Genomic DNA, 110564 nt, shown 5'->3' on the forward strand with positions numbered 1-110564 from the left:
ATGACGTTGAAGGAACTCGGCAATTTACCTCCGTAACTTCGGGATAAGGAGGCCTTCGGTTTGGGCAACCAGATCGGAGGGGCACAGACCAGGGGGTGGCAACTGTTTAACAAAAACACAGGGCTCTGCGAAATCGCAAGATGACGTATAGGGTCTGACGCCTGCCCGGTGCCGGAAGGTTAAGAGGAGAGGTGCAAGCCTTGAATTGAAGCCCCGGTAAACGGCGGCCGTAAATATAACGGTCCTAAGGTAGCGAAATTCCTTGTCGGGTAAGTTCCGACCTGCACGAATGGCGTAATGACTTCCCCGCTGTCTCCAACGTCAGCTCAGTGAAATTGAATTCCCCGTGAAGATGCGGGGTTCCTGCGGTCAGACGGAAAGACCCCGTGCACCTTTACTGTAACTTTGCATTGGCATTCGTGTCGGCATGTGTAGGATAGGTGGTAGGCTTTGAAGCATGGGCGCCAGCTCGTGTGGAGCCACCCTTGAAATACCACCCTTATCGTCATGGATGTCTAACCGCGCGCCGTCATCCGGCGCCGGGACAATGCATGGTAGGCAGTTTGACTGGGGCGGTCGCCTCCCAAAGAGTAACGGAGGCGCGCGATGGTGGGCTCAGAGCGGTCGGAAATCGCTCGTCGAGTGCAATGGCATAAGCCTGCCTGACTGCGAGACAGACAAGTCGAGCAGAGACGAAAGTCGGTCATAGTGATCCGGTGGTCCCTCGTGGAAGGGCCATCGCTCAACGGATAAAAGGTACGCCGGGGATAACAGGCTGATAACCCCCAAGAGTTCATATCGACGGGGTTGTTTGGCACCTCGATGTCGGCTCATCACATCCTGGGGCTGGAGAAGGTCCCAAGGGTTCGGCTGTTCGCCGATTAAAGTGGTACGTGAGCTGGGTTCAGAACGTCGTGAGACAGTTCGGTCCCTATCTGCCGTGGGTGTAGGAGAATTGAGAGGATTTGTCCCTAGTACGAGAGGACCGGGATGAACATACCTCTGGTGGACCTGTTGTGGCGCCAGCCGCAGTGCAGGGTAGCTATGTATGGACGGGATAACCGCTGAATGCATCTAAGCGGGAAACCCACCTCAAAACCAGTTCTCCCTCGAGAGCCGTGGAAGACGACCACGTTGATAGGCCGGGTGTGGAAGCAGGGCGACCTGCGTAGCTTACCGGTACTAATAGCTCGATCGGCTTGATCGCTCTCATTTATCAACGCCCATCACACTCTTTGAGCATACGTTCATCCGAAAACCGCTACGCACTTTTCGGTCGTATGCAAAAAGAATGATGCGATAGAAAGACAAGGGATAAAACCCCCATTTGCTTCCGATGTGTTTCGCCGGCCTGGTGGCCTTCGGCGAAGCGATCAGACCCGATCCCATCCCGAACTCGGCCGTCAAACGCTTCAGCGCCAATGGTACTATGTCTCAAGACCTGGGAGAGTAGGTCGTCGCCAGGCCTGCCAAACACATCACAAAAAATGCCTCCTCACGATCCCCTCTAAAAAGCGCCGCGACACCCCATTCCACGCCGCGCTTCCTACGAACCATGCCGCGGGGTGGAGCAGCCCGGTAGCTCGTCAGGCTCATAACCTGAAGGTCGCAGGTTCAAATCCTGCCCCCGCATCCAAAATCCCTAAAATATCAGTTGTTTACGCTTACAGCCTTTGGGCTGGAAGGTAACCGCTGTTATCAGGCCACGTCTTCGAGAGCGACCGGCTGCGCGTAGGCCCAGGGCATGAGCTCGTCGAGTTTGCTCGCGAGATGGCCATTGATGATCTTCACGAGAACGTCGGCCAAATAGGCCTGCGGATCGACGCCATTGAGCTTGCAGGTCTCGATGAGCGAGGCGACGATCGCCCAATTCTCTGCGCCGCCGTCTGAGCCCGCGAAAAGCGCGTTCTTGCGATTGAGGGCAATGGGGCGGATGGCGCGCTCGACGATGTTGGAGTCGATCTCGATGCGCCCGTCGTCGATGAAGCGCGCCAGGCCGTCCCAACGCGAGAGCGCGTAGCGGATCGCCTCGGCGAGCCTGGTCTTCTGGCTGATCAGCGCGAGCTTTTCACGCAGCCATGGCTCGAGGGCGTCGAGGATCGGGCGGGATTTCTCCTGTCGCGCCGCGCGCCGGTCATCCGGGTTCTGCGCGCGGACGTCGCTCTCGATGGCGTAGAGCGCGCCGATGCGTTCGAGCGCCTCGCTGGCGATCGGCGCAGGACCTGCCGCGGCGAGTTCGTAAAAGCGCCGGCGGACATGGGACCAGCAGAAGGCCAGCGCCACGCTGTTCTTGTGCGCCAGCGCGCGATAGCCAGCGTAACCGTCGACCTGCACGACGCCCGTGAAGCCAGCGAGATGCGCGAGCGGCTGCTCGGACTTTCGGTTTTGCGCATAGACATAGACGGCGATCGGCGGATCGGCGCCGCCCCATGGCCGGTCGTCGCGGGCATAGGCCCAAAGTTGGCCGGTTTTCGTGCGGCCCCGCCCGGGGTCGAGCACCGGCGCCGTCGTCTCGTCGGCGAAGATTTTCGTCGACGACCGGATGTGTTCCAGAAGCCGCTCATGAACGGGCCGCAAATGCCAGGCGGCGCGGCCAACCCAGTCGGCGAGCGTCGAACGGTCGAGGGCGATCCCCTGTCGGGCGTAGATCTGCGCCTGGCGATAAAGCGGCAAGTGATCGGCATATTTGGAGACGAGCACATGGGCGATTGCCGCCTCGGTCGGCAGTCCACCCTCGATCAGCCGCGGCGGGGCCGGCGCCTGCACGATTGCGCCCTCGCAGGCGCGGCAGGCGTATTTGGGACGCCGCGTCACCAGCACCCGGAACTGCGCCGGGACGATGTCGAGCCGCTCGGAGACGTCTTCGCCGATCTTGTGCAGCAGTCCCTTGCAGCAGGGGCAGGCGTAGTCCTCGACATCGACGACGGTCTCGATGCGCGGCAGATGCGCCGGCAGCGCGCCTCGGTTCGTGCGGCGCTTTCTGGACGCCTTCTCGCGTTCGGCGGCGGACTTGGCTTCCCCCTCCGCCGCTGCGCCGGCTTCCGTCTGCTCGACCTCTTCGAGCGCCAGCAGCATCTGGTCATCGGGAAGCGTCTCTGCGCGCCGTCCGAAGCGATGACGCTGCATCTCCTTGATGATCTGAACGAGGCGCTCGTTGCGCGCCCGCTCGGCGAGGAGCATCGCCTTCAGTTCATTCGGATCGTCGGGAAGCGTCTCGACCGCCTGCGCCATAGACACAGAAGACCATATTTTCTGCGGTCTTTCGACGCTCTTCGACGCCCTGATTCATTGTGTCGCAGATCATCCCGCCAAGGCCGGCGCCGGCGTCTCCTTCACGCTGTGGACGCGCCGCCAGTCCAGCCCCTCCAGCAGCGCCGAAAATTGCGCCGCCGACAACCGCATCACCCCGTCTTCGATCTTCGGCCAGCGGAACTCGCCATCCTCCAGCCGCTTGGCGAAGAGGCACACGCCCGTGCCGTCCCAGAAGACCAGCTTGATGCGGTCCGTCCGTTTCGCGCGAAAGACGTAGATCGCGCCGTCGAAGGGATCGCACTGCATCGTCTCGCGCACCAGCGCCGCGAGACCCTCTGCGCCCTTGCGGAAGTCGACAGGCTTCGTCGCCACCATCACGCGCACCGCGCCCGTCGGGCCGATCATTTGGCGACTTTCAACGCCCGGATCACCGCAGCGATGGTCTTCGCTTGCGCGCCGCGTCCGACCCGAACCGTAACGCCGTCAATTTCAAGTTCGATCGTCGGCGTCGAACCAATTTCCTGGTCGACGGCGCGGCGTTTGCGCTTCGCCGGCGGCGCGGGCGCAGGCCCTTGCATGATTGCCGGAACAAACAATGGCGGCGCGCCTGCGTCCGCGCGAGCCTCGGTCTCTTTGCGCGCCTGACGACGCCACGTAAAAAGCTGCTGCGCCGTCAGACCGTGCCGCCGCGCCACTTCACAAACGCTCGCGTCCTCCGCAAAGCTCTCAGCGACGATCGCCGCCTTCTGATCGGAGCCCCACGTTCTCCGGCGTCCCGCGCCCGTGAAAACCTCGATCCGCCGCATCGGAGCTGCTTCAGGCTCCGACATATGCTTACGCTCTGAAATCGACATGTGTCGGAGCCCCTTTCGCTCCGATTATCGTCGCCCCAACTCATTCAAAACAGGTGCGAGCAGAACAGCGCTTACGCTGGAAGCAACCCCTCACGCCTCCAGGAAGCTCATCGGAAGCAAGAGCCGGCCCCGCAAATTCGGACGGTGAGATAGGTGGAATTTCCGCCTGACGTCGGCGAGGATTCTCGCGGCAACTCAGGAGCATCCGATGACGAAGCGAAGCCGCCGGACGCATTCTCCGGCGTTTAAGGCGAAGGTGGCGTTGGCCGCGATCAGGGGCGAGAAGACGCTGGCCGGGCTGGCGCAGCAGTTCGACGTCCATCCGAACCAGATCAATATCCCTCCGGCGGCGGCCGCCTGGCGTTGATTGCGGTTTTTGAGATAGCTGCGGGAGCTATGACTGAAAATGGGTGATTGGGCCTGAAAAGGCGGCGTATCGTGGGGGGTGCTGAATCCTGCCAGCTCCTCCAAAGGAGCGATACGCCATGGAAGAAGATAGCACGATCATCCATCTCCGGCAGCGGGGTCTGATCTCCGATCCCCTGACGGAGATTGCCCGAGAAGGCGCACAACGCATGCTTGCGGCCGCGCTGAAGGCTGAAGCGGACAGTTTCGTCGAGATGTTTTCCCACGAGCGGCTGCCTGATGGCCGCCAACGTGTTGTGCGGCATGGCGTCGGGCCAGAACGGGTCATCCAGACCGGGATCGGGCCGATAACCGTTCAGCGGCAAAAGGTCCGGGATCGCGCCGCCGATGCGCCGGCGTCGGCGAAAGTTCGCTTCAGTTCGAACATTCTGCCCAGATGGGCGCGCCGGTCGCGCAGCCTCGACGCCTTGTTGCCGGTTCTTTATCTGCGGGGCGTCTCGATGGGCGACCTTCAGGAGGCGCTGACGGCCCTTCTCGGCCCAGAGGCCCCGAACCTATCGCCGGGCGTGATCGCTCGTCTGATCGAGGCTTGGCGGGAGGAGCATGGTCGCTGGCAACGTCGGGATCTCTCGGCTCGCCGCTATGTCTACATCTGGGCGGACGGCGTCTATCTACAGGCGCGGATGGAGCCGGAAGCGGAATGCATTCTTGTCATCATCGGCGCCACGCCCGAAGGCAAAAAGGAGCTTCTCGGCTTTCATGTGGGCGCCCGGGAAAGCGCGCAAAGCTGGCGTGAGTTGCTTGTCGATCTCAAGGCGCGGGGCCTGACAATCTCCCCCGAACTTGCGGTTGCCGATGGCGCTTTGGGGTTCTGGAAAGCAATGGACGAGATTTATCCAGCCGCGCGGCGTCAGCGATGCTGGTTCCACAAGATCTCCAATATTCTCGGCAAGTTCCCGAAGTCCATGGCGGCGGCGGTCAAGGCCAACCTGCAGGAGATCCATCACTCAGAAACCAAGGCGGCGGCGCGCGCGGCGATAAACCTCTTCAACGAAAAATACGGGACCAAATACGCGCCGGCCGTCGCCTGCCTGACCAAGGATGAAGAAGCATTGCTGGCGTTCTACGACTTCCCCGCCGAACACTGGGATCACCTGCGAACGTCCAATCCAATCGAGAGCGTCTTCGCCACCGTCCGGCATCGGACGGTGCGCACCAAGGGCGCTCTGTCCCAGAAGACGGTGAAGATCATGGTCTTCACCCTCATTCGAGCGGCGTCAAAAACCTGGCGCAGATTGAAAGGCGCAAATCAGTTGCCTCGGCTCATCGAAGGCGTCAAATTCGTCGACGGCGTCGCAAGCAGCGACGCCAGAGAAAGCCACGCCGCTTGATCAGCGCCCGTCACCCACATTCGGCCATAGCTCTGACCTCCCGATCGCGCGGCAGGCGAAGGCGCTCGGCCTCGCCCGCAGCACGGTCTACTACATGCCTCGGCCGGTCTTGGCCGAGGATCTGAAGCTGATGCGGCGCCTCGACGAACTGCATCTCGATTATCCCTTCGCGGGGGCGCGAATGCTGCGCGATCTGTTGCGGCGCGAGGGCGTCGTCGCCGGCCGCCGGCATGTGGCGACGCTGATGAGGCGGATGGGGATCGAGGCGATCTACCGGCGGCCGAATGCGAGCAAGCCGTCGCCGGGCCACAAGATCTATCCCTATCTCCTGCGCGGCGTGACGGTCGAGCGGCCGGATCACGTCTGGGCGATGGACATCAGCTACGTCCCGATGCGGCGCGGCTTCGTCTATCTCGTCGTGGTCGTCGACGTGGCGAGCCGGCGCGCGCTGGCGCATCGCGCGTCGATCACGATGGAGGCGGCGTTCTGCGTCGAGGCGCTGGAAGAGGCGTTGGCGATACACGGCAAGCCCGAGATTTTCAACACGGATCAGGGGAGCCAGTTCACCAGCCTCGACTTCACGCGCGTGCTGCTGGACGCGAAGGTCTCGATCAGCATGGACGGCAAGGGCGCCTGGCGCGACAACGTCTTCGTCGAGCGGCTGTGGCGCAGCGTCAAATACGAAGAAGTCTATCTGCGCGCCTATGAGAGCGTCTCCGAGGCGCGCGCGTCGATCGCCCGTTATCTCGCCTTCTATAACGAGCGGCGCCCGCACTCGAGCCTTGACGGGCGCACGCCCGACGAGGCCTACTTCGGCATAAAGGAAACGGCGATGGCCGCATGACCGTCGCTTTCGATTTTGCCGCCGCTCTGGTCGGGCCTACGGCCCTCCCGACGCCGCGACAAAATCGAACCGCCCCGCGTTCGGCAACACCCGGCAGAGATCCACTTAAAATCCGCGGGGAGCTGTCCAAACAACCGGAGCCAGCTCTCTCGACAGCCCAAGATATAAGCGCGTTCTTGTTGAAGACGAGATTGTATTCGAGCACCCACCTATAGCAAAAAACGTTTTTCGTGGTCATTCGGCGGTCTCGCCCAGCTGACCGGATTTTACTCGGTCCGCGCCGTCGCATCTATTCTTAACCAAACTTGAACAAGACGCCAAAGCCGCCGCGCGGATAGTTCCAGACGATGTCGCCGGAGGATTCGCACAAAATGCGACAAGTCCCGCATTCCAGACATCCATCCGGCGTGATCTCGACCTGGCCGGTGCTTGTTTGCGCATAGCAGCCGGCGGGACAGATGCGCGTCATCGCCAGCAGATTCTCAGACGGCTTTTCATGCGGACGAATGGCGATATGCGGTTTGCCGGCGTCCACAATGTAACGGTTCTGGTAGAGTTTCTCTTCGACACGGGCAGCCAAGGACATCGGATTTCTCCTGTCGCTACTGTCTTTTCCCTTTGAGCAAATTCCACGCCACTTCAATACGCGTTATCGCCACGCGCGCGCGAGCTTCCAGGCGTCGCCGAAAAGACCGGTCCATGAGCGCTCCTTGACGAAGGCGCTGATAGTGGCCTTCTCCTTGTCGAGTTTCGGGGTGCCGTCGACGCGAAGGAAATTTTCCATCGCCTTCGAAACGAGTTGCGGATAGGCTAGGAAATAATTCTGGGAATTGGCGTGCAGGAGAGCCGGCATGTCCTTGTATTTCTTCAGATCCTTCATCACGAAACTCTCGTCCAGCAGTTTCTTGTAGAGCGACAGATTCTGCTTCGTCGGCGCCTCGCGCCGAGACTTGAGCTGGAGGATCGCCTCGCCGGCCAGACGGCCCGACGTCAGCGCGAGATTGGAGCCCTCACGGTGAATGGCGTTGTTGAGTTGTGCCGCGTCGCCGCAGACCACCCAGCCGTCGCCAAACAGCTCGGGAATCGTCTTGTATCCCCCCTCCGGGATCAGATGCGCAGCGTATTCCTTCACTTCCGATCCCTCGAGCAGCGGCTTGATCGAAGGATGGTTTTTGAAAGCCTCCAACAGGCCATGAGGCGTGTCCTGGTTCGTCGCAAAGTCGGAAACCAGACAACCCATGCCGACGGAAACGCTCTCTTTGTTGGTATAGACGAAGCCCATGCCCGTCATGCCCTTGGAGATGACGCCCGCCGCCTCGATCACGACGCCTTCGTCGCCCTGGAGATTGAAGCGCGCATCGATCGTCTCACGCGGCAGGAAGTGCATTTCCTTCACCGCGAGCGCCACATGTTCAGGCTTTGGCGTGTCTCGCAGCCCGGCGCGCGCGCCGAGCAATCCGTTGACGCCCTCGGCGAGAACGACCACATCGGCGAAGATCGTGCCGCCGCGCCTGTCGGTTCGCACGCCGATCACCTTGCCGTAGGCGTCGCTGACCAGTTCGGTGACGGTCGTCTCGCAGATGACGAGCCCGCCCTGCGCCTGAACCTCCTTGGAGAACCAGCGGTCGAACTGCGAGCGGATGATCGTATAGCGGTTCGGCCGCTCCTCGTTGAAGTCGTCCGAACGATACTGCAGGCCCGTATGAGAACGTTCGCCCATCATCCAGAAGCGCTGCTCGACGAGATGACGCTCGAGCGGCGCTTCCTCGCGGAAGTTGGGGACGATCTTCTCCACCATGTCGGCGTAAAGAATCGCGCCCTGGACGTTTTTGGAGCCGGGATATTCGCCGCGCTCGAGCTGGAGAACCTTGAGCCCCCGGGACGCCATGGTGTGCGCGGCGGCGTTTCCGGCCATCCCCGCGCCGATCACGATCGCGTCGAATCTCTCTTCGATCATGGCAATCTCCATTTTCGTCCCGCAGGCCAACCCTGGCGGCGACCGCGTTTCCTGTTAGCCGGCGAGCCTGTCGCGCTGATGCGGCGACAGTCTCTGACGGAAGGCTTCTGTGAGCGCCGGCAGCAGCCGGATCGCGTCCGTGACGATCCCGACATGAGCGAAATCGAAGATCGGCGCATTCTTGTCGGTGTTGATCGCGACGATGCAGTCGGCGCCTTCGACGCCCACCCGATGCTGGATCGCGCCCGAAATTCCTGCGGCGATATAGAGCTTGGGCCTGATTGTCTTGCCGGTCTGGCCGATCTGGCGATCGGAGGTTACCCAGCCCTTCTGCACCAGCGGGCGCGAACATCCGAACTCCGCGCCGAGCACCGAGGCGAGATTGCGCACGAGTTGGTAATTCTCCGCGCTCTGCAGCCCCATGCCGCCTGCGACGACAACATCCGCAAAGGCGAGGTTGCTCTTGTTGGAGTCCCGGTCGGGCACGAAGCGTAGGATCTTGGTGATGATCTCGTCCTCCGCCAGATCGGCGGCGAAGGGGACGATCCGACCGCTCCGCTCGGGGTCGCGCGCCGGCATGGGCATCACGCGGGGCCGGATCGTGGCCATCTGCGGGCGGTAGTTCAGCGTATAGATGGTGCAGAGCAGGGAGCCGCCGAATGTCGGCCGCGTCGCGGCGAGCGACCCATCCGCATCGACCGCGAGCTCGGTGCAATCCGCCGTGAGGCCGGTCAGCAGCGTCGTCGCCACCGAGCCGGCGAGATCGCGGCCCAGCGTGGTTGCGCCGAGCAGCAGAATCTCCGGCTTATGGGCGTTGACGAGCTGCGTCATCGCCTTCGAATAGGATTCATTGCGGTAATCGGCGAGGACCGGATGCTCAACGAGATAGCAAAGGTCGGCGCCATAGCGGAAGGATTCGGCCGCCGCGGCACGCGTCGCTTCCCCTTCTCCGCCGAGAACCACGCTCGCGAGCTCAACCCCGAGTTTGTCGGCGAGCTTGCGGCCTTCTCCCAGCAGTTCCCATGACACGGGATGGACCTCGCCGCGTTCGAGCTCGACGAAGACCCAGACATGCTTGTAGTCGCGAAAATGCTCGGGCAGTTCCTTTTTGGCTGCGGCGCGGTTTCCGGACGCAGGGGTTGCGGACATTGTCGCCTCCTTTAGAGTCCCGAAGCAAGTTTGGTCATGTCGGCTTCCAGCGCCGGGTGACGCGCGAAGATCGCCTCGATGAGCGCTTCCGCCGAATCCGCCGCGTTTTTCTCGGGCTCGATGAAAGCCGCGCGTTCGGAGCGCGGAGCCGGTGCGAAGACCTTCTTCACGATCGTCGGCGAGCCCTTCAGACCGCACTTCGTGAGGTCTTCGATGCCGGCTTCCTTGGCGTTCCAGGTGATGATCTCGGCCCGCGCCGCGCGCAAGGAGTCCTCGAGCGCGCCGCGCCGGACTTCATTCGACCCCTCGAGCATGGTGATGAGACAGGGCAGGGACGTCTTGAGGACATGGACTCCGCCCTCGGAGCGCCGTTCGACCGTGAGTTCGCGCTTTTCCGGATCGCAGTCGGCGATCTTGGAGACATAGGTCAGCTGCAGAAGTCTGAGGCGCTTCGCCACGCCGGGACCGACTTGCGCCGTGTCGCCGTCGATTGTCTGCTTTCCGGCGAAGACGATCTCCTGCGGCCCGAAGGTCGCGTCGATCTTGCGGATCGCGTGCGCCAGCGCGTAGGTCGTCGCCAGCGTGTCTGAGCCGGCGAAAAATCTGTCAGTGAGCAGCACGGCGCGATCGGCGCCGATCGCCAGCGCCTTGCGCAGCGAGTCGGCGGCCATGGGCGGCCCCATGGTGAGAACGGTCACCTCCCCGCCGAATTTGTCCCGAAGCCGCAGCGCTTCCTCGAGCGAGAAAAGATCATAGGGGTTGATGATGGTCGGCACGCCCTGCCGCATGATCGTGTTGGTGACCGGATGCACGCGGATCTGCGCGCTGTCGGGAACCTGTTTGATGCAGACGAGGATCTTCATTCCGGTTCCTCCCCTCAGCGACCGGCGGTGGTCAGCGACGTCAGCGGGACGAAAGGCTTGGCGGGCGCGGCTGCGGGTTTCATCGCATCCTTGTGGACCTTGAACACGCGCTCGGCGATGGGCGAAGAGGCGACGAAATCCGCATAAGCCTTGGCGAGATATTCTCTGCAGGCGGCGCGAGCCTCTTCGTCTGTCGAGCTTTCCAGATCATTCCCCGCGAGATATTCTCCCATTCGCCGCAGGATATGCAGACGCGCGACACGCACCACCGCGGGGTCGAACTCGACGCCGAGCGCGTCGAAAAAATCCTCGGCCGAAGAGAGGTTGCGCAATTCGTCGAACACGCTCATGGCGTCGTCTCCTTTCGGGCTGAGGTCTCACTCCTGCGCCCCTGAAAATGCGCAAGGCGCGCCTCGAGAAAATCGATGCGGTCGATGAGGACCGAGATCGCGTCCCCGACAGGATCGGGGATGAGATGATGTTCGAGGTCGATGCGGCCGTCGTAACGCGTGCGCCGGCGTTCGACTTTGACGACGCGGCCGGGTATTCCGACGACCGTCATCTCGGGCGCGACGTCCTCGATGACCACGGAATTCGCGCCGATGCGGGAGCGCGCGCCGACAGTGATCGGTCCAAGGATTTTCGCGCCCGCGCCGATCAATACGCCATTCTCGATGGTCGGGTGGCGCTTTCCCGGCGACCAGGAGGTGCCGCCGAGCGTCACGCCGTGATAGAGCGTGATGTCGTTCTCGATCACCGCCGTTTCGCCGACCACAACGCCCGCGCCATGGTCGATGAAGAGACGCTGGCCGATTGTCGCGCCGGGATGAATGTCGATATTGGTGAGGAAGCGCGCGAGCCAGGAGAGGAAACGCGCCGGAAATTTGAAGCCGCGTCGCCAGAGCGCATTGGCGAAGCGATGGATGACGACGGCGTGCACGCCGGGATAGAGCAAAGCGACTTCGACCGCGTTTCGCGCGGCGGGATCGCGTTCCAATACGCAGGTGACATCGCCTCTGAGCGTCGCGACAAGTCCGCTTCGCCTCCACGACTGTCCAGCGGTCGCCATAGCAGTGTCACTCATACCGACCCCCCGGAAGCGCTCTTGAAGAAGTTTTCGAGCTCCCGCTGCGTCATCGGCGCGGCCTTCTCATTGGCGCGTTGGCGGATCTGAGCTAGCAAGGCGGTCGCCGCGTCGCGGTCGATGGCCAGGCCCATTTCCTCGCATTTGCTCCTCAGCGCGGCGACGCCTGAATGCTTGGCGAGCACGATGGTGTTGCGCCGGCCGAGCCGCGCCGGATCGACCCCCTGATAAGTGCGCGCGTCCTTCAGCAAGGCGGCGACATGGATGCCAGATTCATGAGTGAACGCGTCGGCGCCGACGATCGCCTTGGCCCGGCCGATCCGTCTCCGCGCCGCGCGCGCGACGAGCTTGGCGAGCGAATGGAGCTTGTCGATGTGAATTCCAGTGCGTCCCGCGGCGACATGGCCGAGCGCGACGGCGACCTCTTCGAGCGGCGCATTTCCCGCGCGCTCGCCCAGGCCGAGCACTGTGACGGAGGCGTGGGTCGCGCCGGCGCGAAGGGCCGCGAGCGTGTTCGCGGTCGCAAGTCCGACATCGTCGTGACCATGGAATTCGATCGGTAGATCGGTCTCCTGACGTACGCGGGAGACGGCGTCGAATGTCGAGAACGGGTCCAAGGTCCCGAGCGTATCAGCGAAGCGAAAGCGCCAGGCCCCTGCCTCTTCCGCGGCGCGCAAAATCACGCCGATGTCGCGTGGATCAGCGCGGGATGAGTCCTCGCCGCCCAGCGCCACCGTCAGGCCCCGCTCGCGCGCATGGGAGACGATTGTGCGAACGCGCTCGGCGAGCGTCGGGACGTCCACGCCGAACTTCACGCCGATCTGCAATCGCGACATCGGCGCCGAGACATTAACATTCGCGACGCCCGAGGCCAACGCGGCGTCGATGTCGGACCTGTTCAGTCGGCACCAGGCCATCACCCGGCAGGGCAGGGCCTCAGAAACGACGCTGGCGATGGCCTCGATTTCGTCGCGGCCCATTGCCGGCGTTCCCGCCTCGATTTCATCGACCCCCGCAGCCGCCAGGGCGCGCGCAATCGTCAGCTTGTCGCGCGCCGAGAAAGCGACGCGCGGCGCCTGTTCGCCGTCGCGTAGCGTCGTGTCGTTGACGTAAATGCGGGGATGGTCGGCGCTCATGACGTCCGCTCACGCATAGACCGGGTTGAAAGCCTTCGGCCCCTTGTCGGCCCCGGCCCAGAAGGGCGAGAGCGCGCGAAGTTTTTCCAGGATCTTTGGCAACGCATCGATCACCTGATTTACGTCCTCAGCGACATTGTCCCGCGACAGCGAAAAGCGAATCGAGCCATGCGCCGCCGTGAACGGCACATTCATCGCACGCATGACATGCGACGGCTCCAGCGAACCCGAAGTGCAGGCGGAGCCCGAGGAGGCCGCGATGCCCTGACGGGTGAGGTGGAGGAGGATCGCTTCGCCTTCAACATATTCGAAGGCGATGTTAGTCGTGTTCGGCAAACGCTCGCGCGGATCGCCATTGACAAAGCAGTTCGGCACGCGCTGCAGGATGGCGCTTTCGAGACGGTCGCGGAGCGCCTTCACGCGGGTTTGTTCGTCGGCCATATGGGTTATAGCGAGTTCGGCCGCCTTGCCGAGGCCAATGATGCCGGGCGTATTCTCGGTGCCAGCGCGACGTCCGCGCTCCTGATGGCCGCCGCGCAGCAAAGGCTTGAAGCGCGCGCCGCGCTTGACATAGAGCGCGCCAATGCCTTTGGGCGCATGCAGTTTGTGGCCCGAGAGCGACAGCATATCGATGGCGCTGTCCTTCAGCACGATCGGCACTTTGCCGACAGCCTGCACAGCATCTGTATGGAACAGCGCGCCATGCTCCTTTGCAAGTTCAGCGAGAGCTTCCACGGGGAAGATCGTTCCGGTCTCGTTATTCGCCCACATCAGCGTGACGAGCGCCACCTTGTCGGTAAGCGCCGCGCGAAAGGATTCGAGATCGAGACGGCCCAGCGAGTCGACTCCGATATAATGGACCTTAACGCGGCCGATTTTCTCAAGGTGTTGGCAGAGCGCGAGAACGGCGGGATGTTCGACAGCGCTCGTGATGATTTCGTTGCGGCTAGGCATCGCCTCGAGCGCTGAGAGAACGGCCGTGTTGTCGGCTTCGGTCCCGCTCGCAGTGTAGATGATCTCATGATCATGTTCCGCGCCGAGCAGCTGTTGCAGCTGCTGACGCGCCTTCTTGACGGAGGCGCCGACGCTCGCGCCAAAAGAATGGATCGACGACGGATTGCCGAACTGCTCGGTAAAAAAGGGGAGCATAGCTTCGACGACGGCGGGATCGACCCGCGTCGTCGCATTGTTGTCGAGATAGACTGCGCGCATAGTCGTTCCTCAATGAGCGTGGGCCTTGATGGGGATGACGCGGACCGGCGTGCCGAGCTTGGCGACTAACCTCTCCTGTATGCCGGAGACGGTGACGTTCGCCATCTGACAGCCGGTGCAGGCGCCCGTGAGGCTGACCATGACATTGGAGCCGTCGACGTCGATCAGTTCGCAATCTCCGCCATCCTTCCGCAGATAGGGGCGAAGCTCCTCGATGGCTTCTTCGACGAGACGAATCTTCTTCAGATTGGTCATCCCAGCCGAGGGCGGCGGCAGCGGAGAAGTTGGCGTCAGCGGCGAGGTGGGGGGCGCGGCTTCGGATTTCGTGGCTTTCGCCTTTGCTTTGATTTCCTTCGCGTCGGCAGCGCCGAGCCGATACGCCTCGTGTTCGGCCAGCACGCCTTCGGCGACGAGTTCCTCATTGACCTTCGCCAGTACTTCCTCGAGCTTGTCGAAGCAGGTGAGACAACCGCCGCCGGCCTTGGTGTAGGCGGTGACTTCCTCGATCGTCGTCAGCTTGTTCATGCGGATGGCGCGTTCGACCATGCCCTCGTCGACACCAAAGCATTTGCAAAGCAGCGCGCCTTCCTCGTGGTCGTCATGCCACTCTTGGCCCCGGAAATTGGCGATCGCCGCCTGCAACGCCTCATAGCCCATCACGGAGCAGTGCATCTTCTCGGGCGGAAGGCCGCCAAGGAAATCCGCGATATCCTGGTTGGTGATCTTAATGGCTTCCTCGAGCGTTTTGCCGATGATGAGTTCGGTCAGCGCGGAGGAGGAGGCGATGGCGGATCCGCAACCGAAGGTCTGAAATTTCGCCTCCTGAATGACTTCCGTCTCCAGGTCGACCTTCAGCATGAGCTTAAGCGCGTCGCCGCAGGAGATGGCGCCGACTTCGCCGACCGCGTTGGCTTCACCGAGGACGCCCGCGTTCTTGGGGTTGAAGAAGTAGTCCTTGACCTTATCGGAATAGTCCCACATCGCCTTGTCCTCACGCTCAGCCGAATGATTTTCCGCAGGAACAGCTCGACTTGGCTTGCGGATTGTCGAAGGTGAAGCCTGAGCCTTCGAGGCCGATGACGAAGTCGATCTTGGTTCCGTCCAGATAGGCGAGCGACCCCTCCTCAACGAAGATCTTCACGCCGTCAGTATTGAACACATGGTCGTTGGGATCGGCTTCGTTCACCAGGCCCATCATGTATTTCAGGCCCGCGCAGCCGCCAGCCTCGACCATGATGCGCAGCCCTTCGACCTGCTGGCCGGCGCTGGCCATCGCCGTGCGCACTGCGGTGACCGCGCTATCCGTTAGCTGGACCATCTCGGCAGCTCCCTCGTTAGGATCGTTTCGAAGGAGAGCAAGCAACAGATATGCCAGCGGCGTAACGCTTGGATCTTCTGGGAATTTGCGCTGGTCGTCATGTCCGCAAAGCGCCAATGTCGGAGAACCGACAAAAGGGTTTCCGGTCGCCGAGGGAACTCGTGTCGCGCGGGGCGTCTAGCGTCGGGCGGTGCGCGCGAGCAGGCTTGCGCCATCCTCTGCGCCGAAGCAGCTGTCGAAATCTCCGCATTCGCGGCACGTCGGCGCGGCGCAGAGCGAGAAGCCCTCCATTTCGCAAAGCTTGCGATAGAAAAACTTCTTCCATTTCATATTATCGACATTGGCGGCGCCGAGGGCGGGGAACCATTCGCCCATCAGCCTCGTCAACTCGCCGCGATCGATGAGTCCGAGATCCTGCCAAAGATGGCGAGGGGACATGGCGCGGCGCGCAACGATGGAGGTCATCCAGGAGCAAACAGGCGCCTGATCGCGCTTGAATCGGTTGAGCAGCTCGTAAAGCTGCGATTCCTCCTCGTCGAGCACAATTTCCAGTGGCTCGGCTTCGAGAGAAAAGAAACGGCGCGCTGCCGGCGCCCATTGTTCCGTGAGAGAGGCGAGCGCCGGACGATCGAGCCCCAGGGAAAAAGATAAAGGGTCCAGATTGTCGCGGGCTTCGCTCAGGCCGACGGCGAGCGCACAGGCGAAGACATGCGCCGAAAAGGGGTCCGCGAGGGCCGAAGCGGTGGGCCCGGCCCGAAGCACGTAGTAGATCGTTGCGGTCGATAGCGCTGATCGCGCGCCGGCCGCGAACTCTTGCGAGGGCGCGAGCGTGGTCATGACCGGTCAGACTGCGGGCTAGTCCGCGGACATATGGGTCTGGCAATTCTTCGGACAGACTCTTGCGCAGGCGTTGCAGCCGATACAGGCGCCTGGATTCTCGACCTTCATGATCTTGCGATTGAGTTCGCCGTCGAAATCGTCGTCGTCGTCATCGGTGACGGCGCCGAGGATCTGTCCATCCTCGTCGACGCCATAGAGCGCCATCACCCCTTGCGGACAGACTTTGAAGCAGCGTCCACAGCCAATACAGGTCTCGGCGCTTATGTCAGTGAGATAGAGGGGGGTATAGGGCGAACCGTCCCGCGTGTGAAACTCAGCCATCACGCCGCCTCCAGTGACTTGAGCTTCTTGCGCGCCGCCTCGAGCGCGGCGTAAGCGTCATAGGTTTCCTGCGCCACCGTTAGAATGGTGCTCCAATTGACCGGAAGCTCCTCCGAGAGATCGTGGAGATTCATCTTCATATTCGTCGCCTTCGCCGAAAGCTTTTTGATCTCGGCTTTCAATTCATCGACGCTGCTCATCTCCCGCCTCCGTCAATAGCGCGCGACCTCAGGGAATTTCTCGATCATCTCGACCCCCGCGTCGACGAGCTTGGCGCCTTCGGTCGCAAGTTTTTCAAGGGTCTCGAAGCCGAAGCGATGAACGTCGCGAAGATGCTTGTTCACGACGATCAGCCGCCCGGTCGTGAGGATCATGCGGCCGAAACCCTCGTGGCTCATCTTCATCATCGGCTGCACCATGCAACCCGTGCGCCGCTCGATCGCAAGGCCCACGGCGTTGTAGAAAAGCTCCAGGCGCCAGAGAATTTCAGGGTCCGGATCGCCAATGATGGGGATCTCCCGTCGCTGCTCCTTGGTGACGACGTAGGGGTCGAGGAGATTGACGTCCGACTTCTTCTCCCAGGTTCCATGCGTGTCCTGGGCGCGCCACACCTTGATCAGCTCCTTGATGAAGAGGCTTTCCTCGGGCTTCTGTTCCAGTTCGACGGCGGCTTCAGACATTGGCGCTTTCCTCCTCGAAATCGAAACTGCGCTCGCCGCTCTTCGACAAGACCTTGCGAAGCCAGGGCGGTGGGGATCCTCTCAAGACGACCTGCAGCTTCTCGAGAAGATCCGTAATCTTCTCCGGCTGCTGAACCTTCATCGGATGAATGTTCTGGGCGACGACCCGCGCGGCCCCTGAGCCGCCGATTGCCGCGACATAAAGGATCGAACAATCCTTGATCGCCTCGAGCTTGGGCTGAAGCTTGTCCTCATTGCCGTCTTCCTGCAGATCGCCGGCGAATTGAACAGCCTCCACGAAATGGTAGGAGTCGGGGGTCAGATCATAGATGGCGATGTTCCTGGCCCAGCCGAAATGCGCGTCGACCCGTTCGAGATCCTGTGTGGCGAATGCGACTTTCATAACGCCTCCTTTGCCGTCAGTGCGCGCTCGATTGGATGGTTGGATCAGCCGCAAGCGTCGAACCGTCATGGCCTTTCCCTTCATGTCTCCAGCTGTCGGGGGTCGGCTCCGGCGTTTGCGAGAGGAAAATATTGCCGATGGCGAAGATGAGATTGCGCGTGCCCCGATAGCCGACGCTGACTTCATGGGCGGCCCCGAGCCGATCGAAAATGGGCAGGCCCGTACGGTACAGCGGCACGCCGAGGCGCTCGGACGCCTGGCGGCCGTGAGCATGGGTGATGAGGAGATCGCAGCCCGCCGCGCGGGCTTCCAGATCTTCGAGATCGCCGAGAAGAACCTCTTCGGTCTTCACTCTTTCGAGGAGCGGAGAATTCGTCGTCGTGACGGCGGCGGCGACTTCCGCGCCCATTTCCGTCAGCCATTGGCTGATCGCGAAGAGCAGGTCGGGCTCGGCTCCGATGGCGATGCGTTTGCCGCCGAAATGAAAATGGCCGTCGAGCATCGCGTCGACGAGCTGCGCCCGTTGCCGGCGCCATTTGATCGGCACGGGTCGTCCGCTCACGCGCGCAAGCAGACTCACGAACTCATCAGCGGGTCCGAGACCGGTGAGCCGGTCGAAAAGCGTGAACGGAACGCCGGCGCGGGACTCGAGAGCGAGCGCCGCCGCCCGCATCTGTTCGCCGACGGCGATGGTCCAGGCGGCCGAGCCCATTTGCGAAATCTCGGCGCGGGAGACGCCGCCGAGCGTCGTCGGCGTGAAATCCTCGGGGATGTGCCCGTCGAGAGAGCCGGAAAGGTCCGGCAGGAATGTCGGCTCCAACCCAAACGACTCGATGACGTCCCGCAATTCGTCGATGTCGCCCGGCGTCAGGTATGAGCCAGGAAGAACATTGATCCGTTGCGGCGCGCGCCTTGCGGGTTTCTCCTCGGGGACCAAAGTCTCGACGATCTTTACGACCGCCTTGGCGAATCCGTCCTGAAAGGCGTCCTTGAAGTCCGGCGTGGAGACATAGACGATGCGGAGATCGGCAAGTTCGGGTCGGCGCTTGCGCAGGAGCTTGAGGTAGCCTTCGACGTCGTCGCCCTTGGTTTCCGTGACCCCTGTCGAACAGATGCCTATAATCTCGGGATTGGCGCGTTTGACGATGTTGAGAATCGCCTGCTCGATATTATCTAGGCCGCCGAGAATGGTGGCGACTTCGTTCATCGCCGTCGTCTGCAGCGGAATGGCCTCGCGAAAGTGCCGGACAAAGAGCACGAGCCCGAATGAGGTGCAGCCCTGCGAGCCATGCAGAACGGGCATGCAACCGGACAGGCCCATGAAGGCGAGGGCGCCGCCGATCGGCTGGCTCATCTTCAGCGGATTGACCGCGCAAGCCTTCTTGGAGACGGTGACACGGGCCATGGTTTCCTCACGCGGCTTGGGTCGCGCCGAGCGCGCTCGATGAAGACGCGGCGTCTAGGATCGCGGCGATCCGTTCCTGGCAGCCGCCGCATCCGGTTCCTGCGGCGGTCACTTTTCCAATCGCCACGACACTGTCCGCGCCGCCGCTGACGGCGTCCTCGATCGCCCCGAGCGAGACATTGTTGCAGACGCATATCTTCTTGCTCGGCTGCGCCGTCTCGGAGGCGGTGGGATCGACGGCAAGCGCCGCGGCCTCGGCCTCGATCGCTTCGTTCGCGCGCGCCTCCCAGCTTTTCTCCTCCCAAGGAGCGGGACGCCGCACTTGCTCCCAGACAGGATTGGACAGCGCCTTGTCGATTTCGTGGACGAGCTCAACCATGCCTTCATAGCCGGCATAGGCGTGGTGGCGTTCCTGATTGATGTCGAGCCAGGGCATCTTCGCCTTGAGCGCAATGAATTGGGAGCGTCCACCCGACAGCATGATGTCGGCGCGCGCATCCCTCAACATTTTGTACATATCACGCGGCGTCAATTCGTCGATCATATGGGCGTCGTCGCCCATCAGCTCCTTGATTTTCTCTTTGTCTTCCTTCGTCGATTTCTTGACGCTGGTGCCGACGATCTCAAGCCCCGCTTCCTGCAATGCGGCCACGACCGACCATGATTTCACGCCGCCGGTGATCAGGAGAACGCGCTTGCCGGTGAGTTTCTCCCGATACGGAGCGATACGCGCCCAGGCGCGTTTTTCCTCGCGGGCGATCACGACTTCCGTGCGCGCCAATAATTCGCCTGGCGCACCCCGTTGAACGAGGAGGTGGGCGATCTGGCGAAGGCTGTCGCTCATGTCGCCGATGCCGTAGAAAGATCCCTCGAAGAAGGGGATTTCGTAGCGCTCCTCCATCTTGCGCGCCACATTGATCATCGCCTTCGAGCAAACCATCATGGCGGCGCGGGCGCGATGCGAGGAGGCGATCTCACGATATTTCGCGTCGCCCGAAATGCAGGCGAGGATGCGAATTCCGAGTTCGTCAAGCAGCGGCTTGACCTGCCACAGCTCGCCCGCGAGATTATATTCGCCAATGATATTGATATCGTAGGGCGTCGTGAATTCGGGCTCCTGCGTCCCGATGACGTGGTCGAGGATCGCTTCGCCAGCGAGCTTGTTGCCCAGATTTTTCGGGCCCACAAAACCCGGCGAAATCACCGGGATGACCGGCTTGTCGAATTTCACCGCGGCTGCCTTGCAGACCGCGCCAATATCGTCGCCGGTCATCGCCGGAACGCAAGTCTGATAGACGAAGATCGCCGGCGGGTCGAATTTATCGATGATTTCCTTGATTGACCTGAACAGGCGCTTCTCGCCGCCGAACACCACGTCATTTTCGCTCATATCGGTGGTGAAGCCGGTGCGATAGAGGGTCGAGCCGGAGCTCTTCGCGCCGCGGTTGTCCCAGCTGTTGCCTTCGCAGGCGATCGGGCCGTGCACGAGATGGGCGACGTCGGTGATCGGCTGCAACACGATCTTCGCGCCGTCGAAGGCGCATCCGCCGGCGGCGGCGCCGGGGGCGAGCTGCTTGGTGCAGCCCTTCTTTCGTTCCTTGTCCGACTTGTTCTGGTTCTTGTCGCAGCCGGGCTCGTTGAAGACGTCGTGAATCTTTTCCGAGAGCGTCGTCATCTGAAAGCCTCCTGCGAGCGTTGCGCAGAACCTTATGCATTCGCCGGGCCAAGAAATGGCCCGGCGAGCGCCTTTATTAGCGAATGATGTCGAAGCTGTAGTCCGACTTCGCCACGACATTGGTGTTGCGGTCGATATCTTCGAAGATGGCGTCGAGGATCCAAACCAGCACGTTCATCGAGCCCTGATAGCCCCAAACCGGATAGCGGTGCTTGTGGTGGCGATCGAAGATCGGGAAGCCGATGCGGATGAGCGGCGTGCCCGTGTCGCGGTCGAGATACTTCCCATAGGTGTTGCCGATGAGGTAGTCGACCGGCTCAGTAAACAGCAGCGAGCGCATGTGCCACAGATCCTTGTTGGGATAGACTTGGCAATTCTTGCCGAAAGGCGAGGCGTCGAGCATCGCCTGGACCTTTCCCGCCCAGGTTTTGCCGCCGTTGGTGGAGAGGATGTGCGTCGGTTCGGCGCCGAGTTCGAGCAAGAAACCAGCAAGACCGAGGCAAAGATCTGGATCGCCGTAGATGGCGAATTTCTTGCCGTGGATGTGAGCGGCCGAGTCGGCGATGGCGTCGACGAGACGCCCGCGCTCCTTGGTGAGCTCTGGGGAGATCGGTTTGCCGGTGAGGCGCGAAATTTCCATCAGGAATTTGTCGGTCGCCTGTACGCCGATTGGATGGTTGAGCGCGACCGTCTCCTGGCCTTTAGTGGCGATATAGGGCAGCGTCTTTTCGGTGCAGAACTCCTGCATGGAGATCGTCGCCTTGGCGTTGATCGCCGCCGCCACATCCTCGAGCTTGGTGCCGCCGTCATACATGCGGAATTCGCCGTCGGTTGGCGTGTCCCACACGTCGCTGTTGTCGCCGATAATGGTGTATTCCACGCCCATCGACTCGAAGATGCGCTTCACTTCGCGAAGATTGCCGACGGTGTAGCCGTCGAAGCCGCCAAGAAAGTTGATCTTCTCGTTCGGCTTGCGTTCCAGCGCCGGCGCCGTGCCGGCCTTCCCGTCCCAGAAATGCTCCAGCACGCCCTTCATGACGTTGTCGTAGCCTGTGATATGGCTGCCGACGAAGGCGGGGGTGTGCGCGAAGGGCACGTCGAACTCCTGCGGAACGGAGCCCTTTTCCTTCGCGGTCTTGATGAAAGCGTTGAGGTCGTCGCCGATCACCTCGGCCATGCAGGTGGTCGAGACGGAGATCATCTTCGGCTTGTACATGTTGTAAGCGTTGGCCAGGCCGTCGATCATATTGTTGAGGCCGCCAAAGACCGCCGCATCTTCCGTCATGGAGGAGGAGACGCAGGAAGTCGGCTCCTTGAAATGACGCGAGAAATGGCTGCGGTAATAGGCGACGCAGCCCTGCGAGCCGTGAACGAAGGGCAGGGTGCCCTCGAAGCCGACGGCGGCGAAGACCGCGCCGAGCGGCTGGCAGGCCTTGGCGGGATTGACCGTCAGCGCCTCGCGGGCGAAGTTCTTTTCCTTATATTCCTCGGTCTTGGTCCATTCGCGCACCTGCTCGAGGCGCTCGTCGGCGACCGGGTTTTCGAAGTTCTTCTTCTTGTTCTCGAACATTTCCTTGTATTCCGGCTGGCGGAATAGAGTGAAGTGGTCGAGAACGTTGTCAGCATTCTGTGGCATAGGAGTTCCTCTCTTTTCCGCTAGCCGGTCTCGTCTCGAGGGAAGAGGCGAGACCTTTTTGTTGCGGGATCAGGCGGCCCAAGGCGCCCTGGCGAATTTCCAGACCGGCGAATTGATCGCCATGTCCATGTCGCGTGCGAAGATCGCGAAACCGTCGTAGCCGTGATAGGGACCGGAATAGTCCCAGCTGTGCATCTGACGGAATGGCACGCCCATCTTCTGGAAGACGTATTTTTCCTTGATGCCGGAGCCGACGAGATCCGGCTGAATCTTCTCGACGAACTTCTCAAATTCAAAGCCCGTGACGTCGTCGTAGATCAGCGTCCCATCCTTCACGTAATGTGTCGTGCGCTGGTAATCGTCGTTGTGGCCGAACTCATAGCCGGTGCCGATGACTTCCATGCCCAGATCTTCATAGGCGCCGATGACATGGCGCGGACGCAGTCCGCCGACGAAGAGCATGACTTTCTTGCCCTCGAGGCGCGGGCGGTATTTCGCGATCACCGCATCCATCAACGGACGATATTTGGCGATCACGCGCTCTGCGCCTTCCTTGATCGTATCGTCGAAATGCGAGGCGATCTTGCGCAGCGACTCCTCGATCTTGGACGGACCGAAGAAGTTGTATTCGCACCACGGAATCCCGTATTTCTCTTCCATATGGCGCGAGATGTAGTTCATCGAACGATAGCAATGGAGGACGTTGAGCTTCGCCTTCGGCGTGGCTTCGAGTTCGGCGATCGTGCCGTCTCCCGACCATTGCGCCACGACGCGCAGACCCATCTCCTCGAGCAGAATGCGCGAAGACCAGGCGTCGCCGCCGATGTTGTAGTCGCCGATGATCGCGACGTCGTAAGGCGTCTGCTCGAAGCGGGCCGGCTTTCCTTCCTGCTTGTCGAAGACCCAGTCGCGAACCGCATCATTGGCGATGTGATGGCCGAGCGATTGAGAGACGCCACGGAAGCCCTCGCATCGCACGGGCACGATCGTCTTGCCGCCATATTCCTTCGACTTCGCCTTCGAGACGGCCTCGATATCGTCGCCGATGAGGCCGATGGGGCATTCGGACTGAACGGTAATGCCCTTGTTGAGGGGGAAAAGATCCTCGATCTCGTCCATAATCTTGGCGAGCTTCTTGTCGCCGCCGAAGACGATGTCCTTTTCCTGGAAGTCGGAGGTGAACTGCATGGTGCCGAAGGTGTCGACCCCGGTGGTGCCGATGTAATAGTTGCGGCGCGAGGCCCAGGAATACTGTCCGCAGCCGACGGGACCGTGGCTGATGTGGATCATATCCTTGATGGGGCCCCAGACGACGCCTTTCGAGCCGGCGTAGGCGCAACCGCGGATAGTCATGACGCCGGGGATGGATTTGATGTTCGACTTGACGCCGCAGTCCGGCTTGCCGTCCTCGTAGGTGCCAAGGTGCTTGGCGCGACGCTTGGCAGTCTTCTCCGGATAGACCTCGAGGACTTCTTTGATGAGGTCCTTGTTGCGGGCCTTGATGTCTTCGATGGATTCAGCTTTCGCCACACTCATGACGGAGCCCTTTCATATGGTCTGGTGAAGGCCCGGCCCGCGAGGGGCCGGGCGGCTGTCGATTAGGCGACGTTGAGCTCGGCCGCCGTCTTGCCGACCTGGCTCTCGTCGACCGCGGCCATCACGCCGTGCTCCATGAGCAGATCCTCGAGCTCGTCCATGGTGATCGGCGTCGGGATGATGCCGTTGCCCTTGTTTGCGTGGATCTTCGTCGCGAGAGTACGATACTCGCCGGCCTGCTTGGAGTCCGGAGCGTATTCGATGACCGTCATGCGACGCAGTTCGGCGTGCTGCACGATGTTGTCGCGCGGAACGAAGTGGATCAGCTCGCAGCCGAGCTTCTTGGCGAGGGACTGGGCGAGCTCCAGCTCCTTATCCGTCTTGCGCTCGTTGCAGACCAGGCCGCCCAGGCGTACGCCGCCGGAGTTGGCGTATTTGAGAATGCCCTTGGAGATGTTGTTGGCCGCATACATGGCCATCATCTCGCCGGACATGACGATGTAGATTTCCTGCGCCTTGTTTTCACGGATGGGCATCGCGAAACCGCCGCAGACGACGTCGCCGAGAACGTCGTAGGAGACGTAGTCCACTCCGTCATAAGCGCCGTTCTCCTCGAGGAAGTTGATCGAGGTGATGACGCCGCGGCCGGCGCAGCCGACGCCCGGCTCAGGTCCGCCGGACTCGACGCAGCGGATGTCCTGGAAGCCGATCTTCATCACGTCCTCGATTTCGAGGTCCTCGACCGAGCCGACTTCAGCCGCGAGCGACAGGATGGTGTCCTGGGCCTTGGCGTGAAGGATAAGGCGAGTCGAGTCGGCCTTCGGGTCGCAGCCGACGATGAGGATCTTCTGTCCCATCTCGGCGAGCGCAGCGAGGGTATTCTGAGAGGTGGTCGACTTACCGATGCCACCTTTGCCGTAGAAGGCGATCTGTCGAAGCGACGACATTGCATTCTCCTTGATTGTACGTTGCATGGACCGATGCGCGCCACGCGCAGGCCGAGTTCACTTCACTTTGCGATGAGGCGCGGGCGCCGGACGTATCGTCCTGAAGAGCGGCTGAGCCGGCAACCAAAAGCCTTGCGAGCGCAGTTGCGCAAAGAGCGTGCCAGCGCCAAAAGCGCGATTAGCCGCCTAAAAATACGGTCTTTTCGTGCAACGATGGCTATCGGTTCAGGATGTGCCAAAGCCGACACTCGTGTTCGCAACCCGACCGGCCAACACTTGAAATAGCGGGGACGCAGGAGAGGCATGTCAATTGCTTCCACTCTGCGAGGGCAAAATTGTGAGGTGCAAGATGCAGATCGGCGTCGAATTGGCGAGAGCGATGGAGAACAAACGGGTGTTCATCGTCGACGACGAGGAAATCATCCGTGCGGCGCTGCAGTTCATGTTGCACGACGAATTCGAGGCCCATGAAGTCGCCAGCCCGACGCTGGCCTTCGACAAGGCGAAGGCGCAGCCTCCGGACCTTGTGGTGATCGCGGCAGACCTGCTGAAGGCGCAAGGGCTGGAGCTTCTGCGGAAGTTTCGATCGGAGACACCGAACGCGAAGATTCTGGTCGTGGTCGACGCAGGAGACGGCGGCTACGGCGGCGAATGTATGGCTGCCGGGGCCCACGGCTTTTTGGCGAAACCTTTGAAGGTTGAGTTCGTGCGCCAGAAAGTCGACGCCATGCTCGGGCGCGGAAAGGGCGTCACCATTCCACTGACTTTGTTGACTTAGTCGGAGAGCGTAGGATGTCGGTTCAAACAAAATAGAATGCGAACGCAAGCGAAGTTTCAGAGGCCGCGATCCGCGCGTGCGTGCGTCGCTTTTACCTGAAAGGAGACGCCGATCCCTTGCTCGGCCCGATCTTCGCGGCTTCCATCCCGGAGCTTGATCCGCATCTCGAGATCGTCGCCGACTTCTGGTCTCACGCGCTGCTGGGCACGGACCGCTACCAGGGGACGCCTTTCGGCGTTCATGTCAATTTGCCGGTCGAGCCGGAACATTTTTCGCGCTGGCTGGCGCTTTTCATCGAAACGGCGAAAGAGACCATGCCGGAGGCGCTTGCAGCGCAAGCCATTGCGCGCGCCAACCATATGACCCATTGCTTCCAGTCTGGTCTGTTCCCCTTCAAGGACGCGCAGGGGAGGTCTTCGCGCGAACCGGGATGAAGGTCAGGGCTGGAGGACGATGATGAGGCGTTCTACCGGCTTGCCTTCGATGAAATGCGACTGGATGATCTCGTCTATGTCAGCTTCCGTACGCGGCGCGTACCACGCTCCCTCCGGATAGACGACGATGAGGGGCCCGGCCCGGCAGAAACCAAGGCAGCCAGTCGCCGTCATGGCGACGTCCGGCAAGGGCAGTGCGGAGAGCTTGGCCTGCAGCCGGTCCCAAAGAGGCTTCGCGCCGGCGCCCATGCAACTCGCGCGCGGATGGTCTGGCGGGCGCTGCTGGAAACAGGCGAAGACGTGATATTTGAAGACAACCGGAAGGTCGAGGCTCATTGGGGGCTCCGGGAGTCAGGCGGCCGCGGCGGTGACCGGGGCTTTGCTCAGATTTTTCACGAAATCCGCGAGCGGCATGTCGATTCGCTCGATCTTCTGTTCCCCGAAAAAGCGCTCCTCGTTACGCGTCAACGCGCCTTCGATCACCGCCCAATGTTTGTCTGAGGAGCGCTTCATGATCTGGCGCGCGAAGCTGCGCTCGAGTTGGTTGGCGAAACGACAGCCGAGGAAGAGGAAACTGCGGCCCTTGCGCAGCGTCTGCACAGTGTCGGGAATCGGCGTCTGAATGTCGATTTCCGTCAACACCTCGACATAATCGGAGTCGGACACGATGAAATTCGCGCCGGGTGCGACGCAGCCGAGAGGCTGATAGACGAGCCGGCGCCAGCTCAAGGTCTCGGCCGGCGCTTCCGCCGGGGCCTTGGCGCCCGAGCCGTCGCGGATGAATTCTCTGGAGGGAACGAGCGTCCCATCGGGGCGGAACCAATTGACCCAGTCTCCGAAATGTTCGCTCTGCGTCACGCCCTGAACGACGCCCCAGTCGGCGTAAGAGGCGAGCGCCTTGAGAAGAAGATCGTCGTACCAGGCGTGCACGACGAGCCGCATCTGCTGCTGACCCGCCAGCCAGCGATGAAACTCGCTCGGCGTCGCCGGGGCGGCGAAGGCCTTGGCCATCAAGCTCGTCAGCGTCTTCCGATGTTTGAAATTCTCGATATATTGCGCGGCGGCCGTGAGGTTTCGACGAATCTTGTGCGGCACGCTCGTGGCGGCGACAAGCTGCGTGACGAGGGATTCGGGAAGCGATGGCGGCGCCGCTTCTCCTGCAAGGCCGGTCACGCCTGGTCCTAGATAAGGAATGACGCCGCCTTGACGAAAGGCCGCTGCGATCTCGTTCATCATCGTTCCTGTCCTTTCGTCAAGCCACGGTCCTATTGAAGCACAGCCATCTTCAGCGCGGCGATTTCATCATTCGACAGGCGGAAAACGCCGCGGCCGCCGGAAAGGGTCTGGAAGGCGTCGCCGGCCTTCTCACTCAATTTCGTGAACCATTGTTGCGCGGTGAACGCGGTTGGCCGCTCGCCGATTTCGAACACAGTGCCGTCGGGGCCGAAGCGCACATGGATGAGGACGGATTTGTCGGTCATTTTTGTCTCCTTTGCTGCATCAGAAGCCAGAGTCGAATCCCAACAACTCCACTGTTACATTTTCTGCGCCGATCATCGCCTGGCAGGCCAGCCGCGATTTCGAACTGACGCCGACGATCGAGTCCAGCTTCTCGTTCTCTGTGTGGGTCGTTTTGGACAGGCTCTTCTTGCCTTCCTGCACATAGACGTGGCACTGGCCGCATTTCGCCTCGCCGTCGCATATTGTTACGATTTTTTCGCCGACCGCCAGAATGGCGTCGAGAAGCCGGATGCCTGTTGCGGCCTCGACATTCTTGCCGGAGGGAAGAATTGTGAGAGTTGGCATGAGAGAACTCCTGGACCACATTCGATCTGGAACTAGAGGTAGATTGCCGTTCCGGCTCCCACATTGATCGAAGCGTCCTTCATGGTTCCGACGATGAAGGCGACCTGGTCTTCGGTCAGATGCGCGTGGAAGGGCAGCGCGACGGCGCGCTCGGCGACCTTCTCGGTGACGAAAAGATCGCCCTTCCGGTAGCCGAGATCGAAATAATGGCGCTGCAGATGCAGCGGCTGCGAATAGGCGCAGGCGTCGACCTTCTCCGTGCGGAGGTCGTCGACGATCGCGTCGCGGCTCGAGCGAGTGAAGCGCGTGCCGAGATGCACGACATAGAGGAACCAGTGACACTGCTCGACTTCGGGAGCGACATAGGGGTCCTTGATACCTTCGAAGGAGCGGACATATTCCTGGAATCCGCGCTCCACGCGCTTGCGTCTCGCCAGCAGCAGTTCAATGCGGCGTAACTGCGCGAGGCCGAGGGCGGCGGAAATGTCGCTCAATCCGGCTTGAAGCGGCGGCCCGGCGCCCAGCACCACCGAGCCGCGCTCCTGCGGCTTGCGGCTGCGTAACCGCCTGAGCATGGCGGCGGTTTCGTCATTGTCGGTGACGATCATCCCGCCCTCACCGCAGACGAGGGCGCCCGGCTGCGAGAAATCGAAGATCGCGCAATCGCCGAAGGAGCCGACAAGCGCGCCCTTGTAGACGGAGCCGATCGCTTCCGAGGAATCCTCGATGAGCGTCACGCCATGTTCTGTCGCCAACGCCCGCAGCGGCTCCCAGGAGGCCGGATGGCCATTCGTATTGCCGGCGACGATGGCGCGAGTCTTCTCCGTTATGCGCTTCTCCGCCTTGGCCGGGTCGAGGGTCCCTGCCCAATAATCGATATCGGCGAAGACCGGCTTGGCCCCCGCGAGCGTTACGGCATGTATAATTTCGCGGAAGGAATGGGCCGAAGCGATCACCTCGTCGCCGGGTCCGATTCCCATTGCCCTCAACGTCAGGAACAAGGCGATCCCGCCGCTCGAAACGGCGACGGCGTGTTTGCGTCCGAGGTAGCGGGCGAATTCCTCTTCGAAGGAGTCGACCATCTCTCCCATCGAGAGACGCGGCGATTGCAGAACCTCCATGACCGAATCGAGGTCGCTCTGGACAAGGTCGGGATCGTTGAGAGGCAGAAGCGAGGTTTTCATGCGCTCACTCAATTGGGGGCCAGCGCGAGACCTGTCGCGCCGTCTGGATCCTGGGTGATCTTCCAGCAATGGTCGCGGCCATCGATGAGATACAGGGCGCAGCGCGCGTAGACGCGAAAAGGCGTCTCGTCGCGCATGTCGACGCTGTCGCAGCGCGTTACCGAGAAGCCGGGCGCCAGCCGACGCAGCACGCCGAGAGTTTCGACGTCGGCGTGGGCCGCCGCGAGCGCGGCGTCGATCTGGGAGACTTGCGCGGGCGCGAGACTCATTGGCGGCCTCAGGCGATTTTCTTCGCTTCGACGGTGATGGGCAGGGTGGTGCCGGCGTCCATCTCCGGAAGCTGCAGTTTCCATCCATTGGCGAGCGTCACGGCGCCGCCCCACATATTGGGCGCTTCGACCTCGACGATCGGCTCCTCCAGGTCCTTCTTCGGCACATAGGCCGACAGAACGCCTTCTGAGTCCCTGCGGATCATGATCTTCACGTTGCGCCTCATGGGTTGGCGGTTGAAAATAATTCAGACGGGCTCGATCTCGCTTTTGAGACATCCGACGACGAGCCGCGGCGAGAACTCGACAAGATAGACCACTGTCTCGGTCTCGACGTGCATTCCGACATTGACGATCTCGCCGGTCTCTCCGCGTTTGACGAGAAGCTCATCGTCCGCGCGTTCGGGGTGGGAGCCATCATTGACGAGATCCATTGTCGCTCGGACCCGTTGACCCCAGTCGAATTTCGGTCGCTCGCTCATTCGTCCCCCTCCGACATCTCCACCATGTCGAGTTCTTTACGCTTCATGCCGACGCGATGGCCTGTCACGACAAATTCGACGCCGTATATGTAGAACTGCTGGAGGAAGGTGCCGATGCTCACGACATAGCCTTCCTCGCCCTTGGTCACGAGGATTTCGCCGATGTCCTTGCCGGGGAAGGTGCCGTCGTTTCGAATGGTGCGGCGCGCACGCACGCGGTCGCCGTAATCGAAATAAGGCGGGCCCTCGAGTTCAACGATCTCGCTGTCGCGGCTGATGTTCGTCATGACTCGCTCCGATTTCTCACGGGGATGACGTTGGAGTGAGGCGCGGACTCGGCGAGCCCGGCTGCTCTCCGGCGGTCTACGACGCATTCCCGCACGAGGGGATCCTCATCGCCGACGAGAGATGCGATGATCTCGGCTGGGGCGCGTTGCGCCACCTCATAGCGTATCCGCCAATCTGGATCCTCGAGCAGCGTTTTGAGATCGGCGGGCGCGAGCCGCTTCGCCGCCTCGAGGCGTACGACCGGATCCGGATCTCTTGCAAGACGCGCCAGCGCCGCCTGTTCGATGCGGCGGGCGACGACGCGGCGTACCTCGGCGTCGGCGTCATTGATCATCAGCGCTAGAAGATCAGGCGGCAGGCGTTTTGCGACCGTTTGACGAACCGCATAGTCTTCATCGCGTATCATCGGCAGGAGATCGGGGCCCTCCAGACGCCCGACGATGCGAATGCGCACCTCTCGGTGCGGATCCTCGCGCAGTCGAAGCACATAGCGTCTCGGCAGGCGGCGCGCCGCGCTCCAGCGCACCGCTTCCTCCGGGTCGTCGAGCATTGCCGGCAGCAGAAAGATTTCGGCCGCCTTGGCGGCGCAGGCGCGAACTTCGAAATAGGGATGATGGACATAGTCCCGCGCGAGCCCGGGATTCCAGTCGAAGAAACGATCGATGCGTCGGGCATAGCGGTCGCGCACGCAGGCGCGCAGAGGCTTGCAGCGGTCTTCCGCCAACAAGGACTGATGCGGGCAGATCCCGCAGTCGACGGGGTTGCCGCGCCAGTCGAGCGCTTCGTCGATGTCAGTCGACATCTTCGAGCCCTCGCCTTTCGAGCACGCCGAGAAGAACGCGCGCGCCGATCCTGTCGGAGGGATCGAGTTCGAGTAATTTACCGACGGCCGCCGCGCCTTCCTCGTCGTCGCCGAGGCGCATGGAAAGATAGGCGTAGCCTTTCAGCGAGAACATGAAGAAGCGCGGACCGATCGCGTCGAAGTCGCCGAAGGCGGCGTCTTGCTGCGAAGCCCGGCGCCAATCGAGCGGCAGCGAGCAATCGATCGCCGCACGCGTGAGACAGGCTTGCGCAATGGCGAGCGCTTCTTCGAGACGCCCCTTGTAGAAGTAGAAGCGATAGAGCCCGATCAGCGTCGCGGGATGGGCCGGGGCGAGCAGGCGCGCCTCCATCAGGTGACGCAGGGCGACGTCGTCCTGGTCGTAGGCGGCGGCCGCGGCGCGCAATCTTTCCTCCGCCTCGGCGGGAAGCCCCTGGCCGAGAACCGCCGCAGGAAAATCCTGCATGGCGGGGACATCGTTTTGCGTCGCCGCGTCTCGCCTCATCGCCGCGACCTCAGCCTGTTTCCTCGAAGGCGGGCGCTTCGGTCGTCGAGCAACCGCAGCTTTTCGCCTTCGGATCGTGGAAGACGAAGCCGGTCGAGGTCGGCGTCTCGACAAAGTCGATCGTCACGCCGTCCAGCGACAGGCGGCTTTGCGCCGGCAGAAACAGCTTGAAGGGGCCATGCGCATAGGTCTGCTCGCCGTCACGCGGCGCGGGCTCGACCGAGAACTCCGCCGACATGCCCGAGCATCCGCCCGGCGAGACGAGAAGCCTTAGACCCGAGCCCGGCGGTCCGTCGAACATGACGAGGCGACGGATGAATTTCTCGGCGGCGGGGGTGAAGTTTATCTTCATCAAGCCCTCGGCTGATAGCGAGGATAGGAGGTGTCGATGATGCAGGTGTTCTCCACCGGGCAGACGGCGACGCATTGGGGAATGTCGAAATAGCCGATGCATTCGGTGCACTTCTTCGGGTCGATGACGAATGTGCCGTTCTTCTCCGAGATGGCGACATTCGGGCATTCGGCTTCGCAGGCCGAGCACGCGGTGCATTGAGAGGCAACGATTTTGTAGGCCATTGTCCGAGCTCCTGTTGGATGCGAGGGGGGTTAGACAGGGACGTAGGCACCCTGACGGATATCGGCGTCGCCGCGGGCGACAGGCGTGATCTCGCCGCTTTTCACGCGGGCGAGATAATCCTTGAAATAAGCGATCGCCGATTGCTCGATGAACTCATAGGCGTATTGATCGACAGGCTCGATGCCCGCCTTGATGAGGTCGTCCTTCGGGCAGTGGCCAATCTTGGCGACGAAGACCGCCGTGCAGTCATTGATGGCGCGGATCACCGTTTCGAGAGCGTCCTCCTCGCCCCAGCCGCCCTGGCAGTAAAGATCGACGCGGCGGTGGCCGACGAATTTCGCGCCGGCGCTGGAGAGCTCGTAGATCTGAAACTCGGTGGCGTGGCCGAAATGCTCGTTGATGCGGCCGCTGCCCTTCGTGGCCACCGCGACGAGGATCTTGAGGTCCACGCTCTCGCCCGCGAGTTCCTCGAGTTCGGCGTTTCGCGCCGCGACCTTCGCCTGCCGATCTTCCTCGACCTTTTCCTGATAGGCCTGCCGTGTCGTCAGATCATAGGTGACGTCCATTTCCATGATCTTCTCGGTGGTGAATTCGGCGCTGCGGTCCTCGCCCAAAAGGCCGACCGCGTCGGCACGACACTGGCGGCAGTGGCGCATCATGTTCATCTCGCCTTCGCAGCGATCCTGCAGGGCTTTCAGCTCCTGCGCGGTGGGCCCGCGCTGGCCATTGAGTCCAAAGACCGTGCCATGTTCCGCGGCGGAGATGAGCGGCATGATGTTGTGCAGGAAGGCGCCGCGGGATTTGACGGCCTTGTTCACCTCGACGAGGTGATCGTCGTTGATCCCCGGGATCATGACGGAATTGACCTTGCAGAGAATGCCGTTGGCGGTCAGCATCTCGAGGCCCTGCAATTGCCGGTCGGTGAGGATCTTCGCCGCCTCCTTGCCGGTGACCCGCTTGTGGCCCCAGAAAATCCAAGGGTAGATTTCGGTGCCGACGTCAGGGTCGATCATGTTGATCGTGATGGTCACATGATCGACATTGAACTTCTTGATCGTCTCCACATGGTCGGGCAGGGCGAGGCCGTTGGTGGAGAGGCAAAGCTTGATGTCGGGCGCGGCCTCGGCGATCAGTTCGAAGGTCTTGAAGGTCTTTCCTGGATTGGCGAGCGGGTCGCCCGGGCCGGCGATCCCCAGAACGGTCATTTGCGGAATGGCGGAGGCGACGGCCAGCACTTTCTTGGCGGCCTGCTCGGGCGTCAGCTTTTCGCTGACGACGCCGGGGCGCGATTCATTCGCGCAATCATATTTGCGATTGCAATAGTTGCACTGAATGTTGCAGGCGGGCGCGACGGCGACATGCATCCGCGCGTAGTGATGATGCGCTTCTTCGCTGTAGCACGGATGGTTCTTCACCTTCTCCCAGATTTCCGCGGGCATGTCGCCCTGTCCGGCCCCAGAGCCGCAGCTCGCTTTGCCGCTGCCGCCGCTCGTGCCGCATCCCTTGTGCTCGGCGATCTTTTGCATGACGTCGTCGAGCGGCGCGGCGGTCTCGGCCTCATGGGCGTCGAAAGAGCGAGAGTCGTCCATGCTGAACCTCACAGGCTTGAAGTTGGACCCCGCGAGAAGGGCGTCTGGAACATTTCCAATGTCCGGTATTGGCGTTAGGCGGAGAACCGCAACAAGCGTGCCATGCGCCTCGACAGCGTGGAACAGACTGAAATCACTCTAGAAACGGCGTCTGCTCCGGCGTCAGTCGCGGCGATGGCGCGTGTCGCAAAGCGTCGGCGTCATGTCGGCAACGCGACATTTTTCGGAGTTTGTTTCGCGAGGGACGAAGGCGCCGGCAGAAAGGGCGCCGCGGATATAAATTGCTCAGTCGCGGCCCTCGTCCGGCCGAGCGAAAACCGCGGTTCATGGCGCAAGCGATTGCTTTTTAGCATAATTCGCAGTTCCGCAGCGGCTGGCGCGCCGATTGCACTGCAAAAACCAAATAACAACGATGTGAGGCCGTCATGGGTCTTGAGTTCGGCGGGCCGATGGGCGCGCCGTCCCCCCGCGCCATGGTCTCTGGCGAGACTGCGCTAGTTGGAATCTACGAAATATCCAAGATTTTGGCCTCCCCGGCGCGGCTTGAGAGCGTGCTTGCCGGGGTTCTGACGCTTCTCTCCAGCTTCCTGGACATGCGCCACGGCCTGATCGCGCTCCTCGACGCCAAAGGATCGCCGGAGGTGGTCGTCGGCTCCGGCTGGAGCGAAGGGGCCGCCGAACTCTTCTTCGACCGCTTGCCCGAGCGCGCAGTCGGCCAGATCGTGGCCACCAAGATGCCGGTAGTGATCGAGGACGTGGCCGCTTCGCCCTTGTTCGAGGGTGTCGATCTCTCGCAATGGGGACCGGAAGACGGTCAGTCATTCTCCTTGATCGGCGTGCCCATCAAGGACGGCGATACGGTCGTCGGCACTCTGACGGTCGACCGTGCGCGAAGCAGCCGTTCGTCGGTGCTCTTCGATCACGACGTCCGATTCCTGACGATGATCGCAAATCTCGTCGGTCAGACGCTGCGTCTGCACAAGCTCATCAAGCGCGACCGCGAAAGACTGATGCAGGATAGCGCCCGCCGCGAAAAGGCCGAGCGGCCCATCCGCGCGGAAGCGAAGATCGAAGGTCTCAAGGGCATCGTCGGCGACAGTCCCGCGGTGCGTGCGGTCATCAAGAAGATTCGCGTGGTCGCCAAGACCAAATCCACAGTCCTGTTGCGCGGCGAGTCGGGGACCGGCAAGGAACTCTTCGCCGCCGCCATCCACGATCTGTCGCCGCGGCGCGGCAAACCTTTCGTCAAGCTCAATTGCGCCGCTCTTTCCGAGAGCGTGCTCGAGTCCGAACTCTTCGGGCATGAGCGCGGCGCCTTCACTGGCGCAGCCAATCTCCGCAAGGGGCGGTTCGAACTCGCCGACGGCGGAACGCTGTTTCTCGACGAGATTGGCGAGATTACTCCGGAGTTCCAGGCGAAGCTGCTGCGCGTGCTGCAGGAGGGTGAGTTCGAGCGCGTGGGTGGAGCTCGAACCCTGAAAGTCGACGTGCGGCTCATCTGCGCGACGAACCGCAATTTGGAGGAAGCCGTCCAGCGGGGAGAGTTTCGCGCCGACCTCTATTATCGCATCAGCGTCGTGCCGATCTTCCTGCCGCCGCTGCGCGACCGCAAGGGCGATCTGGAGCAACTCGCCGATGAATTCCTGCGCCGCTTCAACGCCGAACAGGGCGGCAGCCGTCGTTTCTCGGAATCGGCCATGCAGGTGCTCAACGAATGCGGCTTCCCCGGCAATATTCGCGAGCTCGAAAACTGCATCTACCGCACGGCAACTCTCGCTGCTGGCGACGTGATCGTCGACAATGACTTTTCCTGCCGCAAGGACGGGTGCCTGTCCGCGATCCTGTGGGGCGGCGCCTCCGCCAAATGGCCAGCCGGCGTCACGCCGCTCCCCATCGTGGCGGTCCCGGCGGGAAGGGCGCCTGTCCCGGCGCCAGCCGAAGCGGCCCCGGCAAGCGTCCCTCAAACGGCGCCCGAAACCTGCCCCGGCGCGGAAAATTGCAGCGTCATCGAGAAGGACCCGCGCACGGACTACGAGAAGCTCGTCGACGCCATGGAGCGCGCGGGCTGGGTGAAGGCGAAAGCCGCCCGTCTGCTTGACCTGACGCCCCGCCAGATCAGCTATGCGCTTCAGAAGCACGGTATAAAAGTGAAGAAGTTTTGACGGGTTAGCTGACGCCTTCAGAATGAAGCCATTAGGACACAATTGTCGCAAAGACGACAATAATGTCGTGCGGGGTTCTACGCGCACGTTTCTGATCGCCAAGCCTAGGCGCGCATTTTGCCGCACCTGTCTGGTCCGCGTCTTGCTCATTGCCATGCGGAACGACGGAGAAGCCCGGCTAGAGGAGACGCGTATTGGCCAATCTCACTTTTCCGCGTTGCCCCGCGACATCACCATCTATGCCGTCGACGGCGTCACGCACGAGGAATGGGCGGCGCGAAGCGTGAAAGCGAGCTGACGCGGAGGGAGGCGTCGATGGAGACCGTCGAGACTTTTCTGGCCTACGCTATTCAACTAGAACGCGAGGCGGCTGACCGCTTCGGCCAACTGGCGGACGCTATGTATGCCTGCGGCAATCGGGAAGTCGGCAAACTCTTTCGGCGGCTTTCCGATTATTCGCGTCTGCATCTCGCCGACGCCCAGGCGCGCGCAGGCTTTCGGGACATGCCGGAAATGACAGTCGCCGACTATCGCTGGCCGGACCTGGAAAGCCCCGAGACGGCCGCGATCTGGGCCGCCGACCCATTCATCGGGCGTGAAGAGGCGCTGCATATCGCGCTCGACGCCGAGCGCGCCGGCTACGCCTATTACAAGAAGGTTCTCGACAGGACGGACGATCCCGAAATCAAAATCCTCGCCCAGGAATTCGTCGACGAGGAACGCGGCCATGTCATGGAACTCGAAAAATGGATCGCTGCGCATAAGGCGGGGAAGCCTTTGCCAGTCGATCCATGACGCCCTTCAACAGTTAGCTAAAATAGAGGTGAGACTGAAATGACGACGATCGGCGAAACAGCTTTCGCAAGACTCGAACAGGAAGGGCGTCTTCTCAACGCCGTGCATAAGGGGCCGACGGAAAAGCCCGGACGCATCGGTTTTCGTGGCGAGCTCGCGCTGAAATTTGCGCCGCAATTCGCCGATGAAAAGCGCCCGCCCGAACTCTCAGCTGATCAGTTTCTCGCCATCGCGGAAGCGGGCCCAGAGATAATCCCTTTCTTCGCCTGTTATCTCCATTCTTTCGAATCGCTAACGGCGCTAGCGGACGTCTTGAAAGGGTTGTTATCGCCGGACGGAAAATATTTCGCCTTCTGCAACAATATCGATCTCCTCAGCAAATATGACGTCGAGATCAACGGCGCGACTTTCCATATTCTGCCGATCGATGAAGCGACCGTTTACAACGAACTGCTCGAATTGCTCTATCTCGACAAGACGCAGCTCAAACGCGCTTCGACCCCCGGCAAGATCGATGCGATCGCTGACGCCGCGCTCGCTTTCTCTGACAGTTTCGAGGCAATCGCCTATACGGAGGGGCTCAAACGGATGGGGCCGGTGCGCAACCGAAGCGAAAACCGTCCGGTCTGAGGGGAGTAGGGCGCGCTCTTCTGTCTACTCCTAGCATTACAGTTGGATTTTGATGTGGGAGCGTCTTGCTTGGGCCTGATGGGCTCGTCTCCAGAGCGACCAGGCGATGATAAACTCGGGTCGAATGCGTTTTCTCGCCAAGGGCGTCGCCAAGCGGCGGATTTCCTGCATCGACCAATGGATCAGGGAATCTTCGACGACAAGCGACGCGCGCTTGTCTTTGTGCGGCGGATTGTTTTTGGGGGCGGCGCAACGGCATTGGCGTGAGCGCGGATCGCAGCCATCATGGCGAAGGCCAGCATGACGAGCGAAACATGACGGCGCCATCCGCGCCAGGAGCGCGTCTCGTTGTGGTCGAGGCCGAGTTCGTTCTTGGCGGTTTCAAAGCTATCTTCGATCGCCCAACGACGGCCTTCGATTTTCGTCAACCTTTCGATTGAGGTTCCGCTCGGGGCCCATGTCGTGAAAAAGGCAAGATCGCCGTCGGCGATTTTGCGACGGATCAGAAGTCCCCGCGTCCAGGAAACGCCCGCAAGCGCATCGTTGTAATCGCCCGCGTCGAGGTCGGCGAGTTCGAGATAGGCCCAGTCGCGCAGGCGCTCGCCCTTCGTCCCCGCGCCCGTCGAGAGCCGGCGCCAGGCGGAGGCCGGCAAGCCGTCCGCAATTTCTTTGGCTGCGCCCGAAATCAATTTCGACTTGCCCCAGGAGTGGAACGGCTCGTTGGATTTGACGCCCAGCACGTAGCCTTTGCCAGCGCGCCGCAAGGCCATTTCGATATCGCCGACGCCCTAGACTGTGTTGGCCGCTACGAAGGAGAATGGGACCTTCGCTATGATCGCTCTTTCGATCATAGCGAGCGCCAGCGCCGGCTTGGTCGCAAAGCCGCCAGACGCGCTGTCGACGATCTCCTGCGGAATATGCGCCTTGGCCATGCGCGCTTTATCCTCGGTCCAGCTCTTGGGCGGATAAAGCTCGCGGTCGATGAACGCATGGCCGCGCTCTGTGGCGCAGCACGCGAAAACGCCGATCTGGCAATTCGCGATCTTCCCCGCCGAGCCTGTATATTGCCGTGCGACGCCGCAGGAGGCCTTACCCTGCTTCAGAAACCCCGTCTCGTCGACAACGAGAACCGCATCTTCGTCCGCCAAGGCTTCGAGCGCATAATCGCGCACAATGTCGCGCAGCCCATCCGCGCTCCAGCGCGCGCGACCCAGAATTGCCTGCTGCCGCCACGGTCCCGGATCGCCCGCCGCTTCGGCGCGCATCCAGCCCGTCTTGCGCCGCTCTTCGCCCAGCAACCCGTCCAGAAAGCGCTCCGCCAATCGCGCCACGCGCTCCTGCGTGAACAGAGGCCGCATCCGACGCTTCACGTCACGCAGAGACGACGCCCACAACTCCAGCGTCGTTTCGATCGAAGCTCCCGACATCCCATGATCCCCTTGCCGAATCATGGCGTCCCATCGAGTCAGAACTCCAAATATAATGCAACTGTAATGCTAGGCCGTGTGGACGAATTGACGATTGAAGATTGCTTGGGGATTCCCACGCGGAATCAGGCATGATTCATAGGGCTCCGACTGAGTCGGAGACCAGAAGCCATGTCGACGCGGATGGATGAGGAAGACTGGGCGCATACGCTCGCGGTGTTTCGTGCCTGCCTTCCGCGTCGCGGACGCAAAGGCGAGGATGACCGCCGTTTCCTCGAAGCGCTTCATTTCTTCACGGTCGAAAACGTGCGATGGCGCGCGCTGCCGGAACGGTTCGGCAACTGGAACAGCGTCTGGAAGCGCTTCGACCGGTTGAGCAAGGCCGGCGTGTTCGAAGCCTTCTTGGATGCGCTCGCCTCCATGAGTTCGACGGCGCATCTCATCCAGATGTTCGATTCAACCATCGTGCGCGCGCACGTATCGGCCGCAGGCGCCAAAGGGGGCAAGAAGCGCAGGCGCTCGGGCGTTCGCGCGGCGGGTTCACCACGAAAATCCACGCCAAGTCGGACGCGTCGGGCGACATCATCGCTTTCGATCTGACCGGCGGCGAGGCTGCCGACGCGCCGCATTTCGAAACGCTTCTCGACATCGGCCCCGATATTCAGCCGCGCGCCGCGATTTGCGACAAAGGCTACGCCAGCAAGGCCAATCGCGCGGCGGCGAGGGCGCGCGGCGTCGCGCCCGTCATCCCGCACAAGGCCAATGAAAAAGTCAAACCGAAATTCTTCGCCAGGACGCTCTACAAAGCCCGCGCCCGCATCGAGCAGGGCATGGGACGCATCAAACGTTTCAAGCGCGTCGCCCTACGCTGCGAAAAGACAGCCCGAAACTTCCGGTCCATCGTCAGTTTCGCTGCGGGCCTCTGCTTGATCAAATTCGTCCACACGGCCTAGGCTCAGGACCTATTAAATTTGATTGAGTTGTGATTCACAAGGGGTTCCGATTCGGAGGCCTTGATGATGAGCGATCTGTTTTTACTGAGCCAGCGCCAGATGGCGCGGATTTCGCCATTCTTTCCTCTGGCGCATGGGGTTCCGCGCGTCGACGACCGGCGCGTCGTCAGCGGCATTGTCTACGTGATCAAGCACGGCCTGCAGTGGAAGGACGCGCCCAAAGGCTACGGGCCGCACAAGACGCTTTATAACCGCTTCATCCGCTGGAGCCGGCTCGGCGTCTTCGATCGCATCTTCGCCGCGCTTGCCGGCGAAAGCCCAAGCCCCGAACGCATCATGATCGACTCGACGCATCTGAAAGCGCATCGCACGGCGGCAAGCCTGTTAAAAAAGGGGTTCTTTCCCGCTGTATCGGGCGCACGAAGGGCGGGCTGAACTCCAAACTCCATGTCGTCTGCGACGGCGCCGGCAAACCACTCGTCATGATGCTGACTGAAGGCCAGATGAGCGATCACAAAGGCGCCCGGCTGATGTGCGACGCCCTACCGAAGGCCAAAACGCTGATCGCCGACAAGGGCTATGACAGCGACGCCTTCCGCGACGCGCTCAAAGCGCGCGGAACCGAACCCTGCATTCCGCCACGGCGCAATCGCAAAACGCCGCTCGACTACGACAAGGCGCTCTATCGTCAGCGCCACAAAGTCGAGAACCTGTTCGCCAAACTCAAGGACTGGCGGCGCATCGCAACCCGCTACGACCGTTGCGCCCACACCTTCTTCTCCGCGATCTGCATCGCAGCAGCCGTCACTTTCTTCCTCAATCAATGAGTCCTGAGCCTAAAATCCGGCGTGAAGCAGTGATGCGCTGGAGTTCTGTTCTAATGCGAGCCCCACGGCGACCTGAAGAAGGTTGGCCTGCCCGCGCCTATCATCACCAGTATAGAACTGCATGGTTCTGCGCCCGCAGAAATGCGCATCAGTATGCCCACGACAGGTTTTAACAAAACCGAGGGCGAGCGGGATGCCTTAGGGTCTGGACTCAATTGATCCAATAGCGGAGGGCGGCAACGATGCACAGGCCAGCGAGGAAGTTTCGAGCGGTTTTGTCGTAACGTGTGGCGATGGCTCGAAAGTCCTTCAACCGGCAGAACGTCCGCTCGATGACGTTGCGCAGGCGGTAGCGTTTGGCGTCGAAGGGAAAGAGGCGCTTGCGGTTGACTTTATTGGGAATGACCGGCGTCGTGCCGCGTGCTTGCAGGAAGAGGCGCAAATGATCCGCGTCGTAGCCTTTGTCGCCGATCATTTGTTCGCTCGGCGCGGTCGCGGCGAGCAGTGTCGCCGCGCCCGTGACGTCGGCGACGTGTCCGCCCGTCAGCAGGAAGGCGTGCGGTCGTCCTTCTTCGTCGACGAGGGCGTGGATTTTCGTCGTGCGCCCGCCGCGCGAGCGGCCGATGGCTTGATTTTGCGCCCCCCTTTTCTGGCGCCGCTCGCCGAGCGATGCGCCTTGACCGCCGAACTGTCGATCATGGTGAGCGCTGGCGGGTCGCCGCTTGCGACGAGCGCCGAGAATATGCGTTGCCACAGGCCCCGCTGGCTCCAGCGATTGTATCGGTTGAAGACCGTCGTATACGGCCCATACTCGTCGGGAAGCGCGCGCCATCGGCAGCCCTCGCGCAGCCGATGGACGATGCCGCTGATGATGCGGCGATCGTCCTGGCGCTTGGGCCCGGTGTGGACCATCGGAAGATGCGGCGCAATCGCCGCCCATTGCTCATCGCTGAGCCAAAAATTGTCCGCCACGAATCAAGCCCTCCTGAAGAGCTTGAATCACGGCGCGACGTTCAGTTCAATCGGGTACAGACCCTAAACTAGACGTTTGCGCGGATTTTTCAACATATTGAAAACAGACGAGGATTTTTGGCCGAACCAAATCGAGGGAGGTTCGCTCGGAATGAGACGGAAGGGCCTCTGAGACAGGATTTGAGTCCGCTCGGCAGTCTCTGAGGTTCGGTCGGAAACCGCAAACCCTTCGGAAATGGCGAAGTTTTCCGGCGCTGGTCAGCCAGCCTTCGGGGTTTGCTATGGCTTAGCTGGCGGAAGAGGTGGGATTCGAACCCACGGTGGAGTTGCCCCCACGGCGGTTTTCAAGACCGCTGCCTTAAACCACTCGGCCACCCTTCCGTGCGCGGCGTGATATAGCACGGCTGCGCCGTCGCGCGAGAGGGGGCTTGTGCCGCTGCATTTCGCCTATGGTTCCAATATGGACGCCGCCGCCATGGCGCGGCGCTGTCCGCGCGCGCGGCTGCTCGGCCGGGCGCGGCTGGCGCGCTGGCGGTTCGTCGTCATGCCGTCGGGCTTCGTGAGCGTCGCGCCGGACCCGCGCGCCGCCGTCCACGGCGCCTTGTGGGATGTCCCTGTTTCGGACGTTAAGGCGCTCGATCGTTACGAGCAGGTGGCGCAGGGCCTTTACGCCAAGAAAATCCTCCCCGTGCTGCGGGAGCCCTTCGGCGCCTCGCCCGCGCTGGTCTATGTCGGGACCGCGCCGGCCATGGGCGCCGCCTGGCCGGGCTATCTCGCGGAGATCGTATCGGCGGCGCAGGCGTTGGGTCTGCCGCCGGCCTATGTCGGCTATCTTTCCTTTTTGCTCTCGGAACAGAAGAAAGGTCCGCGTGGATGAGCGCAGAAGTTCCCGTCGTCCATACTGTCGAGGAGATGCGCGCTTACGTTCGCGCGCGGCGCGCGGCCGGCGAGGGCGTCGGGCTCGTGCCGACCATGGGCGCGCTCCACGAGGGCCATCTCTCCCTTGTCGAGGAGGCGCGCCGCCACGCCGGGCGCGTCATAACGACGATCTTTGTGAACCCGACCCAGTTCGCGCCGGGCGAGGATTTTTCCCGCTATCCCCGGACGCTGGCGGCGGATTGCGAGAAGCTTGCGGCCGTGAGGGCCGATCTCGTCTTCGCGCCCGACGTGGCGGAGATGTATCCGGCGGGCTTCTGCACCGCCGTGACGCTCGACGGACCGGCGAAGGCCGATCTCGAGGACCATTTCCGGCCCACCCATTTTACGGGCGTGGCGACCGTCGTGGCGAAGCTCCTCAATCAGGCGCAGGCGGATGTCGCCGTCTTCGGCGAGAAGGACTATCAGCAGTTGCTCGTCATCCGCCGCATGGCGCGCGATCTCGACATTCCGACGCGCATTCTCGCCGGGCCGACGCTGCGCGATCCCGACGGGCTCGCGATGTCCTCGCGCAACGTCTATCTCTCCGCAGAGGATCGCGCCCGCGCGCCGGCGCTCTATCGCGCGCTCAGCGAGGCGGCGGCGCGAATTGCCGATGGAGAGGCCATCGGCCACGTTATGGCCGAGGCGCGCGAGGCGATCGTCGGCGCAGGTTTCGAGATCGATTACGTCGAGGCGCGCCACGCGGAGACGCTGGCGCGGATCGCGCGGCGTCACGAGGGGCCGATCCGCATTCTGGCGGCGGCGCGCCTCGGCGCGACCCGGCTCATCGACAATGTGGCGGCGGCGCAGGCATGAGCCGGCGCATCCTTCGCTTTTTCGTGACCGGCCGCGTGCAGGGCGTGGGCTTCCGCGCCTTTCTCGTGCGCGAGGCCAATGCGCTCGGGCTCGAGGGGTGGGCGCGCAATCGCTCGGACGGTTCGGTCGAAGCCCTCGCCGCCGGGCCGGAGGCCGCCGTGGGGGCGCTGCTCGACGCCGCGCGCCGCGGCCCGCCCGCCGCGCGCGTGGACGATGTGCGGCAGGAGGCCGCCGGCGAGAGCGATCTGGGCGCGGCGCGAGGCGTCGGCGTTTTCGTCGTCGCGCCGACCCTTTGACGCTGCGTCAGGCGACCGGGCCGAAGACCGTCTCGAAATTCCGCCGTAGCGCCGCGTCCACCTCCGCCATGCCTGCCGTCACGCCCAAATCCCTCAGGCTCGTGACGCCGAGATGCGTCTCGCGCACGCCGCAGGGCGCGATGCCGGAAAAATGCGTGAGGTCCGGCCCGACGTTAAGCGCGACGCCGTGGTAGCTCACCCATTGGCGCAGGCGCACGCCAATCGCAGCGATTTTGTCCTCGGCGGGCGCGCCGCCGGGGCCGGACGGCTTGTCCGGCCTCTTCACCCAGACGCCTACTCGCGCCTCACGGCGTTCGCCTTTCACGCCGAATTCGGCGAGCGTCGCGATGAGCCATGATTCGAGCCCGCAGACATAGGCGCGGACGTCGCGGCGCCGGCGCGTGAGGTCGAGCATCACATAGGCCACGCGCTGGCCGGGACCGTGATAAGTGAACTGCCCGCCGCGTCCGGTGCGAAACACCGGAAAGCGCGGGTCGAGCAGATCGGCGTCCCTGGCGGAGGCGCCGGCCGTGTAAATTGGCGGATGTTCGAGCAGCCAGACGCGCTCGCGCGCGTCGCCTGAGGCGATCCGCGCGACGCGCGCCTCCATTTCGGAGACTGCGTCTTCGTAGCCGACGAGCCTGTCGCTCGCGCGCCACTCGATCGGCTCCGCCCCGGCCGGCGGAGCGAGCGGCGTTCGAATCGAATCGCGGGGCAGGGGGCAGGCTGTCGTCATTCGGGCGTCCTTTCCAGCAAGGGCGGGCGTCCCCGGGCGCGCTTGATGTCGTCGATGTCGTCGAGCATCTCGCGCAGGACGCGAATCGCCTTCTTTTCCGCCCGCGTCAGCGGACGTTGGGGTTCGAAATGGTCGAGCAGGACGCTCAGGGCGTCGCCCATGCGGCCCAACTGTTTGCCGTAACTGCCGACGTTTTCGAGCACTTCCTGCTCCACCTGCGGCGCGCTGGAGCGCCCGAGACTGATATTTATGAGGCCGTACTGATTGCCGAAAGGGCTGAAAAAGGCGGTCCAGGGAGCGACTGCGACAGGGACGTCTCCCGAGAGGGGCAGTTTGAAAATCGCCAAGTCAACCTCCGATTCTTCCCACAATGAGCCTCTTCTACAGCATTTTCAGGGCCTGCCGCCCTGCAGGGCCGCACGGCGGCGTCCCGCCCTTGTCATCGCCCGGTCAATTTGTTAGAGGCTGCGCGCCGGCGCTTCGCAGCGAGCGAATGCGCCCCGGGCGGTCGTGGCGGAATTGGTAGACGCGCTAGCTTGAGGTGCTAGTTGGGCAACCAGTGGAGGTTCGAGTCCTCTCGACCGCACCATCTTCGGTCAGCATCGTCAGTTGGCGTCGCCCTGCGGCGCAGCGACAAAAAAATTGGTCGCTCTGCAAAATGGCGGGCGAGCTCCCCGTCCTTGGACCGATTTCGTCCGCTTCGGGCGGACGGAGGATAACCGACGACCATCTTCGATATCGCGCGCCGGTCTCCTGAAAGTCGCGTCGGCCTCTGCCGGCGTTCTATCGCGCCGGCGGACGCTGACGTTGCGACAGAGGCGCGGGCAACGGGCCGCTCGGGCCTCTGCGCGACATCAATTGGGCGAAACCTGCCGAGACCTGCAAGAACACTGAACGTTGGGCGGATTTCCGTTGCCGACGAACTGGCATGTCCCGATGTTCACGCCGTTCTGGCAGGGCGCGCCAACTTTCTGACCACGACATCTGGCGGCGCCCGTGGTTCTCGAAGTTCCGGCGCTTCGAGAAAAGTGACGACGCCCTCGAAGGACTGACTTCACGCTGTGACAAAGTGCCCTCTGCAACTCTCGGAGGAGAGGAATAGATTTTTTATAGTAGCTGTGTCTGTGCCGCGGAGAAATACATGCGGAAGTTGTTAGGCAAATGCGTGGGCGCCGGGCGCGCGGCAGCGTTTTGCGCAGTCGGTCTGGCGGCGTTCGGCGCGCCTTCCATAGCGTCGGCGCAGATCGTCAATCCGAGCTTCAGCAATAGCTACGGAGACTGGGCGGCGCGATGGTGGCAGTGGATCTTCTCCATCCCGGCCAAGACGAATCCGAACCTGTTTGTCGGGACAGTCGATTGCGCGCGTGGACAGGCGGGGAATGTCTGGTTTCTCGGCAGCAACTTCGGCGGCGATTCACGGCGAAGCTGCGCGGCCGGAATACCGTCGGGCAAGGCGTTGTTCTTTCCGTTGATCACCGCCGTCGCCTACAGTCCGAAAAACGCCGCCACGATCTCCGAGCTGAGGCAGGGGGCAGGCCAGTTGATCGACATTGTCGACACGCGTCAGCTGTGGGTTTCGATCGACGGCCGCCAGTTGATGACGAATTTGGCGGATTTCCGCGCGACGTCCCCGACCTTTACGGTGCTTCCGCCGAGCTACGGCCTGATTGCGCCGCCCGGAAAGACGGTGGGGCCGAGCCCGACCGACACGCTGGTCGCGGATGGCTACTGGCTGCTCGTTCCGCCGCTGGCGCCTGGACCGCACAGCATCGCCTTCGGAGCCCGGACCAAGAACGGATACACTGTCGCAGTGTCATACGCTTTCATCGTTCTGCCGCCTGAATAGCGGGCTGCCGACGATAGTTTTGAGAGCGCCGGCGGCAAGTCTCGACTTGGCGTCAATGGCTCAGCTTGCGTAATAACAAAATTCAGCCACAATCTGCGCTCCAAATTTTGTGTCAAAACGGCGCATGTAGAGGATCGTGAAGATCTCGCGCCGGGTTTGGATGGAGGAGTGATCGTTTTCCGGGAGGACGACTTCCAGAATGCGATAATTCTGCGGGGCCGGGCGCGACGGCGCGCTCCATGTGATCGTGGCTTGGTCATGATCTCCGGGTCTCGCGAGCGTGCCTCGGAGTGACGAGTATGAGCGTATTCTTCGAACATCATGAGCGCCCGGTCGGAACCGATCGGAATTCCGAAGAGCGCGAAGGTGGCGCAAGCCTTTCTTTCCTTCGTTCGTCAAAGCCAGCGCCTGGCGAGGAGCGCCAGATGGGTCGCCCGGCGGAGCGAAATCACGCGATCGAGAAAGCGGAGCGCGTCGTGCATCTGGTTCTCGGCGCGCTGATCCTCGCCGGAAGCGCGCTGATCGTCGGAACCGCGCTGTTCGGCAATGGGGCGCCGTTCGGCGGAACGAGCGAAAACCGCGCCGAGGTCGCTGCGGCGCCCGCGGAGCAGGCTGCGCCGAAGCCGCTCGCGAAGGCTGAAATGAACGGCGGCGCCGACAAGAAAGCGGCCGCCGTCGATGAAATGCTCCTGAACGCCAAGCCAATCATGGAGGCGGCGAACATGGCGGCCATGCCGGAAAATGCGCCGGAGCCGCTCGCTCCGCCCACTGCCGAAATGCGCGAAAAGCTCGCCGCGGCTCATGCGCCCTCCATGGCGGCCGCGCCCGCCGCTTCCGACGCGCTCGCCTATTCGCCGGCCGCCGCTGAGCCCGCGAAGATTCCCGGGATTTCGACGGACGCCATGAAGCCTGCGGAACAGGCGAAGGCGGAGGACGACGGCCGCATGACGAAATGCTACGTCCGGCTCGGCGGCCGCGTTCAGGCGAATGGCGCCTGCAGGGTTCGTCACGGCGATGACGCGGTGACCTTCGATCTGCCGGGCAGGAATCTGTCGCTCACCCATGCCCGTGGAAAGGCCTGGACGGCCGCGCTCGGCGACCGCGAACTCGGCAGGGTCTACAAACGCGGTTCCTGCTGGGGTGGCCGGCGTCTTTATGTCTGCGACAACGGCTGACGATCAGTTTTCGCCGGGAGCGTGGGGGCTTTCCGCTTCCCCGGCGCTCTCGTGCGGCGTGCGCTTTGTTTTCTTGCCGAGCGTCTTGGCGATGATCGGCTCCGTCGTCGACGACCAGCCGAGGCCGGCGTCGACGACGGGGGTGTCGCCTTCGCCCGGGACCATGTGAACGAGGCGGTAGCCCTTCGCCTTCAGCGCCCGCAGGAAATCGGGCAGCATTTGTGCGGTCTGCGCCTTGGAGTCGTGGAACAGCACGATGCCCTTGCCGGCCTTTTCGAGGCGCGACATCACGAGATCGAGTTCGGCCTTCGGACTCATCGCGGTCCAGTCGGAGGCCCAGACGTCCGAGCCGAAGACGGTGTAGCCGCGGCCGCCGAGATAATCGACGAGTTCCTTCGTGTCGGCGAAGCCGGGGAAACGGAAGAAAGGCGCCGCCGCCCCGCCCGCCGCCTTTTCGACGGCGGCGATTCCCCTGTCGATGTCCGCTTTCGCAGCCGCCGCGCCCATGAGCCGAAGCGTGTCGCCGGGGTGGCTGTAGGAGTGGTGGCCAATGCTGTGACCCTCGCTCGCGGCGCGCTTGACGAGCGCCGGCGCGTTCTCGGCGTTGTGGCCGATGACGAAGAAGGTCGCCCTGGCGCACTCCTTCGCCAGCGCGTCGAGAATATGCGCCGTCGGCCCGGCCGGGCCGTCGTCGAAAGTCAGGATCACTTCCTTGTCCTGGAGATCCAGCGTGCGGGGGTAGCTCTGGAGCCCGACGGCCGTCCCTTTCGTGCGGCCGATCGTGATGTCGCGGGAGACGCCGAGCGCGTCCGGGCCGCAGTCTCGCGCGAGCGCGGGCCCGCAGAGAAACGCGGCGGCGAAAGCGTAGAGCGAGGCGCGGGAAAAATGGGTCATGTGGGTTTTGCCGGTTTGCTTCCGCGCGTGCGCGGGTTAAGAGCGTTCAGCCTTATAGCGGGATTCGGCCATGTCCCTCGACCAAGAAGAAACGCCGTCGCCCGCCGAAAATTTCCGTCAGGAGGGCGGGGGGCCGGATCCTGAATTCGTTTTCGAGGTCGAGGCCGCCGTTGCGCTGGGCGACTCGAAGCGCGTCCACGAGCTCGTCGGCGACCTGCACGAGGCGGATCTCGGCGCGCTTCTCGAACTTCTGAGCCATGAGGCGCGTCCGCGCCTCGTCGAGCTGATGGGCGCGGATTTCGACTTTACCGCGCTGATGGAGGTCGGCGAAGCGACCCGCGAGGACATTCTTGAGGAGTTGCCGGTCGAAACGCTCGTCGAGGGCGTGCGCGATCTCGAAAGCGACGACGCCGTCGCCATTCTCGAAACGCTTGAGCCGGAGGAGCAGGCGGAAGTCCTCGAGGCGCTGCCGGCGCAGGAGCGGATCGTTCTTCGCCGCTCGCTCGACTATCCGGAAGGCTCAGCGGGCCGTCTGATGCAGACGACGCTGATCGCGGTGCCACCTTTCTGGACGGCGGGCCGCGTGCTGGACTTCTTCCGCGAGACGGACGGCGAAAGTCTTCCCGACAGTTTCTTCGAAGTCTTCGTCGTCGATCCGGGCTATCATTTGCTGGGAACCGTCTTTCTCGACGCGCTGGTGCGCGCCAAGCCCTCGGCCCGCCTCGACGAAATCATGCAGGCCGACCGGCGACGCGTGAAGGCCACCGAGGAGGGGACCGAAGCGGCCCGGCTGTTCGAGCGCTACAATCTTGTGTCGGCTCCGGTCGTCGATGAATCCGAGCGGCTCGTCGGCGTGTTGACCATCGACGACATCGTGGACGTCATGCAGGAGCAGGCCTCCGAGGAGATCAAGGCGCTGGGCGGCGTGAACCCGGAGGAGGAGCTGACCGACGATTTCTGGTGGATCGCGCGCAGCCGCTTCACTTGGCTCTTCGTCAACATGCTCACCGCCTTCATCACCTCGTCGGTGCTCAAGACCTTCCAGTCGCAACTCGAGCAGATGGTCGCGCTCGCGGTGCTGGGACCGATCGTCGCGGGGCAGGGGGGCAACTCGGCCACCCAGACCATGACCGTCGCGGTCCGGGCGCTCGCCACGCGCGAGTTGACCCGCGCCAACGCCCTGAAAATTATTCTGCGCGAACTCGCCATCGGCGCGGTCAACGGCGCCGCCTTCGGCCTCGTCACCGGCCTCGTCGCCGCGAACTGGTTCCACAACGTCGGGCTGGGGCCGGTCATGGCTATGGCGATGTTCACGAATCTCGTCGCCGGGGCGCTTGGCGGCATCGTCGTGCCGTTGGTCTTCGACCGGTTCAAATTCGATCCGGCCGTAGCGTCCGGGCCCTTCGTCACCACCATAACCGACGTCGTGGGGTACGGCGCCTTCCTTACAATCGCCAGCTTGTGGTTTCATCTGGACTGAGTCGCGGCGGCGCATTAACGCTTCGTTACCGCCTGTGGGGATAATTTGACGAAATGCGCTCGTTGAATATTTCTGTATCGCGTCTTGTCGCGCTCGCCTGCGTTGCGGCGAGCGCCGCGAGTCTCGCTGCTTGCGGCAGCTCCTACGATCCCAGCTACGCCCGCCGGCCCCGCTTCGCCACCAGCGCGCCGCTGGTGAACGCCAAGAAGGATCCGAGCTTTCTCGCCTATGCCGTGCCGGAATCGGATCTCCACCTTTTCCCCGCGACGCGCAGCGCCGAATTCGCCGTGCATGGCATCGACGTTTCGAAATATCAGGGCGACATCGACTGGGAGCAGGTGAAGGAGTCGGGCGTCGCTTTCGCTTTCATCAAGGCGACCGAGGGCGGGGACAAGGTCGACTCCAAGTTCCAGTACAATTGGGCGGCGGCCAAGGCGGCGGGCGTCCCCCGCGGCGCCTATCACTTCGTCTATTGGTGCCGCCCGCCGCACGAAGAAATCGCCAATTTCGCTTCCGTCGTGCCTAACGACCCGGACGCGCTTCCGCCCGTCCTCGACGTCGAACCGACGCCCGAATCGAAGAGCTGCAAGCGAACGCTCTATCGCGAGGAAGCGATCCGCGACATGCGGACGATGCTGGAGGCGATGGAGCGCCGCTACGGCAAGAAGCCGATCATCTATTCCTCCGTCGACTTCTATCAGGCGATTCTCCAGCCCGACGCGCTCTCGGAATATCCGATCTGGGTGCGTTCGACGAAATATCACCCCAAGGTCCGCTACGGCGACCGCAAATGGACCTTCTGGCAGTATCGCTCGGACGGCCGCGTGCCCGGCATCGTGGGCGCTGTCGACCAGAATACGTTCAACGGCAGCTTCGAGCAGTGGAAGAACTGGCTGTCGGCCCAGACCGGCCTGCGCGCGGCGCCTGTCGCCGCCGCGCCGAAGCCCGTCGTGGACGATCGCGCCGCCAACAAACTCATCGAGGATGATCCGGCGATGCTAAAAGGCGCGGAAAAGGGCGCCTATGAGAAGGACGGCGGCGCGCCGACCCCGCCCGCGTCGATCGACGCGCCGCCCGACAAGGGTTGAGGCTGAGGGAGGGGTAGCCAGCGGGCGATATTTCGCGTATACGCCCCCCACCAGTTTCCGCCGCGCGGCGAGATCGCCCGCGGCCCTTGCTGTTCAGAGAGACGAGACCATGGCCGTTCCGAAGAGAAAAGTGTCCCCGATGAAGCGGGGCTTCCGCCGTTCCGCCGACGCCCTGAAGGCGCCGACCTATGTCGAGGACAAGGACTCGGGCGAACTGCGCCGTCCGCACCACATCGACCTGAAGACCGGCATGTATCGGGGCCGTCAGGTGCTGAAGGTGAAGGGCGCCTCGGAAGAGTAAGTTTACGAAAACGAAACGACTTAAAAAAAGCGGGCCGGAAGCAGCCCGCTTTTTTTATCGTCGGCGTCCGGTCAAGACCGTTTCATCTGGGCCGCCCCCAGCAGCGGCAACAGAATGGCTCGCGGCGACAGCCGCGCGCCCCAGACCATAGCCTTATTGACCGCGCCCGGCACGACGACGCGCCGGCCGGCCATCAGACCGTCGTAGCCCTGGCGCGCCACTTCGTCGGCCGGCACCAGAGCAGGCTTCATCGCGCCCATCAGTCCCTCGAAGCTCATGCCGGCGCGCGACTGAAATCCCGTGAGCACCGGCCCCGGGCAGAGGCAGGAGACCTTTACCCCCGCGGGCTTCAATTCGTGGGAAATCGCCTCGCTGAAGGAGCGCACGAAGGCTTTTGTCGCGTAATAAACCGCGAATCCCGGTCCCGGCATGAAAGAAGCGATCGACGCGACATTGAGCACGCCGCCCTTCGTCGCCACGAGCGACGGCAGGAAGCGAAGGGTCAGGGCGGTGAGGGCGCGTACGTTGAGGTCGATCATCGCGAGCTGCTCGGCCTGATCCAGATCCGCGACGCGCCCGAGAAGGCCGAACCCGGCGTTGTTGACCAGATATTGCGGCGCGAGGCCAGCCTCTGCGAGCCGCGCGGCGAGGGCGTCCACCGCGCCCTCCGCGAGCAGGTCCAGATCCACGACCGTAGGGCGGGCGCGGCCGCTGGCGGCGATGTCTTCGGCGAGCGCGGCGAGCCGTTCGCCCCGGCGGGCGACGATGGCGAGCTCATGGCCCTTGTCGGCGAAAACGCGGGCGAGTTCCGCGCCGATGCCCTCCGACGCGCCGGTGACGATCGCCGCCGGGCGGGCGTTCGCAACGTCAATCATCGAGAATCACTCCTTGGGGCGATACCAGGGGTTCTCGACCGGCGCGGCGAGGCTCTCGCGCACTTCCCGGCGCAGCTCCACGCGTTCGCGGGTCGAGACGCCGAGCAATTCGGCGACGCGCCACACCACATTCTCCTCGAATTCGTGAACGGAGCCGTCGGCGTGCGCCATGTCCCACAACATGCCGATCACCTGCCGGCGCCCGTCCTCGTCGAGCCGGCGCTTGAGCACGCTGGTGAAGCGGTAGAGATCGACCGCATCGCGCTCGCTTTCCCAGGCGTTGTGAATGAGTTCGCGCGCCTCATCGGAAGCGAGGCCAAAGCGCGCCTCGACAAGCTGCTGGATGCGCGCCTTTTCATCGTCGTCAAAATCGCCGTCGATCGAAGCGATGTGGACGAGGAGCGCCGCTGCGGCGAGCTGATAGTCGGCGGATTCGAAAGGTTTCGGCCTGTCGGCCTCGCCGGTGAGTTCGGCGATGAAGGATTTGAGAGCGTCGAACATCGGTGTGTCAGCCTGCCGGCGGGAGTGGCGTCTCCCTTGCTATAGAGCAGACGCCGCTGAAAGGGTAGCCGATGTGATCCCGCTCGAATCCGCTTGACTCGCGTGTAGGAGGCGGGAGTTAGCCTAAAAAATAGGCGATCTGGCCATTTTCTGACGAATAATTGGGCGCCATTTGGTCCGGTCGTCGGATTATGACAGCGGCCTATTCGTCTCGTCCGCCATTCGCGCCTTGTGCGGCTACGACGCCCATCGCGCCGCTCGCCGTCTCTGGAGGGTTCACGAAACTGACATGACAAGCGCGCCGATCAACTCCGACCTTCCCCTCACGGGCCTCGCCGGGCTGAGGCAAAACTGGCGTCAGGACGCGCTCGCGGGCTTCCTCGTCTTCCTCATCGCCTTGCCGCTGTGTCTCGGCATCGCGATGGCCTCGGGCTTTCCGCCGCAAGCGGGGGTCATCACGGCGATCGTCGGCGGATTATTCGTCTCGCGGATCAACGGATCCTACGTCACGATCAACGGTCCCGCGGCGGGCCTCATCGTCGTCGTTCTCGCGTCGGTGCAGGAGCTCGGGCAGGGCGACGCCATGGCGGGCTACCGCTACACGCTCGCGGCGATCGTCTGCGCCAGTGTGCTGCAAACGCTGATGGGCGTCATGCGCGCGGGGAAGCTTTCGGCCTTTTTCCCGTCCTCGGCCGTGCACGGCATGCTCGCCGCCATCGGCATCATCATCATGGCGAAGCAGTTTCACGTCGTGCTCGGCGTGAAGCCGGACGCCGACACGCTGTTCCAGACGATCGGCGCCATCCCCGCGAGCCTGCGGGAGATGAATCCCGAAGTCGCGACGATCGGCGGGGTCGGCCTTCTGATCCTCACCGCCTGGACGCTGGTGCGCAACCGCTATCTGAAGATGATCCCGGCGCCTCTGGTCGTCGTCGTGGTGGGCATGGCGCTCGCGCAGTATTTCGATCTCGACGACGAGCACATCTACCTTTTCCTGCCAGAGGCCCCCGTCCTGCCGCACACCGAATATTCCATCGGGCCGAAATTCCTGGTCGCGATTCCGAGCAACTTCATGGCTGGCTTCGCCTTCCCGGACTTCACGCCCGTCTTTTCGATGGTCTTCTGGCAGCAGGTTGTCGCCATCTGCCTCGTCGGCAGTTTGGAGACGCTGCTCAGCGCCGCGGCGGTCGATAAGCTCGATCCCTACAAACGGACCTCCGACCTCAACCGCGACCTTGCGGCGGTCGGCGTCGGCAACATCATCTGCGGTCTCATCGGCGGCCTGCCGATGATCGCGGAGATCGTCCGCAGCTCGGCCAATTGCAACAATGGCGCGCGCACGGGCTGGGCCAATTTCTTCCACGGCCTCTTCCTGCTCGTCTTCGTGGCGCTGTTCCCCAAGCTCATTCACGAAATCCCGCTGGCGGCCCTCGCATCTCTCCTCGTTTTCACGGGCTTCCGGCTGGCCTCGCCGAGCGTCTTCAAGAAGACGCTGGCCATCGGCTGGGATCAGCTCGGCGTGTTTCTCATCACCATCGTGGGCGTGCTGGCGACGGACCTGCTTATCGGCGTGGCGATCGGCGTTCTTGCTGAGCTCGCCTTCCATCTCTACCGCAGCGTGCCCTGGAGCGAGGTGCTGCGCCTGCGGCTCGAGATCGAGATCCCCGAGGAGAATGTCTACAAGGTCAAGCTCGGCGGCGCGGCCTTCTTCGCCAATGTGCTCGCCCTGAAGAAGGATCTGGCGCTCATTCCGAAGCGAAAGACAGTGATCTTCGACCTCTCGGAGACCGCGACCATCGACCACACGGTGATGGAGTTCCTGCATCTTTACTGCGAGGACTACGAACGGGCTGGCGGCCGCGCGGAGATTTTGGGGCTGGAGAACCACGCGTCGAGTTCGGAACATCCGCTCGCGCCGCGAAAGCGCACGGCGGCGTGAGTTTAGGTCGGCGCTCACGGGCTCATCGGCGCGACTCCTTCCAGTCGTCGGGCCTGAGCCTGCGGAAGGGGTATGCGAAAGCCGGCGGGGGATCCCCTCCAGGTCGCCCTCCGACCTGCGATCATGATCAGGTCTGATTCCAGCGCCAGAACCGCCGACGTGCGCTGGCGGAGCGCCACGGTCGAGAAGCTTTTCGTCCTGGCGACGAGATCGAGCGCGGATGGGGATGCGACATAAACAAATCTTTATATGTTTATTGTCTTCTGTCTCGCCTCCTGCTATAGGCTCTCCAGCGCCGGGGCGCCGGCCGTCCTTCCCGAGCAGAGGATTCGCATGACCGCTCACTTCAACGATTACGCCATCGCCGATATTTCGCTGGCCGATTGGGGCCGCAAGGAACTCAACATCGCCGAGACCGAGATGCCGGGCCTGATGGCCGTGCGCGCCGAATACGGCCCGTCGCAGCCGCTCAAGGGCGCCCGCATCGCCGGCTCGCTGCATATGACCATTCAGACGGCGGTTCTGATCGAGACCCTGAAGGCGCTGGGCGCCGACGTGCGCTGGGCCTCGTGCAACATCTACTCGACTCAGGACCACGCCGCCGCCGCCATCGCGGCCACCGGCACGCCCGTCTTCGCTGTCAAGGGCGAGAGCCTTGAGGACTATTGGGATTACACCCACAAGATCTTCGAATGGGGCGACGGCGGCTGCCCGAACATGATCCTGGACGACGGCGGCGACGCCACGCTCCTCATCCATCTTGGCCTGCGCGCGGAGCAGGGCGACACGGCCTTCCTCGACAAGGCGACCAATGAGGAAGAGGAAGTCCTCTTCGCGGCGATCAAGAAGCGCCTCAAGGCCAATCCTGGCTGGTACGGCCGCAACGCGGTCGCCATCAAGGGCGTGACGGAAGAGACGACCACCGGCGTGCATCGCCTTTATGTGATGCACAAGGAGGGCAAGCTCCTCTGGCCGGCGATCAACGTCAACGACTCGGTGACGAAGTCGAAGTTCGACAATCTCTATGGCTGCCGCGAGTCGCTGGTCGACGGCATTCGCCGCGCCACTGACGTGATGATGGCGGGCAAGGTCGCCTGCATCGCTGGCTATGGCGACGTGGGCAAGGGCTCGGCCGCCTCGCTGCGCAACGCCGGCTGCCGCGTGCTCGTGACCGAGATCGACCCGATCTGCGCCCTGCAGGCGGCGATGGAAGGATATGAAGTCACGACGATGGAAGACGCGGCCCCGCGCGCCGACATCTTCTGCACGGCGACGGGAAATATCGACGTCATCACCGTCGACCACATGCGCGCCATGAAGGATCGCGCCATCGTCTGCAACATCGGCCACTTCGACTCGGAAATTCAGGTCGCCGGCTTGCGTAACCTCAAGTGGCACAATGTGAAGCCGCAGGTCGACGAGATCGAGTTCCAGGACGGCAAGCGCATCATCCTGCTCGCCGAAGGCCGCCTCGTGAATCTCGGCTGCGCGACCGGCCATCCCTCCTTCGTGATGTCGGCGTCCTTCACCAACCAGACGCTGGCGCAGATAGAACTGTGGACCAAGCAGGGCCAGTATCCGGTCGGCGTCTACACGCTGCCCAAGCACCTCGACGAGAAGGTCGCGGCGCTCCACCTCGACAAGATCGGCGTGAAGCTCACGCAGATGACCGACGAGCAGGCGAAATATCTGAACCTGCCGAAGAACGGCCCGTTCAAGCCGGAGCACTACCGTTACTGAGGCTTGCCTGAACGGCTTTCTGCTCCCTTTCGACTTGCGGCCCCCTCCCTGCGAGCGGGGCCGCTTTTTTGTGACGAAGTTCCGCAGAAACACGATTCCGTTTTAACCGATCGCGTTCTAGATTGGGGTGATTCGTATCGAGCGTAGTCAGCGCAACGGCGGTCCTCGACGGAAGCGCGGGCCAGTCGCCGCTCCTGCCCCGGGAGCGGAGAGGCGTTTGCGCGCGTCTCATTGTGGGCGGAGCCGCATCGTGGCGCACCCCTGCGGCGTTGTTGTGATGAGCACCAAAATCACCCCTGGAGCCCGGTTCTCATGACATTCGAGCTGGATTGCGCGCGATCGGGAGCGTCTCGCTCATGATCCGACGTCGCCACACGCGTTCCGGCCAATTCCGATTGCTCGCGAAGCTGCGGGAGACGTTCCTGCGCACGGGATTTCCCGGCCTCGCCGGCGCCACGCTGCATTCGACGGCCGCCTCGGCGCAGGCCGCAGATTTCATCAGCGAGCTTCCGTTCGACTCCGAAGTGGTGAGTTTCGCTTTCAGCGGCGGTCTTGCGCTTTTCTCCGCGGTCGTGGCGCTTACCCACATCAGCGAGCGAAAGGTTTGGCGGCGCCGCGAGTCGGAACTGGTCGCCGAGTTGGAGGAGACGCGGGAGAAGCTGGATCGCGCCAAGACGTTTCTTGAGAGCGAGTCGCAGATTTTCATCGCCTGGTCCGGGCCGGGCGGCGAGCCGGACATCCACTCCTCCGGACTCATCGTATCGGAGGCTGCGGCCGCGCCGCGCCGCATCCTCGCATTCGGCTCCTGGCTCGCGCCCGCGGATGCGCAGCAGCTCGATGCGGCGGTCGATCGACTGCGCATGAAGGGCGAGAGTTTTCGAATGCTCGTCGCCGGCTCGGCGGGCCGTCATTTCGACGCCGAGGGCCGGGCGGTCGGCGGCAGCGCGGTGCTGCGGATCAGAGAGGTGTCCGGCGACCGCCTCGAGTTGATCGGTCTTCGCGAGCGCTACGAAGCGACGGAGCGCGACCTCCAGGGCCTGCGCGCCTTGCTCGACGCTTCGCCGACGCTCGTGTGGGTGCGCGACAAGGCCGGAAAGCTCGCTTTCGTGAACAAGGCCTATGCGTCCGCCGTGGAGGCGAAAGACCCGGCCGACGCCGTGGCGCGCGGGCTGGAGCTCCTCGATCAATCGGCGCGCGGCGAGGCGGCGCAGGCGCGCGCGAAAGGTCTTGTCTGGCGCGCCCGCATTCCGGCTGTGGTCGCCGGCGCGCGTCATCTTCTTGACGTCACGCAGACAGCGGCGCCGGAAATGGCCGCGGCCATCGCCATCGATCGCCACGAAGTCGAAACTGTTCGCGCCGATCTTGAACAGCAGATGCAGTCGCATGTGCGCACGCTCGATCAGCTGCCCACGGCCGTCGCGATCTTCGACCGCGGGCGGCGGCTCGTCTATCACAACGACGCCTATGCGAAGCTCTGGCAGATCGACGCCAGCTTTCTCGATCACAAGCCGACGGACGGCGAAATTCTCGACAGATTAAGGGCCGACGACCGGCTGCCCGCCGAGTCCGATTTCAAGGCATGGAAAGAGCGGCTCTTCGAGGCCTATCGTTCGCCCGAGCCCGTTCGCCACACCTGGCATCTGCCGGACGGCCGCATTCTCGACGTCGTCGCGCATCCCAATACGCAGGGCGGCGTGACCTATCTCTACGACGACACGACAAAGGCCTATGATCTCGAAACGCGCTTCAATGCGCTGAACCGCACGCAGAGCGAGACGCTCGAGACGCTTCATGAAGGCGTCGCCGTCTTCGGCGCGGACGGGCGTCTGAGCTTCTGCAACCCGGCCTTCGCCAGACTCTGGCGGCTCGATCCCGACGCGCTCGCGAAAAAGCCGCGGTTCGACGCGCTCGTCGCTCAATGCAAGACTCTGCACGACAATGAAGAGACCTGGGCGCAGCTCCAGGGCTTCGTCACGAGCTTCAACGATATGCGCGAGGGCTTTACGCGGCGCATCGAGCGCAGCGACGGCGTGGTTCTCGACTGCACGGCGCAGTCGCTGCTCGATGGCGCGGCGCTGCTGACCTTCGTCGACGTGACCGCCGACGTGAATGTCGAGCGCGCGCTCACCGACCGTAACAAGGCGCTGCTCGCCGCCGAAAAGCTGCGCAACGACTTCATCCATCACGTCAGCTACGAGCTCCGCTCGCCGCTCAACAACATCAACGGTTTCGTGCATCTGCTCGGCGAGGAGTCGACCGGCGCGCTCAACCCGCGTCAGCGCGAATATCTAGGCTATGTCAGCAAATCGTCGGCGGCGCTCCTCGCCATCATCGACGACATTCTCGATCTCGCAACGATCGACGAAGACGCTTTGGAGCTCGAATTTTCAGACGTCGACGTGCAGGCGACGATGCGCGCCGCAATCGAGGGCGTCCAGGATCGTCTCGCCGAGAATTCGATTGATGTCCAGATCGTCGCCATGGACAACGTCGGCACCTTTCGCGGGGACGCGAAGCGCGTGCGGCAAATCCTCTTCAATCTTCTTTCGAACGCCATCGGATTCTCCAGCCCGGGCCAGACCGTGACTCTTGCGGCCATTCGCCGCGAGGACGAGATCGTATTCAAGGTCACGGATCGCGGCCGGGGGATTCCGCCGGAGGTTCTCGAACGCGTCTTCGAGCGTTTCGAGTCGCATACGGCGGGCTCGCGCCATCGCGGCGTCGGCCTCGGCCTTTCCATCGTGCGCGCCTTCATGGAGCTGCACGGCGGCAAGGTGTTCATCGATTCCGCGCCCGGCGAGGGCACGACCGTCACCTGCGTATTTCCGGCGCGGCCGGCCCGGGAGCAGGCGAAGCCCGCCGCAAGCGAAGGAGGCGCGCAATGACCGACGAAGCCGCCGGCAAATCCGTCTGGCGCGTCGAAGTCGCGGACGAAGCGGAGACGGCCTCGCTCGCGCAGGACCTCGCCTCGCTGCTTAAGCCTGGCGATACGGTGACGCTCGCCGGCGATTTGGGCGCCGGCAAGACGACCTTCGCGCGCGCGCTCATCCGTAAATTGCTCGACGATCCGGCGCTCGAGGCGCCGAGCCCAACATTCACCCTGATGCAGATCTACGAACGCGACTCCTTGCGCGTCGTACATGCAGATTTTTACCGCATCTCCTCATCCGCCGAACTCTCCGGCCTTGGCTGGGAGGAGGCGGTGGAGGACGCGATCGTTCTCGTCGAATGGGCGGAGCGCGCGCCGGAGGCCATGCCGCAGGACAGGCTCGACGTGCGTCTGAGTTTCGCCGACGCCGACAATCGCGACGCGCGCCGCATGACGATTTCGGGCCATGGCGCCTTCGCCGGCAGGCTCGCGTCCTTCAAGGCTTTGCGCGAACTTTTACGCAAGGCGGGCTGGAGCGACGCCAGGCGCAGCTTCCTGATGGGAGACGCTTCGTCGCGGGCCTATGAGACGCTCGAAAAGCCCAACGGCCAACGCGCGATCCTGATGATCTCGCCGCCGCGTCCGGATGGTCCGCCCATCCGTTACGGCAAATCCTACAGCGCCATCGCGCGGCTTGCGGAGAATGTGAAACCCTTCGTCGCGCTCGCCAACGGTCTGCGCGCGCAGGGCCTCTCGGCGCCAGAGATTTACGGCCAGGATCTCGACGCCGGACTTCTCATCGTCGAAGACCTGGGTCGCGAGGGCGTCGTCGACGAAAACGGCCCCATTCCGGAACGATATCTCGAAGCCGCCGGCGCGCTCGCGCATCTGCATTCGCGCCGCCTGCCCGATATGCTCCCCCTCGACGGCGGCGGAAGCTATCACATTCCGCCCTACGATCTCGACGCGCTGCTGATCGAGGTCGATCTTCTCCTCGACTGGTACGTTCCGCAAATCAAGGCGTCCGTCGCCTCCGGCGCGCGCGCGATCTTCACCAATCTCTGGCGCAGCGCGCTCGTGGAAATCGCAGCGGCGGCGCCGACATGGACCTTGCGCGATTATCATTCGCCCAATCTGATCTGGCTCGCCGATCGCGAGGGGATCAGGCGCGTGGGCGTCATCGATTTCCAGGATTGCGTGCTCGGGCATCCCGCCTACGACATGGCGTCGCTCGGGCAGGACGCGCGCGTGACGGTGCCGGACGAACTCGAGTTGAAACTTCTCGCGCACTACGCCAAACTGCGCCGCGACGCGGACCAGAGCTTCGATATGGCCTCTTTCGCTAGAGCCTATATGACGCTTGCGGCGCAGCGCGCGACCAAGGTGCTCGGGATTTTCGCGCGTCTCGACCAGCGAGACGGCAAGCCGCAATATCTCGCGCATGTGCCGCGCGTCGAGGCATATCTGAAAAAGAGCCTGAAGCATCCGGCGCTGGCCGACATCAAGGCGTGGTATGAAAGCAATCTCCCCGGACTCTTTCGCGACGACTGAGCGCCTTGCCCCCGCGCTTCCCAAAACCGCCATGGTCTTCGCGGCGGGCCTTGGCACGCGCATGCGTCCCCTGACTGACAAGACGCCGAAGCCGCTCGTTTCAGTCGCCGGGAGAACATTGATCGACCGCGCGCTCGATGATTTCGCCGCGGCGGGGGTCGATACGGCGATCGTCAACGTTCATCATCTGGCCGATCAGATCGAGGCGCATCTCTCGGGGCGGAGCGAACCGCGCATCGTGATTTCCGACGAACGCGCCCGGCTCCTGGATCAGGGGGGCGGCATCAAGAAGGTTTTGCCGTTGATCGGCGAGGAGGCCTTTTTCGTCTGGAACACGGACGCGTTCTGGGTCGGCGCGCCCCAGTCCAATCTGCTCGCGCTCGCCCGCGCATGGGATCCCGACAGGATGGACGCCGCGCTCCTCCTCGCGCCGACGCAGGGCAGCGTGGGAGTCGATTGGGAAGGCGATTTCGATCTCTCTCCGGAGGGCCGCATCATGCGCCGGGACGGGCCGAAACCATTTGTCTATGCGGGTGTCGGTCTCCTGAAGCCCCAACTCTTCGCGAAGGAGACGCAGGATGTTTTCAAGCTCGCGCCCTTCCTCTTCGCCGCGGCGGAACAGGGCAGGCTTTTCGGCGTGATCTCGAGCGGACTGTGGCTCCATGTCGGCACGGTCGCCGCCATCGCCGAGGCGGAAAGAGCGATTGCCGCACATGAGGGATGACGGCGTGAGCGGCAAGCGCAATGTCTTCACCATCGCGCCCGGCGCCCCTTTTCTCGAAACATTCGTCGACGCTTTTCTTTCCGGCGGCATCGTCCCCGTCGTTTCGCGCGACAGCCCGCCGCTCCTTCTCGCGCGTTCGACGATCTATGTGCCGACCCGTCGCGCCGGCCGCGCCCTCGCGGCGGAGTTCGCGCGCGCCTTCGGCGCGAAGGCCGCCCTGCTGCCGCGCATCCTGCCGCTCGGCGGGCTCGAGGAGAGTGAAACCCAAGCGCTGTTCGGCGATAGCGCGGACGATTTCGACGAGGCGGTCCAGCCTGCGATCGGCGAACTGGAGCGGCGGCTCCTTCTGGCGCGGCTCGTCATGCAGTGGTCGAATGCGATCAGCCACGCCATTGTCTCCATCGATGCCGACGGCGAACCGCTCGTCGACGATGCGGAACCCTTTCTCGTCGCGTCGACGCCCGCCGGAGCCTATTCGCTCGCGGCCGACCTCGGCGCGCTGATCGACGAATTTGTTATCGAGGGCGTCGCCGCCGACGCGCTCGAGAAGATCGTCGATGAAACATTCGATCGCTATTGGTCGATCACGACGCGGTTTCTCGGCATCGCAGTCGAGCAGTGGCCCGAGATACTCCGCGAACGCGGGCGGGTCGACGCTTCCACGCGGCGCAAGCGCCTGCTCGAAGCGCAGATCGAGCGCCTGCGGACGTCGGGCGGCGCGGCGCCAGTCGTCGCGATCGGTTCGACGGGCGCGCAGCCGACCACCGCCCGGCTGCTTTCGCAGATCGCGGCGCTGGAATATGGCGCCGTCGTTTTGCCGGGGCTCGATTGCGATCTCGACGACGAAGCTTGGGCGCTGATCGGAGAGAATGAGGGCGAGCCCGCTTTCACGCATCCGCAGACGATGTTGAAGCGGCTTCTCGGGGTCATGAAATTGGGCCGCGACGAGGTGCGCGAACTTGCGCGCCTGCCCGCGTCGCTGGCGAAGCGCCGCAGACTCGTTGCGCAGGCGATGCTGCCGGCGGAAGCGACGCCGCGATGGCGCAGCTTTCGCGCGGCGCAGGGAGGCGACTTCGCCGAGGCTCTCGCCGACGTGATCGCGCTGGAGGCGCCGGACGAACGAACGGAAGCGCTATCGCTGGCGCTCTTCATGCGCGAAGCGCTGGAGACGCCGGGGCGAACTGCGGCGCTCGTCACGCCCGACCGCAACCTCGCGCGTCGGGTCGCGGCCGAATTGCAGCGTTTCGGCGTCGAGATCGACGATTCCGGCGGCGCTTCTCTGGCATCGACGCGCGTGGGCGCGCTCGCGCGGGAAATCGCCGCCATTGGCGCGACCGGCCTCGACGCGGTCGGCGTCGCGACGCTGCTGGCGCATCCGCTCGCGCGTTTCGGCCACGCGCGCGCGGCGACGCAGGCGCTGGCGCCGCTCGTCGAGATCGCCGTTTTGCGTGCGCTGCCGGCGAGACCGCGAAGCTTTTCCGCGCTCCTGGAGAAAGCCCGCGCGGCGGCGCGCGACAGAAACGCGCATCCCGCCGCGCAAAGCGTCACGGATGCGCAGTGGAATGACATCGCGTCGCTATTGCGCGCGATCGAAGCGGCTCTGGCGCCGTTCGCCGCTTTGCGCGGGAACCATGAATTGAAAGAGTTCGCGCGCGCTCATCGCGCCGCTTTCGAAGCGATCGCATTCGGCGCGGAGGACGGCGAAGAAGATGGAGCGCAGACGCTTTTCGAACTTTTCGACAAGCTTTGCTTCGCCGAGGCGCCGCCGGATTTCGATGCGTCGAGCTATGCGGCGCTTTTCGAGCGCATCGCCTTCGAAACGACATTGCGCGGCCCGCGTCGCGCGCATCCGAGAGTGAAAATTCTCGGTCCGCTCGAAGCGCGCCTCATGGACGCGGACCTCTTGTTGCTCGCGGGACTCGACGAAGGCGTCTGGCCGCCGCAGACGGAGACGGGCGCCTTTCTCAATCGTTCGATGCGCCGGCAACTGGGGCTTTCGCCGCCGGAGCGCCGCATCGGACAAAGCGCGCATGATTTCGTGATGGCGCTTGGCGCGAAAAGCGTCGTTCTCAGCCGCGCGGCGAAGCGCGACGGGTCGCCGACGGTGGCCTCCCGATTTCTCGCGCGTCTGGAAGCGCTGGCGGGCGAAGCTTTCGGCGCCTGTAAGGCGCGCGGCGAAAAAATGCTCGCTATCGCCGTGTCGCTTGATCGTCCGCAGACCTCCCTGAGTCTGTCGCGTCCCGAGCCGTCCCCGCCGCTCGCCTTGCGGCCGCAGAAGCTGAGCGTCACGCGCATCGAGGTTCTGCGTCGCGATCCTTACGCTATCTTCGCCGAATATATTTTGAACTTGAAGCCGCTCGCGCCGCTCGGAAGCGACATCGGCGCGCGAGAGATGGGCACGGCGATTCACGCCGCACTCGAAGCTTTCGTGAAGCATTATCCGAGCGGTCCATTGCCTGCGGACGCGCGCGGCAAACTCCACGAGGTCGCGCGTGGCGCGCTCGTGGATTTCTTCGTCGATCCTGCTTTTGAAATCTTTACCTGGCCGCGCCTTGTTTCGGGGCTAGATCATGCGCTCGCTTTCGAGGCTGCGCGGCGCGCCGAGGGCGTTGCGATTCATATGGAAAAAGCCGGGAAATGGACAATCCCGCTACGGGACGGATCGAGTTTCACGCTGACGGCGAAAGCCGACCGGATTGAAGTCGATCCAAGCGGCCGCGCTTTCGTCTTCGATTACAAGACCGGCGCGCCGCCGACGAACAAGCAGGTCGAAGCCGGCTGGGCGCCGCAACTCACGCTTGAGGCGGCGATGATCGAGGCCGGCGCCTTCGCCGACGTCGGCGCGCGAAACGTCGCGGGCGCGGCCTATGTGGGATTGAAAAACGACGGGGACACGCAATGGGTCAAGGCGCAGGCCCGCACTTTCGCGGACCTCGTCGCCGCGCATCGCGACGAGTTGAAACAGTTGCTCGATGATTATCGCGAGCAGGGAGCGCGGTATCCCTCGCGCCCCTATGTCGCGCTCGTCTCCCATACGGGCGACTTCGACCATCTCGCGCGCGTCAAGGAATGGTCGCGCGGCGGCGGAGACGGCGCATGAGCGAACGCGCCGCGCGAGGCCTGACGCTGCGCGCGCAGCAAAGCGCGTCGAACCCGGACGTCTCCGCATGGGTCTCCGCGCATGCCGGTTCGGGCAAGACCTATGTGCTGACGCAACGCGTCCTGCGTCTTCTGCTCGCGGGCGTGAGGCCCTCGCAGATCCTTTGCCTCACCTTCACCAAGGCCGCCGCGGCCAATATGTCCGCGCGCATTTTCGACAAGCTTGCGCAATGGGCGTTGCTCGATGACGAGGCGCTCGAGGCTGAAATCGAGGGGACGGGCGCAGGCGTTCCCGCTCGCGCCGACCTGGAGCGCGCGCGCCAATTGTTCGGCAAGGCGGTCGAGACGCCGGGCGGGCTGAAGATACAGACGATCCACGCCTTTTGCGAAAGGCTGCTGCATATTTTCCCGCTCGAAGCCAATGCGCCCGCCGGCTTTCGCGTGCTCGACGATATGGGGCGCGCGCAATTGCTCGAAGACGCGAAGGCGCGCACGATACAGGAGGCGATGCGCGCGCCGGGGGATTTGCGCGAGGCGTTGGAGGCGGTCGCGCGCGAAACGACGAGTTTCGGTTTCGACGACCTTTGCGACGAGCTTCTGTCACAGCGCGATGCACTGGCGCAGGCGGCGGTTCGGCCTGAGTATGCAGCGCGCCTGCGCGCGAAACTCGGGCTGTCGGAAGACGACACGCTTGTGCGGATAGAGGCGGAAATTGTTTGCAATCGGGCGGAATGGCCAGAGCTTGCGCACGCCTTGCGGCTCGGTTCCACGAATGACGGCAAACTCGCGGCGCATCTCGAGCGCGCCATCGAACTTGCGCCACAACGCGATTGCATCGCGCATTACCTCTCCGTTTTCTTCACGAACAAGGGCGAGCCGCGCGGCGCCGGCAAGACGAAAATCATCACGTCGGGGCTTGTGAAAGCCGCGCCGGGCTTGCTCGAGCGCATGGAGGCGGAGCGCGACCGTCTCGCGGCGCTTGTCGAGAAGAGAAAGGCCGCCGACGTCGCGGAGCGCTCGCTTGCGCTCACGAGGCTCGGCGACGCCATCATGGCGAACTACGAGGCAGCCAAGAGGCGGCGCAATCTGCTCGATTACGACGACCTGATCGACCGCGCGAGAAGCCTGTTGACGCGGTCGAATCCATCCTGGGTTCTCTACAAGCTCGACTCGCAGATCGATCATATTCTTCTGGACGAAGCGCAGGATACGAGCGCGCGTCAGTGGGACATTCTCACGGCGCTGGCGAACGAGTTTTGCGCGGGCGACAGCGCGCGATCCGTCGCGCGCAGCTTCTTCGCGGTCGGAGACGAAAAGCAGTCGATCTTTTCCTTCCAGGGCGCGGCGCCCGAGAAATTCGAGTCGATGCGTCGACGTTTTCAGACGAGTTTCACGAGGGTCGGGCAAAACTTCGAATATGTGCGGCTCATCCAGTCGTTCCGCTCCGCGCCGCGCGTCCTCGAGGCCGTCGACGCCGTTTTCCGCCACGGGCGCAATGGCGATGGACTGACCAGCAATCCGGACCCGACCGACCCGCCGCTGGAGCATATTGCGACGAAGACGCATGTCGAGGCGCTCGTCGAAATCTGGAAGCCGGTTGGACCGCGTCCCGTCGAAGAGCCGGCCGACTGGCGACTGCCTCCCGATTACCTGACCGCGGCCGATCCCGGCGAGAAGCTCGCGGGAAAGGTCGCGCGCAAGATTTCCGCATTGCTTCATCCGAACAGCGGCGAATGCGTCGAGGACGGCGGGGCGTTTCGACGGGTCGAGCCGCGCGACATATTGATCGTCGTGCGCAAGCGCGGCGCCTTTTTCGAGTCGATGATCCGGGCCCTCAAAACGGCCGACGTGCCGGTTGCCGGCGCCGACAGGCTCGATCTCGCGAACCATATCGCTGTCAACGATCTCGTCGCGCTGGGACGCGCGGCCTTGCTCGTCGAGGACGATCTGACGCTCGCGACCGTGCTGAAATCGCCGTTCGTCGGCTTCGACGACGACGATCTGATCGACATCGCGCCGCAACGGACGGGCTCGCTCCATCAGGCGTTGGCCGGCTCGCAGAAGGCGCGCCATCGCGACGCGGCGGCGCAGATCGCGCAATGGCGGCGGGACGCGGCGACGCTCGCGCCCTTCGAGTTCTTCAGTCGCGTGCTGGGGCCGGGGGAGGGCAGGCGAAAGCTTGTCGCGCGACTGGGACCGGAAGCCAATGACGCGATCGACGAATTTCTTCGGCTGGCGCTCTCCTTCGAACGCGAGACATCGCCGTCGCTCACGAATTTTCTGGCGATGGTCGAGAACCTCGATGTTTCGATCAAGCGCGACATGGAGGCGGCCGGCGGCGCGGTGCGCGTGATGACGGCGCACGCCGCCAAGGGCCTTGAGGCCAAGATCGTGTTTCTCCCCGACACCTGCGGCGCGCCGGCGGGAAAACACGATCCGAAGCTTTTCCTGCTCGGCGCGGACGACGAGCTTTCGCTCGTCTGGTCCAGGGGGAAAGACAGCGATCCGCAGGCGCTTGCCGCCGCCCGCGCGGCGCATCGCGAGGCGGAGCGGGCCGAGCATCAGAGACTGCTCTATGTCGCGCTGACGCGCGCGGAGGAGCGGCTCTACATCGCAGGCTATCATGGGAGCAACGGGCCGGCGGAGGGATGCTGGCACGACATGGTCCGCGAAGCGCTGGCGGAGCATTGCCAGAAATTTCCTGATCCGGAAGATGCGGAGGGCTACATTCTCCGCCTCGGCGACACGCCTTTGCGCCACGACCTGCCGCGTTCCGCGCCGGCTCCGGCGGCGCCCGACCTGCCCGCAATTGCGAGAACGCCAGCGCCGCGCGAAGCGGGGCCGCCGCCGCCGCTGCGTCCCTCGAGCGCGCTCGCGGGCGCCGACGCATTGGCCGCCGCCGGCGGCGCCGCCCCAAATCGCGCCGCCGCAGAGCGCGTCCTGATCGGCCGGTTGACGCACGCCTTGCTGCAACATCTGCCGGCCTGCGCCCCGGAGCGCCGGCGCACGGCGGCCGAACGGTTCCTCGAGTTGCGGGCGCCTGCGCTTGAGAAAGCGCGCCGAATGGCGATCGCGGAGGCGGCGATCGCTGTAATCGAGGCGCCGCGCCTCGCGCCGCTCTTCGGACCGCATTCTGCGCCCGAGGTGGACGTCGTCGCGACGCTGGACGGCGGATTAGGCGTTTCCGGCCGCATCGACCGCCTCGCGGAGCTGGAGACGGAGGTGATGATCGCCGATTTCAAGACCGGACGTCCGCGCGCGAAGCTGGATGCGACGGCGCTTCGCCAGCTTGCGCTCTATCGCGCCGCGCTCGCGCCGATATACGCCGGCAAGCGATTCAGCTGTCACATCGTCTGGACCGAGAGCGCGACGGCGGTCGAGGCCGACGACGCGGCGCTCGACGATGCGCTGGCGCTCGCGCTGGACGACGCGCAGGCTGGTTAAGGAGGCGCCATGGATTTCGATCAGCTTCGCGCGCCGACTGTCGCGCGACGGTAAGTTGACGCCCCGAGAATGCCGCCGAGCATGATCGACCCGGACGACTTTCCTCTTTCCCGTCCCTTGCCTTTCCTCTTGCGGGTCGTCCTGGGGGCGGCGGGGGTCTTCGTCATCGTCGCGCCGGCTTGGGAGTTTCGCGGCGCTTTTGTGCGTCCGGGCTGGATTTCGCTGTTCTTCGCCGCGCTGCTTTTGGGCGCCTGGGCCGTCGGCGGCGCTTTCGTGATGGCCGCGATCTTCGGCGAAGACCAGCGCTGGCGCGTGAAGGACGGCGAAATCGAAATCGCCCGCAAGGCGCTCTTTCGCGAGCGGACGACGATCGTCCGCGGCGCGGACGTCGTCACGACGCGAATAAGGCAGACGGCTTGGGACAGCGGTCCCGAAACATTCAGCGTCGTGATCGCGCTGCGCAATGGCGAGGAATTCGAGACGGCGGGCTTCGAGAAGCGCGCCAACGCCGAGGCGCTGGAGGCGCGGCTGCGCGCGCGCCTTCAACTCGTTTGAACGTCCGCGTCCGCTCTTCTGCGCCAGAGTTCGAGGAGAAGCGTCGATGTCGTCATCGCGATGGGGCCGAGCACGACGCCCGGCGGGCCGAACACATGCAAACCGCCCAGCAGGGCGACGAACGTCGACGCCGTATGCAAACGAAGCGTGTCGCCCACGAGCAGCGGACGGATGAGATTGTCCGCGCTCGCGATGACCACGCCGCCCCACAGGCCCAGCGTGATCGCTTCGCCCCAGCGTCCTTCCAGCGCAAGGAAGATCGTGGCGGGAATCCAGACGACGAATGTGCCCAGAACCGGGACGACGGACAGCAGGCCCATGATGAGCGCCCAGGTGACGGGCGAGGCGAATCCGAGCCACCAGAACATGAAGCCGCCCAGCGCGCCCTGAAGCGCCGCAACCGCGATCGTGCCATAGATGATCGCGGTGATCGTGTTTCGTACCCGCAGGATGATCTTGCGCGTTTCACGGTTCGAGAAGGGCGACAGGCGCAGAATCGTCTCGACGCCCGCGCGCCGGTCGCGAAGGAAAAAAAACAGAAGATAGAAGGAAAGCAGCATCGTGACCGCCTGGCCGGTCGACTGCTTGATCAATGATGCGCCGAAATTGGTGAGAAAGGCGATCGCCCGCCCGATGACTTCCTGAAGGTCGAACTGCGCTTCGAGCCATTCATTGACGCCTCGCAGGGATGGATGCGCTTCAAGTACGCGCCCCCATTTGCCAGCGGCGATTTCGCTCTGGATATAGCCGGCGCCTGCGATCGCCTCGGCGATGAGCCGCTGCGATACCAGAATGAGGGGCGCGACGACGATCACGGCCAACAGAAGCACGGAAATCGCCGCCCCGAGCGACGGACCGGTCAGCGACTCGATCGCGCGATGAGGACGCAGAAAGACGACCGCGAGAATCAGCGCCCAGGTCAGGCTCGACAAAAAGGGCGCCGCGACCAGCGCCGTGACGGCGAGAAAGACTGCCGTGACGCCGACGCGCGCGAGCAGCGATAAGTCCAGCGGTTGACGCGCCGCCGGTCCGGTTTTGTTCGTGTTCTCGTTCGTCATCGCCCGCCTTTCCTCTGCGCGCCCCGAGTTTACACGGCGCCTTGCGCGAACGGAACGCGCGGCTGCCCCGCCGAGTTCGGGGCGACCCTTGCGACGCCGGAACGGCCCAAGCGAAGGCATTCGCCGCCCGCGCCTATCCCTCGTAGCTAGCGCGCGCCGTCGCGGTCAGCTTGGCGACCGCGCAGAGGATTGAAACGGCGATGCAGAGAAGCCGGATAAACATGGCGACCTCCCAAACGGAAAACATTCTGGGAGGATCGAAACGCCATTTTCGCAGGCGCGCTGTGCGGGCGCGCACGCCGGGCGCCTCAGAAGGCGCATTCCTTCGGCAGTTCGGCGTCGGACCAGTCGGCGAGCTGCCTCGTCGTCCCCTTGATGTCCACGGACTTACCGTCCTTCTTGCCCTTGCCGGTCAGAAAGTTGAGATCGCAGTTGTGGCTGGCGTTCGGATCGAGCGTGTCATAGGCGTCGCGGGTGAGGCCCGCCACGATGAATTCCTTGTTGCGATAGACGACCGTGACCGTCTGGCTCCAGCGGTCTCGGCCGATGCCGGTGTTTTCCGATTTGATGAGCAGCGACCCCTTTGCGCTGGTTTCGAGCGAGGGATGTTGCCCCCACATGCCGCCGCTCCACGCCGCGTTTTTCTTGATCAGCGCAGGTTTGACGGGCTTGGCGAGATCGCGTCCGGGCTCCAGCGCGCGATAGATGTATAGGTCTGCGCCCGCATCGCCGTTTTCGACGAGCACGGCGCGGTCGAGGTCGCCGCCCTCGAAGGAGAGCGTCACCGAGGAAATGACGCGGGAATAATCGGGTTCCGCCTGCGCCGAAGCCGCCGCGAAAATGGCCGCGCCCAACATGATCGATCCGCGCATGTCATCGCCCCGCTGGAAATGAAAAGGCCGCCCGACAATGCCGGGCGGCTGGCGTTTCAGCAATGGCGCCGGCGCGATTATTCGCCGCCGGGGGCCGCCGCGGCGGCGGCTTCCTTTTCGGCCTTTTCCTTGGCCTCGAGGTCTTCGCCGGTTTCCTGGTCGACGGCGCGCATGGAGAGGCGCACCTTGCCGCGATCGTCGAAGCCGAGCAGCTTCACCTTCACGCGGTCGCCTTCCTTCACGACGTCGGTCGTCTTCGCCACGCGCTGCTTGGAGAGCTGCGAGATGTGGACGAGGCCGTCCTTGGCGCCGAAGAAGTTCACGAAGGCGCCGAAGTCCGCGGTCTTCACGACCGTGCCTTCATAGATCATGCCGACTTCCGGATCGGAGGCGATGGACTTGATCCAGTTGATCGCCGCCTTGATCGAGTTGGCGTCGGAGGAGGCGACCTTCACCGTGCCGTCGTCCTCGATGTTGATCTTGGCGCCGGTCTTCTCGACGATCTCGCGGATGACCTTGCCGCCCGAGCCGATCACGTCGCGGATCTTGTCGGTCGGGATCTTCATCGTCTCGATGCGCGGGGCGAATTCGCCCAGCTCCGCGCGCGACGTGGTGAGGGCCTTGGCCATCTCGCCGAGGATGTGCATGCGGCCGTCCTTCGCCTGAGCGAGGGCGACGCGCATGATTTCCTCGGTGATGCCGGCGACCTTGATGTCCATCTGCAAAGAGGTCACGCCATTGGCCGTGCCCGCCACCTTGAAGTCCATGTCGCCGAGGTGATCCTCGTCGCCGAGAATGTCGGAGAGAACCGCGAAGCGCTCGCCCTCGAGGATAAGGCCCATCGCGATGCCCGCCGTCGGCGCTTTCAGCGGCACGCCCGCGTCCATTAGCGCGAGAGAGGCGCCGCAGACGGTCGCCATCGACGACGAGCCGTTCGACTCGGTGATCTCGGAGACGACGCGCAGCGTATAGGGGAACTCGGCGGCGGCGGGCAGCATCGGACGGATGGCGCGCCAGGCGAGCTTGCCGTGGCCGATCTCGCGGCGGCCGGGCGAGCCCATGCGGCCCGTCTCGCCGACGGAGTAGGGCGGGAAGTTATAGTGGAGCAGGAAGCGCTCCTTGTAGGTGCCCTCCAGAGAATCGACGAACTGCTCGTCCTCGCCCGTGCCGAGCGTCGCGACGACGAGCGCCTGCGTCTCGCCGCGCGTGAAGAGCGCGGAGCCATGGGTGCGCGGCAGAACGCCGACTTCCGCCACGATCGGGCGCACGGTCTTCACGTCGCGGCCGTCGATGCGGATGCCCGTATCGAGAATGTTCCAGCGGACGACCTTGGCCTGCAATTCCTTGAAGACCTCGGCCACCTGCTCCTTGGTGTAGGCGGGCTCGGAGCCTTCCGGAAAGAGCTCCGACATCACCCTCGCCTTCACCGCGTCGACGGCGGCGTAGCGCTCCTGCTTCACGGTGATCTTGTAGGCCTCGCGGAGCGAGGCCTCGGCGTGCTTCGAGACGGCCGCAGCGATTTCCGACATATCCGGAACGATCAGCTCGCGCGGGTCTTTCGCGGCGCGCTCTGCGAGGCGGATGATGGCGTCGATCACCGGCTGGAAGCCGCGATGGCCAGTCATGACCGCTTCGAGCATGACTTCTTCGGAAAGCTCCTTCGCTTCCGACTCGACCATCAGCACGGCGTCGTGCGTGCCGGCGACGACGAGGTCGAGGTCGGAGAGCTTCATCTCCTCGATCGTCGGATTGAGCTTGAGCTGACCATTGATATAGCCGACCCGCGCGCCGCCGATCGGGCCCATGAAGGGCACGCCCGAGAGGGTGAGGGCGGCGGACGCCGCGACCATCGCGAGAACGTCGGGGTCGTTTTCCATGTCGTGCGACAGCACGGTGACGATGACCTGCGTGTCGCAGCGATAGCCGTCCGGGAAGAGCGGGCGGATCGGGCGGTCGATGAGGCGGGAGACGAGCGTCTCACGCTCCGAGGGGCGCCCTTCGCGCTTGAAGTAGCCGCCCGGGATGCGGCCGGCGGCGAAGGCCTTTTCCTGATAGTTGACGGTGAGCGGGAAGAAGTCCTGACCCGGCTTCGGCGCCTTGGCGGAAACCACGGTGGCGAGCACGGTGGTCTCGCCCCAGCTGGCCATGACGGCGCCGTCGGCCTGACGGGCGACCTTGCCGGTCTCGAGGACGAGCTTGCGCCCGGCCCAGTCGAGTTCTTCACGATGGATTTCGAACATGCTTGGTCTTTCTCACATGACGCCAACGGTTCGTCATGAGCAAGACGGCGAGAGGCTGCGGAGGCGTTGTTCTTGTTTTTCGTCCGCGCAGCGTCCGGCGATCCTGCCATGACGCTCCAGCGTTGGTCTTTCGTTGCGGGCGATTGCGGTCGCCCCTGAAACGCGAAAGCGGCGCAGTCGCAGGCGCCGCTTTCGCAAAGCCTGGGTCAGCGACGAATGCCGAGGCGCTCAATGAGGCTCCGGTAGCGGGCTTCGTCCCGCTTCTTCACGTAATCGAGCAGCTGACGGCGCTGGGAGACAAGCTTCAGCAGGCCGCGACGCGAGTGATTGTCCTTCACATGCGTCTTGAAGTGCTCGGTGAGGTTGGCGATGCGCTCCGTGAGGATCGCGACCTGAACCTCGGGAGAGCCCGTGTCGTCCGCTTTGGTGGAATATTCCTTGATGAGCGCCTGTTTGCGCTCGGCCGTGATCGACATCCGTCTTTATCCTTTTTGTTGGGAAGCCGTCCGCAGGGAGCGGCCTTGGCCGGGATGTCGTCCAGCGAGGTCGCTTCGAAGCGGCGCCGCCCGGCTGGGCCGGGCGTGCGGAGCGTCTTATAGCAGAAAATGCTGCGAAGGATAGGGGGCCGGGCGCGCCGCGGCGTGCGCCGGCGCATGGCGCGGCGCCGCGCTTCCCGCCACTTTCCTCCGGCAGGGCGGGAGAGTCGAGATGAGAGGTCATATCATCTGGTTGGCGGCGCTTTGCGCGATCGGCGCCGCGTCGCCGGCGCGCGCGGAAGAAGCTTCGTCGGCCTCTACGAAGGTCGACGTGAGAAAAGACTGCAAACACGAGCCGGGCCGGGCCGAAGAGGATTACGGCGGCTGGCTCTGCAAGGGCTACGCCGCCGCGCCCATGTGGCTTGGCGCCGGCGACCAGCGCATGTTCGTGAGCTTTGGTCGGCGGGCGAAAGACGAACCCGCCGCGAGCGAGACCCTCGCGCCCTTCAACGACTTTTACGAAGGCGTCGTCGAATGGCGGCTCGCGGCGGGCATGCCTTTCGCGGCCATCATGCGCTGGAACTACAAGACGCAGGCCGACCGGGAGGACCGCAAGGCGACCGGACGCGCGCTGGTCGTCACGCGCCTGCCGCCGGGGCCGGTGCGCCACGTCGGCTATGTGGACGCCCGCGCCAATGCGAACGCCAACGCCCTCGCGCGCCAAATCGCCGATGGACATGCGCGCGGTTTCGTCTGCGGAAAGGACAAGCCGGTCATTCTCGGCGCGGTCGGACGCGGCGCGGAATTCCGCTAGGCGTCAGGCGCCCTTGTCTGGCGCGACGATCTGCCCGTCGCCGCGCAGCACGCGCCTCACGAAAGCCGCGGCATGGGGCTTTTCGCCGTCGGAGGCGAGCCCTGAGACGACGCCCGCCGCGGCGCCGAGCGTCGCGCCCGCGAGGGAAGCGAGGGCGTAAACCTCGAACCGAACCGCTGGCCCGGCGACGACAAGCGCCGCCGCGAGACCGGCGGCTCCGGCGGCGAGCGCTGCGAATGATTCGCGGTCGCCGGCGCGGGTCCAGAAAGCGAGGGCCACCGATGGCGCGACGCAGGCGGCCGCGACCGCCAGCGCGAGAGCGACGAGCGCGCCCGGCGTCGCGAGTTGGGTGACGCTGGCGACATATCCGAAGGTCGCGACGACGACGAGCGCCAGCCGCGTGATGGCGAGGCGCCGGCTCGTGAGGTCCGTCTCGCCGCGCAGGCGATAGAGCGCGTCGTGCCCCAGAGCGGCGCCGCAGGCCTGAAGGCCCATCGCCGACAGAGCGAGGCCGACGGCCGCCACCGCCGAGGCCAGCAGTCCGGAGGCTGCGGCGCCGAGGTCGGCGACGCCGGGCAGGGCCCCGAGCAGATAACTTCCATCGACTGGGCGAATGTCGCCCGCGCTCAGCGGCGTTCCCGGCGCGATCTTCTGCGCCGCGCAGGCCCGCTGGGCCTGGGAGGGCGTGCCCGCCGCCGCGCCGCAGACGGCGACGAGTCCCCGTCCGCTTGCGGCGTAGATCGGCTCCGGAAGCCGCTCGGCCGTCTGGCCCGAGACGGACGCCGCGAGGGTCAGCGCCGAGGCGGCGACCGCCGCCGCGACCAGGAGGGCGAAAATTAAGCTCCAGGCGAGCGCCGCAAAGCCCGAGGCAAGCGCCGAATCGCCGTCTTCCGTCGTCACGGCCGGCGCCATAACGGGCGCCAGCGCCGCCATCCCCATCGCCACCGCGATGGTCGCGCCGAGTTCGACCTCGACGCCCATCGGCGCCGGCGCGATCCGCCACTGAGAGAGCAGCGACGCCGCATCGCTCCAGCCCGCACCGCCGAACAGGCCCACCGGCAAATCGCCCGTCACGCCGAGCGCTGCGATCGGCCAGCCAAAGCCGAGCAGCGCAACCCCCGCCGCGGCTGCGGCGGTCCAGATCGAGCCGCCCAGTCCGCCCGGCCCGGCGATGACGAGTCCCGCCGCCGCCACGGCGAAGGAGGCGAAGACGCGGCCCGCCCCGGCGAGATCGACGAGCGCCTCCACCGCCATCAGGCCGCCCGCAACAGCGAGAAGGCCGGACGAGAGCGCGACCGCCGCGATCAGTCCGAAGCGCGGCGCCGCGCCGGGAAAGCGCGCGGCGAGCAGACCCGAGAGAGAAAAGGCCCCCGACCGGCGCAACAGCGGGCCGAGGAAAAGCGCGGCGACCGCCAGGCCGAGCAACGCGCCGCCTATGACGCCGAGTCCCCAGGAGCGCCCCGCGAGCCGGGTCGCGAAGGGCAGCAGAAGCGCAATCGCGACGCCGGCGTTGGCGAAGCCGGAATAGGCCGCGGGCGTCCCGCGTTCCGCTGCATAATAAAAGGAGACCCGCATCGAATGCAGCAGGAAGCCCAGGGCCGCGAGCGCGAGGACCGTGAACCAGGGCGAGGCGGCCGCCACGAAACGCTCCGGCGCGCCAATGCGGTCGAGCAGGGCCGCGAAGCCGTAGGCGAGCAGGAAGCTCGCCGAGACGAACGCGATGCGGGCGTCGAGAATGGCGCGGTCGAACAGAAAGGCTTCGCCGGAACGCTCTCTCATGTCTTGGCTCTCACGGGATGGATGCGCAAGAGACTAACGGAGGCGGGGAAAGGGGGGAAGAGCGCGGGGAGAAGCTTGTTCGCGAGCCCTCGCCACGAGAGATCAGCCCGGATCGAGCGCCCATGCTGGTCATGCCGCCCGATCACGCCGCCCGCCGTCGCGCCCCTGTCGCGATCCGCGCACTGCTTTTGCTCAAGCTTTCGTCGGCGCCGGCGCCTCGGGCGTCGTCATCACGATGGAATAGGCGGGGGCCCTTCGCCAATCCTCCGGAGGGCCGGACGGCGCGCGCCGCCATCGACAAGCGGGCGCGCATTGGTTCATAAGGCGTCCATGCCGGTTTCTTCTGTTTTTGCGCGCCCCCGGGGCGCGGCATGAGCGCTTCCGAGGCCAAGGGCGCGGGCGTGACCACGATCGTCGTCACGGAGGACGAGGCGGGGATGCGCGTCGACCGCTGGTTCAAGCGGCGTTTCCCCACGCTCGCCCTTTCCCATCTCGCGAAAATCTGCCGGAAGGGCGAAGTGCGCGTCGACGGCAAGCGGGTGGAGACTTCGACGCGGCTCGAAGAGGGTCAGAAGGTCCGCGTGCCGCCGCTCAGGATCGAGGCGCCCGCGAGCCCCGCAGTGAAACGCGCCGCACCGGAGGACGTCGAGGCGATCCGGGCGATGACGCTGTTCGAGGACAAGGACTTGCTCGTGCTCGACAAACCTTACGGGCTCGCGACGCAGGGCGGCTCCGGCCAGAAGCGTCATATCGACGGGATGCTCGAATCGCTCGCCAGGGGCGACTCGCGCCCCGTACTCGTGCATCGGCTGGACCGCGACACCTCGGGCGTTCTGCTCGTCGCGAAAACCCGCCGCATGGCGGCCGACCTCGGCGAAATCTTCCGCTCCCGGCAGGCCAGGAAGATTTATTGGGCCTTGGTCGAGGGCGTGCCGAAGCCCGCGCAGGGCAGGATTTCCCTCTATCTCGCCAAAGGCGCGGGGATGGAGCGCGCACGGGGGGCGGGCCGCGACCTCGAAAAGATGCGGATCGCCAAACATGGCGAGGCCGACGCCCAGCACTCACTGACCTATTACGCCATTGTCGACAAGGTCGCGCCGAAGTGCGCCTGGCTGTCGATGAAGCCGCTGACCGGCCGGACCCATCAGCTGCGCGCCCACGCCGAAGCGATCGGCCATCCCATCTTCGGCGACCCGAAATACGGCCACTGCCCGGAAGACGACGCGCGCCGCCGCGATCCGCTGCGCGCCATGCCCGAGGGGCTGGAGCGCAAGCTCCACCTGCTCGCGCGCCGGCTCGTGCTGCCGCATCCGAAAGGCGGCGTTCTGGACGTCACCGCGCCGCTGCCGCCTCACATGCAGAAAAGCTGGGAGTTGTTCGGCTTCGACGTGAAGCAATACGACCCGATCGAAGAGGCTCCGGACGCTTAGCCATCAACCGGCGCCTCACCCGCCATGGCCGCACTTGTCCCGGGGGCCGTGCCGCGCGTTGCCCGCGACAGGCGCGGGCATGACTTGAGGGGCCTTGCTGGATGAGGGCCCCGTTTCCGAGGAACTGAGAGATGCCCAACGAACCCACCGGCTTCGACGCCGACTTCTTCGTTCCCGAGAGCGAGCGCGATCCCGTCAAGGCGGCGCGCGATCCGGCCCGTCCGTTGCCCAAGCGCTTCTATAAGGAGGCGGGGGTCGGCGAGGCCGAGGGCGGCTTTTCGGTCCTGCTCGACGGCCGTCCGGTCAACACCCCGGCCAAGCGTCGCGTCATCGTCCCGTCGCGCGACCTCGCCGACGCGCTCGCGGCGGAATGGGCGGGGCAGGGGGAGCGCGTCGACCCGTCGACCATGCCTTTGACGAAACTCGTCAATTCCGCGAGCGACGGCGTCGCGCGGCAAATGGCCGAGGTCGAGGCCGAACTGGTCAAATACGCCGGCTCGGACCTGATCTGCTATCGCGCGGGGGAGCCAGAGAGCCTTGCTGCGGCGCAGAGGGCCGCCTGGGATCCGCTCCTCGCCTTCGCCCGCGACAGGCTGGGCGCCCGGATGACGCTCGCGGAGGGCGTGATGTTCGCGGCGCAGCCGGAGGAATCGGTCGCTGCGCTCGCCGCCGCCGTGCGCGCCCATGTCGGGGAGGGCGCCGCCGCGTATCTGCGGCTGGCGTCCCTCCATGTGATGACGACCCTCACCGGCTCGCTGATTCTCGCCCTCGCTAAGGCGTTGAATGAACTGGAGCTCGACGCCGCCTGGGCTGCGGCCCATGTCGACGAGGACTTCCAGATGCGGGCCTGGGGAGAGGACGCCGAGGCGCTGGCTCGCCGCGCGGCGCGATTCAGGGAGATGGCGGCGGCCGCTTTCGTTTCGCAATGCGTCGGGGAGCGCCCGGAAAACGGGCGGCTTTGTCGATAATTCGTCGCCCCTGCGACGAAATCGACCATAACGGCGGCGCGACCGTCCTTGTCTCTTGCTTTGCACAAGGGGCTTTGTTACGGAACCGGCGGCCTGGAGCTTTTCCAAGTTTGAAGCTCCCGCGAAAGCGGCCTTCGCCCCGCCGCAACGTCGGACCGACCGGACACGACCCATGCCGATGCTGCTCGAACAATATCTGCCGCTGGCGATCTTCATGGCGTTATCCGCCATCATCGCCGGCGCGCTGCTCGTCGCGCCCTTTCTCCTCGCCTTCAAGGCGCCGGACCCGGAGAAGCTTTCCGCGTACGAGTGCGGCTTTAACCCGTTCAACGATTCGCGCATGAAATTCGATGTGCGCTTCTATCTCGTGTCGCTGCTCTTCATCGTGTTCGATCTCGAGGTGGCCTTTCTCTTTCCCTGGGCTGTCGCATTTAAGGACGCCGGGTCGTTCGGTTTCTGGTCGATGATGGTTTTCCTCGGCGTGCTGACCGTCGGCTTCGTCTACGAATGGCGCAAGGGAGCGCTCGAATGGGATTGATCGCGAACGAGGGCCATCAGACGCTGGTGGCGCCGCAGCCCAAGGGCCTCATCGATCCGCGCACCGGCAAGCCGGTCGGGTCTGACGATCCCTTCTTCCTCCAAATCAACGAAGAACTCGCCGACAAGGGCTTCTTCGTCACGGCGACCGACGACGTCATCAACTGGGCGCGCACCGGTTCGCTCATGTGGATGACCTTCGGCCTCGCCTGCTGCGCGGTGGAGATGATCCAGGCGGCCATGCCGCGCTACGATCTCGAACGCTTCGGCTTTGCGCCGCGCGCCTCGCCTCGTCAGTCGGACTGCATCATCATCGCCGGCACGCTGACGAACAAGATGGCGCCGGCGCTGCGCAAGGTCTATGACCAGATGCCGGAGCCCCGCTACGTCATTTCCATGGGCTCCTGCGCGAACGGCGGCGGCTATTACCACTACTCCTATTCGGTGGTGCGCGGCTGCGACAGGGTGATCCCGGTCGATGTGTACGTACCGGGATGCCCGCCGTCGGCCGAGGCGCTCGTCTACGGCATGCTGCTGCTGCAAAAGAAGATTCGCCGCACGGGCACGATCGAACGATAAGAGCCGCGATGGCGGGCCGCCGTCATTGCGGGGCGCGAGGCGGCGAGAGGATCCCTGCGGCGGCGGGCGGCTCTGGAACGCTCCGATCGCGAGGACGGGGAAAATTGGGCGCCGCGCGCGCCTCTGAACGGGGTTGACAAATGTCGGCTGAATTGGAAGCTCTGGGCGCGCGGATCGGCGACGCGCTTCCGGGCGCGGTGACGGAAGCGAAGGTCGCCTATGGCGAACTGACCATCACTGTCGCGCGCGAACGGTGGTTCGAGACGGCCGCCTATCTGCGCGACGATCCCGAATGCCTTTTCGTCAATATCATCGACGTGACGGCCGCCGACTATCCCGAGCGCGAGGAGCGCTTCGAGGTGGTCGCGCATCTTCAGTCGCCCAAGCACAATCGCCGGATCCGCATCAAGACCCCTGCCTCGGAAGAGACGCCCGTCGCCTCTCTGGTTCCGCTGTTTCCTGGCGCCGACTGGTACGAGCGCGAGACCTACGACCTCTTCGGCGTGATCTTCGCAGGTCATCCGGACCTGCGCCGCATCATGACGGACTATGGTTTCGACGGTCACCCGCTGCGCAAGGACTTCCCGATGTCGGGCTTCGTCGAGGTGCGTTATGACGACGAGCGAAAGCGCGTGGTCTACGAGCCGGTTCGGCTTCAGCAGGAATACCGCAATTTCGATTTCCTCTCGCCGTGGGAGGGCGTGAAATACGACCTGCCGGGCGATGAGAAGGCGAGCAAGTGAGCGCGTCGCAGATGAACGACCAAACCATCGCCCCCGCCAAGCCCGACTCCCAGGGTATGCGCAACTTCAACATCAATTTCGGCCCGCAGCACCCGGCGGCGCACGGCGTTTTGCGCCTGATTCTGGAACTCGACGGCGAAGTCGTCGAGCGCGTCGATCCGCATGTCGGCTTCCTCCATCGCGGCACGGAGAAGCTGATGGAGGCGCGCACCTATCTTCAGAACGTGCCCTATTTCGATCGGCTCGACTATTGCGCGCCGATGAATCAGGAACACGCCTTCTGTCTGGCGATCGAGCGGCTGCTCGGCGTGGAGGTTCCGCGCCGCGGCCAGCTCATCCGCGTCCTTTACGCGGAAATTGGCCGTCTGCTGTCGCATCTTCTGAACGTCACCTCGCAGGCGATGGACGTCGGCGCGCTCACCCCGCCGCTGTGGGGCTATGAAGAGCGCGAGAAGCTGATGGTGTTCTATGAGCGCGCGTCCGGCGCGCGCATGCACGCCAATTATTTTCGCCCCGGCGGCGTCGCGCGCGATCTGCCCGATCAGCTGGTCGAGGACATCGGCGCCTTCTGCGATCCGTTCCTGAAAGTCTGCGACGATCTCGAAGGGCTGTTCATCGAAAACCGCATCTTCAAGCAGCGCAACGTCGACATCGGCGTGATCTCGCTGGAGGACGCGTGGAAATGGGGCTTTTCGGGAGTCATGGTCCGCGGCTCCGGCGCGGCCTGGGATCTGCGCAAGGCCCAGCCCTACGAATGCTACGAGGAGATGGAGTTCGACATCCCCGTCGGCAAGAATGGCGATTGCTACGACCGCGCCGTGATCCGCATGGAAGAGATGCGCCAGTCGACGTACATCATGAGGCAGTGCGTCGAAAAGCTGATGCGCGCCGACGGCCGCGGCCCGGTGCTGACGCCGAACCACAAGATCACCCAACCGTCGCGCGGGGAGATGAAGCGCTCCATGGAAGCGCTCATCCACCACTTCAAGCTCTTCACCGAGGGCTTCCACGTGCCGGCCGGGGAGGTCTACGCCGCGGTCGAGGCGCCGAAGGGCGAATTCGGCGTCTATCTCGTGTCGGATGGCGGCGACAAACCCTACCGCTGCAAGATTCGCGCGCCGGGCTTTGCGCATCTTTCGTCCATGGATTTCCTGTGCAAGGGCCACATGCTCGCCGACGTCTCGGCGATCCTTGGCTCGCTCGATATCGTCTTCGGGGAGGTCGATCGCTAATGTCCGTCCGTCGTCTCGCCGAGCAGCAGCCCGAGAGCTTCGAATTCACGCCCGAGAATATGGCGTGGCTCGAAAAGCAGATCGCCAAATATCCGGACGGCCGTCAGGCCTCCGCAGTCGTGCCGGCCCTGTGGCAGGCGCAGAAACAGAACAATTACTGGCTGCCGAAGGCTGCGATCGAGAAGGTCGCGGAATTGCTTGGCATGCCGAAGATCCGCGTTCTCGAGGTCGCGACCTTCTATACAATGTTCAACCTCGAACCGGTCGGCAAGTATTACATTCAGCTCTGCGGCACGACGCCCTGCATGTTGTGCGGCTCCGACGATCTCATCAAGGTGCTGGAGCGCCGCGTCGGCCCCCAGCGCAAGGTCACGGCGGACGGCCTGTTCTCCTGGCTTGAGGTCGAATGCCTCGGCGCCTGCTGCAACGCGCCCATGGTGCAGATCAACGACGATTATTACGAGGATCTCACAGCTGAGAACTTTGAGAAATTGCTCGACGATCTCGCCGCCGGGCGGCCGGTGAAAACCGGCTCGCAGAAAGGGCGCGCATCCTCGGAGCCCGAGGGAGCGCTGACCAGCCTCACCTCGCTTTACGGCAAGAAATAAGCGGAGGGAAAGAAAACCATGCTCTCCGATTCCGATCGCATTTTCACCAATCTCTACGGCCTCGGCGACCGTTCGCTCGCGGGCGCGCGGGCGCGCGGCCAGTGGGACAACACCAAGGCGCTGCTCGCCAAGGGCCGCGACAAGATCATCGAGGAAGTGAAGGCCTCGGGCCTTCGCGGACGCGGCGGGGCCGGATTCTCGACCGGCCTGAAATGGTCCTTCATGCCAAAGGAGGTCGATCCCAAGCGGCCGCATTACCTCGTCATCAACGCGGATGAATCCGAGCCGGGCACCTGCAAGGACCGCGAGATCATGCGCAACGACCCGCATACGCTGGTCGAGGGCGCAATGGTCGCGAGCTTCGCCATGGGCGCGCACGCCTGCTACATTTACGTTCGCGGCGAGTTCATTGCGGAGCGCATCGCGCTGCAGAAGGCGGTGGACGAAGCCTATGAGGCGAACCTCATCGGCAAGAACAATGTCCACGGCTATCCCTTCGATCTCTACGTGCATCACGGCGCCGGCGCCTATATCTGCGGCGAAGAGACGGCTCTCATCGAGAGCCTCGAAGGCAAGAAGGGCATGCCGCGCCTGAAGCCGCCGTTCCCCGCGAACGTTGGCCTCTATGGGTGCCCGACGACCGTGAACAACGTCGAGTCCATAGCCGTCGTTCCGACGATCCTGCGTCGCGGCGCCGGGTGGTTCGCGGGGATCGGCAAGCCGAACAACACTGGCACGAAGCTTTTTTCGATTTCCGGCCACGTCAACAGGCCGTGCAATGTCGAAGAGGCGATGTCCATTTCGTTCCGCGAACTGATCGACACGCATTGCGGCGGCGTCCGCGGCGGCTGGGACAATCTGCTCGCGGTCATTCCGGGCGGCTCGTCGGTGCGCTGCGTGCCGGCGCATCAGATCATCGATTGCCCGATGGACTTCGACAGTCTGGTCAAGCTCGGCTCGGGCCTCGGCACGGCGGCCGTGATCGTGATGGACAAATCCACCGACATCATCCGCGCCATCGCCCGCCTCGCCTATTTCTACAAGCACGAGAGCTGCGGTCAGTGCACGCCCTGCCGCGAGGGCACCGGCTGGATGTATCGCGTCGTGCAGCGCATGGTCGAAGGCCGCGCGCACAGACGAGAAATCGACATGCTTTTTGACGTGTCGAAGCAGATCGAGGGCCACACCATTTGCGCGCTCGGCGACGCCGCCGCGTGGCCGATCCAGGGCCTCATCACCCATTTCCGCGACGTGATCGAGCAGCGGATCGATCAATACACGGCGAACCCGCACCCGGAGCCGTTGCGCGAGGCTGCTGAATGACCATGAACATGCGCGTTACGACTTCGGAGAGAGCGAAGTGACCAAGATTCTCGTCGATGGCGTCGAAGTGGACGTGCCGCCGGAATACACGCTCCTGCAGGCGTGCGAGGAGGCGGGCGCCGAGGTTCCGCGCTTCTGCTACCATGAGCGCCTGTCGATCGCCGGCAATTGCCGCATGTGCCTCGTAGAGGTGAAGGGCGGACCTCCCAAGCCGCAGGCTTCTTGCGCCATGTCTGTGAAGGATCTGCGTCCGGGCCCGAACGGCGCGCCGCCGGAAGTTCTCACCAAGTCGCCGATGGTGAAAAAGGCGCGCGAAGGCGTGATGGAGTTTCTGCTCGTCAACCATCCGCTGGACTGTCCGATCTGCGATCAGGGCGGCGAGTGCGACCTGCAGGACCAGGCGCTGGCCTTCGGGGGCGATTCCTCTCGTTTTCACGAGAACAAGCGCGCGGTCGAGGACAAATACATCGGCCCTCTCGTAAAGACCGAGATGACCCGCTGCATCCATTGCACGCGCTGCGTCCGGTTCACGGCCGAAGTCGCCGGCACCGGCGACATGGGCGCCATCGGCCGCGGCGAGGATATGGAGATCACGACCTATCTTGAAAGCGCGATGACGTCGGAGCTTCAGGGCTGCGTGGCGGATCTTTGCCCGGTCGGCGCGCTTCTGCCCAAGCCGCAGAATTTCCGCGCGCGCCCGTGGGAGTATCAGAAGACCGAGACGATCGACGTCATGGACGCGCTGGGTTCGGCGATCCGCGTCGACTCACGCGGCCGCGAGGTCATCCGCATTCTTCCGCGCGTGAATGACGCGGTGAACGAGGAATGGATTTCGGACAAGACGCGTCAGATCGTCGACGGCCTGAAAACTCAGCGTCTCGATCGCCCCTATGTGCGCGACAATGGCCGTTTGCGGCCCGCGACCTGGCAGGAGGCCTTCGAGCGCATCGCCGCCAAGCGCAAGGCGACAGCGCCCGCGCGCACGGGCGCGATCGTCGGCGACCTTGCCGCGGTCGAAGAAATTTTCGCGCTCAAGCTGCTGATGCAGCAACTGGGGTCGCCCAATCTCGATTGCCGCCAGGATGGCGCGCAGCTCGATCCCAAATTCGGCCGCGCGTCCTATCTCTTCAATGCGACGATCGCCGGGATCGACGAAGCCGACGCGCTGCTCATCGTCGGCTCCAATCCGCGCAAGGAATCGCCGGTGCTCAACGCCCGAATTCGCAAGCGCTGGTTGCGGGGCGATTTTAAGATTTCCCTCGTGGGCGAGAAGGCCGAGCTGACCTACGAATACGATTATCTTGGCGCGGGTCCCGACTCGCTCCTTCGGTTTGTTCAGGAAGGGAGGCCGGCCGGGAAGCTCCTCGTGATCGTCGGACAGGGCGCCGTGTCGCGTCCCGATGGCGACGCCATTCTGGCGCTGTCCGCGCTCGCGGCGCAAAAGCTCGGCGGACTTCACGACGGCTGGAACGGCTTTTCCATTTTGCACACGGCCGCGGCGCGCGTGGGCGCGCTCGACCTTGGTTTCACGCCGGCGCGCGATGGCTTGGGCGCCCTCCACATGGCGAAGGCCGGGGCGATGGACCTCGTCTTCGCCCTTGGCGCGGACGAGATTGCGATCGAGCCGGGCGCCTTCGTCGTCTACATCGGAACGCATGGCGATCGCGGGGCGCATCGCGCCGACGTGATCCTGCCAGGGGCCGCCTATACGGAGAAGTCAGGTCTCTATGTGAACACCGAGGGGCGCGTCCAACTCGCTTCGCGCGTCGTCTTCCCGCCTGGCGACGCTCGCGAGGACTGGGCGATACTACGCGCCTTGTCGGCTGCGATCGGACAACCGCTGCCCTTCGACTCCTTGTCGGAGTTGCGCCGCAAGCTCGTCGCGGCGCATCCGCATTTCGGCCGCATCGACCAGATCGAGAGAAGCGATGCGAGCGACATCGCTCGACTGGCAACCCATCCCGCCGTCGCCATGAAGGACGCGTTCGTTCCGGCGGTCGGCGATTTCTATCTCACCAATCCGATCGCGCGCGCCTCGGCGGTCATGGCGGAATGTTCGGCCCTTGCGCAGGGCCGGCTGAAGCAGGCGGCGGAATAGGAGCCCAAACGTGACCGACTGGATGAACGCCATCACTGCGTACCTGGCGGAAAGCCCTGTTCTGCTCGCGATCGTCAAGAGCGTGCTCGTCGCGGTCGCGCTCTTGATCTATGTCGCTTATGTCATTCTCGCCGACCGCAAGATCTGGGCGGCGGTGCAATTGCGGCGCGGCCCGAACGTCGTCGGGCCGTGGGGTCTTCTTCAGAGCTTCGCGGACTTCATCAAATTCGCGATCAAGGAGCCCGTTATCCCGGACACCGCGAATAAGGGCATCTTCCTGTTCGCGCCGTTCATCATGGCGACTCTTTCCATCGCCGCCTGGGCCGTGGTGCCGGTTTCCGACGGCTGGGTCGTTAGCGACATCAATGTCGGCATTCTTTATATTTTCGCGCTGTCGTCGCTCGGGGTCTACGGCGTGATCATGGGCGGCTGGGCGTCTAACTCCAAATATCCGTTTCTCTCGGCGCTCCGCTCGGCGGCGCAGATGGTGTCTTACGAAGTGTCGATCGGCTTCGTCATTATTACCGTGCTGCTCTGCGCCGGATCGCTGAACCTGACCGACATCGTGAGGGCGCAGGACACGCCATATGGCATGGCAGGGTGGTATTGGCTGCGGCTTTTTCCGATGTTCATCATCTTCTTCGTTTCGGCGCTCGCTGAAACGAACCGCCCGCCGTTCGACCTCGTCGAAGCCGAGTCCGAGCTCGTTGCAGGCTTCATGATCGAATATTCGGCGACGCCCTATGTGCTGTTCATGCTCGCTGAATATGTCGCGATCTGCACCATGTGCGCGCTGCTGACCATTCTGTTCTTCGGCGGCTGGCTTCCGCCCGCCAATATCCCGCCCTTTACCTGGGTTCCCGGCGTGATCTGGTTCATTCTGAAGGTCAGCTTCTTCTTTTTCTTCTTCGCCATGGTCAAGGCGTTCGTGCCGCGCTACCGGTACGATCAGCTGATGCGTCTCGGTTGGAAAGTGTTCCTGCCGATCTCGCTCGTCATGGTCATCGTCGTCGCCGCCGTGCTGCAGTTTGGCGGCGGAGCAGTCGCGAGCTGAGGGCTATCATGAGACTGGACCAAGCCGCAAAGTCGCTTTTTTTGTCGGAGTTCGTCGGCGCCTTCCTTCTGTCGATGCGGTATTTCTTCAAGCCGAAGGCGACGATCAACTATCCGCACGAGCGTAATCCGCAATCGCCGCGCTTCCGCGGGGAACACGCGCTGCGTCGCTATCCAAATGGCGAGGAGCGCTGCATCGCGTGCAAGCTATGCGAGGCGATCTGCCCCGCTCAGGCGATCACGATCGAGGCCGGACCGCGCCGCAACGACGGTACGCGCCGCACCACGCGCTACGACATCGATATGGTGAAGTGCATCTATTGCGGCTACTGCCAAGAGGCGTGCCCAGTCGATGCGATCGTCGAGGGGCCGAATCAGGAATTCGCGACGGAGACTCGCGAGGAGCTCTACTACAACAAGGAAAAGCTCCTTGAGAACGGCGCTCGCTGGGAACGCGAAATCGCGCGCAACATCGCGCTGGATTCGCCCTACCGGTAAATGACTGAAACGAGCGGCGACGGATTCGCCCGCTCTTCACGAGAGGATGAGAGCCGTGGCGGCTTTATTTTTCTATATCTTCGCGACGATCATGATCGCGTCGGCCTGCGTGGTGATCTTCGCTCGCAATCCCGTGCATTCGGTGCTGTTTCTCATCCTCGCCTTCTGCAACGGCGCGGGGCTCTTCCTTCTTGCCGGCGCCGAATTTCTCGCGATGATCCTGATCGTCGTATATGTCGGCGCGGTTGCGGTTCTTTTCCTCTTCGTCGTCATGATGCTCGACGTGGATTTCGCCGAGCTCAAACAGGGCTTCACGAAATATCTTCCTGTCGGCGCGGCGGTCGGCGTGGTCGTTCTCGCGGAACTCGGCATGGTCGCGCTTGGATGGCAGCCGTCTGTTTCGTCGAAGGACCTCGTCGAGACCCCGATCGCCGCGAATATCTCGAACACCGCAGCGCTCGGCCAGGTGCTCTATACGAAATATGTGATCTTCTTCCAGGCTTCGGCGCTGGTATTGCTGACCGCGATGATCGGCGCGATCGTGCTGACGCTGCATCACAAGCCGAATGTCAAGCGGCAGAAGATCGAAGAGCAGAACGCCCGGACGGCCAAGACGGTCGTCGAATTGAAGAAAGTTCCGTTCCGGACCGGCGTTTAACGAGGAAAGTCCATGACCATCGGCCTCACTCATTACCTCGTCGTCGCCGCGATCCTGTTCACGCTCGGCGTCGCGGGGATCATCCTCAACCGCAAGAATATCATCGTCATTCTCATGTCGGTCGAGTTGATCCTCTTGTCGGTGAACCTCAACTTCGTCGCCTTCTCGCAGGCGCTCGGAGATCTCGTCGGCCAGGTGTTCGCCCTTTTCGTGCTCACCGTAGCGGCCGCCGAGGCGGCGATCGGTCTCGCGATCCTCGTCGCCTTCTATCGCAACCGCGGCACTATCGCGGTCGAAGACATCAATACGCTGAAGGGCTGATCACACGATGATCCAGGCAATCGTCTTCCTGCCGCTGCTCGGCTTCCTGATCGCGGGCGCCTTCGGGCGCAAGATCGGGCCGCGCCCTTCGGAGCTCGTCACGACAGGGCTCCTTTTCGCGTCGGCCGCCATGTCGTGGATAATTTTCTTCGACGTGGCGCTCGGCCACAATCACGGCTTCACTCCGGTGCTCGCCAACTGGATGACCGTCGGCGCGCTGAAGGTCGATTGGGCGCTACGCGTCGACACGCTTACGGCGGTCATGCTCGTCGTTGTAACGACGGTCTCGAGCCTCGTGCATCTCTATTCGATCGGATATATGCACGAAGATCCGTCCCGGCCGCGTTTCTTCGCCTATCTGTCGCTCTTCACCTTCGCCATGCTCATGCTGGTGACGGCCGACAATCTGGTGCAGATGTTCTTCGGCTGGGAAGGCGTCGGTCTCGCTTCCTACCTCTTGATCGGCTTCTGGTACGAAAAGGCGTCGGCCTGCGCCGCCGCCATCAAGGCCTTCGTAGTCAATCGCGTCGGCGATTTCGGCTTCGCGCTCGGCATCTTCCTCGTCTTCCAACTCACGCAGTCGCTCTCCTTCAATGAGGTCTTCGCCGCAGTGCCTGGCCTCGAGGGCAAGCCGATCCACATTTTCGGCATGGACGTCGACGCACTGGAAATCGCGGCCTTCCTGCTGTTCATCGGCGCGATGGGCAAGTCGGCGCAGTTCTTCCTGCATACCTGGCTGCCGGACGCGATGGAGGGTCCTACACCGGTTTCCGCCCTCATTCACGCCGCCACCATGGTGACCGCGGGCGTCTTCATGGTCGCCCGTCTGTCGCCTATCTTTGAACACGCCCCCCATGCAGCGGCCTTCGTGACCGTCATTGGCGCAGTGACCGCCTTCTTCGCCGCCACGGTGGGTCTCGTTCAGAACGACATCAAGCGCGTCATCGCCTATTCGACCTGCTCGCAGCTTGGCTACATGTTCGTGGCGGAAGGCGTGGGCGCCTATTCCCTTGGCGTGTTTCATCTCTTCACCCACGCTTTCTTCAAGGCGCTGCTCTTTTTGGGCGCCGGCTCGGTCATCCATGCGATGCATCACGAGCAGGACATGCGAAACATGGGCGGACTACGGAAGGATATTCCCTTCACTTTCGCGATGATGACGATCGGCACGTTGGCCCTCACAGGGGTCGGCATCCCGCATACGGAGATTGGCTTCGCCGGCTTCTTCTCGAAGGACGGCATCATCGAAGCGGCTTACACGGCGAGCGCGCATAGCACGGCGGCCCTGATCGGCTTCATCTCGACCGTCGTCGCAGCCGGCTTCACCTCTTTCTATTCTTGGCGCCTCGTGTTCATGACCTTCTTTGGAACGCGCAAGGAGCATGGTCACGGTCACGATGCGCATGCGGCCCATGAGCATGACGATCACGCGCATGACGATCATAGCCATGGCCATGGCGATCACACGCCGCACGAGTCGCCGCTCGTCATGCTGATCCCGCTGGCGGTCCTCGCTGTCGGCGCCATCGGCGCGGGCTTCGTCTTCGAGCCGGACTTTGCAGGCCACGCTTACGACGAGTTTTGGAAGGGCGCGCTCTTCACTGGCGAGCACAACCACATCCTGCACGCGATGCACGAGATCCCGAGCTGGGTTGGCTTCGCGCCCTTCAGCATGATGGTTCTGGGCTTCCTGCTGTCGCTCTATGTCTATGTGCTGAAGCCGGGCCTGGCGCCGAAGATCGCGGGCGCTTTCCCGCGCCTCTACCAGTTCCTGCTCAACAAGTGGTATTTCGACGAGCTCTATGACGCCATCTTCGTGAAGCCCGCCTTCGCGATTGGGCGTTTGTTCTGGAAGGGCGGCGACGGCGCGATTATCGACGGGCTCGGTCCCGACGGCGTGGCTGCGCGCGTCGCGGACGGCGCCAAGATCGCCGTGCGTCTCCAGACGGGCTACATCTATAACTACGCCTTCGCCATGCTGATCGGCGTCGCGGCCATCATCACCTATTACGTCGCCGGAGGGCTGCGCTAATGTTCGGGTTCGGCATTCTTACCGGCCTTACGTTTCTTCCGCTTGTCGGCGCCGCCTTCCTGCTGACGCAGAGGGGCGAGGACGACGCGACGCTCCGCAACATCCGTTGGGCAAGTTTCTTCACGACGCTCGCGACCTTTGCGCTGTCGGTCTATGTCTGGATGGGCTTCGATCCCTCGAACGCCGCCTTCCAGTTCGTGGAAGAGAAGAATTGGCTCGGCTCGGGCCTGACCTACAAGATGGGCGTCGACGGCTTCTCCATGCCGCTCGTCCTGCTTACAACCTTCATCATGCCCTTCGCGATCGTCGCCTCCTTCGAGTCGGTTACGAAGCGCGTGAAGGAATATTTCATCGCCTTCCTCGTGCTCGAAACGCTGATGATCGGCGTCTTCTGCGCTCTTGACCTCGTCCTCTTCTACCTTTTCTTCGAGGGCGGCCTCATTCCGATGTTCCTGATCATTGGCATCTGGGGCGGCAAGCGGCGCGTCTATGCGAGCTTCAAGTTCTTCCTTTACACGCTCGCCGGCTCGCTCCTGATGCTCATTGCGATCCTCGCGATGTATAATCAGGCGCACACGACTGACATCACTGTTCTGCTCAAGACCGACTTCCCGAAGGAAATGCAGACCTGGCTGTGGCTGGCCTTCTTCGCGTCCTTCGCGGTGAAGATGCCGATGTGGCCGGTGCATACCTGGTTGCCCGATGCGCACGTGGAGGCGCCGACGGCAGGGTCGGTGATCCTTGCCGCCATCCTGTTGAAAATGGGCGGCTACGGCTTCATCCGGTTCTCACTCCCGATGTTCCCGGACGCGTCTGCGTCGTTCGCGCCGCTCGTCTATGCGATGTCGGTCATCGCGATCGTCTATACGTCGCTCGTCGCCCTCGTGCAGGAGGACATCAAGAAGCTCATCGCCTATTCGTCCGTCGCTCACATGGGCTACGTGACCATGGGTCTTTTCACGATGAATCCGCAGGGCGTGCAGGGGGCGATGTTCCAGATGATCTCGCACGGTTTCGTCTCGGGCGCGCTCTTCCTTTGCGTTGGCGTCATCTACGATCGGATGCACACGCGAGAGATCGCGGCCTACGGCGGCCTCGTGAACCGTATGCCCGTCTACGCCTTCGTCTTCATGTTGTTCACGATGGCGAACGTCGGTCTGCCGGGCACGACGGGCTTCATCGGCGAATTCCTGTCCCTCGCCGGCGCTTTCAGGGCGAATAGCTGGGTTGCGCTCATCGCCACGAGCGGCGTGATCTTCTCCGCCGCCTACGCACTTTATCTTTATCGCCGCGTGGTCTTCGGGGCGCTGGAGAAGGCGAGCCTGAAGGACATCATGGACCTTACGCCGCGTGAAATGATCATCTTTGCGCCGCTCGTCGCGCTGACGATCTATTACGGCGTGGCGCCGGGCCAGATTCTCAGCGCCACCCAGGCTTCGGTCGACAACCTGATCCAATCCCATACGGCCCTTCTCGAAGCGGTGAAGCTCGCCGCCGCGGGTCAATGAAGGACTGCTGAAATGCCCTTCCTCGCAGAACTCGGCCAACATTTCCTTCCTGAGGTCATCCTCGCCATTGGCGTGCTGGCGTTGATCCTGATCGGCGCCTGGCGCGGCGAACGCGGGTTCAGCCTCGTCGACGAAATGGCTGTCGGCATCCTGGGACTGGCGATTATCTCAATCGTGCTGTCCAGCAAGCAGGTGGATGTCGCTGTTTTCGACGGCGCGTTCATGGACGACGCCTTTTCGCGCTTTGTGAAGGTCCTGACGCTTGCCGGCGCGATGATCTCGATCCTGATGTCGGTGGACTGGCTCCAGCGCAATGGCTTGGAGAAATTCGAGTATCCGGTGCTCGTGATTCTGTCGACGCTCGGCATGATGTTGCTGATCTCGGCGGATAATCTCATCGCGCTCTATCTCGGGCTCGAGCTAATGTCGCTGGCGCTTTACGTGATGGCCGCCTTTGCGCGGGATGACGGCCGGGCGTCTGAAGCAGGTTTGAAATATTTCGTCCTCGGCGCGCTGTCGTCCGGCATGATGCTCTACGGCTCGTCGCTTCTTTACGGTTTCGCAGGCACGGTTTCGTTCGATGGGATCGCCCGGGCAGTCACTGAACAGCCGCCAATCGGCGTGATCTTTGGCCTTGTCTTCGTGCTGGCGGGTCTGGCGTTCAAAATGTCGGCGGCTCCCTTCCATATGTGGACGCCGGACGTGTACGAGGGCGCACCCACGCCCGTCACGGCGTTCTTCGCTTCCGCCGCCAAGATGGCCGCGGTCGCGATAACGGCGCGCATCGTGATCACGGCGTTTCCCGCGATCACCAGCCAATGGCGTCAGATCCTGGTCTTCCTTGCGGTCGCCTCGACCCTGCTCGGTTCCTTCGCGGCGATCGGTCAGACCAACATCAAACGACTGATGGCCTATTCCTCCATCGGCCACATGGGATTCGCGCTCATCGGCCTTGCGGCGGGCAATGAAGCAGGCGTCAAGGGCGTCGTCATTTATCTCACGATCTATCTGGTGATGACGCTCGGCTCTTTCGCCGCGATCCTGGCGATGCGCGTCGACGGCAAGAATGTGGAGAATATCTCCGATCTCGCTGGCCTGTCGCGCACGAATGGGCTGATGGCCTTTTTCCTTGCGATGCTCATGTTCTCGCTGGCGGGCATTCCGCCCCTCGCGGGCTTCTTTGCGAAATACTATGTCCTGCTGGCGGCGGTCGATGCAGGTCTTTATCCGCTTGCCGTCATCGGCGTGCTGGCCTCCGCTGTCGCGGCGTTCTATTACCTGCGCGTCGTCAAGGTGATGTATTTCGACGAGCCGGCGGCGGGTTTCGATCGCTCGCCGCTCGCGGTTCGGGCGGTGCTCGCTGCGGCGACGCTTTCCATGCTCGGTTTCTGGCTTTACCCCGCGCCGATCATGGATGCGGCGACCGCAGCCGCAAAGTCGCTTTTCTGAGGGGAATGCGCGCGTGCAACTAGGACCGATTGCGCGCGCGCATGGCGTTCGTCTGCTTGCGCTGGATGACGTCGACTCGACCAATGAAGAGGCGCGACGCTTGATCGAGAGCGGCGAGCGTGGGCCGCTCTGGATCGTTGCGCGCCGGCAGACCAGAGGGCGCGGTCGGCTAGGACGGGAGTGGGTTTCGTCTCAGGGAAATCTCCATGCGAGTTTCGTGTTCGGCGATTTGCAGGAGGCCGGTAACGCGCCTGAACTGGGTTTCGTAACCGGCGTCGCCGCCATTCGGGCGTTACGGGCTTGCGCGGGCGACCACGGTTTCGCGCTCAAATGGCCGAACGATCTGTTGCTCGACGGCGCCAAACTCGGCGGCATACTGCTGGAATGCGTGACCTCGGCGGCTTTGCCTGTGGCGATCGTCGGAGTCGGCGTCAATATCGCTCAGGCGCCGGAAGGTCTTCCCTATGCCGCGCGCGCCCTCTGCGATCTTGGTTGCGAAGCGCCATCGGCGGAGCGGTTTTTTATGCATTTCTCGGATGCGATGGCCGAGGGGATCGGAGCGTGGGGCGGGCACGAGGGCTTCGCCGCAATCCGCGAAGAATGGCTGCGCGCAGCCGCCGGGCTCGGGCGCGATATTCGCGTTATTCTGCCCAATGAAGCGCTCGAAGGCCGGATGGAGACGATCGACGCTTCGGGTCGCCTCGTCCTTATGACGATGGCGGGGCGCCGGGTTGTCGAAGCTGGCGACGTGCTGATCGGTCCGCGTTCGGCCGAGGAGCGCCGCGCATGACGGCTGCTCCGGAGACAGATTTCGTGTTCGCGCCTTTTGGCGGCGTTGGCGAGATCGGCATGAATCTCGCGCTTTACGGCTATGGCCCGCCGAGGTCGCGGAAATGGCTGATGGTGGATTGCGGTCTTGGCTTTCCGGGAACGGATTTGCCGGGGATCGACGTCGTTTTTCCCGACATCGCCTTTGTCGAAAGGATCGCCAAAGATCTCGTCGCGATTTGCATCACGCATGCGCATGAAGATCATATCGGCGCGCTGGCGACGCTATGGCCGAAGCTCAAGTGCAAGGTTTACGCTACGCCTTTCGCGGCGGGACTGCTCGAAGTCCGGCGTCTTGGCGAGCCCAGCGCGCCGAAGATCGACATTTTGCCGGCGCGCGCCGGCGCTGTGCTCAATCTCGATCCGTTCAAGGTGGAGTATGTGGCGGTTGCGCATTCGATACCGGAAGCGAACGCATTGGCAATCCGTACGCCGCTCGGGACCGTGCTGCATACCGGCGACTGGAAGATCGACCCTGAGCCCGGCGTCGGCAACCGGATCGACGAGGCGCGGCTTCGCGCGCTCGGCGACGAGGGCGTCGATGTTCTCATCTGCGACTCGACTAATATTCTGCGTGAGGGCGTCAGTTTCTCCGAGAGCGACGTGGCGCGCGCGCTGCGTCCGCTCATCGCCGAGGCGCCGGGGCGCGTGATCGTGACGACCTTCGCTTCCAATGTCTCGCGGCTGCGCGCCATCGCAGAAGCGGCGCAGGCGTGCGGACGCACGGTCGTCGTGGCCGGCCGCGCCATCGACAGGGTCGTTCAGGTTGCGCGCGACTGCGGCTATCTCGACGGCCTGCCGGGTTTTCACTCTCCGGACCTGCTGCCCAATCTGCCTCGCGAGAAGACCCTGGTCATCGCCACGGGCAGCCAGGGCGAACCGCGCGCCGCGATGATGCGGGCCTCACAGAACGACCATCCGTCGATCAAGCTGGCCGCCGGCGACCGGGTCATTTTCTCGTCGCGCACGATTCCGGGCAATGCGCGGGAGGTGCACAAGGTCATCAACAATCTCTGCAATCTCGGCGTTGAAGTCATCACCGACCACGACCATCTCGTGCACTGCTCCGGGCATCCGCGGCGCGGCGAGGTGGCGCAGATGTATGAATGGGTGCGCCCGAAATCGGCCGTCCCGGTTCATGGCGAGGCGCATCATCTCGCGCAGCATGTGGATTTTGCGAAGTCGCGCGGCGTGGAGCATGTCGTCTCGGCGCGCGACGGCGATCTTGTCCGGCTGCTGCCCGGACCGCCGGGGATCCTCGAACAGTTGCCGCACGGACGTTTGCTCAAGGACGGCGACGTTGTCGTTCGCGAGGACGACGGCGCTGTGCGCGAGCGTAACAAACTCGCCTTTGCGGGCGTCGTGTCCATTGCGCTCGCGGTCGACAAGAAGGGCGAACTCGTCGGCGATCCGGATGTGGTTTTCGCCGGTCTGCCGAAGAGGGGGAAATTCGGCGAGGAGATGGGGGAGGTGATCGACGAGGCGCTATTCGCGACCTTCGAGGGCCTGCCGCGCGCCCGCCGTCGCGATCCCGACACGGTGTCGACAGCCATCGAACGTTCGGTGCGGGGCGCGGTGAATTCCGTCTGGGGCAAGAAGCCGATCGTGCATGTGATGGTGGTGTCGGCGAACTGACGCCGACAACTCGATGGCGCGCGCCGCGGCGAGGGCCGTTCGCGAATCCCGAGCCGATTGGCTAAACTGCGATGGCAAGCGCGAGTCGGGCATGGCCAGCAAACCCACCTATTACGAGTTCTTTGCCGGCGGCGGCATGGCGCGCGCGGGGCTCGGGTCGGGCTGGACCTGCCTCTTCGCCAATGACTTCGACGCCAGGAAAGCCGAGATCTACCGCCTAAACTGGGGCGGAGAGGCGCTGCATGTCGGCGACGTCGCAACGCTCACGACCGCGCAGCTTCCCGGCCGCGCCGATCTCGCCTGGGCGTCCTTTCCCTGCCAGGATCTCTCGCTTGCGGGCGCCGGCGCGGGGCTGAAGGGTGAGCGCTCGGGGACGTTCTGGCCGTTCTGGGAGTTGATGAAGGGGTTGCGCAAAGAAGGTCGTGCGCCGGCGACAATCGTGCTCGAGAATGTGTGCGGCGCGCTGACCTCGCATGGCGGGAAGGACTTCGAGTCGATCTGCGCGGCGCTGGCGGGCGGGGGCTACAGATTCGGCGCGCTCGTCATCGACGCGGCGCTGTTTCTGCCGCAATCGCGGCCGCGATTGTTCGTCGTGGCGGCGCGGGAGGATGTGGCGATCCCGCCGTCATTGATGGGGCAGGGCGCTAGCGGGCCCTTCCACACGAAGGCCCTTCAGTCGGCCCATGCGCGGCTGCCTGTAAGCCTGCGCGCGAACTGGCTGTGGTGGCGCCTGCCGGCGCCGCCGCCGCGCAATACGACGCTCGCGCAGATCATCGAGGACGCGCCCTGCGGCGTGAAATGGCATGGCCTCGCCGAGACGCAGGCGCTGCTCGGCATGATGAGCGCGGTCAATTTCGCGAAGGTGGAGGCGGCGAAAGGCGCGGGCCGCCGGATGGTCGGCGCGCTCTATCGCCGCACGCGCTACCAGAATGGCGAGAAGGTCCAACGCGCGGAAGCGCGTTTCGACGGCCTCGCCGGTTGCCTGCGCACGCCGGCGGGCGGCTCGAGCCGGCAATCCGTGCTGATTGTGGAAAATGGCGAGGTGCGCTCGCGGCTGATGTCGGCGCGCGAGACCGCGCGGCTGATGGGCCTGCCGGAGGCGTATATTCTGCCGGCGCGCTACAACGAGGCCTATCATCTGACGGGGGACGGGGTTGCGGCGCCGGTGGTGCGGCACCTTGCGGCGCATCTCATCGCGCCGACGCTCCGGTCGTCCAGCGTCAGGGAAGCGGCGTGACGCGCCGGGCCGCCGCTCCGCCGCGTCGGCGGGAAATATGAACTCCGAAGAATCCCCCGCGCGCCGCTCCGCCATCATGCGCGCCGTCAAGTCGCGCAATACGGGGCCGGAACTCGCGGTGCGGGCGCTGCTGCGCGGCTTCGCGCCGGGCTACCGGCTGCATCGCAAGGACATTCCCGGCAAGCCCGACATCGCTTATCCGGGCCGCAAGCGGGCGATCTTCGTGCATGGCTGTTTCTGGCACGGGCACGATTGCGCGCGGGGGGCGCGCGCCCCCAAGGCCAACGCCGATTACTGGCGCGCGAAGATCGCGAAAAACGTCGCGCGCGACGCGGCGCATCGCGCGACGCTCGCCGCGCGCGGCTGGCTCGCGCTCGTCGTTTGGGAATGCGAACTGAAAGACCCCGGCGCGCTGGAAAAAAAGCTACGGGACTTTCTGCGTCTATAGGCGTTGGAGCGCAGGCCGCCGTCAGTCCTTCGCGCGCTCGACATAGCTGCCGTCTTCCGTCTGGATGACGACGCGCGTGCCGGCCTGAATGTGCGGCGGCACCATGACGCGGGCGCCGTTGGAGAGCTTGGCGGGCTTGTAGGAGGAAGAAGCCGTCTGGCCCTTCACGACCGGCTCGGTCTCGACGATTTCGAGCGTCACGCGCGCGGGAAGCTGGATCGCCACCGCCTGGCCGTTGAACATGGAGAGGATGCACTGCATGCCCTCCTGGAGCCATTGCGCCTGATCGCCAATGACGTCCGCCGGCACGGCGACCTGCTCGTAGCTGGTCTGATTCATGAAATGGTAGCCGTCGTCGTCGTTGTAGAGGTAGCTGAAGTCCTGATCCTCGACGAAGGCGCGCTCGACCTGCTCGGTGGTCTTGTAGCGGTCGGAGACCTTCACGCCGTCGGAGAGGCGGCGCATGTCGATCTGCGTCGTCGGCGTGCCCTTGCCGGGGAAGAAGCTTTCGGCCGTCAGCACGACGTAGAGCTGGCCGTCTTCACGCTCAATGATATTGCCCTTGCGAATCGAGCTGGCGATGACTTTCACAGGTTCGGTTCCTTCATTGCCGGCGCGCCGGCTCGCGTTCATTGCCGGCCTCGGCCGGGCGGTCTATGAACGGGGGTAAGACCATATTTCGCGCGCGCCGGCAATTCCGTCTCGCGGGGAGGCTTCATGACGCGCGCTTCGCCCTGGTGGGCACGGGATGTTTACGCCGATCGCAAGCCTTTTCTCAAGGCGCGCGGCGCGATCGCCGCCGCGACGCGGCGTTTTTTCGCGGCTGAAGGCTTCACGGAGGTCGAGACCGCCGCGCTGCAGGTTTCGCCCGGGAACGAGACGCATCTGTCGGCCTTTGCGACCGAGCTGATCGCCGGAAACGGCGAGCGCAGCCGCCTCTTTCTCCATACCTCCCCGGAGTTCGCCTGCAAGAAGCTGCTCGCCGGGGGAGAGGAGCGAATTTTCACGCTGGCGAGGGTTTTCCGCAACCGGGAGCGCTCGGCCCTCCATCATCCGGAATTCACCATGCTGGAGTGGTACCGCGCCGGAGAGCCGACCCTGCGGATTTACGAAGATTGCGCGGGTCTGATGGCGGCGGCTGCGACCGCCGCGGGCGCTTCTGATTTTTCCTGGCGCGGGCGGATTTGCGATCCCTTCGCGGAGCCAGAGATCGTCACCGTCTGCGAGGCCTTCGCGGCCCACGCCAGCATCGACCTCGAGCCGCTTCTCGGCGACCGCGAGGGCCTGGCGCGCGCCGCGATGCGCGACGGCGTGCGGGTGACGGCGGACGACGGCTGGTCGGACATTTTCAGCAAGATATTGACCGAGAAAGTCGAGAAGCATCTCGGCGGCGGGCAGCCGACGATCCTGACGGACTACCCCGTCAGCGAAGCGGCTCTGGCGTGCGCGAGAGAAGACGATCCGCGCTTTGCCGACCGTTTCGAGCTCTATGTCTGCGGCGTGGAGGTCGCCAACGGATTCGCCGAATTGACCGACCCCGCCGAGCAGCGTCGGCGGTTCGAGGCGCAAATGTTTGAAAAAGAAATGGTTTACGGGGAACGCTACCCGATCGACGAGGATTTTCTCGCGGCGCTCGCTGAAATGCCGCCCGCCTCCGGCGTGGCGCTCGGCTTCGACCGCCTGGTCATGCTCGCGACGGGCGCGGAGCGTATCGAGCAGGTGTTGTGGACGCCCGTGGCGGCGCAGGGAACGGCCGTCTGAACCCGCGCCTCAACGATGCAGCATCATCACCAGCGGCAAGACGCCGGCCGTGGCGGCGATGAGGGCGCCAAGGCCCAGGGCCTCGACACGGGCGGCGAAACGTGCGCCGCCGAACAGGGGGGCCTTCGGCTTGTCGAAACGGGTTGCCGGCAAATTGGGGGTCATGGCTTCGATCCTTTCGCTGAAAAATCCTGGGATCAGTGATTCAGAAAGATGCCGGCGAGGCCCGCGCCCGCCATGAAGCCGCAGAGCCAGCCGGCGCCAAAAACCTCCAGATAGGCCGTCAGGGCCGCCAAACCACCGGCCTCGCCGAGGAATCCGGACGCACGCGCGGGAAAGCCGACTTGCCCGCCGATCCGCGGCGTCGCCGGAAATTGGATATGGCCGTCGTCGACGAATCTCACGCGCATGTTCATGTCCTCGCTGAATTAGTATATCTAGTTTATAGACTATAAGGATGGTGTCAAGCCATTGCGGCGACGCCGGCGCCGGACTAATTCGGCCGAATGCCTTCCAAATCCCTGCATAGCCTCGCCGACCTCGTCGGCGCCGGACTGGTCTCCGACGCGCGCGCAAAGGCGCTCGACGCGGTCGAGGCGCGCTACAGCGTCGCCGTCACGCCCGAGGTCGCCGCGCTCGTCCATCGCGGGAATCCTGACGACCCGATCGGCCGGCAATTCTTGCCCGACGCGCGCGAGCTTGTGACGCTGCCGCAGGAGCGCGCCGATCCGATCGGCGACGATGCGCATAGTCCCGTTCCGGGCGTGGTCCATCGCTATCCCGATCGGGTATTGCTGAAGCTGCTGGCCGTTTGCCCGGTCTACTGCCGATTCTGCTTCCGCCGCGAGACGGTCGGGCGGGGGAAGGGCGATCTTCTGGGCGCGGCGCAGGTCGAGGCGGCGCTGGATTACGTCGCCGGGCGGCCGGAAATCTTTGAGGTCATCCTGACCGGAGGCGACCCGCTGATGCTCGCGGCGCGCCGCCTCTCCCTCGTCGCGCGCCGTCTCTCGGGCGTCCCGCATGTCGCGGTTCTCCGCGTTCATACGCGCGCGCCGACGGCGGCGCCTGATCTCGTGACGCCGGAGCGGATCGCCGCCCTGCGCGAGAGCGGAAAGGCGCTTTACGTTGCGCTCCACGTCAATCATTCGCGTGAACTGTCGGGCGCCGCACGCGCGGCGATCGCGCGGCTGCGCGAGGCCGGCGCGACCCTGCTGTCGCAAACCGTGCTGCTCGCCGGCGTGAACGACGACGCCGACACGCTCGAACGCCTGATGCGCGACCTGCTGGCGCTGAACGTGAAGCCCTACTACCTGCATCACCCGGATCTCGCGCCCGGCACGGGTCATTTCCGCGTCCGGCTGGAGGAGGGGCGGCGCATCTACGCCGAACTTCTGCGCCGCCTGACCGGGATCGGGACGCCGAACTATGTTCTGGACATCCCGGGCGGATACGGCAAGACGCCGGTTTCCCGGGCCGAGCCCGACGGCGCCGGCGGCTGGCGGATCGCGGATCGCGCGGGCCGTTCGCATGTCTATCGCGACGACCTGTAGCCTTGCCCCAAGATTGACGCGATTCGCCGCTTTCTCGCGTGTTTGCCTCAAGGGAGCCGAACGGGTTTGCGCAGACTGACGCTTCTTCTCGTCCTGTTTTTAGCCCTTTTCGCGCCGGCGCTGTCGCGCGGCGACGAGGCGGCGACGACGCTGGACAAGGCTAACAGCCGTCTCGACCGCGCGCGCGCGACGCTCGACGACGCGCATAAAACGCTCGAAGATCCCAGGCTTTCGGACCGGAGCCTCCGCCAGCTGCGCGAGCGCATAGATCCGCTCAAGCATGAACTCGAAGACATCATCGACCAGCTGGCGCCGCGTCTCGCCGCTGTCGAGGCGCGGCTGAAGGAATTGGCGCCGCCCGAGGCGAAACCGGCCGAGTCCGAGAAGCCGGCGTCGCCGCCGCCGCCCCCCGCGCCGGCCGTTCAGCCGAAATCGGTTCCGTTGCCGCCGGCGCGGCCCGCGCCCGCCGCGGCCAGGCCAGCCGACGCGAAGCCTGACGCAGCCAAATCCCAGCCGCCGCCCGCCGCCGACGAGCGCGCCAATTCCGCCGAGGCGAGCGCGAACGCCGAACTCGAGGAGCAGCGCAAGCTGCACGACGCGCTCGACGCGACGCTCAAACGCGCGCGCGCCATGCTGCTTGAGGCGCGGCAGCTGTCGGTGGCCATCGTCGCGCGCCATCGAGCGCTTTTCGCCAGGACGCTCTTCCTGCGCACGGACGGGCTTTTCTCGCCGGATCTGTGGCGCGCGGCCCTCGCCGACGCGCCGGTCGTGTTCAACGCGGCTGCGTCCTTCCTCGCCGATCGGGGAGCGAATTTCGCCAGCCGCCTGGAGAGTCATCGACCCGAATTCATCGCGGTCGCGCTGGCGATTCTCCTTGCGTTGCCGCCCGCGTTCCTGCTGGCGCGCCGAGTCCTCGCCCGCGATCATTCCGGCGCGACGCCCACGCCCGTGCGCCGTGCGGCCGCGGCCGCATGGACGGCTCTCGTGGCCGCCGCCGCGCCTGTCGCCGCTGCCGCCGCGCTCGGCGTTGCGCTCGAGGGCTTCGACCTGCTGGACGCGACGCTGGAGCCCGTCTGGCGCCGTATATTCGAGGCGATCGCGCGCGTATCCCTCGTTTACGGCATGGCGCGGGCCGTCTTCGCGCCGACGCATCCGGCCTGGCGCGTCATCGATCCCGGCGATCGCCTCGCCCGGCTTTTCGTGCGCCTCGCGACAATGGCGGCCGTCTTTCTGTCCATCACTCGGCTGATCGAGCAGATCGAGGAGACGGTTCAGGCGGGCCTGCCCTTCGTGATCGTGACCCGCGGACTCGGCGTCATGACGATCGCGGGTCTGCTCGGCTGGGCGGTCGCGGCCCTGTCGACTGAAGCCGCTGCGGCAGAGGAGCGGGCGGCCGTGACGAGCGAGGGGCGCGACTGGCTGGCGCTGACGCGCATTCTCCTCGCCCTTGCGATCGCCGTTGTCGTCGGCGCCTGCGCGATGGGCTACGTCACTTTCGCGAATTTCGTCATTCTCCAGGCCGGGTGGACGGCGGGGATCGCCTTCGCGCTCTATGTCGTCGTCATGCTGGGATCAGGCGGGGTGGAGCACGCCTTTTCGCCAGACGGCCTGCTCGGCCGTAGCCTCGTCAGCGGCCTCGGCGTGCGGCGCGACCAGCTGGCTCCGATCGGCGTTTTGCTCGGCGGCGTCCTCACGCTTCTTGCATGGGTCGTCGCGACTCTGATCGCCCTCGCGCCGCTCGGCTACGAGTCGAACGACCTTCTCGCCAATGTCCGCAGCGCCTTCTTCTCCTTCAGGATCGGCGACGTCACCATTTCGCCCTCCGCGGCCATCACCGCGCTCGGGCTCTTCTTTGTCATCATAGCCGCCGCACAGGGGCTGCGCCGCTGGCTCGACACGCGTCTGCTGCCGCTCACGAAGCTCGATGTTGGGTTGCGCAGCTCGATCAACGCGACGCTCGGCTACGCCGGGTTCATCGTCGCCGCGATGGTCGCCATGTCGAGCCTGGGCGTCGGGGTGGAGAGGCTCGCGATCGTCGCTGGCGCGCTCTCTGTCGGCATTGGCTTCGGGCTGAAGGACATCGTCAACAATTTCGTCTCCGGCCTGATCCTGCTCTGGGAGCGCGCCGTGCGGGTGGGCGACTGGGTGGTGATCGGAGACGAGCAGGGCTATGTGCGGCGGATCAATGTGCGGTCGACCGAAATCGAGACCTTCGATCGGGCGACGATGATCGTTCCCAACTCCAATCTGGTCGCCGGGGTCGTGAAGAACTGGCTGCGCGGCGACAGGGTGGGGCGCATCAAGGTGGCCGTGTCGCCGCACTCCGGCGTCGATCCGGAGCGGATGCGCGACATCATGCTCGCCGCCGCCCGCGCGCAGGAGGGCGTGCTGCGCATCCCCGCGCCGCAGGTGATGTTTCTCGGCATGGAGGCGTCGAGCTTCAAGTTCGAACTCTGGTGCTATGTCGAGGACGTCGAGAAATCCTCGCGGGTCAAGAGCGACCTGCATTTCGACCTGCACCGGCGGCTGAGCGAGGCCGGAATCAAGATGGCCGCGACGTCGGAGCCGGCGCGGACGATCCTTCAGCTCCCCGAACTCGACAAGTTAGCCGCCGCCGCGGCGGCGAGCGCGCTTGCGATCGAGAGCGAGATCGTGCGGTTTTCGTCCGCAGAGGCCGAACCTGCCGAGGAACCCCCTGACGCGAAAGCGCCCGCAAAGGACCGGATGGAAGCGGAAAGCGAGGCCTGACCGCCCGCCGGCTTGTGGACCGGCGCGCGCGTCGCCATTTCCCGCAGGGAAAGGAGTTTCGAAATGCCCCCTCGCGGATGGCGGCGCGCCCCGCCTCTCATCGGCGCTTTCTCGCTCATGCTCGCGGCGATTTCCTATTTCGGCGAAACGCCGGCCGGATGGCTCGTCGCCCTGCTCGGACTCGCGCTCTTCGTCTACGGGTCGGCGGGATTTTGTCTGGGTTGCGCGCTCACGGGCTGCCGGGTCGGCCCCGCGCGCGGCAGGGGGTGAAAGATCGCGGCGCGCATGCTAGAGGGGCGCTCCCGCAGCATAAGGATCGCGCTCACGCCCATGTCCGAGGTCGTCACCCGCTTCGCCCCGTCGCCCACCGGTTTTCTGCATATCGGCGGCGCGCGCACGGCGCTGTTCAATTGGCTCTACGCCAGACGCCACGGCGGCAGGATGATGCTGCGCATCGAGGATACCGACCGCGAGCGTTCGACCCAAGCGGCGATCGACGCCATCATTGACGGCATGAAGTGGCTCGGCCTCGATTGGGATGGCGACGTCGTCTACCAGTTCGCGCGCGCCGGACGTCACGCCGAGGTGGCGCATGAACTCCTCGCGAAGGGCATGGCCTACCGCTGCTACGCCACGCCGCAGGAGCTGGAGGAAATGCGCGAGAAAGCGCGGGCCGAAAAGCGCCCGCCGCGCTACGACGGCCGCTGGCGCGATCGCGATCCCTCCGAGGCGCCGGCCGGCGCGCCTTACGTCGTGCGCATCAAGGCGCCCGAGAGTGGCGAGACGGCGATCGAGGACGCTGTGCAGGGCCGCGTCGTCTTCCCCAACAAGGATCTCGACGACTTCATCCTGCTGCGTTCCGACGGTACGCCGACCTATATGCTCGCCGTCGTCGTCGACGATCACGATATGGGCGTCACGCAGATCATTCGCGGCGACGACCACCTCACCAACGCCGCCCGGCAGACGCATATTTATGAAGCGATGGGCTGGCAGGCGCCGGCCTTCGCCCATATTCCGCTGATTCACGGGCCGGACGGCGCCAAGCTCTCGAAACGTCATGGCGCGCTTGGCGTCGACGCCTATCGCGCCATGGGCTATCTGCCCCAGGCGCTGCGCAATTATCTCGTGCGTTTGGGCTGGAGCCACGGCGACAAGGAATTTTTCTCGCTGCCCGAAATGATCGAGGCTTTCGATCTATCCCAGGTGCATCGCTCGCCCGCGCGCTTCGACTTCGCGAAGCTCGAAAACATGAACGGGCATTATCTGCGCGATACGCCCGACGACGAGTTGTTCGGCATATTGATCGACACGCTGCCCTATCTCGAGGGCGGCAAGGCGCTGCTGGCTATGCTCGACGACAAAAAGCGCGCGCAGCTTCGCGCCGCGCTTCCGGGCCTCAAGGCGCGCGCGAAGACGCTGAACGAACTCGTCGACGGCGCCGGATTCCTCTTCGCGCGCCGCCCGCTGCCGATGGACGAAAAGGCGTCGAAGCTGCTGTCCGCGGCGGCGAAGGCGCGGCTCGCCGCGCTCGGCCCCAAACTCGCGGCGCTGCCGGAATGGACGGCGGCCGCAACGGAGGCGGTCGTCCGTGATTTGTCCGTCGAACTCGGCGTCAAGCTCGGCGATCTCGCTCAGCCGCTGCGCGCTGCGCTCACGGGCCGTTCGACCTCGCCCGGCATCTTCGACGTGCTGGAAATCCTCGGCCGCGAGGAAAGCCTCGCGCGCCTCGCGGACCAAAGCTGACGCGAGGCCTTCCGCGACGGGCTTGCGTCTTCCATACCTCGGGGTTTGCGATAAACTTCGCCGAATTTCCCGGAGGAGTTTGTAATGTACGAAAGCTTTGTTCCGCCGGTTGCTTCTCTTCGTGACGATTCGCCTTCGGGCTTCAGGCTGATTTCCGCCTTGCGGCGAGACGTCGTCGGCGTCTGGCCGCGCGCCGCCTACCGCGACACGAGTTGCGAACTCACTTTGTTCGGGCGTCGCAAGATTTTCCTGTTCAACGATCCGGCCTCTGTTCGCGCGATCCTCGTCGATGATTCCGAGAGTTTCCCGCGCTCGCCGCTGCGCAACCGTCTCATCGCGCCGCTTGTGGGCGAGGGACTCGTGCTCTCGGAGGGCGCCGAATGGCGCAAGCAGCGGCGCATGCTGGCGCCGGCCTTCATCCCCAGAGGCGTCGACCGAATCGCGCCGGCCATGACGGCGGCGGCCGAGGCGCGCGTCGAGACGCTGCCGCGCGAGACACAGGAGATCGAGCTGCCGACAACCGTCTCGCGGTGGACGCTGGAGACGGTGGTCAAGGCGATGCTGTCGCTGGACGTCGGAGAGGAGTCCCGCAAGCTGAAGGAAATCGGCGAGCACTATCTCCACAAGCTCGCGCCGCCGCGCCTGTTTGACATTCTCGCGCCGGCGAACGTCACGACGCCGCACGACATCGCGCGGCGATTCTACGGCCGGCGCTGGATGCGGTTCTTCGAGAAGATCGTCGAAACGCGCCTCGCGAGCGGCGAGCGGCGCGACGATCTCTTCGACCTGATGCGCGAGGCGTTGGACGACGGCGAGGATACGCCGGCGTTTCGCCGCCAGTTGCGGGATCAGACGGCGACGATGATCGTCGGCGCCAATGAGACCACCTCTCTCGCGATCTTCTGGACGCTTTATCTCATCGCGCAGGCGCCCGAAATCCAGCGCGCCATCCGCGAAGAGGTCGCCGCCCGCAGGCCCGACGATCCGATCTATCCCGCGGGTCCTACGCTCTCCGCGACGCTCGCCGAATCGCTGCGGCTCTTTCCGCCGAACTTCGCCGTCATGCGCATCGCTGCGCGGGATTCGGAGCTCGACGGCCGCGCCGTGCGGAAAGGGTCGGCGGTGATGGTGCTGCCCTGGATCGTCCATCGGCACGAGGCTTTCTGGCGCGATCCGGGCCGTTTCGACATTTCCCGCTTCCTGCCGGGCGCGCCGCCGCCGGAGAAATATCATTACATCCCGTATTCGGTCGGCCCGCGCGTCTGCATCGGCGCCTATTTCGCCAATGTCCTCGCCGCGCAGATGATCGCCGCGATTCTCGCCCGTTTCCGCATCGCGCTCGTTTCGCCCCCCGCGACCGCCGCCTCCTGCGTCGCGCTGGCGCATCCCGATCGCCGCACCTTCGTGCGGCTCACGCCCCTTTGAGAACAGCGGGCGTCGCAAAAACATTCGCCCGCCGCTCTCGCGGCGGGCGATCCGCGATATTTCCAATTCTCTGAACCTTGACAGGCTTTGCGGTTGATATAGCCTTTTTGCGCTGCACAAGCGGTCTTCCATCCCCGATGTGCAAAAATCCGAGGCCTGCCAGCATCGCGACGCATTTGTGATAGAGCGTCACGCGGGTTGGGAGCGGCGCCGCGCGCGTCCGGGCCGTCTAGCGAGGTGCGCAATGGCCGATCAAAAAGGTACCTTCGCCATCGGCGACAAGACCATCGACCTCCCGGTGAAGGAGGGAACGCTGGGGCCGGCCGTCGTGGACATCCGCAATCTTTATGCGGACACGGGGATGTTCACCTTCGACCCCGGTTTCACCTCGACAGCCTCCTGCGAGTCGAAGATCACTTTCATCGACGGCGACGCCGGCGTGCTGCTTTATCGGGGTTATCCGATAGAACAGCTTGCCGAGCACGGCGACTTCCTCGAGACCTGCTATCTGCTGCTTTACGGCGAGTTGCCGTCGGCGGCGGAAAAAGCCAATTTCGATTATCGCATCACGCGCCACACCATGGTGCATGAGCAGATGGCCCGCTTTTTCCAGGGCTTCCGCCGCGACGCCCATCCGATGGCGGTGATGGTGGCCTCCGTCGGCGCGCTCTCGGCCTTCTATCACGACTCGACGAACATCGCCGACCCGGTTCAGCGCATGGTCGCTTCGACGCGCATGATCGCGAAAATCCCGACGCTCGCGGCGATGGCCTACAAATATTCGATCGGCCAACCTTTCGTTTATCCCAAGAACGACCTCGACTACACGTCGAATTTCCTGCGCATGTGCTTCGCGGTGCCCTGCGAGGAATACAAGGTCAATCCGGTTCTCTCCCGGGCGCTCGATCGCATCTTCATCCTCCACGCGGACCACGAGCAGAACGCCTCGACCTCGACCGTGCGCCTCTCCGGCTCCTCGGGCGCGAATCCCTTCGCCTGTATCGCGGCGGGCATCGCGTCGCTCTGGGGCCCCGCCCATGGCGGCGCCAACGAGGCCGTGCTGAAGATGCTCGCGGAAATCGGCACGCCGGATCGCATTCCGCAATTCATCGCCCGGGCGAAGGACAAAAACGATCCCTTCCGGCTGATGGGCTTCGGCCATCGCGTCTACAAGAACTACGACCCTCGCGCGAAGATCATGCAGCGCACGACGCGCGAGGTGCTGAACGAGCTCGGCGTCAAGGACGACCTCCTGGACGTTGCGCTGGAGCTCGAGCGTATCGCCCTCTCCGATGATTATTTCATCGAGAAGAAGCTCTATCCCAATATTGACTTCTATTCCGGCATCACTCTGAAGGCGATGAACTTCCCCGTCGCCATGTTCACCGTGCTCTTCGCGGTCGCGCGCACGGTGGGCTGGATTGCCCAGTGGAAGGAGATGATCGAGGATACGGGCTCCAAGATCGGCCGCCCGCGCCAGCTCTACACGGGCGAGAAGCGCCGGGATTATGTGCCGATGAGCAAGCGGTGATGCGCCGCGGGCGGGGCTGGCCCGCCCGCTCTCCCAAAACGGCGGATCTTGGATTAGATGAGGTTTCGTCTCGTCTCTGCCCGGAGCCGCCGTGTCTTCCCAACTTTCTGATATCTGGTTCGAAACGCGCGTCGCCGCGGAAAGCCTCGCCGATTTCGTCGCCGGAGCCCGCCTGCGGCTTGGCGTGACGGGGCTTTCGCGGGCCGGCAAGACGGTTTTCATCACCTCGCTCGTGCATCATCTGACCCGGGCGCTCGCGGCGGGGCGCAAGGCGCATCTGCCTCTGTTTCGCGCGCTGGCCGAGGGGCGGATTGTCTCGGCCCATCTCGATCCGCAGCCCGACTTCAACGTGCCGCGCTTTTCCTACGAGGAGCATCTGGACGCATTGACCGGCGGCCCCGACCGGATTTGGCCGCAGTCGACGCGGCGCATTTCGGAGTTGCGCGTCTCGATCGAGTTCAACTCCAAGGCTTTTTCTCTTCGCCACATCGGACAGGAAAACGCCCGGCTCGACATCGACATCGTCGATTATCCCGGCGAGTGGCTGCTCGATCTGCCGCTCCTGGGCAAATCCTACGCGCAATGGTCGCGCGAGACGCTGGAGGCTGCGAGCGCCGCCGCCCGCGCGCCCATCGCCGCCGACTGGCGCGGCGCAACCGCGCAGGTCGATCCGAAGGGACGCTATTCAGAGGGAACCGCGCAGAAGCTGGCGCGGCTCTTCACGGAATATCTGCGGCTCGCCAAGACCGAGCGCTTCGCGCTCTCCACGCTCCCCCCGGGCCGTTTTCTCATGCCGGGAGATCTCGAAGGCTCGCCGGCGCTGACTTTCGCGCCGCTGCCGGTGGAGGAGGGCGAGGAGCTGCCCTACCGTAGCCTCGGCCGCGAAATGGAGCGCCGGTACGAAGCCTATAAGATGCATGTGGTGAGGCCGTTTTTCCGCGACCACTTCGCGCGCCTCGATCGGCAAATCGTGCTGGTCGACGCGCTCGCCGCCCTGAACTCGGGACCGGCCGCGGTGCGTGATCTCGAGAACGCCCTGACCGACGTGCTCAACGCCTTCCGCACCGGCCGGTCAAATCTTATTTCGCAGATATTCCGGCCGAAGATCGACCGCATCCTGTTCGCGGCGACCAAGGCGGACCACCTGCACCATACAAGCCACGACCGGCTCGAAGCCATTCTGCGTCACCTTACCAGCCGCGCCATCGCGCGCGCGGAGGGCGTCGGCGCGACAATCGACGTGATCGCGCTCGCTGCGGTGCGCGCGACGCGCGAAGCGACGGTGCGCCACGAGGGCGAGCGCCTGTCCGCGATCGTCGGCACGCCGATCAAGGGCGAAAAAATCGGCTACGACGTCTTCGACGGCGTTGCGGAAGGCGCGATCTTCCCTGGCGAACTGCCGGAGGATCCCTCCATGGTGTTTCGTGGAGACGCGCTCGGTCTCGACGACGACGAAGCGGAATTTCGCTTCCTCAAATTCCGCCCGCCGATCGCCAAGATGGGCAAGGATCGCGAGCCGCTGCCGCTGCCGCACATTCGTCTCGACCGTGCTATGGAGTTCCTGTTCGGCGACAAGCTCGCGTGACAGTCAAGCGCCGCCCGGCTCGCCGGAAAACTTCACCAGAATGTCCTGGTCCCGAACAATGTATTTGCAGGCGAGACGGAATCTCGGCGCCATGTCGTCGACTTCCGCCAGCCGTATCTCCTCCGCGGTGATCTTGCCGAAAGATTTGAGTTGCGCCTTTTCTTTCTCGGTGAGCGCGGAGCCCATCGTCTTGCCGGAGAGGGTCACGACTTCGATCAGGCAAGAGCCGCATTCGCCGTCGCGGCAATCGCGCGGAATCGGAATTTTGTGCGCGTCCGCGACCGATCGGCTATGCGCTACAAAAACATGGCATAGAGCTGAAGAAGTTTTGATGCGCGCGTCGCAAGCTTGGTGACGGACGTCCCCGCCGCGCTAGAATCCACAGGAGCCTGGGCGTAGTGGGAGAAGCAAATGGAAAATTCGGTCTACAAGGTCGTTGAACTCGTCGGCACCTCTCCAGACAGCATCGAGGGCGCGGTCGCTGCTGCGATCCAGCGGGCCGGCGAAACGATACGCCATTTGCAATGGTTCGAGGTCACCGGGATCCGCGGGCGGATCGACAAGGGAAATGTCGAAAAATATCAGGTGACCATCAAGGTTGGTTTCACGCACGACAGGGAAGAGGTTTAGGCGTCAGCGCGGGGGCCTCGAAACGCCGGCCCCCGTTCGGCGAGATTTGTCAGGTCATTTGGCGCCCGCCATTCTCGCCGCCCTTGCCGAACAATGTCCAAAATTGCGCCCCGGCGATGAAAATTTCCTGAGTGTCCGTGAGCGCGCGCTTCGCGTCGTCGGCGGCCATCTCGACGCGCTTCGCGGTCCAATTCCGGAAAAGGGAGACGGTTTCGCCGAGGGATCTCGCCGACGAGAGGCGCGCGGCAAAATCCGCCGCCATTGACGCTTCGCTCTGCGCCCGCTCGAACCATACTCGGTTGGCGTCATAGACTCGCCGCCAGAAATAAGTCTGGGCGTCAGCCAAATTTTCGATCCCGGCGCGTTCCTGCGTCGCGTTTGCCGATCCGGTCGCGGAAATGCCGCCCAGATTTTCCGGGCGTTCTGCCTGCTCAGTCATGGCGTTGTCCCCTATCTGCAATTGTCGCCCGCCCCGACGCTTCATATAGGCCGTCGTTTACGCAAGGGCGCCCCCGGCCTGAGGCTTTCCTCCGCGCCTGCACTCGACAAGTCGCACGCGCTCCTGTAAGGGAAACCGTCCCAACTAAAACAGCGTTCCGAAACGCTCGTCGGCCCAAAGGCTAAAGACGAAACGGATGGAGTTTGCGGTTATGAACATCATCGAACAGCTCGAGGCCGAACAGGCCGCCAAGCTCATCGAAGGCAAGAAGATTCCAGAGTTCCGCCCCGGCGACACGGTCATCGTGAACGTCAAGGTGAAGGAAGGCGACCGCTCCCGCGTTCAGGCCTATGAGGGCGTCGTGATCGCGCGCAACGGCGGCGGCCTCAACGAGAGCTTCACCGTCCGCAAGATTTCCTACGGCGAGGGCGTCGAGCGCGTGTTCCCGCTCCACGGGCCGCTGATCGACTCAATCAAGCTCGTCCGCCGCGGCAAGGTCCGCCGCGCCAAG

At 63.9% G+C, this 110564-nt stretch carries 108 protein-coding genes, 3 tRNA genes, 2 rRNA genes and 5 pseudogenes (2 of these 118 running past the window's edge); 63 read left to right on the plus strand and 55 right to left on the minus strand.

All coding sequences use genetic code 11. The features are described 5' to 3' along the window. The 3 genes from ACV959_RS05915 to ACV959_RS05925 form a co-directional block, all read left to right on the plus strand. Positions 1–1207 (plus strand): 23S ribosomal RNA (locus tag ACV959_RS05915); it begins 1736 nt to the left of the window's first position. Positions 1208–1350: 143 nt separating this feature from the next. Beyond that, a 5S ribosomal RNA gene (gene rrf / locus ACV959_RS05920) occupies positions 1351–1466 on the plus strand. Positions 1467–1559: 93 nt separating this feature from the next. Next, a tRNA-Met gene (locus ACV959_RS05925) sits at positions 1560–1636 on the plus strand. Positions 1637–1698: 62 nt separating this feature from the next. Here the strand turns inward: ACV959_RS05925 and tnpC are convergent. The 3 genes from tnpC to tnpA form a co-directional block, all read right to left on the minus strand. Beyond that, a complete protein-coding gene (tnpC, locus tag ACV959_RS05930; protein WP_475736307.1) occupies positions 1699–3231 on the minus strand; it encodes an IS66 family transposase in 1533 nt (510 codons plus the stop codon). 69 nt (positions 3232–3300) lie between these two features. After that, positions 3301–3657 carry an IS66 family insertion sequence element accessory protein TnpB gene (tnpB, locus tag ACV959_RS05935; protein WP_475736306.1) on the minus strand — a complete coding sequence of 119 codons (357 nt, stop codon included), beginning with the start codon at positions 3655–3657 and terminating at the stop codon, positions 3301–3303. Beyond that, entirely contained in the window at positions 3654–4106 is a 453-nt protein-coding gene (gene tnpA / locus ACV959_RS05940) for an IS66-like element accessory protein TnpA (RefSeq protein ID WP_475736305.1), read from the minus strand. Before tnpA ends, tnpB begins: the two co-directional genes overlap by 4 nt. 208 nt (positions 4107–4314) lie before the next feature. Here tnpA and ACV959_RS05945 point away from each other — a divergent pair. The 3 genes and pseudogenes from ACV959_RS05945 to ACV959_RS05955 form a co-directional block, all read left to right on the plus strand. Then, a pseudogene (locus ACV959_RS05945) lies at positions 4315–4440 on the plus strand (transposase); the annotation flags it as partial. Positions 4441–4591: 151 nt separating this feature from the next. Beyond that, the gene (locus ACV959_RS05950; RefSeq protein WP_475738986.1) at positions 4592–5863 is read left to right on the plus strand and encodes an IS256 family transposase; all 1272 of its coding nucleotides are present in this window, start codon (positions 4592–4594) and stop codon (positions 5861–5863) included. Positions 5864–5897: 34 nt separating this feature from the next. Then, a pseudogene (locus ACV959_RS05955) lies at positions 5898–6707 on the plus strand (IS3 family transposase); the annotation flags it as partial. A gap of 295 nt (positions 6708–7002) precedes the next feature. Here the strand turns inward: ACV959_RS05955 and ACV959_RS05960 are convergent. The 20 genes from ACV959_RS05960 to nifH form a co-directional block, all read right to left on the minus strand. Beyond that, a complete protein-coding gene (locus tag ACV959_RS05960; protein WP_475738987.1) occupies positions 7003–7293 on the minus strand; it encodes a ferredoxin family protein in 291 nt (96 codons plus the stop codon). Between the two features lie 63 nt (positions 7294–7356). Then, positions 7357–8664, minus strand: coding sequence for an FAD-dependent oxidoreductase (locus ACV959_RS05965; RefSeq protein WP_475738988.1), 1308 nt, complete (start codon positions 8662–8664; stop codon positions 7357–7359). A gap of 54 nt (positions 8665–8718) precedes the next feature. Further along, the gene (locus tag ACV959_RS05970; RefSeq protein WP_475738989.1) at positions 8719–9813 is read right to left on the minus strand and encodes an electron transfer flavoprotein subunit alpha/FixB family protein; all 1095 of its coding nucleotides are present in this window, start codon (positions 9811–9813) and stop codon (positions 8719–8721) included. An 11-nt stretch (positions 9814–9824) separates the two neighbouring features. Continuing rightward, positions 9825–10676: an electron transfer flavoprotein subunit beta/FixA family protein gene (locus ACV959_RS05975; RefSeq protein ID WP_475738990.1), complete on the minus strand. Its 852-nt coding sequence runs from the start codon at positions 10674–10676 to the stop codon at positions 9825–9827. A gap of 14 nt (positions 10677–10690) precedes the next feature. Then, positions 10691–11026, minus strand: coding sequence for a nitrogenase stabilizing/protective protein NifW (nifW, locus tag ACV959_RS05980; RefSeq protein ID WP_475738991.1), 336 nt, complete (start codon positions 11024–11026; stop codon positions 10691–10693). Then, the gene (gene cysE, locus ACV959_RS05985; RefSeq protein ID WP_475738992.1) at positions 11023–11760 is read right to left on the minus strand and encodes a serine O-acetyltransferase; all 738 of its coding nucleotides are present in this window, start codon (positions 11758–11760) and stop codon (positions 11023–11025) included. The genes nifW and cysE overlap by 4 nt, the downstream gene beginning before the upstream one ends. Then, positions 11757–12896 (minus strand): homocitrate synthase, encoded by a 1140-nt coding sequence (nifV, locus tag ACV959_RS05990; protein WP_475738993.1) that lies wholly within the window; start codon positions 12894–12896, stop codon positions 11757–11759. The genes cysE and nifV overlap by 4 nt, the downstream gene beginning before the upstream one ends. Before the next feature lie 9 nt (positions 12897–12905). Further along, complete coding sequence (nifS, locus tag ACV959_RS05995) at positions 12906–14108, minus strand: cysteine desulfurase NifS (RefSeq protein WP_475738994.1); 1203 nt, start codon at positions 14106–14108, stop codon at positions 12906–12908. Between the two features lie 9 nt (positions 14109–14117). Next, complete coding sequence (gene nifU, locus ACV959_RS06000; RefSeq protein ID WP_475738995.1) at positions 14118–15089, minus strand: Fe-S cluster assembly protein NifU; 972 nt, start codon at positions 15087–15089, stop codon at positions 14118–14120. A gap of 16 nt (positions 15090–15105) precedes the next feature. Further along, positions 15106–15426 (minus strand): HesB/IscA family protein, encoded by a 321-nt coding sequence (locus ACV959_RS06005; RefSeq protein ID WP_475738996.1) that lies wholly within the window; start codon positions 15424–15426, stop codon positions 15106–15108. Between the two features lie 177 nt (positions 15427–15603). Further along, entirely contained in the window at positions 15604–16263 is a 660-nt protein-coding gene (locus ACV959_RS06010) for a nitrogen fixation protein NifQ (RefSeq protein ID WP_475738997.1), read from the minus strand. 18 nt (positions 16264–16281) lie between these two features. Then, the gene (gene fdxB, locus ACV959_RS06015) at positions 16282–16587 is read right to left on the minus strand and encodes a ferredoxin III, nif-specific (protein WP_475738998.1); all 306 of its coding nucleotides are present in this window, start codon (positions 16585–16587) and stop codon (positions 16282–16284) included. Further along, entirely contained in the window at positions 16587–16787 is a 201-nt protein-coding gene (locus ACV959_RS06020; protein WP_475738999.1) for a CCE_0567 family metalloprotein, read from the minus strand. Before ACV959_RS06020 ends, fdxB begins: the two co-directional genes overlap by 1 nt. Positions 16788–16799: 12 nt before the next feature. After that, positions 16800–17267, minus strand: coding sequence for a NifX-associated nitrogen fixation protein (locus tag ACV959_RS06025; protein WP_475739000.1), 468 nt, complete (start codon positions 17265–17267; stop codon positions 16800–16802). Continuing rightward, positions 17260–17670, minus strand: coding sequence for a nitrogen fixation protein NifX (gene nifX / locus ACV959_RS06030; protein WP_475739001.1), 411 nt, complete (start codon positions 17668–17670; stop codon positions 17260–17262). Before nifX ends, ACV959_RS06025 begins: the two co-directional genes overlap by 8 nt. Positions 17671–17686: 16 nt before the next feature. Further along, positions 17687–19075, minus strand: a complete 1389-nt coding sequence (gene nifN, locus ACV959_RS06035; protein ID WP_475739002.1) for a nitrogenase iron-molybdenum cofactor biosynthesis protein NifN — start codon at positions 19073–19075, stop codon at positions 17687–17689. Positions 19076–19082: 7 nt separating this feature from the next. Beyond that, a complete protein-coding gene (gene nifE, locus ACV959_RS06040) occupies positions 19083–20750 on the minus strand; it encodes a nitrogenase iron-molybdenum cofactor biosynthesis protein NifE (RefSeq protein ID WP_475739003.1) in 1668 nt (555 codons plus the stop codon). A 76-nt stretch (positions 20751–20826) separates the two neighbouring features. Continuing rightward, a complete protein-coding gene (gene nifK / locus ACV959_RS06045; protein WP_475739004.1) occupies positions 20827–22386 on the minus strand; it encodes a nitrogenase molybdenum-iron protein subunit beta in 1560 nt (519 codons plus the stop codon). A gap of 69 nt (positions 22387–22455) precedes the next feature. Continuing rightward, positions 22456–23922 (minus strand): nitrogenase molybdenum-iron protein alpha chain, encoded by a 1467-nt coding sequence (gene nifD / locus ACV959_RS06050; protein WP_475739005.1) that lies wholly within the window; start codon positions 23920–23922, stop codon positions 22456–22458. 62 nt (positions 23923–23984) lie between these two features. Continuing rightward, entirely contained in the window at positions 23985–24869 is an 885-nt protein-coding gene (gene nifH / locus ACV959_RS06055; RefSeq protein ID WP_475739006.1) for a nitrogenase iron protein, read from the minus strand. 349 nt (positions 24870–25218) lie between these two features. On the opposite strand from nifH, the gene ACV959_RS06060 reads away from it, so the two are divergent. Continuing rightward, a complete protein-coding gene (locus tag ACV959_RS06060; RefSeq protein WP_475739007.1) occupies positions 25219–25647 on the plus strand; it encodes a response regulator in 429 nt (142 codons plus the stop codon). Positions 25648–25715: 68 nt separating this feature from the next. Further along, positions 25716–26081 (plus strand): group III truncated hemoglobin, encoded by a 366-nt coding sequence (locus ACV959_RS06065; protein WP_475739595.1) that lies wholly within the window; start codon positions 25716–25718, stop codon positions 26079–26081. 3 nt (positions 26082–26084) lie between these two features. On the opposite strand, the gene ACV959_RS06070 is transcribed toward ACV959_RS06065, so the two are convergent. From ACV959_RS06070 to nifB, 14 genes are read right to left on the minus strand one after another with little or no spacing between them, the layout of a single operon-like run. Continuing rightward, on the minus strand, positions 26085–26417 hold the full coding sequence (locus tag ACV959_RS06070) for a (2Fe-2S) ferredoxin domain-containing protein (RefSeq protein ID WP_475739008.1): 333 nt from the start codon (positions 26415–26417) through the stop codon (positions 26085–26087). Between the two features lie 15 nt (positions 26418–26432). Continuing rightward, positions 26433–27317 carry an SIR2 family NAD-dependent protein deacylase gene (locus ACV959_RS06075; RefSeq protein ID WP_475739009.1) on the minus strand — a complete coding sequence of 295 codons (885 nt, stop codon included), beginning with the start codon at positions 27315–27317 and terminating at the stop codon, positions 26433–26435. Positions 27318–27346: 29 nt separating this feature from the next. Next, positions 27347–27562, minus strand: coding sequence for a hypothetical protein (locus tag ACV959_RS06080; RefSeq protein ID WP_475739010.1), 216 nt, complete (start codon positions 27560–27562; stop codon positions 27347–27349). Between the two features lie 19 nt (positions 27563–27581). Further along, on the minus strand, positions 27582–27887 hold the full coding sequence (locus tag ACV959_RS06085) for a 2Fe-2S iron-sulfur cluster-binding protein (RefSeq protein WP_475739011.1): 306 nt from the start codon (positions 27885–27887) through the stop codon (positions 27582–27584). A gap of 32 nt (positions 27888–27919) precedes the next feature. Then, the gene (locus tag ACV959_RS06090) at positions 27920–29071 is read right to left on the minus strand and encodes a DegT/DnrJ/EryC1/StrS family aminotransferase (protein WP_475739012.1); all 1152 of its coding nucleotides are present in this window, start codon (positions 29069–29071) and stop codon (positions 27920–27922) included. Positions 29072–29079: 8 nt separating this feature from the next. Next, positions 29080–29340 carry a hypothetical protein gene (locus ACV959_RS06095; RefSeq protein ID WP_475739013.1) on the minus strand — a complete coding sequence of 87 codons (261 nt, stop codon included), beginning with the start codon at positions 29338–29340 and terminating at the stop codon, positions 29080–29082. 8 nt (positions 29341–29348) lie between these two features. Next, positions 29349–29546, minus strand: a complete 198-nt coding sequence (gene nifT, locus ACV959_RS06100; protein ID WP_475739596.1) for a putative nitrogen fixation protein NifT — start codon at positions 29544–29546, stop codon at positions 29349–29351. A 42-nt stretch (positions 29547–29588) separates the two neighbouring features. Next, on the minus strand, positions 29589–29822 hold the full coding sequence (locus tag ACV959_RS06105) for a nitrogen fixation protein NifZ (protein ID WP_475739014.1): 234 nt from the start codon (positions 29820–29822) through the stop codon (positions 29589–29591). Beyond that, on the minus strand, positions 29819–30109 hold the full coding sequence (locus ACV959_RS06110) for a nitrogen fixation protein NifZ (RefSeq protein ID WP_475739015.1): 291 nt from the start codon (positions 30107–30109) through the stop codon (positions 29819–29821). Before ACV959_RS06110 ends, ACV959_RS06105 begins: the two co-directional genes overlap by 4 nt. Next, positions 30106–30912 carry a 4Fe4S-binding leucine-rich repeat protein gene (locus tag ACV959_RS06115; protein WP_475739016.1) on the minus strand — a complete coding sequence of 269 codons (807 nt, stop codon included), beginning with the start codon at positions 30910–30912 and terminating at the stop codon, positions 30106–30108. The genes ACV959_RS06110 and ACV959_RS06115 overlap by 4 nt, the downstream gene beginning before the upstream one ends. Continuing rightward, positions 30902–31396: a hypothetical protein gene (locus ACV959_RS06120; RefSeq protein WP_475739017.1), complete on the minus strand. Its 495-nt coding sequence runs from the start codon at positions 31394–31396 to the stop codon at positions 30902–30904. Before ACV959_RS06120 ends, ACV959_RS06115 begins: the two co-directional genes overlap by 11 nt. Before the next feature lie 49 nt (positions 31397–31445). Continuing rightward, a complete protein-coding gene (locus tag ACV959_RS06125; protein ID WP_475739018.1) occupies positions 31446–31787 on the minus strand; it encodes a HesB/IscA family protein in 342 nt (113 codons plus the stop codon). Further along, positions 31787–32011 carry a 4Fe-4S dicluster domain-containing protein gene (locus tag ACV959_RS06130; RefSeq protein WP_475739019.1) on the minus strand — a complete coding sequence of 75 codons (225 nt, stop codon included), beginning with the start codon at positions 32009–32011 and terminating at the stop codon, positions 31787–31789. Before ACV959_RS06130 ends, ACV959_RS06125 begins: the two co-directional genes overlap by 1 nt. A 30-nt stretch (positions 32012–32041) precedes the next feature. Then, positions 32042–33601, minus strand: coding sequence for a nitrogenase cofactor biosynthesis protein NifB (gene nifB, locus ACV959_RS06135; RefSeq protein ID WP_475739020.1), 1560 nt, complete (start codon positions 33599–33601; stop codon positions 32042–32044). Positions 33602–34026: 425 nt separating this feature from the next. Here nifB and nifA point away from each other — a divergent pair, with 425 nt between their 5' ends. From nifA to ACV959_RS06150, 3 genes are all read left to right on the plus strand, one after another. After that, positions 34027–35763, plus strand: coding sequence for a nif-specific transcriptional activator NifA (gene nifA / locus ACV959_RS06140; protein ID WP_475739021.1), 1737 nt, complete (start codon positions 34027–34029; stop codon positions 35761–35763). A gap of 315 nt (positions 35764–36078) precedes the next feature. Further along, positions 36079–36558 (plus strand): ferritin-like domain-containing protein, encoded by a 480-nt coding sequence (locus ACV959_RS06145; protein ID WP_475739022.1) that lies wholly within the window; start codon positions 36079–36081, stop codon positions 36556–36558. Between the two features lie 39 nt (positions 36559–36597). Next, the gene (locus tag ACV959_RS06150; RefSeq protein ID WP_475739023.1) at positions 36598–37188 is read left to right on the plus strand and encodes a hypothetical protein; all 591 of its coding nucleotides are present in this window, start codon (positions 36598–36600) and stop codon (positions 37186–37188) included. Between the two features lie 182 nt (positions 37189–37370). On the opposite strand, the pseudogene ACV959_RS06155 reads toward ACV959_RS06150, so the two are convergent. Next, positions 37371–38639: pseudogene (locus tag ACV959_RS06155) on the minus strand (IS701 family transposase). Between the two features lie 159 nt (positions 38640–38798). Between ACV959_RS06155 and ACV959_RS06160 the strand changes: the two are divergent. From ACV959_RS06160 to ACV959_RS06175, 4 genes and pseudogenes are all read left to right on the plus strand, one after another. Continuing rightward, positions 38799–38957 (plus strand): annotated as a pseudogene (locus tag ACV959_RS06160) (hypothetical protein); the annotation flags it as partial. Continuing rightward, positions 38927–39568, plus strand: a complete 642-nt coding sequence (locus ACV959_RS06165) for an IS5 family transposase (RefSeq protein WP_475736756.1) — start codon at positions 38927–38929, stop codon at positions 39566–39568. The pseudogene ACV959_RS06160 and the gene ACV959_RS06165, both read left to right, overlap by 31 nt. A gap of 99 nt (positions 39569–39667) precedes the next feature. Further along, positions 39668–39805, plus strand: a pseudogene (locus ACV959_RS06170) (transposase); the annotation flags it as partial. A gap of 26 nt (positions 39806–39831) precedes the next feature. Further along, complete coding sequence (locus ACV959_RS06175) at positions 39832–40395, plus strand: IS5 family transposase (RefSeq protein WP_475739598.1); 564 nt, start codon at positions 39832–39834, stop codon at positions 40393–40395. 211 nt (positions 40396–40606) lie between these two features. Here ACV959_RS06175 and ACV959_RS06180 read toward each other — a convergent pair. Further along, a protein-coding gene (locus ACV959_RS06180; protein ID WP_475739024.1) for an IS5 family transposase occupies positions 40607–41367 on the minus strand; the annotation gives its coding sequence in 2 pieces (ribosomal slippage) (positions 40607–41008 and positions 41011–41367; 759 coding nt in all). Between the two features lie 291 nt (positions 41368–41658). Then, positions 41659–41748: transfer RNA gene (locus tag ACV959_RS06185), tRNA-Ser, on the minus strand. 49 nt (positions 41749–41797) lie between these two features. On the opposite strand from ACV959_RS06185, the gene ACV959_RS06190 reads away from it, so the two are divergent. From ACV959_RS06190 to ACV959_RS06200, 3 genes are read left to right on the plus strand one after another with little or no spacing between them, the layout of a single operon-like run. After that, positions 41798–42244, plus strand: a complete 447-nt coding sequence (locus tag ACV959_RS06190) for a gamma-glutamylcyclotransferase family protein (RefSeq protein WP_475739025.1) — start codon at positions 41798–41800, stop codon at positions 42242–42244. Beyond that, positions 42241–43101, plus strand: a complete 861-nt coding sequence (panC, locus tag ACV959_RS06195) for a pantoate--beta-alanine ligase (protein WP_475739026.1) — start codon at positions 42241–42243, stop codon at positions 43099–43101. Before ACV959_RS06190 ends, panC begins: the two co-directional genes overlap by 4 nt. After that, positions 43098–43397, plus strand: coding sequence for an acylphosphatase (locus tag ACV959_RS06200; RefSeq protein ID WP_475739027.1), 300 nt, complete (start codon positions 43098–43100; stop codon positions 43395–43397). Before panC ends, ACV959_RS06200 begins: the two co-directional genes overlap by 4 nt. 7 nt (positions 43398–43404) lie before the next feature. On the opposite strand, the gene lipB is transcribed toward ACV959_RS06200, so the two are convergent. Together lipB and ACV959_RS06210 are read right to left on the minus strand one after the other, a co-directional pair. Continuing rightward, on the minus strand, positions 43405–44133 hold the full coding sequence (lipB, locus tag ACV959_RS06205; RefSeq protein ID WP_475739028.1) for a lipoyl(octanoyl) transferase LipB: 729 nt from the start codon (positions 44131–44133) through the stop codon (positions 43405–43407). After that, on the minus strand, positions 44130–44480 hold the full coding sequence (locus tag ACV959_RS06210; protein ID WP_475739029.1) for a hypothetical protein: 351 nt from the start codon (positions 44478–44480) through the stop codon (positions 44130–44132). Before ACV959_RS06210 ends, lipB begins: the two co-directional genes overlap by 4 nt. 157 nt (positions 44481–44637) lie before the next feature. Here ACV959_RS06210 and ACV959_RS06215 point away from each other — a divergent pair. From ACV959_RS06215 to ACV959_RS06225, 3 genes are all read left to right on the plus strand, one after another. After that, a tRNA-Leu gene (locus ACV959_RS06215) sits at positions 44638–44722 on the plus strand. A gap of 552 nt (positions 44723–45274) precedes the next feature. Further along, entirely contained in the window at positions 45275–45979 is a 705-nt protein-coding gene (locus ACV959_RS06220) for a hypothetical protein (protein WP_475739030.1), read from the plus strand. Between the two features lie 425 nt (positions 45980–46404). Continuing rightward, positions 46405–47154 carry a hypothetical protein gene (locus ACV959_RS06225; protein ID WP_475739031.1) on the plus strand — a complete coding sequence of 250 codons (750 nt, stop codon included), beginning with the start codon at positions 46405–46407 and terminating at the stop codon, positions 47152–47154. Positions 47155–47157: 3 nt separating this feature from the next. Here ACV959_RS06225 and ACV959_RS06230 read toward each other — a convergent pair whose 3' ends face one another. Beyond that, positions 47158–48048 carry a polysaccharide deacetylase family protein gene (locus ACV959_RS06230; RefSeq protein ID WP_475739032.1) on the minus strand — a complete coding sequence of 297 codons (891 nt, stop codon included), beginning with the start codon at positions 48046–48048 and terminating at the stop codon, positions 47158–47160. A gap of 70 nt (positions 48049–48118) precedes the next feature. Between ACV959_RS06230 and mgtE the strand changes: the two genes are divergently transcribed. From mgtE to rpmF, 3 genes are all read left to right on the plus strand, one after another. Beyond that, complete coding sequence (mgtE, locus tag ACV959_RS06235; RefSeq protein WP_475739033.1) at positions 48119–49528, plus strand: magnesium transporter; 1410 nt, start codon at positions 48119–48121, stop codon at positions 49526–49528. 53 nt (positions 49529–49581) lie between these two features. Continuing rightward, a complete protein-coding gene (locus ACV959_RS06240; RefSeq protein ID WP_475739034.1) occupies positions 49582–50616 on the plus strand; it encodes a glycoside hydrolase family 25 protein in 1035 nt (344 codons plus the stop codon). 109 nt (positions 50617–50725) lie between these two features. Continuing rightward, entirely contained in the window at positions 50726–50917 is a 192-nt protein-coding gene (rpmF, locus tag ACV959_RS06245; RefSeq protein WP_475739035.1) for a 50S ribosomal protein L32, read from the plus strand. Positions 50918–50988: 71 nt separating this feature from the next. Here the strand turns inward: rpmF and ACV959_RS06250 are convergent, their stop codons facing one another. Together ACV959_RS06250 and ACV959_RS06255 are read right to left on the minus strand one after the other, a co-directional pair. Next, complete coding sequence (locus ACV959_RS06250) at positions 50989–51792, minus strand: SDR family NAD(P)-dependent oxidoreductase (RefSeq protein ID WP_475739036.1); 804 nt, start codon at positions 51790–51792, stop codon at positions 50989–50991. 6 nt (positions 51793–51798) lie between these two features. Beyond that, positions 51799–52293 carry a tellurite resistance TerB family protein gene (locus ACV959_RS06255; protein ID WP_475739037.1) on the minus strand — a complete coding sequence of 165 codons (495 nt, stop codon included), beginning with the start codon at positions 52291–52293 and terminating at the stop codon, positions 51799–51801. 289 nt (positions 52294–52582) lie between these two features. Between ACV959_RS06255 and ACV959_RS06260 the strand changes: the two genes are divergently transcribed. The 8 genes from ACV959_RS06260 to ACV959_RS06295 all read left to right on the plus strand — a co-directional run bounded on the left by ACV959_RS06260 (position 52583) and on the right by ACV959_RS06295 (position 68214). Then, positions 52583–54232 (plus strand): SulP family inorganic anion transporter, encoded by a 1650-nt coding sequence (locus tag ACV959_RS06260; RefSeq protein ID WP_475739038.1) that lies wholly within the window; start codon positions 52583–52585, stop codon positions 54230–54232. 333 nt (positions 54233–54565) lie between these two features. Continuing rightward, complete coding sequence (gene ahcY, locus ACV959_RS06265) at positions 54566–55972, plus strand: adenosylhomocysteinase (protein ID WP_475739039.1); 1407 nt, start codon at positions 54566–54568, stop codon at positions 55970–55972. Positions 55973–56328: 356 nt separating this feature from the next. Further along, entirely contained in the window at positions 56329–58857 is a 2529-nt protein-coding gene (locus tag ACV959_RS06270) for a sensor histidine kinase (RefSeq protein WP_475739040.1), read from the plus strand. Continuing rightward, positions 58854–60392, plus strand: a complete 1539-nt coding sequence (gene tsaE, locus ACV959_RS06275) for a tRNA (adenosine(37)-N6)-threonylcarbamoyltransferase complex ATPase subunit type 1 TsaE (RefSeq protein ID WP_475739041.1) — start codon at positions 58854–58856, stop codon at positions 60390–60392. The genes ACV959_RS06270 and tsaE overlap by 4 nt, the downstream gene beginning before the upstream one ends. Before the next feature lie 31 nt (positions 60393–60423). Further along, positions 60424–61116, plus strand: a complete 693-nt coding sequence (locus ACV959_RS06280; protein WP_475739600.1) for a nucleotidyltransferase family protein — start codon at positions 60424–60426, stop codon at positions 61114–61116. Further along, positions 61106–64216: a double-strand break repair protein AddB gene (gene addB, locus ACV959_RS06285; RefSeq protein WP_475739042.1), complete on the plus strand. Its 3111-nt coding sequence runs from the start codon at positions 61106–61108 to the stop codon at positions 64214–64216. Before ACV959_RS06280 ends, addB begins: the two co-directional genes overlap by 11 nt. Further along, positions 64213–67659 (plus strand): double-strand break repair helicase AddA, encoded by a 3447-nt coding sequence (addA, locus tag ACV959_RS06290; protein ID WP_475739043.1) that lies wholly within the window; start codon positions 64213–64215, stop codon positions 67657–67659. Before addB ends, addA begins: the two co-directional genes overlap by 4 nt. A gap of 81 nt (positions 67660–67740) precedes the next feature. Then, positions 67741–68214: a hypothetical protein gene (locus ACV959_RS06295; protein ID WP_475739044.1), complete on the plus strand. Its 474-nt coding sequence runs from the start codon at positions 67741–67743 to the stop codon at positions 68212–68214. On the opposite strand, the gene ACV959_RS06300 is transcribed toward ACV959_RS06295, so the two are convergent. From ACV959_RS06300 to rpsO, 4 genes are all read right to left on the minus strand, one after another. Continuing rightward, positions 68202–69272, minus strand: a complete 1071-nt coding sequence (locus ACV959_RS06300; RefSeq protein ID WP_475739045.1) for an AI-2E family transporter — start codon at positions 69270–69272, stop codon at positions 68202–68204. The two genes, ACV959_RS06295 and ACV959_RS06300, sit on opposite strands and share 13 nt — an antisense overlap. Before the next feature lie 308 nt (positions 69273–69580). Continuing rightward, positions 69581–70144 (minus strand): hypothetical protein, encoded by a 564-nt coding sequence (locus ACV959_RS06305; protein ID WP_475739046.1) that lies wholly within the window; start codon positions 70142–70144, stop codon positions 69581–69583. A 77-nt stretch (positions 70145–70221) separates the two neighbouring features. Then, positions 70222–72384 (minus strand): polyribonucleotide nucleotidyltransferase, encoded by a 2163-nt coding sequence (pnp, locus tag ACV959_RS06310; protein ID WP_475739047.1) that lies wholly within the window; start codon positions 72382–72384, stop codon positions 70222–70224. A 206-nt stretch (positions 72385–72590) separates the two neighbouring features. Then, entirely contained in the window at positions 72591–72860 is a 270-nt protein-coding gene (gene rpsO, locus ACV959_RS06315; RefSeq protein ID WP_475739048.1) for a 30S ribosomal protein S15, read from the minus strand. A gap of 232 nt (positions 72861–73092) precedes the next feature. Between rpsO and ACV959_RS06320 the strand changes: the two genes are divergently transcribed. Next, positions 73093–73674 (plus strand): hypothetical protein, encoded by a 582-nt coding sequence (locus ACV959_RS06320; protein WP_475739049.1) that lies wholly within the window; start codon positions 73093–73095, stop codon positions 73672–73674. Between the two features lie 3 nt (positions 73675–73677). On the opposite strand, the gene ACV959_RS06325 is transcribed toward ACV959_RS06320, so the two are convergent. Continuing rightward, positions 73678–75453: a sodium:solute symporter gene (locus tag ACV959_RS06325; RefSeq protein ID WP_475739050.1), complete on the minus strand. Its 1776-nt coding sequence runs from the start codon at positions 75451–75453 to the stop codon at positions 73678–73680. A 371-nt stretch (positions 75454–75824) separates the two neighbouring features. On the opposite strand from ACV959_RS06325, the gene ACV959_RS06330 reads away from it, so the two are divergent. The 20 genes from ACV959_RS06330 (at position 75825) to ACV959_RS06425 (ending at position 96638) form a co-directional block, all read left to right on the plus strand. After that, positions 75825–76883, plus strand: coding sequence for an RluA family pseudouridine synthase (locus ACV959_RS06330; protein ID WP_475739051.1), 1059 nt, complete (start codon positions 75825–75827; stop codon positions 76881–76883). Positions 76884–77014: 131 nt separating this feature from the next. Beyond that, positions 77015–77851 (plus strand): ATP12 family chaperone protein, encoded by an 837-nt coding sequence (locus tag ACV959_RS06335; protein WP_475739052.1) that lies wholly within the window; start codon positions 77015–77017, stop codon positions 77849–77851. Positions 77852–78023: 172 nt separating this feature from the next. Beyond that, a complete protein-coding gene (locus ACV959_RS06340) occupies positions 78024–78389 on the plus strand; it encodes an NADH-quinone oxidoreductase subunit A (protein WP_475739053.1) in 366 nt (121 codons plus the stop codon). Beyond that, complete coding sequence (locus tag ACV959_RS06345) at positions 78380–78967, plus strand: NuoB/complex I 20 kDa subunit family protein (RefSeq protein ID WP_475739054.1); 588 nt, start codon at positions 78380–78382, stop codon at positions 78965–78967. Before ACV959_RS06340 ends, ACV959_RS06345 begins: the two co-directional genes overlap by 10 nt. 140 nt (positions 78968–79107) lie before the next feature. Beyond that, positions 79108–79710, plus strand: a complete 603-nt coding sequence (locus ACV959_RS06350) for an NADH-quinone oxidoreductase subunit C (protein WP_475739055.1) — start codon at positions 79108–79110, stop codon at positions 79708–79710. An 11-nt stretch (positions 79711–79721) separates the two neighbouring features. Next, positions 79722–80942 carry an NADH-quinone oxidoreductase subunit D gene (locus tag ACV959_RS06355; RefSeq protein ID WP_475739056.1) on the plus strand — a complete coding sequence of 407 codons (1221 nt, stop codon included), beginning with the start codon at positions 79722–79724 and terminating at the stop codon, positions 80940–80942. Next, the gene (nuoE, locus tag ACV959_RS06360) at positions 80942–81550 is read left to right on the plus strand and encodes an NADH-quinone oxidoreductase subunit NuoE (protein WP_475739057.1); all 609 of its coding nucleotides are present in this window, start codon (positions 80942–80944) and stop codon (positions 81548–81550) included. Before ACV959_RS06355 ends, nuoE begins: the two co-directional genes overlap by 1 nt. A gap of 18 nt (positions 81551–81568) precedes the next feature. Then, positions 81569–82873 (plus strand): NADH-quinone oxidoreductase subunit NuoF, encoded by a 1305-nt coding sequence (gene nuoF / locus ACV959_RS06365; RefSeq protein WP_475739058.1) that lies wholly within the window; start codon positions 81569–81571, stop codon positions 82871–82873. A gap of 37 nt (positions 82874–82910) precedes the next feature. Further along, a complete protein-coding gene (gene nuoG / locus ACV959_RS06370; protein ID WP_475739059.1) occupies positions 82911–84971 on the plus strand; it encodes an NADH-quinone oxidoreductase subunit NuoG in 2061 nt (686 codons plus the stop codon). Between the two features lie 22 nt (positions 84972–84993). Continuing rightward, entirely contained in the window at positions 84994–86025 is a 1032-nt protein-coding gene (gene nuoH / locus ACV959_RS06375; RefSeq protein ID WP_475739602.1) for an NADH-quinone oxidoreductase subunit NuoH, read from the plus strand. 8 nt (positions 86026–86033) lie between these two features. Then, positions 86034–86522, plus strand: a complete 489-nt coding sequence (nuoI, locus tag ACV959_RS06380) for an NADH-quinone oxidoreductase subunit NuoI (protein WP_475739060.1) — start codon at positions 86034–86036, stop codon at positions 86520–86522. 46 nt (positions 86523–86568) lie between these two features. Then, positions 86569–87180: an NADH-quinone oxidoreductase subunit J gene (locus ACV959_RS06385; RefSeq protein ID WP_475739061.1), complete on the plus strand. Its 612-nt coding sequence runs from the start codon at positions 86569–86571 to the stop codon at positions 87178–87180. Positions 87181–87192: 12 nt separating this feature from the next. Continuing rightward, positions 87193–87501 carry an NADH-quinone oxidoreductase subunit NuoK gene (gene nuoK / locus ACV959_RS06390; protein ID WP_475739062.1) on the plus strand — a complete coding sequence of 103 codons (309 nt, stop codon included), beginning with the start codon at positions 87193–87195 and terminating at the stop codon, positions 87499–87501. A 7-nt stretch (positions 87502–87508) separates the two neighbouring features. Then, positions 87509–89533: an NADH-quinone oxidoreductase subunit L gene (gene nuoL / locus ACV959_RS06395; protein WP_475739063.1), complete on the plus strand. Its 2025-nt coding sequence runs from the start codon at positions 87509–87511 to the stop codon at positions 89531–89533. Next, on the plus strand, positions 89533–91041 hold the full coding sequence (locus ACV959_RS06400; protein ID WP_475739064.1) for an NADH-quinone oxidoreductase subunit M: 1509 nt from the start codon (positions 89533–89535) through the stop codon (positions 91039–91041). Before nuoL ends, ACV959_RS06400 begins: the two co-directional genes overlap by 1 nt. Positions 91042–91053: 12 nt before the next feature. Next, complete coding sequence (gene nuoN / locus ACV959_RS06405) at positions 91054–92490, plus strand: NADH-quinone oxidoreductase subunit NuoN (RefSeq protein ID WP_475739065.1); 1437 nt, start codon at positions 91054–91056, stop codon at positions 92488–92490. Positions 92491–92503: 13 nt separating this feature from the next. Then, positions 92504–93280 carry a biotin--[acetyl-CoA-carboxylase] ligase gene (locus ACV959_RS06410; protein ID WP_475739066.1) on the plus strand — a complete coding sequence of 259 codons (777 nt, stop codon included), beginning with the start codon at positions 92504–92506 and terminating at the stop codon, positions 93278–93280. Beyond that, positions 93277–94953: a ribonuclease J gene (locus tag ACV959_RS06415; protein ID WP_475739067.1), complete on the plus strand. Its 1677-nt coding sequence runs from the start codon at positions 93277–93279 to the stop codon at positions 94951–94953. The genes ACV959_RS06410 and ACV959_RS06415 overlap by 4 nt, the downstream gene beginning before the upstream one ends. Positions 94954–95044: 91 nt before the next feature. Further along, the gene (locus ACV959_RS06420) at positions 95045–96190 is read left to right on the plus strand and encodes a DNA cytosine methyltransferase (RefSeq protein WP_475739068.1); all 1146 of its coding nucleotides are present in this window, start codon (positions 95045–95047) and stop codon (positions 96188–96190) included. A gap of 37 nt (positions 96191–96227) precedes the next feature. Beyond that, complete coding sequence (locus ACV959_RS06425) at positions 96228–96638, plus strand: very short patch repair endonuclease (RefSeq protein WP_475739069.1); 411 nt, start codon at positions 96228–96230, stop codon at positions 96636–96638. A gap of 21 nt (positions 96639–96659) precedes the next feature. Here ACV959_RS06425 and efp read toward each other — a convergent pair whose 3' ends face one another. Further along, positions 96660–97271, minus strand: a complete 612-nt coding sequence (efp, locus tag ACV959_RS06430) for an elongation factor P (protein WP_475739070.1) — start codon at positions 97269–97271, stop codon at positions 96660–96662. 84 nt (positions 97272–97355) lie between these two features. On the opposite strand from efp, the gene epmA reads away from it, so the two are divergent. Continuing rightward, positions 97356–98399 (plus strand): EF-P lysine aminoacylase EpmA, encoded by a 1044-nt coding sequence (gene epmA / locus ACV959_RS06435; RefSeq protein ID WP_475739071.1) that lies wholly within the window; start codon positions 97356–97358, stop codon positions 98397–98399. A 9-nt stretch (positions 98400–98408) separates the two neighbouring features. Here epmA and ACV959_RS06440 read toward each other — a convergent pair whose 3' ends face one another. Together ACV959_RS06440 and ACV959_RS06445 are read right to left on the minus strand one after the other, a co-directional pair. Then, complete coding sequence (locus tag ACV959_RS06440) at positions 98409–98564, minus strand: hypothetical protein (RefSeq protein WP_475739072.1); 156 nt, start codon at positions 98562–98564, stop codon at positions 98409–98411. A 32-nt stretch (positions 98565–98596) separates the two neighbouring features. Further along, on the minus strand, positions 98597–98809 hold the full coding sequence (locus ACV959_RS06445) for a hypothetical protein (RefSeq protein WP_475739073.1): 213 nt from the start codon (positions 98807–98809) through the stop codon (positions 98597–98599). Between the two features lie 96 nt (positions 98810–98905). On the opposite strand from ACV959_RS06445, the gene ACV959_RS06450 reads away from it, so the two are divergent. The 7 genes from ACV959_RS06450 to ACV959_RS06480 all read left to right on the plus strand — a co-directional run bounded on the left by ACV959_RS06450 (position 98906) and on the right by ACV959_RS06480 (position 108984). Continuing rightward, complete coding sequence (locus tag ACV959_RS06450; protein WP_475739074.1) at positions 98906–99949, plus strand: lysine-2,3-aminomutase-like protein; 1044 nt, start codon at positions 98906–98908, stop codon at positions 99947–99949. 66 nt (positions 99950–100015) lie between these two features. Next, on the plus strand, positions 100016–102697 hold the full coding sequence (locus ACV959_RS06455) for a DUF3772 domain-containing protein (protein WP_475739075.1): 2682 nt from the start codon (positions 100016–100018) through the stop codon (positions 102695–102697). A gap of 63 nt (positions 102698–102760) precedes the next feature. Beyond that, positions 102761–102967, plus strand: a complete 207-nt coding sequence (locus ACV959_RS06460) for a hypothetical protein (RefSeq protein WP_475739076.1) — start codon at positions 102761–102763, stop codon at positions 102965–102967. 60 nt (positions 102968–103027) lie between these two features. Beyond that, a complete protein-coding gene (gene gltX, locus ACV959_RS06465; RefSeq protein WP_475739077.1) occupies positions 103028–104443 on the plus strand; it encodes a glutamate--tRNA ligase in 1416 nt (471 codons plus the stop codon). An 84-nt stretch (positions 104444–104527) separates the two neighbouring features. After that, complete coding sequence (locus tag ACV959_RS06470; protein ID WP_475739078.1) at positions 104528–105868, plus strand: cytochrome P450; 1341 nt, start codon at positions 104528–104530, stop codon at positions 105866–105868. A gap of 244 nt (positions 105869–106112) precedes the next feature. Continuing rightward, on the plus strand, positions 106113–107399 hold the full coding sequence (locus ACV959_RS06475; protein WP_475739079.1) for a citrate synthase: 1287 nt from the start codon (positions 106113–106115) through the stop codon (positions 107397–107399). A 91-nt stretch (positions 107400–107490) separates the two neighbouring features. Further along, positions 107491–108984, plus strand: a complete 1494-nt coding sequence (locus tag ACV959_RS06480) for a YcjX family GTP-binding protein (RefSeq protein WP_475739080.1) — start codon at positions 107491–107493, stop codon at positions 108982–108984. 3 nt (positions 108985–108987) lie between these two features. On the opposite strand, the gene ACV959_RS06485 is transcribed toward ACV959_RS06480, so the two are convergent. Next, a complete protein-coding gene (locus tag ACV959_RS06485) occupies positions 108988–109317 on the minus strand; it encodes a 2Fe-2S iron-sulfur cluster binding domain-containing protein (protein WP_475739604.1) in 330 nt (109 codons plus the stop codon). A 78-nt stretch (positions 109318–109395) separates the two neighbouring features. Here ACV959_RS06485 and ACV959_RS06490 point away from each other — a divergent pair, with 78 nt between their 5' ends. Then, positions 109396–109614 carry a dodecin gene (locus ACV959_RS06490; RefSeq protein ID WP_475739081.1) on the plus strand — a complete coding sequence of 73 codons (219 nt, stop codon included), beginning with the start codon at positions 109396–109398 and terminating at the stop codon, positions 109612–109614. A 49-nt stretch (positions 109615–109663) separates the two neighbouring features. On the opposite strand, the gene ACV959_RS06495 is transcribed toward ACV959_RS06490, so the two are convergent. After that, a complete protein-coding gene (locus ACV959_RS06495; RefSeq protein ID WP_475739082.1) occupies positions 109664–110053 on the minus strand; it encodes a hypothetical protein in 390 nt (129 codons plus the stop codon). Positions 110054–110264: 211 nt separating this feature from the next. On the opposite strand from ACV959_RS06495, the gene rplS reads away from it, so the two are divergent. Further along, positions 110265–110564: the 5' portion of a 50S ribosomal protein L19 gene (gene rplS, locus ACV959_RS06500; protein WP_475739083.1), read on the plus strand. 84 nt of this gene lie beyond the right edge of the window; only the first 300 of its 384 coding nucleotides appear in the window; the start codon lies at positions 110265–110267; its stop codon lies off the right edge, out of view.

This window comes from Methylocystis sp. Se48 (genome assembly GCF_056269425.1).

Bases quoted from the DNA above. Each gene is read 5' to 3' on its own strand.
- tnpC (WP_475736307.1), bottom strand. From the start codon at position 3,231: ATGGCGCAGGCGGTCGAGACGCTTCCCGACGATCCGAATGAACTGAAG.
- tnpB (WP_475736306.1), bottom strand. From the start codon at position 3,657: ATGATCGGCCCGACGGGCGCGGTGCGCGTGATGGTGGCGACGAAGCCT.
- tnpA (WP_475736305.1), bottom strand. From the start codon at position 4,106: ATGTCGATTTCAGAGCGTAAGCATATGTCGGAGCCTGAAGCAGCTCCG.
- ACV959_RS05950 (WP_475738986.1), top strand. From the start codon at position 4,592: ATGGAAGAAGATAGCACGATCATCCATCTCCGGCAGCGGGGTCTGATC.
- ACV959_RS05960 (WP_475738987.1), bottom strand. From the start codon at position 7,293: ATGTCCTTGGCTGCCCGTGTCGAAGAGAAACTCTACCAGAACCGTTAC.
- ACV959_RS05965 (WP_475738988.1), bottom strand. From the start codon at position 8,664: ATGATCGAAGAGAGATTCGACGCGATCGTGATCGGCGCGGGGATGGCC.
- ACV959_RS05970 (WP_475738989.1), bottom strand. From the start codon at position 9,813: ATGTCCGCAACCCCTGCGTCCGGAAACCGCGCCGCAGCCAAAAAGGAA.
- ACV959_RS05975 (WP_475738990.1), bottom strand. From the start codon at position 10,676: ATGAAGATCCTCGTCTGCATCAAACAGGTTCCCGACAGCGCGCAGATC.
- nifW (WP_475738991.1), bottom strand. From the start codon at position 11,026: ATGAGCGTGTTCGACGAATTGCGCAACCTCTCTTCGGCCGAGGATTTT.
- cysE (WP_475738992.1), bottom strand. From the start codon at position 11,760: ATGAGTGACACTGCTATGGCGACCGCTGGACAGTCGTGGAGGCGAAGC.
- nifV (WP_475738993.1), bottom strand. From the start codon at position 12,896: ATGAGCGCCGACCATCCCCGCATTTACGTCAACGACACGACGCTACGC.
- nifS (WP_475738994.1), bottom strand. From the start codon at position 14,108: ATGCGCGCAGTCTATCTCGACAACAATGCGACGACGCGGGTCGATCCC.
- nifU (WP_475738995.1), bottom strand. From the start codon at position 15,089: ATGTGGGACTATTCCGATAAGGTCAAGGACTACTTCTTCAACCCCAAG.
- ACV959_RS06005 (WP_475738996.1), bottom strand. From the start codon at position 15,426: ATGGTCCAGCTAACGGATAGCGCGGTCACCGCAGTGCGCACGGCGATG.
- ACV959_RS06010 (WP_475738997.1), bottom strand. From the start codon at position 16,263: ATGACCACGCTCGCGCCCTCGCAAGAGTTCGCGGCCGGCGCGCGATCA.
- fdxB (WP_475738998.1), bottom strand. From the start codon at position 16,587: ATGGCTGAGTTTCACACGCGGGACGGTTCGCCCTATACCCCCCTCTAT.
- ACV959_RS06020 (WP_475738999.1), bottom strand. From the start codon at position 16,787: ATGAGCAGCGTCGATGAATTGAAAGCCGAGATCAAAAAGCTTTCGGCG.
- ACV959_RS06025 (WP_475739000.1), bottom strand. From the start codon at position 17,267: ATGTCTGAAGCCGCCGTCGAACTGGAACAGAAGCCCGAGGAAAGCCTC.
- nifX (WP_475739001.1), bottom strand. From the start codon at position 17,670: ATGAAAGTCGCATTCGCCACACAGGATCTCGAACGGGTCGACGCGCAT.
- nifN (WP_475739002.1), bottom strand. From the start codon at position 19,075: ATGGCCCGTGTCACCGTCTCCAAGAAGGCTTGCGCGGTCAATCCGCTG.
- nifE (WP_475739003.1), bottom strand. From the start codon at position 20,750: ATGACGACGCTCTCGGAAAAGATTCACGACGTCTTCAACGAGCCCGGC.
- nifK (WP_475739004.1), bottom strand. From the start codon at position 22,386: ATGCCACAGAATGCTGACAACGTTCTCGACCACTTCACTCTATTCCGC.
- nifD (WP_475739005.1), bottom strand. From the start codon at position 23,922: ATGAGTGTGGCGAAAGCTGAATCCATCGAAGACATCAAGGCCCGCAAC.
- nifH (WP_475739006.1), bottom strand. From the start codon at position 24,869: ATGTCGTCGCTTCGACAGATCGCCTTCTACGGCAAAGGTGGCATCGGT.
- ACV959_RS06060 (WP_475739007.1), top strand. From the start codon at position 25,219: ATGCAGATCGGCGTCGAATTGGCGAGAGCGATGGAGAACAAACGGGTG.
- ACV959_RS06070 (WP_475739008.1), bottom strand. From the start codon at position 26,417: ATGAGCCTCGACCTTCCGGTTGTCTTCAAATATCACGTCTTCGCCTGT.
- ACV959_RS06075 (WP_475739009.1), bottom strand. From the start codon at position 27,317: ATGATGAACGAGATCGCAGCGGCCTTTCGTCAAGGCGGCGTCATTCCT.
- ACV959_RS06080 (WP_475739010.1), bottom strand. From the start codon at position 27,562: ATGACCGACAAATCCGTCCTCATCCATGTGCGCTTCGGCCCCGACGGC.
- ACV959_RS06085 (WP_475739011.1), bottom strand. From the start codon at position 27,887: ATGCCAACTCTCACAATTCTTCCCTCCGGCAAGAATGTCGAGGCCGCA.
- ACV959_RS06090 (WP_475739012.1), bottom strand. From the start codon at position 29,071: ATGAAAACCTCGCTTCTGCCTCTCAACGATCCCGACCTTGTCCAGAGC.
- ACV959_RS06095 (WP_475739013.1), bottom strand. From the start codon at position 29,340: ATGAGTCTCGCGCCCGCGCAAGTCTCCCAGATCGACGCCGCGCTCGCG.
- nifT (WP_475739596.1), bottom strand. From the start codon at position 29,546: ATGATCCGCAGGGACTCAGAAGGCGTTCTGTCGGCCTATGTGCCGAAG.
- ACV959_RS06105 (WP_475739014.1), bottom strand. From the start codon at position 29,822: ATGAGCGAGCGACCGAAATTCGACTGGGGTCAACGGGTCCGAGCGACA.
- ACV959_RS06110 (WP_475739015.1), bottom strand. From the start codon at position 30,109: ATGACGAACATCAGCCGCGACAGCGAGATCGTTGAACTCGAGGGCCCG.
- ACV959_RS06115 (WP_475739016.1), bottom strand. From the start codon at position 30,912: ATGTCGACTGACATCGACGAAGCGCTCGACTGGCGCGGCAACCCCGTC.
- ACV959_RS06120 (WP_475739017.1), bottom strand. From the start codon at position 31,396: ATGCAGGATTTTCCTGCGGCGGTTCTCGGCCAGGGGCTTCCCGCCGAG.
- ACV959_RS06125 (WP_475739018.1), bottom strand. From the start codon at position 31,787: ATGAAGATAAACTTCACCCCCGCCGCCGAGAAATTCATCCGTCGCCTC.
- ACV959_RS06130 (WP_475739019.1), bottom strand. From the start codon at position 32,011: ATGGCCTACAAAATCGTTGCCTCTCAATGCACCGCGTGCTCGGCCTGC.
- nifB (WP_475739020.1), bottom strand. From the start codon at position 33,601: ATGGACGACTCTCGCTCTTTCGACGCCCATGAGGCCGAGACCGCCGCG.
- nifA (WP_475739021.1), top strand. From the start codon at position 34,027: ATGGGTCTTGAGTTCGGCGGGCCGATGGGCGCGCCGTCCCCCCGCGCC.
- ACV959_RS06145 (WP_475739022.1), top strand. From the start codon at position 36,079: ATGGAGACCGTCGAGACTTTTCTGGCCTACGCTATTCAACTAGAACGC.
- ACV959_RS06150 (WP_475739023.1), top strand. From the start codon at position 36,598: ATGACGACGATCGGCGAAACAGCTTTCGCAAGACTCGAACAGGAAGGG.
- ACV959_RS06165 (WP_475736756.1), top strand. From the start codon at position 38,927: ATGGCGCGCGCTGCCGGAACGGTTCGGCAACTGGAACAGCGTCTGGAA.
- panC (WP_475739026.1), top strand. From the start codon at position 42,241: ATGAGCGCAGAAGTTCCCGTCGTCCATACTGTCGAGGAGATGCGCGCT.
- ACV959_RS06200 (WP_475739027.1), top strand. From the start codon at position 43,098: ATGAGCCGGCGCATCCTTCGCTTTTTCGTGACCGGCCGCGTGCAGGGC.
- lipB (WP_475739028.1), bottom strand. From the start codon at position 44,133: ATGACGACAGCCTGCCCCCTGCCCCGCGATTCGATTCGAACGCCGCTC.
- ACV959_RS06220 (WP_475739030.1), top strand. From the start codon at position 45,275: ATGCGGAAGTTGTTAGGCAAATGCGTGGGCGCCGGGCGCGCGGCAGCG.
- ACV959_RS06225 (WP_475739031.1), top strand. From the start codon at position 46,405: ATGGGTCGCCCGGCGGAGCGAAATCACGCGATCGAGAAAGCGGAGCGC.
- ACV959_RS06230 (WP_475739032.1), bottom strand. From the start codon at position 48,048: ATGACCCATTTTTCCCGCGCCTCGCTCTACGCTTTCGCCGCCGCGTTT.
- mgtE (WP_475739033.1), top strand. From the start codon at position 48,119: ATGTCCCTCGACCAAGAAGAAACGCCGTCGCCCGCCGAAAATTTCCGT.
- ACV959_RS06240 (WP_475739034.1), top strand. From the start codon at position 49,582: ATGCGCTCGTTGAATATTTCTGTATCGCGTCTTGTCGCGCTCGCCTGC.
- rpmF (WP_475739035.1), top strand. From the start codon at position 50,726: ATGGCCGTTCCGAAGAGAAAAGTGTCCCCGATGAAGCGGGGCTTCCGC.
- ACV959_RS06250 (WP_475739036.1), bottom strand. From the start codon at position 51,792: ATGATTGACGTTGCGAACGCCCGCCCGGCGGCGATCGTCACCGGCGCG.
- ACV959_RS06255 (WP_475739037.1), bottom strand. From the start codon at position 52,293: ATGTTCGACGCTCTCAAATCCTTCATCGCCGAACTCACCGGCGAGGCC.
- ACV959_RS06260 (WP_475739038.1), top strand. From the start codon at position 52,583: ATGACAAGCGCGCCGATCAACTCCGACCTTCCCCTCACGGGCCTCGCC.
- ahcY (WP_475739039.1), top strand. From the start codon at position 54,566: ATGACCGCTCACTTCAACGATTACGCCATCGCCGATATTTCGCTGGCC.
- ACV959_RS06270 (WP_475739040.1), top strand. From the start codon at position 56,329: ATGATCCGACGTCGCCACACGCGTTCCGGCCAATTCCGATTGCTCGCG.
- tsaE (WP_475739041.1), top strand. From the start codon at position 58,854: ATGACCGACGAAGCCGCCGGCAAATCCGTCTGGCGCGTCGAAGTCGCG.
- ACV959_RS06280 (WP_475739600.1), top strand. From the start codon at position 60,424: ATGGTCTTCGCGGCGGGCCTTGGCACGCGCATGCGTCCCCTGACTGAC.
- addB (WP_475739042.1), top strand. From the start codon at position 61,106: ATGAGGGATGACGGCGTGAGCGGCAAGCGCAATGTCTTCACCATCGCG.
- addA (WP_475739043.1), top strand. From the start codon at position 64,213: ATGAGCGAACGCGCCGCGCGAGGCCTGACGCTGCGCGCGCAGCAAAGC.
- ACV959_RS06295 (WP_475739044.1), top strand. From the start codon at position 67,741: ATGATCGACCCGGACGACTTTCCTCTTTCCCGTCCCTTGCCTTTCCTC.
- ACV959_RS06300 (WP_475739045.1), bottom strand. From the start codon at position 69,272: ATGACGAACGAGAACACGAACAAAACCGGACCGGCGGCGCGTCAACCG.
- ACV959_RS06305 (WP_475739046.1), bottom strand. From the start codon at position 70,144: ATGCGCGGATCGATCATGTTGGGCGCGGCCATTTTCGCGGCGGCTTCG.
- pnp (WP_475739047.1), bottom strand. From the start codon at position 72,384: ATGTTCGAAATCCATCGTGAAGAACTCGACTGGGCCGGGCGCAAGCTC.
- rpsO (WP_475739048.1), bottom strand. From the start codon at position 72,860: ATGTCGATCACGGCCGAGCGCAAACAGGCGCTCATCAAGGAATATTCC.
- ACV959_RS06320 (WP_475739049.1), top strand. From the start codon at position 73,093: ATGAGAGGTCATATCATCTGGTTGGCGGCGCTTTGCGCGATCGGCGCC.
- ACV959_RS06325 (WP_475739050.1), bottom strand. From the start codon at position 75,453: ATGAGAGAGCGTTCCGGCGAAGCCTTTCTGTTCGACCGCGCCATTCTC.
- ACV959_RS06330 (WP_475739051.1), top strand. From the start codon at position 75,825: ATGAGCGCTTCCGAGGCCAAGGGCGCGGGCGTGACCACGATCGTCGTC.
- ACV959_RS06335 (WP_475739052.1), top strand. From the start codon at position 77,015: ATGCCCAACGAACCCACCGGCTTCGACGCCGACTTCTTCGTTCCCGAG.
- ACV959_RS06340 (WP_475739053.1), top strand. From the start codon at position 78,024: ATGCCGATGCTGCTCGAACAATATCTGCCGCTGGCGATCTTCATGGCG.
- ACV959_RS06345 (WP_475739054.1), top strand. From the start codon at position 78,380: ATGGGATTGATCGCGAACGAGGGCCATCAGACGCTGGTGGCGCCGCAG.
- ACV959_RS06350 (WP_475739055.1), top strand. From the start codon at position 79,108: ATGTCGGCTGAATTGGAAGCTCTGGGCGCGCGGATCGGCGACGCGCTT.
- ACV959_RS06355 (WP_475739056.1), top strand. From the start codon at position 79,722: ATGAACGACCAAACCATCGCCCCCGCCAAGCCCGACTCCCAGGGTATG.
- nuoE (WP_475739057.1), top strand. From the start codon at position 80,942: ATGTCCGTCCGTCGTCTCGCCGAGCAGCAGCCCGAGAGCTTCGAATTC.
- nuoF (WP_475739058.1), top strand. From the start codon at position 81,569: ATGCTCTCCGATTCCGATCGCATTTTCACCAATCTCTACGGCCTCGGC.
- nuoH (WP_475739602.1), top strand. From the start codon at position 84,994: ATGAACGCCATCACTGCGTACCTGGCGGAAAGCCCTGTTCTGCTCGCG.
- nuoI (WP_475739060.1), top strand. From the start codon at position 86,034: ATGAGACTGGACCAAGCCGCAAAGTCGCTTTTTTTGTCGGAGTTCGTC.
- ACV959_RS06385 (WP_475739061.1), top strand. From the start codon at position 86,569: ATGAGAGCCGTGGCGGCTTTATTTTTCTATATCTTCGCGACGATCATG.
- nuoK (WP_475739062.1), top strand. From the start codon at position 87,193: ATGACCATCGGCCTCACTCATTACCTCGTCGTCGCCGCGATCCTGTTC.
- nuoL (WP_475739063.1), top strand. From the start codon at position 87,509: ATGATCCAGGCAATCGTCTTCCTGCCGCTGCTCGGCTTCCTGATCGCG.
- ACV959_RS06400 (WP_475739064.1), top strand. From the start codon at position 89,533: ATGTTCGGGTTCGGCATTCTTACCGGCCTTACGTTTCTTCCGCTTGTC.
- nuoN (WP_475739065.1), top strand. From the start codon at position 91,054: ATGCCCTTCCTCGCAGAACTCGGCCAACATTTCCTTCCTGAGGTCATC.
- ACV959_RS06415 (WP_475739067.1), top strand. From the start codon at position 93,277: ATGACGGCTGCTCCGGAGACAGATTTCGTGTTCGCGCCTTTTGGCGGC.
- ACV959_RS06420 (WP_475739068.1), top strand. From the start codon at position 95,045: ATGGCCAGCAAACCCACCTATTACGAGTTCTTTGCCGGCGGCGGCATG.
- ACV959_RS06425 (WP_475739069.1), top strand. From the start codon at position 96,228: ATGAACTCCGAAGAATCCCCCGCGCGCCGCTCCGCCATCATGCGCGCC.
- efp (WP_475739070.1), bottom strand. From the start codon at position 97,271: ATGAACGCGAGCCGGCGCGCCGGCAATGAAGGAACCGAACCTGTGAAA.
- epmA (WP_475739071.1), top strand. From the start codon at position 97,356: ATGACGCGCGCTTCGCCCTGGTGGGCACGGGATGTTTACGCCGATCGC.
- ACV959_RS06440 (WP_475739072.1), bottom strand. From the start codon at position 98,564: ATGACCCCCAATTTGCCGGCAACCCGTTTCGACAAGCCGAAGGCCCCC.
- ACV959_RS06445 (WP_475739073.1), bottom strand. From the start codon at position 98,809: ATGCGCGTGAGATTCGTCGACGACGGCCATATCCAATTTCCGGCGACG.
- ACV959_RS06450 (WP_475739074.1), top strand. From the start codon at position 98,906: ATGCCTTCCAAATCCCTGCATAGCCTCGCCGACCTCGTCGGCGCCGGA.
- ACV959_RS06460 (WP_475739076.1), top strand. From the start codon at position 102,761: ATGCCCCCTCGCGGATGGCGGCGCGCCCCGCCTCTCATCGGCGCTTTC.
- gltX (WP_475739077.1), top strand. From the start codon at position 103,028: ATGTCCGAGGTCGTCACCCGCTTCGCCCCGTCGCCCACCGGTTTTCTG.
- ACV959_RS06470 (WP_475739078.1), top strand. From the start codon at position 104,528: ATGTACGAAAGCTTTGTTCCGCCGGTTGCTTCTCTTCGTGACGATTCG.
- ACV959_RS06475 (WP_475739079.1), top strand. From the start codon at position 106,113: ATGGCCGATCAAAAAGGTACCTTCGCCATCGGCGACAAGACCATCGAC.
- ACV959_RS06490 (WP_475739081.1), top strand. From the start codon at position 109,396: ATGGAAAATTCGGTCTACAAGGTCGTTGAACTCGTCGGCACCTCTCCA.
- ACV959_RS06495 (WP_475739082.1), bottom strand. From the start codon at position 110,053: ATGACTGAGCAGGCAGAACGCCCGGAAAATCTGGGCGGCATTTCCGCG.